116 protein-coding genes, 2 tRNA genes and 1 pseudogene (1 of these 119 running past the window's edge) are annotated in these 109,929 nt (G+C 64.5%); 67 read left to right on the top strand and 52 right to left on the bottom strand.

Annotation, left to right across the window (positions count from 1 at the left end; genetic code table 11):
* The 5 genes from JQ591_RS14370 to JQ591_RS14350 all read right to left on the bottom strand — a co-directional run.
* Positions 1-222: the beginning of a hypothetical protein gene (locus tag JQ591_RS14370; protein WP_211396653.1), read on the bottom strand. The gene continues 405 nt to the left of window position 1, outside the view; only the first 222 of its 627 coding nucleotides appear in the window; its start codon is at positions 220-222; its stop codon lies beyond the left edge, outside the window.
* 113 nt (positions 223-335) lie between these two features.
* Complete coding sequence (gene pgeF, locus JQ591_RS14365; RefSeq protein WP_211396652.1) at positions 336-1,103, bottom strand: peptidoglycan editing factor PgeF; 768 nt, start codon at positions 1,101-1,103, stop codon at positions 336-338.
* Positions 1,100-2,218: a class I SAM-dependent methyltransferase gene (locus JQ591_RS14360; RefSeq protein ID WP_211396651.1), complete on the bottom strand. Its 1,119-nt coding sequence runs from the start codon at positions 2,216-2,218 to the stop codon at positions 1,100-1,102. Before JQ591_RS14360 ends, pgeF begins: the two co-directional genes overlap by 4 nt.
* Before the next feature lie 21 nt (positions 2,219-2,239).
* Positions 2,240-3,085, bottom strand: coding sequence for a prolipoprotein diacylglyceryl transferase (gene lgt, locus JQ591_RS14355; protein ID WP_211396650.1), 846 nt, complete (start codon positions 3,083-3,085; stop codon positions 2,240-2,242).
* A gap of 14 nt (positions 3,086-3,099) precedes the next feature.
* The gene (locus tag JQ591_RS14350) at positions 3,100-3,831 is read right to left on the bottom strand and encodes a dienelactone hydrolase family protein (RefSeq protein WP_211396649.1); all 732 of its coding nucleotides are present in this window, start codon (positions 3,829-3,831) and stop codon (positions 3,100-3,102) included.
* Between the two features lie 169 nt (positions 3,832-4,000).
* On the opposite strand from JQ591_RS14350, the gene JQ591_RS14345 reads away from it, so the two are divergent.
* The 4 genes from JQ591_RS14345 to ychF all read left to right on the top strand — a co-directional run bounded on the left by JQ591_RS14345 (position 4,001) and on the right by ychF (position 6,922).
* Positions 4,001-4,252: an accessory factor UbiK family protein gene (locus JQ591_RS14345; RefSeq protein ID WP_007596812.1), complete on the top strand. Its 252-nt coding sequence runs from the start codon at positions 4,001-4,003 to the stop codon at positions 4,250-4,252.
* A 183-nt stretch (positions 4,253-4,435) separates the two neighbouring features.
* Positions 4,436-5,155 (top strand): 50S ribosomal protein L25/general stress protein Ctc, encoded by a 720-nt coding sequence (locus tag JQ591_RS14340; protein WP_211396648.1) that lies wholly within the window; start codon positions 4,436-4,438, stop codon positions 5,153-5,155.
* Between the two features lie 58 nt (positions 5,156-5,213).
* Positions 5,214-5,819: an aminoacyl-tRNA hydrolase gene (gene pth / locus JQ591_RS14335; protein WP_211396647.1), complete on the top strand. Its 606-nt coding sequence runs from the start codon at positions 5,214-5,216 to the stop codon at positions 5,817-5,819.
* 5 nt (positions 5,820-5,824) lie between these two features.
* Positions 5,825-6,922, top strand: a complete 1,098-nt coding sequence (gene ychF / locus JQ591_RS14330) for a redox-regulated ATPase YchF (RefSeq protein ID WP_211396646.1) — start codon at positions 5,825-5,827, stop codon at positions 6,920-6,922.
* Between the two features lie 149 nt (positions 6,923-7,071).
* On the opposite strand, the gene JQ591_RS14325 is transcribed toward ychF, so the two are convergent.
* Positions 7,072-7,368: a DUF4282 domain-containing protein gene (locus tag JQ591_RS14325; protein WP_211396645.1), complete on the bottom strand. Its 297-nt coding sequence runs from the start codon at positions 7,366-7,368 to the stop codon at positions 7,072-7,074.
* 178 nt (positions 7,369-7,546) lie between these two features.
* On the opposite strand from JQ591_RS14325, the gene JQ591_RS14320 reads away from it, so the two are divergent.
* From JQ591_RS14320 to JQ591_RS14310, 3 genes are all read left to right on the top strand, one after another.
* A complete protein-coding gene (locus tag JQ591_RS14320) occupies positions 7,547-7,999 on the top strand; it encodes a MaoC family dehydratase (protein ID WP_211396644.1) in 453 nt (150 codons plus the stop codon).
* Positions 7,999-8,478, top strand: coding sequence for a MaoC family dehydratase (locus tag JQ591_RS14315; protein WP_211396643.1), 480 nt, complete (start codon positions 7,999-8,001; stop codon positions 8,476-8,478). The genes JQ591_RS14320 and JQ591_RS14315 overlap by 1 nt, the downstream gene beginning before the upstream one ends.
* Before the next feature lie 199 nt (positions 8,479-8,677).
* Positions 8,678-8,824 (top strand): hypothetical protein, encoded by a 147-nt coding sequence (locus tag JQ591_RS14310; protein WP_007596790.1) that lies wholly within the window; start codon positions 8,678-8,680, stop codon positions 8,822-8,824.
* Between the two features lie 39 nt (positions 8,825-8,863).
* On the opposite strand, the gene JQ591_RS14305 is transcribed toward JQ591_RS14310, so the two are convergent.
* The 5 genes and pseudogenes from JQ591_RS14305 to JQ591_RS14285 all read right to left on the bottom strand — a co-directional run bounded on the left by JQ591_RS14305 (position 8,864) and on the right by JQ591_RS14285 (position 12,194).
* Positions 8,864-9,001: a hypothetical protein gene (locus tag JQ591_RS14305; protein ID WP_187437467.1), complete on the bottom strand. Its 138-nt coding sequence runs from the start codon at positions 8,999-9,001 to the stop codon at positions 8,864-8,866.
* Positions 9,002-9,286: 285 nt separating this feature from the next.
* Positions 9,287-9,709, bottom strand: coding sequence for a hypothetical protein (locus JQ591_RS14300; protein WP_211396642.1), 423 nt, complete (start codon positions 9,707-9,709; stop codon positions 9,287-9,289).
* Between the two features lie 236 nt (positions 9,710-9,945).
* Positions 9,946-10,865 (bottom strand): annotated as a pseudogene (locus JQ591_RS14295) (hypothetical protein).
* Positions 10,866-11,079: 214 nt separating this feature from the next.
* Entirely contained in the window at positions 11,080-11,520 is a 441-nt protein-coding gene (locus tag JQ591_RS14290; RefSeq protein ID WP_038947455.1) for a nuclear transport factor 2 family protein, read from the bottom strand.
* A 221-nt stretch (positions 11,521-11,741) separates the two neighbouring features.
* Complete coding sequence (locus JQ591_RS14285; RefSeq protein WP_211396641.1) at positions 11,742-12,194, bottom strand: nuclear transport factor 2 family protein; 453 nt, start codon at positions 12,192-12,194, stop codon at positions 11,742-11,744.
* A 300-nt stretch (positions 12,195-12,494) separates the two neighbouring features.
* On the opposite strand from JQ591_RS14285, the gene JQ591_RS14280 reads away from it, so the two are divergent.
* The 4 genes from JQ591_RS14280 to JQ591_RS14265 all read left to right on the top strand — a co-directional run bounded on the left by JQ591_RS14280 (position 12,495) and on the right by JQ591_RS14265 (position 13,887).
* Entirely contained in the window at positions 12,495-12,740 is a 246-nt protein-coding gene (locus JQ591_RS14280; protein WP_211396640.1) for a hypothetical protein, read from the top strand.
* 96 nt (positions 12,741-12,836) lie between these two features.
* Positions 12,837-13,016: a hypothetical protein gene (locus tag JQ591_RS14275; protein ID WP_211396639.1), complete on the top strand. Its 180-nt coding sequence runs from the start codon at positions 12,837-12,839 to the stop codon at positions 13,014-13,016.
* 111 nt (positions 13,017-13,127) lie between these two features.
* Entirely contained in the window at positions 13,128-13,514 is a 387-nt protein-coding gene (locus JQ591_RS14270; RefSeq protein ID WP_211396638.1) for a hypothetical protein, read from the top strand.
* Between the two features lie 7 nt (positions 13,515-13,521).
* Positions 13,522-13,887 carry a hypothetical protein gene (locus JQ591_RS14265; RefSeq protein WP_211396637.1) on the top strand — a complete coding sequence of 122 codons (366 nt, stop codon included), beginning with the start codon at positions 13,522-13,524 and terminating at the stop codon, positions 13,885-13,887.
* Positions 13,888-13,954: 67 nt separating this feature from the next.
* Here the strand turns inward: JQ591_RS14265 and uvrB are convergent, their stop codons facing one another.
* The 4 genes from uvrB to JQ591_RS14245 form a co-directional block, all read right to left on the bottom strand.
* Positions 13,955-16,933 (bottom strand): excinuclease ABC subunit UvrB, encoded by a 2,979-nt coding sequence (gene uvrB, locus JQ591_RS14260; protein ID WP_211396636.1) that lies wholly within the window; start codon positions 16,931-16,933, stop codon positions 13,955-13,957.
* 162 nt (positions 16,934-17,095) lie between these two features.
* Positions 17,096-17,326 carry a hypothetical protein gene (locus JQ591_RS14255; RefSeq protein WP_211396635.1) on the bottom strand — a complete coding sequence of 77 codons (231 nt, stop codon included), beginning with the start codon at positions 17,324-17,326 and terminating at the stop codon, positions 17,096-17,098.
* A gap of 57 nt (positions 17,327-17,383) precedes the next feature.
* Positions 17,384-17,611: a hypothetical protein gene (locus tag JQ591_RS14250; protein ID WP_092029547.1), complete on the bottom strand. Its 228-nt coding sequence runs from the start codon at positions 17,609-17,611 to the stop codon at positions 17,384-17,386.
* Between the two features lie 124 nt (positions 17,612-17,735).
* Complete coding sequence (locus JQ591_RS14245; protein WP_211396634.1) at positions 17,736-18,653, bottom strand: LysR substrate-binding domain-containing protein; 918 nt, start codon at positions 18,651-18,653, stop codon at positions 17,736-17,738.
* A 196-nt stretch (positions 18,654-18,849) separates the two neighbouring features.
* Here JQ591_RS14245 and JQ591_RS14240 point away from each other — a divergent pair, with 196 nt between their 5' ends.
* From JQ591_RS14240 to JQ591_RS14230, 3 genes are all read left to right on the top strand, one after another.
* The gene (locus tag JQ591_RS14240; RefSeq protein WP_211396633.1) at positions 18,850-19,629 is read left to right on the top strand and encodes a TSUP family transporter; all 780 of its coding nucleotides are present in this window, start codon (positions 18,850-18,852) and stop codon (positions 19,627-19,629) included.
* A complete protein-coding gene (locus JQ591_RS14235) occupies positions 19,626-19,856 on the top strand; it encodes a hypothetical protein (protein ID WP_211396632.1) in 231 nt (76 codons plus the stop codon). Before JQ591_RS14240 ends, JQ591_RS14235 begins: the two co-directional genes overlap by 4 nt.
* 177 nt (positions 19,857-20,033) lie before the next feature.
* The gene (locus JQ591_RS14230) at positions 20,034-20,732 is read left to right on the top strand and encodes a glutathione S-transferase family protein (RefSeq protein ID WP_211396631.1); all 699 of its coding nucleotides are present in this window, start codon (positions 20,034-20,036) and stop codon (positions 20,730-20,732) included.
* A gap of 172 nt (positions 20,733-20,904) precedes the next feature.
* Here the strand turns inward: JQ591_RS14230 and JQ591_RS35290 are convergent, their stop codons facing one another.
* A complete protein-coding gene (locus JQ591_RS35290) occupies positions 20,905-21,108 on the bottom strand; it encodes a cysteine-rich CWC family protein (RefSeq protein WP_249136957.1) in 204 nt (67 codons plus the stop codon).
* Between the two features lie 114 nt (positions 21,109-21,222).
* Between JQ591_RS35290 and JQ591_RS14225 the strand changes: the two genes are divergently transcribed.
* The 3 genes from JQ591_RS14225 to JQ591_RS14215 all read left to right on the top strand — a co-directional run bounded on the left by JQ591_RS14225 (position 21,223) and on the right by JQ591_RS14215 (position 24,435).
* The gene (locus JQ591_RS14225) at positions 21,223-22,812 is read left to right on the top strand and encodes a DUF1800 domain-containing protein (RefSeq protein WP_211396630.1); all 1,590 of its coding nucleotides are present in this window, start codon (positions 21,223-21,225) and stop codon (positions 22,810-22,812) included.
* Between the two features lie 2 nt (positions 22,813-22,814).
* Positions 22,815-24,032 (top strand): DUF1501 domain-containing protein, encoded by a 1,218-nt coding sequence (locus JQ591_RS14220; protein WP_211396901.1) that lies wholly within the window; start codon positions 22,815-22,817, stop codon positions 24,030-24,032.
* Between the two features lie 79 nt (positions 24,033-24,111).
* On the top strand, positions 24,112-24,435 hold the full coding sequence (locus JQ591_RS14215; protein ID WP_211396629.1) for an antibiotic biosynthesis monooxygenase family protein: 324 nt from the start codon (positions 24,112-24,114) through the stop codon (positions 24,433-24,435).
* Positions 24,436-24,451: 16 nt separating this feature from the next.
* Here the strand turns inward: JQ591_RS14215 and JQ591_RS14210 are convergent, their stop codons facing one another.
* From JQ591_RS14210 to JQ591_RS14185, 6 genes are all read right to left on the bottom strand, one after another.
* Complete coding sequence (locus tag JQ591_RS14210) at positions 24,452-25,393, bottom strand: aldo/keto reductase (protein ID WP_211396628.1); 942 nt, start codon at positions 25,391-25,393, stop codon at positions 24,452-24,454.
* Between the two features lie 291 nt (positions 25,394-25,684).
* Complete coding sequence (locus JQ591_RS14205; RefSeq protein WP_211396627.1) at positions 25,685-26,140, bottom strand: GNAT family N-acetyltransferase; 456 nt, start codon at positions 26,138-26,140, stop codon at positions 25,685-25,687.
* An 85-nt stretch (positions 26,141-26,225) separates the two neighbouring features.
* Positions 26,226-27,038 carry a PAS-domain containing protein gene (locus tag JQ591_RS14200; RefSeq protein ID WP_211396626.1) on the bottom strand — a complete coding sequence of 271 codons (813 nt, stop codon included), beginning with the start codon at positions 27,036-27,038 and terminating at the stop codon, positions 26,226-26,228.
* A gap of 129 nt (positions 27,039-27,167) precedes the next feature.
* Complete coding sequence (locus JQ591_RS14195; RefSeq protein WP_211396625.1) at positions 27,168-27,326, bottom strand: hypothetical protein; 159 nt, start codon at positions 27,324-27,326, stop codon at positions 27,168-27,170.
* Between the two features lie 73 nt (positions 27,327-27,399).
* A complete protein-coding gene (locus JQ591_RS14190; protein WP_211396624.1) occupies positions 27,400-27,576 on the bottom strand; it encodes a hypothetical protein in 177 nt (58 codons plus the stop codon).
* A 155-nt stretch (positions 27,577-27,731) separates the two neighbouring features.
* Positions 27,732-28,382 (bottom strand): glutathione S-transferase family protein, encoded by a 651-nt coding sequence (locus JQ591_RS14185; protein ID WP_211396623.1) that lies wholly within the window; start codon positions 28,380-28,382, stop codon positions 27,732-27,734.
* 635 nt (positions 28,383-29,017) lie between these two features.
* On the opposite strand from JQ591_RS14185, the gene JQ591_RS14180 reads away from it, so the two are divergent.
* The 7 genes from JQ591_RS14180 to JQ591_RS14150 all read left to right on the top strand — a co-directional run bounded on the left by JQ591_RS14180 (position 29,018) and on the right by JQ591_RS14150 (position 37,311).
* Entirely contained in the window at positions 29,018-30,220 is a 1,203-nt protein-coding gene (locus JQ591_RS14180; RefSeq protein ID WP_007596745.1) for a pyridoxal phosphate-dependent aminotransferase, read from the top strand.
* A 419-nt stretch (positions 30,221-30,639) separates the two neighbouring features.
* The gene (locus tag JQ591_RS14175; RefSeq protein ID WP_211396622.1) at positions 30,640-31,119 is read left to right on the top strand and encodes a DUF992 domain-containing protein; all 480 of its coding nucleotides are present in this window, start codon (positions 30,640-30,642) and stop codon (positions 31,117-31,119) included.
* 136 nt (positions 31,120-31,255) lie between these two features.
* Complete coding sequence (locus JQ591_RS14170) at positions 31,256-33,304, top strand: elongation factor G (protein ID WP_211396621.1); 2,049 nt, start codon at positions 31,256-31,258, stop codon at positions 33,302-33,304.
* A gap of 271 nt (positions 33,305-33,575) precedes the next feature.
* Positions 33,576-33,848, top strand: coding sequence for a helix-turn-helix domain-containing protein (locus JQ591_RS14165; RefSeq protein ID WP_211396620.1), 273 nt, complete (start codon positions 33,576-33,578; stop codon positions 33,846-33,848).
* Positions 33,849-33,937: 89 nt separating this feature from the next.
* Positions 33,938-35,692, top strand: a complete 1,755-nt coding sequence (locus JQ591_RS14160; RefSeq protein ID WP_211396619.1) for a SulP family inorganic anion transporter — start codon at positions 33,938-33,940, stop codon at positions 35,690-35,692.
* A gap of 87 nt (positions 35,693-35,779) precedes the next feature.
* Positions 35,780-36,619 carry a shikimate dehydrogenase gene (locus tag JQ591_RS14155; protein WP_211396618.1) on the top strand — a complete coding sequence of 280 codons (840 nt, stop codon included), beginning with the start codon at positions 35,780-35,782 and terminating at the stop codon, positions 36,617-36,619.
* Positions 36,620-36,684: 65 nt separating this feature from the next.
* A complete protein-coding gene (locus JQ591_RS14150) occupies positions 36,685-37,311 on the top strand; it encodes a hypothetical protein (RefSeq protein WP_211396617.1) in 627 nt (208 codons plus the stop codon).
* Between the two features lie 112 nt (positions 37,312-37,423).
* Here the strand turns inward: JQ591_RS14150 and JQ591_RS14145 are convergent, their stop codons facing one another.
* Positions 37,424-38,560, bottom strand: a complete 1,137-nt coding sequence (locus JQ591_RS14145; RefSeq protein WP_211396616.1) for an alpha-hydroxy acid oxidase — start codon at positions 38,558-38,560, stop codon at positions 37,424-37,426.
* A gap of 135 nt (positions 38,561-38,695) precedes the next feature.
* Here JQ591_RS14145 and JQ591_RS14140 point away from each other — a divergent pair, with 135 nt between their 5' ends.
* The 11 genes from JQ591_RS14140 to JQ591_RS14090 all read left to right on the top strand — a co-directional run bounded on the left by JQ591_RS14140 (position 38,696) and on the right by JQ591_RS14090 (position 49,797).
* Positions 38,696-38,863 carry a hypothetical protein gene (locus JQ591_RS14140; RefSeq protein WP_211396615.1) on the top strand — a complete coding sequence of 56 codons (168 nt, stop codon included), beginning with the start codon at positions 38,696-38,698 and terminating at the stop codon, positions 38,861-38,863.
* Positions 38,864-39,083: 220 nt separating this feature from the next.
* Positions 39,084-40,427, top strand: a complete 1,344-nt coding sequence (gene glmM, locus JQ591_RS14135) for a phosphoglucosamine mutase (RefSeq protein WP_211396614.1) — start codon at positions 39,084-39,086, stop codon at positions 40,425-40,427.
* Between the two features lie 232 nt (positions 40,428-40,659).
* Complete coding sequence (locus tag JQ591_RS14130) at positions 40,660-41,910, top strand: MFS transporter (protein ID WP_211396613.1); 1,251 nt, start codon at positions 40,660-40,662, stop codon at positions 41,908-41,910.
* A gap of 236 nt (positions 41,911-42,146) precedes the next feature.
* A complete protein-coding gene (locus tag JQ591_RS14125) occupies positions 42,147-42,974 on the top strand; it encodes an outer membrane protein (RefSeq protein ID WP_211396612.1) in 828 nt (275 codons plus the stop codon).
* Between the two features lie 167 nt (positions 42,975-43,141).
* Positions 43,142-43,969 carry an outer membrane protein gene (locus JQ591_RS14120; RefSeq protein ID WP_211396611.1) on the top strand — a complete coding sequence of 276 codons (828 nt, stop codon included), beginning with the start codon at positions 43,142-43,144 and terminating at the stop codon, positions 43,967-43,969.
* A 72-nt stretch (positions 43,970-44,041) separates the two neighbouring features.
* On the top strand, positions 44,042-44,632 hold the full coding sequence (locus tag JQ591_RS14115; protein ID WP_211396610.1) for a glutathione S-transferase family protein: 591 nt from the start codon (positions 44,042-44,044) through the stop codon (positions 44,630-44,632).
* A gap of 25 nt (positions 44,633-44,657) precedes the next feature.
* Positions 44,658-45,122: a GNAT family N-acetyltransferase gene (locus tag JQ591_RS14110; protein ID WP_211396609.1), complete on the top strand. Its 465-nt coding sequence runs from the start codon at positions 44,658-44,660 to the stop codon at positions 45,120-45,122.
* Positions 45,123-45,232: 110 nt separating this feature from the next.
* Entirely contained in the window at positions 45,233-45,487 is a 255-nt protein-coding gene (locus JQ591_RS14105; protein WP_349630383.1) for a hypothetical protein, read from the top strand.
* 79 nt (positions 45,488-45,566) lie between these two features.
* Entirely contained in the window at positions 45,567-46,739 is a 1,173-nt protein-coding gene (locus JQ591_RS14100; protein ID WP_211396608.1) for a phosphoserine transaminase, read from the top strand.
* 119 nt (positions 46,740-46,858) lie between these two features.
* Positions 46,859-48,448, top strand: coding sequence for a phosphoglycerate dehydrogenase (gene serA, locus JQ591_RS14095; RefSeq protein ID WP_211396607.1), 1,590 nt, complete (start codon positions 46,859-46,861; stop codon positions 48,446-48,448).
* 176 nt (positions 48,449-48,624) lie between these two features.
* A complete protein-coding gene (locus JQ591_RS14090; RefSeq protein WP_211396606.1) occupies positions 48,625-49,797 on the top strand; it encodes a thiolase family protein in 1,173 nt (390 codons plus the stop codon).
* Between the two features lie 111 nt (positions 49,798-49,908).
* Here JQ591_RS14090 and JQ591_RS14085 read toward each other — a convergent pair whose 3' ends face one another.
* A complete protein-coding gene (locus tag JQ591_RS14085) occupies positions 49,909-53,421 on the bottom strand; it encodes a PAS domain-containing protein (RefSeq protein ID WP_211396605.1) in 3,513 nt (1,170 codons plus the stop codon).
* Positions 53,422-54,035: 614 nt separating this feature from the next.
* Between JQ591_RS14085 and JQ591_RS14080 the strand changes: the two genes are divergently transcribed.
* Together JQ591_RS14080 and JQ591_RS14075 are read left to right on the top strand one after the other, a co-directional pair.
* Entirely contained in the window at positions 54,036-54,467 is a 432-nt protein-coding gene (locus JQ591_RS14080) for a phasin (RefSeq protein WP_211396604.1), read from the top strand.
* A gap of 191 nt (positions 54,468-54,658) precedes the next feature.
* A tRNA-His gene (locus JQ591_RS14075) sits at positions 54,659-54,735 on the top strand.
* Positions 54,736-54,939: 204 nt separating this feature from the next.
* Here JQ591_RS14075 and JQ591_RS14070 read toward each other — a convergent pair.
* Entirely contained in the window at positions 54,940-55,146 is a 207-nt protein-coding gene (locus JQ591_RS14070) for a hypothetical protein (protein ID WP_211396603.1), read from the bottom strand.
* Positions 55,147-55,358: 212 nt separating this feature from the next.
* Entirely contained in the window at positions 55,359-56,522 is a 1,164-nt protein-coding gene (locus JQ591_RS14065) for a Shedu immune nuclease family protein (RefSeq protein WP_211396602.1), read from the bottom strand.
* 514 nt (positions 56,523-57,036) lie between these two features.
* On the opposite strand from JQ591_RS14065, the gene JQ591_RS14060 reads away from it, so the two are divergent.
* The 3 genes from JQ591_RS14060 to JQ591_RS14050 all read left to right on the top strand — a co-directional run bounded on the left by JQ591_RS14060 (position 57,037) and on the right by JQ591_RS14050 (position 59,238).
* Positions 57,037-57,999 carry a DUF4238 domain-containing protein gene (locus JQ591_RS14060; protein WP_211396601.1) on the top strand — a complete coding sequence of 321 codons (963 nt, stop codon included), beginning with the start codon at positions 57,037-57,039 and terminating at the stop codon, positions 57,997-57,999.
* Positions 58,000-58,204: 205 nt separating this feature from the next.
* Positions 58,205-58,879: a thiaminase II gene (tenA, locus tag JQ591_RS14055; protein WP_211396600.1), complete on the top strand. Its 675-nt coding sequence runs from the start codon at positions 58,205-58,207 to the stop codon at positions 58,877-58,879.
* A gap of 188 nt (positions 58,880-59,067) precedes the next feature.
* Positions 59,068-59,238: a hypothetical protein gene (locus tag JQ591_RS14050; RefSeq protein ID WP_211396599.1), complete on the top strand. Its 171-nt coding sequence runs from the start codon at positions 59,068-59,070 to the stop codon at positions 59,236-59,238.
* 11 nt (positions 59,239-59,249) lie between these two features.
* Here JQ591_RS14050 and JQ591_RS14045 read toward each other — a convergent pair whose 3' ends face one another.
* Entirely contained in the window at positions 59,250-60,194 is a 945-nt protein-coding gene (locus JQ591_RS14045) for an AEC family transporter (RefSeq protein ID WP_211396598.1), read from the bottom strand.
* A gap of 343 nt (positions 60,195-60,537) precedes the next feature.
* Here JQ591_RS14045 and JQ591_RS14040 point away from each other — a divergent pair, with 343 nt between their 5' ends.
* On the top strand, positions 60,538-60,900 hold the full coding sequence (locus JQ591_RS14040) for a hypothetical protein (protein ID WP_211396597.1): 363 nt from the start codon (positions 60,538-60,540) through the stop codon (positions 60,898-60,900).
* 464 nt (positions 60,901-61,364) lie between these two features.
* The gene (locus tag JQ591_RS14035) at positions 61,365-62,042 is read left to right on the top strand and encodes a ParA family protein (protein WP_007596685.1); all 678 of its coding nucleotides are present in this window, start codon (positions 61,365-61,367) and stop codon (positions 62,040-62,042) included.
* A 76-nt stretch (positions 62,043-62,118) separates the two neighbouring features.
* On the opposite strand, the gene JQ591_RS14030 is transcribed toward JQ591_RS14035, so the two are convergent.
* From JQ591_RS14030 to trxB, 5 genes are all read right to left on the bottom strand, one after another.
* The gene (locus JQ591_RS14030) at positions 62,119-62,298 is read right to left on the bottom strand and encodes a hypothetical protein (RefSeq protein WP_211396596.1); all 180 of its coding nucleotides are present in this window, start codon (positions 62,296-62,298) and stop codon (positions 62,119-62,121) included.
* A 99-nt stretch (positions 62,299-62,397) separates the two neighbouring features.
* Positions 62,398-62,661, bottom strand: coding sequence for a hypothetical protein (locus tag JQ591_RS14025; RefSeq protein ID WP_211396910.1), 264 nt, complete (start codon positions 62,659-62,661; stop codon positions 62,398-62,400).
* Between the two features lie 78 nt (positions 62,662-62,739).
* Positions 62,740-63,648, bottom strand: a complete 909-nt coding sequence (locus tag JQ591_RS14020) for a 4-hydroxy-tetrahydrodipicolinate synthase family protein (protein ID WP_211396595.1) — start codon at positions 63,646-63,648, stop codon at positions 62,740-62,742.
* A 466-nt stretch (positions 63,649-64,114) separates the two neighbouring features.
* Positions 64,115-65,038 carry a LysR family transcriptional regulator gene (locus JQ591_RS14015; protein ID WP_007614700.1) on the bottom strand — a complete coding sequence of 308 codons (924 nt, stop codon included), beginning with the start codon at positions 65,036-65,038 and terminating at the stop codon, positions 64,115-64,117.
* 5 nt (positions 65,039-65,043) lie between these two features.
* Entirely contained in the window at positions 65,044-66,009 is a 966-nt protein-coding gene (gene trxB, locus JQ591_RS14010; RefSeq protein ID WP_211396594.1) for a thioredoxin-disulfide reductase, read from the bottom strand.
* Between the two features lie 265 nt (positions 66,010-66,274).
* On the opposite strand from trxB, the gene JQ591_RS14005 reads away from it, so the two are divergent.
* Positions 66,275-66,754, top strand: a complete 480-nt coding sequence (locus JQ591_RS14005) for an Lrp/AsnC family transcriptional regulator (protein WP_211396593.1) — start codon at positions 66,275-66,277, stop codon at positions 66,752-66,754.
* A gap of 249 nt (positions 66,755-67,003) precedes the next feature.
* Here JQ591_RS14005 and greA read toward each other — a convergent pair whose 3' ends face one another.
* The 3 genes from greA to JQ591_RS13990 all read right to left on the bottom strand — a co-directional run bounded on the left by greA (position 67,004) and on the right by JQ591_RS13990 (position 72,468).
* Complete coding sequence (greA, locus tag JQ591_RS14000) at positions 67,004-67,477, bottom strand: transcription elongation factor GreA (RefSeq protein WP_007596674.1); 474 nt, start codon at positions 67,475-67,477, stop codon at positions 67,004-67,006.
* A gap of 212 nt (positions 67,478-67,689) precedes the next feature.
* Positions 67,690-71,154, bottom strand: coding sequence for a carbamoyl-phosphate synthase large subunit (gene carB / locus JQ591_RS13995; protein WP_211396592.1), 3,465 nt, complete (start codon positions 71,152-71,154; stop codon positions 67,690-67,692).
* A gap of 144 nt (positions 71,155-71,298) precedes the next feature.
* Complete coding sequence (locus tag JQ591_RS13990) at positions 71,299-72,468, bottom strand: MFS transporter (protein WP_211396591.1); 1,170 nt, start codon at positions 72,466-72,468, stop codon at positions 71,299-71,301.
* Positions 72,469-72,580: 112 nt separating this feature from the next.
* On the opposite strand from JQ591_RS13990, the gene JQ591_RS13985 reads away from it, so the two are divergent.
* Positions 72,581-72,952 carry an ArsR/SmtB family transcription factor gene (locus JQ591_RS13985; protein WP_211396590.1) on the top strand — a complete coding sequence of 124 codons (372 nt, stop codon included), beginning with the start codon at positions 72,581-72,583 and terminating at the stop codon, positions 72,950-72,952.
* A gap of 278 nt (positions 72,953-73,230) precedes the next feature.
* Here the strand turns inward: JQ591_RS13985 and JQ591_RS13980 are convergent, their stop codons facing one another.
* Positions 73,231-73,932 (bottom strand): class I SAM-dependent methyltransferase, encoded by a 702-nt coding sequence (locus JQ591_RS13980; protein WP_211396589.1) that lies wholly within the window; start codon positions 73,930-73,932, stop codon positions 73,231-73,233.
* A 113-nt stretch (positions 73,933-74,045) separates the two neighbouring features.
* On the opposite strand from JQ591_RS13980, the gene JQ591_RS13975 reads away from it, so the two are divergent.
* Complete coding sequence (locus JQ591_RS13975; RefSeq protein ID WP_211396588.1) at positions 74,046-74,570, top strand: Dps family protein; 525 nt, start codon at positions 74,046-74,048, stop codon at positions 74,568-74,570.
* Positions 74,571-74,673: 103 nt separating this feature from the next.
* On the opposite strand, the gene JQ591_RS13970 is transcribed toward JQ591_RS13975, so the two are convergent.
* Both JQ591_RS13970 and carA read right to left on the bottom strand, forming a co-directional pair.
* The gene (locus JQ591_RS13970) at positions 74,674-75,198 is read right to left on the bottom strand and encodes a cupin domain-containing protein (protein WP_211396587.1); all 525 of its coding nucleotides are present in this window, start codon (positions 75,196-75,198) and stop codon (positions 74,674-74,676) included.
* Positions 75,199-75,362: 164 nt separating this feature from the next.
* The gene (carA, locus tag JQ591_RS13965; protein WP_211396586.1) at positions 75,363-76,553 is read right to left on the bottom strand and encodes a glutamine-hydrolyzing carbamoyl-phosphate synthase small subunit; all 1,191 of its coding nucleotides are present in this window, start codon (positions 76,551-76,553) and stop codon (positions 75,363-75,365) included.
* A gap of 146 nt (positions 76,554-76,699) precedes the next feature.
* On the opposite strand from carA, the gene JQ591_RS13960 reads away from it, so the two are divergent.
* The 4 genes from JQ591_RS13960 to JQ591_RS13945 all read left to right on the top strand — a co-directional run bounded on the left by JQ591_RS13960 (position 76,700) and on the right by JQ591_RS13945 (position 81,004).
* Positions 76,700-77,428, top strand: coding sequence for an alpha/beta fold hydrolase (locus JQ591_RS13960; RefSeq protein WP_211396585.1), 729 nt, complete (start codon positions 76,700-76,702; stop codon positions 77,426-77,428).
* A 33-nt stretch (positions 77,429-77,461) separates the two neighbouring features.
* On the top strand, positions 77,462-77,917 hold the full coding sequence (locus JQ591_RS13955; RefSeq protein WP_211396584.1) for a GatB/YqeY domain-containing protein: 456 nt from the start codon (positions 77,462-77,464) through the stop codon (positions 77,915-77,917).
* Between the two features lie 218 nt (positions 77,918-78,135).
* Positions 78,136-79,272 (top strand): epoxide hydrolase family protein, encoded by a 1,137-nt coding sequence (locus JQ591_RS13950; RefSeq protein WP_211396583.1) that lies wholly within the window; start codon positions 78,136-78,138, stop codon positions 79,270-79,272.
* Positions 79,273-79,393: 121 nt separating this feature from the next.
* Entirely contained in the window at positions 79,394-81,004 is a 1,611-nt protein-coding gene (locus JQ591_RS13945; protein WP_211396899.1) for an acyl-CoA synthetase, read from the top strand.
* Between the two features lie 14 nt (positions 81,005-81,018).
* On the opposite strand, the gene JQ591_RS13940 is transcribed toward JQ591_RS13945, so the two are convergent.
* Positions 81,019-83,247, bottom strand: a complete 2,229-nt coding sequence (locus JQ591_RS13940; protein ID WP_211396582.1) for an ATP-binding protein — start codon at positions 83,245-83,247, stop codon at positions 81,019-81,021.
* A gap of 316 nt (positions 83,248-83,563) precedes the next feature.
* Here JQ591_RS13940 and JQ591_RS13935 point away from each other — a divergent pair, with 316 nt between their 5' ends.
* Positions 83,564-84,337, top strand: a complete 774-nt coding sequence (locus JQ591_RS13935) for a DUF2189 domain-containing protein (RefSeq protein ID WP_211396581.1) — start codon at positions 83,564-83,566, stop codon at positions 84,335-84,337.
* A gap of 27 nt (positions 84,338-84,364) precedes the next feature.
* Here JQ591_RS13935 and JQ591_RS13930 read toward each other — a convergent pair whose 3' ends face one another.
* Both JQ591_RS13930 and JQ591_RS13925 read right to left on the bottom strand, forming a co-directional pair.
* A complete protein-coding gene (locus JQ591_RS13930) occupies positions 84,365-84,556 on the bottom strand; it encodes a hypothetical protein (RefSeq protein WP_211396580.1) in 192 nt (63 codons plus the stop codon).
* Positions 84,556-85,362, bottom strand: coding sequence for a transglutaminase-like domain-containing protein (locus JQ591_RS13925; RefSeq protein ID WP_211396579.1), 807 nt, complete (start codon positions 85,360-85,362; stop codon positions 84,556-84,558). The genes JQ591_RS13930 and JQ591_RS13925 overlap by 1 nt, the downstream gene beginning before the upstream one ends.
* A 368-nt stretch (positions 85,363-85,730) precedes the next feature.
* Between JQ591_RS13925 and JQ591_RS13920 the strand changes: the two genes are divergently transcribed.
* Complete coding sequence (locus JQ591_RS13920; protein WP_211396578.1) at positions 85,731-85,955, top strand: hypothetical protein; 225 nt, start codon at positions 85,731-85,733, stop codon at positions 85,953-85,955.
* Between the two features lie 18 nt (positions 85,956-85,973).
* Here JQ591_RS13920 and JQ591_RS13915 read toward each other — a convergent pair whose 3' ends face one another.
* From JQ591_RS13915 to JQ591_RS13905, 3 genes are read right to left on the bottom strand one after another with little or no spacing between them, the layout of a single operon-like run.
* A complete protein-coding gene (locus tag JQ591_RS13915; protein ID WP_211396577.1) occupies positions 85,974-86,486 on the bottom strand; it encodes an SRPBCC family protein in 513 nt (170 codons plus the stop codon).
* Positions 86,483-86,953: an SRPBCC family protein gene (locus tag JQ591_RS13910; protein WP_211396576.1), complete on the bottom strand. Its 471-nt coding sequence runs from the start codon at positions 86,951-86,953 to the stop codon at positions 86,483-86,485. Before JQ591_RS13910 ends, JQ591_RS13915 begins: the two co-directional genes overlap by 4 nt.
* Complete coding sequence (locus tag JQ591_RS13905) at positions 86,946-87,260, bottom strand: ArsR/SmtB family transcription factor (RefSeq protein ID WP_211396575.1); 315 nt, start codon at positions 87,258-87,260, stop codon at positions 86,946-86,948. The genes JQ591_RS13910 and JQ591_RS13905 overlap by 8 nt, the downstream gene beginning before the upstream one ends.
* A 116-nt stretch (positions 87,261-87,376) precedes the next feature.
* Between JQ591_RS13905 and JQ591_RS13900 the strand changes: the two genes are divergently transcribed.
* From JQ591_RS13900 to JQ591_RS13885, 4 genes are all read left to right on the top strand, one after another.
* Complete coding sequence (locus tag JQ591_RS13900; RefSeq protein WP_211396574.1) at positions 87,377-88,825, top strand: LVIVD repeat-containing protein; 1,449 nt, start codon at positions 87,377-87,379, stop codon at positions 88,823-88,825.
* 29 nt (positions 88,826-88,854) lie between these two features.
* Positions 88,855-89,370, top strand: a complete 516-nt coding sequence (locus tag JQ591_RS13895) for a hypothetical protein (RefSeq protein WP_249136953.1) — start codon at positions 88,855-88,857, stop codon at positions 89,368-89,370.
* A 45-nt stretch (positions 89,371-89,415) separates the two neighbouring features.
* Positions 89,416-90,036, top strand: coding sequence for a LysE family translocator (locus JQ591_RS13890; protein WP_211396572.1), 621 nt, complete (start codon positions 89,416-89,418; stop codon positions 90,034-90,036).
* 82 nt (positions 90,037-90,118) lie between these two features.
* Positions 90,119-91,099, top strand: coding sequence for a DUF3592 domain-containing protein (locus JQ591_RS13885; protein ID WP_211396571.1), 981 nt, complete (start codon positions 90,119-90,121; stop codon positions 91,097-91,099).
* Here the strand turns inward: JQ591_RS13885 and JQ591_RS13880 are convergent.
* The gene (locus tag JQ591_RS13880) at positions 91,096-91,902 is read right to left on the bottom strand and encodes an N-formylglutamate amidohydrolase (protein WP_211396570.1); all 807 of its coding nucleotides are present in this window, start codon (positions 91,900-91,902) and stop codon (positions 91,096-91,098) included. The genes JQ591_RS13885 and JQ591_RS13880 overlap by 4 nt on opposite strands.
* Before the next feature lie 89 nt (positions 91,903-91,991).
* Here JQ591_RS13880 and JQ591_RS13875 point away from each other — a divergent pair, with 89 nt between their 5' ends.
* Both JQ591_RS13875 and JQ591_RS13870 read left to right on the top strand, forming a co-directional pair.
* Entirely contained in the window at positions 91,992-92,903 is a 912-nt protein-coding gene (locus JQ591_RS13875) for a transglutaminase family protein (RefSeq protein ID WP_211396569.1), read from the top strand.
* A gap of 45 nt (positions 92,904-92,948) precedes the next feature.
* Positions 92,949-93,347 (top strand): gamma-glutamylcyclotransferase family protein, encoded by a 399-nt coding sequence (locus JQ591_RS13870; protein WP_211396568.1) that lies wholly within the window; start codon positions 92,949-92,951, stop codon positions 93,345-93,347.
* On the opposite strand, the gene JQ591_RS13865 is transcribed toward JQ591_RS13870, so the two are convergent.
* Complete coding sequence (locus JQ591_RS13865) at positions 93,344-93,907, bottom strand: chlorite dismutase family protein (RefSeq protein ID WP_211396567.1); 564 nt, start codon at positions 93,905-93,907, stop codon at positions 93,344-93,346. The genes JQ591_RS13870 and JQ591_RS13865 overlap by 4 nt on opposite strands.
* A 159-nt stretch (positions 93,908-94,066) precedes the next feature.
* Here JQ591_RS13865 and dnaG point away from each other — a divergent pair, with 159 nt between their 5' ends.
* From dnaG to JQ591_RS13850, 3 genes are all read left to right on the top strand, one after another.
* A complete protein-coding gene (dnaG, locus tag JQ591_RS13860; protein ID WP_211396566.1) occupies positions 94,067-96,085 on the top strand; it encodes a DNA primase in 2,019 nt (672 codons plus the stop codon).
* A 377-nt stretch (positions 96,086-96,462) separates the two neighbouring features.
* Complete coding sequence (gene rpoD, locus JQ591_RS13855; RefSeq protein ID WP_211396565.1) at positions 96,463-98,610, top strand: RNA polymerase sigma factor RpoD; 2,148 nt, start codon at positions 96,463-96,465, stop codon at positions 98,608-98,610.
* 211 nt (positions 98,611-98,821) lie between these two features.
* On the top strand, positions 98,822-99,202 hold the full coding sequence (locus JQ591_RS13850) for a thiol-disulfide oxidoreductase DCC family protein (RefSeq protein ID WP_433995206.1): 381 nt from the start codon (positions 98,822-98,824) through the stop codon (positions 99,200-99,202).
* An 18-nt stretch (positions 99,203-99,220) separates the two neighbouring features.
* Here JQ591_RS13850 and JQ591_RS13845 read toward each other — a convergent pair whose 3' ends face one another.
* Complete coding sequence (locus JQ591_RS13845; RefSeq protein ID WP_211396564.1) at positions 99,221-99,457, bottom strand: hypothetical protein; 237 nt, start codon at positions 99,455-99,457, stop codon at positions 99,221-99,223.
* Positions 99,458-100,084: 627 nt separating this feature from the next.
* Positions 100,085-101,017, bottom strand: a complete 933-nt coding sequence (locus JQ591_RS13840; protein WP_433995203.1) for an OmpA family protein — start codon at positions 101,015-101,017, stop codon at positions 100,085-100,087.
* A gap of 174 nt (positions 101,018-101,191) precedes the next feature.
* Between JQ591_RS13840 and JQ591_RS13835 the strand changes: the two genes are divergently transcribed.
* Positions 101,192-101,998, top strand: a complete 807-nt coding sequence (locus JQ591_RS13835; protein WP_211396897.1) for a lytic murein transglycosylase — start codon at positions 101,192-101,194, stop codon at positions 101,996-101,998.
* 81 nt (positions 101,999-102,079) lie between these two features.
* Here JQ591_RS13835 and JQ591_RS13830 read toward each other — a convergent pair whose 3' ends face one another.
* The gene (locus tag JQ591_RS13830; RefSeq protein WP_211396562.1) at positions 102,080-102,910 is read right to left on the bottom strand and encodes an SDR family NAD(P)-dependent oxidoreductase; all 831 of its coding nucleotides are present in this window, start codon (positions 102,908-102,910) and stop codon (positions 102,080-102,082) included.
* 130 nt (positions 102,911-103,040) lie between these two features.
* Between JQ591_RS13830 and JQ591_RS13825 the strand changes: the two genes are divergently transcribed.
* The 4 genes from JQ591_RS13825 (at position 103,041) to JQ591_RS13810 (ending at position 106,521) form a co-directional block, all read left to right on the top strand.
* The gene (locus JQ591_RS13825) at positions 103,041-103,415 is read left to right on the top strand and encodes a response regulator (protein ID WP_211396561.1); all 375 of its coding nucleotides are present in this window, start codon (positions 103,041-103,043) and stop codon (positions 103,413-103,415) included.
* 56 nt (positions 103,416-103,471) lie between these two features.
* Entirely contained in the window at positions 103,472-104,083 is a 612-nt protein-coding gene (locus JQ591_RS13820; protein ID WP_007596605.1) for a LysE family translocator, read from the top strand.
* 565 nt (positions 104,084-104,648) lie between these two features.
* The gene (locus tag JQ591_RS13815) at positions 104,649-105,860 is read left to right on the top strand and encodes a GGDEF domain-containing protein (RefSeq protein WP_211396560.1); all 1,212 of its coding nucleotides are present in this window, start codon (positions 104,649-104,651) and stop codon (positions 105,858-105,860) included.
* Between the two features lie 34 nt (positions 105,861-105,894).
* Entirely contained in the window at positions 105,895-106,521 is a 627-nt protein-coding gene (locus tag JQ591_RS13810; RefSeq protein ID WP_211396559.1) for a peptidoglycan recognition protein family protein, read from the top strand.
* Positions 106,522-106,525: 4 nt separating this feature from the next.
* Here the strand turns inward: JQ591_RS13810 and JQ591_RS13805 are convergent, their stop codons facing one another.
* The 3 genes from JQ591_RS13805 to JQ591_RS13795 all read right to left on the bottom strand — a co-directional run bounded on the left by JQ591_RS13805 (position 106,526) and on the right by JQ591_RS13795 (position 109,188).
* Positions 106,526-106,867 (bottom strand): hypothetical protein, encoded by a 342-nt coding sequence (locus JQ591_RS13805; protein WP_211396558.1) that lies wholly within the window; start codon positions 106,865-106,867, stop codon positions 106,526-106,528.
* A gap of 194 nt (positions 106,868-107,061) precedes the next feature.
* A complete protein-coding gene (rpoH, locus tag JQ591_RS13800) occupies positions 107,062-107,961 on the bottom strand; it encodes an RNA polymerase sigma factor RpoH (protein WP_211396557.1) in 900 nt (299 codons plus the stop codon).
* 219 nt (positions 107,962-108,180) lie between these two features.
* The gene (locus tag JQ591_RS13795; protein ID WP_211396556.1) at positions 108,181-109,188 is read right to left on the bottom strand and encodes an RluA family pseudouridine synthase; all 1,008 of its coding nucleotides are present in this window, start codon (positions 109,186-109,188) and stop codon (positions 108,181-108,183) included.
* On the opposite strand from JQ591_RS13795, the gene JQ591_RS13790 reads away from it, so the two are divergent.
* Both JQ591_RS13790 and JQ591_RS13785 read left to right on the top strand, forming a co-directional pair.
* Positions 109,187-109,531, top strand: a complete 345-nt coding sequence (locus JQ591_RS13790) for a hypothetical protein (protein WP_211396555.1) — start codon at positions 109,187-109,189, stop codon at positions 109,529-109,531. The two genes, JQ591_RS13795 and JQ591_RS13790, sit on opposite strands and share 2 nt — an antisense overlap.
* A gap of 223 nt (positions 109,532-109,754) precedes the next feature.
* A tRNA-Glu gene (locus JQ591_RS13785) sits at positions 109,755-109,829 on the top strand.
* Positions 109,830-109,929 lie beyond the last annotated feature (100 nt).

The following is a 109,929-nucleotide window of genomic DNA, read 5'->3' as shown; positions in this document are numbered from 1 at the left end:
GGTGTCGAGCACGCCGACCATGCGGTCGAACACTTGCGGCGGCGGCCCGTCGATCGATTCGAACGCGACTGTCGCCCCGGAGCCGGCGCTCGGCGCCATCGCATAGGAGTTCGCGGCACCACCGCCACCGGCACAGCCGCCAAGCGCGGTCGCAGCCGTCAGCAGCATGACCGCCAGCACGCGCGAACGCGCGCGGCGCAAGATGAATGACGCGTCCCTCATTATGGAGGGCAGCGATATCGTTAAAACGCATTAACGTCTAGGGCGGGGGCGCCACAGGTCACTGTCATCGCGCCCGGGCATCGCCCCGGAATGACACGACGTTGCCCTTGTGTTCACGCTTCCAGCGCGATTGCGTGAACGTGGCGGCCGTAATCCGGCTCCTTGCGATGCACCGAGCGGCGGTAGCTGAAGAAGCGTTCGTCGGCATAGGTGTCCAGACCAAGATCGTCGATCATCAGGATACCCGCGGCTTCCAGACGCTTCCGGATGAAGCCGGCGAGGTCGAACATCGCGTGGCCTTCGCGCGCCGACGGGATGAAGAACATGGCGTTGTCCGCATCCGCCTCGATGAAGCGCGCCACGAACTCGTTGCCGACTTCATAACTGTCCTGGCGGATCAAGGGGCCGATCGCGGCGATGATGCCGCTGCGCGAGGCGCCGAGTTTTTCCATCGCTGAAATGGTCGACTCCAGCACGCCGGTGAGCGCGCCCTTCCAGCCGGCATGCGCTCCCCCGATCACGCCCGCGTCGGGATCGACGAACAGCACCGGCCCGCAATCGGCAGTGGAGACGCCGAGCGCGATGCCGGGCACCTTCGTCACCAGCGCATCGCCCTTCGGCCGCGGCCCGCTCGGCCACGGGGTGTCGGCGACGAGGACGTCGGGCGAATGGATCTGGTGCAGGCTGAGAAAGCGTTCCGGTGCGACGCCGACATGTTCGGCCATGCGGCGGCGGTTCTCCGCGACGAGGGCCTGATCGTCGTTGGAGCCGAGCCCGCCGTTCAGCGCGGAATAGATGCCGCCTGAGACGCCGCCCTCGCGGGTGAAGAAGGCGTGGCGCAGGCCCGGCACCGCCGACAGCAGCGAGGAAGCAAGCGTCATGAACCGTCTCCGGCGCGTTCGAGATCGCTGAGGCCGGCGATAGCCGTCAGCCGCGGCTCGGAGATGCCGAGCACCTTGAACATCGAGCCCATGCCGCTGCGCCCGGTATCGGTCAGGCGCTTGAGCGCGATCGAAATGTCGGTGGCGACGTCAGGCGCCGCCTTCTGCATCAGCGCGGCTGCACGGGTCTCGATGCCGACGCGCTTGAGGAAATCGCCCTGCGTCACCGGGCCGTGCACGCGGGCGCCGACATCCTCGGCCGCGCGCGCGAGCGCCTGGAAGTCGACATGGGCCGTGACGTCGGCCTGGCCCGGCGCCTTCAGGGGATCGGTGAAGCTGTGGCGCGCGATCGCCTGGAAAGTGTCGCCGGCATCGCTGCGCAGATGGCCGTAATCGATGATGAGCGCCGCGCCGTCCTGGTCGCGCACGCGGCTGGCGAGCTTCATGATCTCCGCATCGGGCCGCCATTCGAACACGGCCCCGACGGGCGCGGCGCGCACCAGAGGCGGCAGCAGCACCTCGAAGCGCGGCGTCGGCTCGGCCGCCGCGCCGAATTGAAGTTTTCCGTTGGCGTCGACCTCGATCACGCGCTCGTGCCAGCCGTTCTCGTGACGGACCATCTGGTGGATCGGCAGCACGTCGAAATATTCGTTGGCGAGGATGATGCTCGGTCCCTCAGGCACGTCGTCGATGCGGTCGTGCCAGGCGATGTTGCGCACGCCCGACAGCGTCGCACTCTGCCGCTCGCGCAGGACCGGATTGACCTCGACCATGTGGATGTGGAGCGCCTGGTAGAGCGGCGGCAGCACGCGGAGCGCGCGCAGCGCATCCGCCATCATGGTGCCGCGGCCGGGGCCGAGCTCGATCAGCCGCAGGAATTGTGGCGAGCCCATCTGCTTCCACACCGAGGCGGTCCACAGGCCCAAGAGCTCGCCGAACATCTGGCTGACCTCGGGCGCGGTCGTGAAGTCGCCTTCTCGTCCCAGGGGATCGCGCGAGACGTAATAGCCATAGCGCGGATGCATCAGGCACAGTTCCATGTACCGCCAGACCGGCATGGGGCCTGAGGATTTGATCAGCGCCTTGATTTCGTTGAGTAGCGGCTGGTCGGTCACGGCCCATCTTCTCGAAAGGAATTAACTGATAGCCCCTGCGGGCTTCGGCGCACCGCGCCTCACTGCCAATACAATAAGTATGCCGCCGACAATAAGCATCGGGATCGACAACAGCATGCCCATGGTTAATCCGCCCCAGAGGAAGCCGAGCTGGACGTCCGGTTCGCGGAAATGCTCGCCGGCGATCCGGCTCAGACCATAGATCAGGATGAACGCCCCGAGGATCATGCCCGGCCGCTTCAGGGCACCGAAGCGGATCATGATCGCGAGGGCCGCGAACAGCAAAATGCCCTCCATGCCGGCCTCGTAGAGCTGGCTCGGATGGCGCGGCAGCTGGGTGGGGTCGTTGGGGAAGATCATCGCCCAGGGCAGCTCCGGGTCGGCGGCGCGGCCCCACAATTCGCCATTGATGAAATTGGCGATGCGGCCGAGCAGCAGCCCGACCGGGGCGACGGCTGTGGTGATGTCGCCGAGCGACAGGATCGGGATGTGATTGCGATAGGCGAACCACATCACCGCGACGACGCAGCCGAGGAAGCCGCCGTGGAACGACATGCCGCCTTCCCACAGCCTGAAGATCGCGGCGGGATGGTCGATGAAGAAGGGCAGATTGTAGAACAGCACGTAGCCGGTGCGGCCGCCGAGGATGATGCCGAGCGTCACCCACAGAATGAAGTCGTCGATCTGCACCAGCGACATCGGTGCAGGGCCGCCCCACAGCCGCTCTTTCTTCAGGAGCGAGCGCGCATAGAGCCAGCCGAACACGATGCCGCAGATATAGGCCAGTGCATACCAGCGGATCGCGAACGGACCGATCTCGATCGCGATCGGCTTGAAGGCGGGAAAGTCGATGAGCAGAAAGGGCATCAGGCCTGCTAGACTTAAACGAGATTGCGGCGATAGAGCGCCAGCAGCCGCTCCCAATGCCGCTCGGCGGCGTCGCGGTGATAGACCGGACGCTTGGGGAAGGCGAAGCCGTGATGGGTGCCGGGAAAGATCTCGACCTCGGCTTTGGCGCCGCTCATGCCCTGCTTCACCTTCTCGATGATCTCGGCGGGCGCGTAGATGTCGGTCTCGGCGCAGGCGAAATAGAGTTCTGCCTTGGTCTTGGCTGCCGCGAGATGCGGGCTGTCGTCATGGTCGGTTGCGAGCTTCGTGCCGTAGACCGAGGCGGCGGCCTTGACGCGATCGGGAAAATGCGTGGCGGCGTTGACGGCGTAGCGGCCGCTCATGCAGTAGCCGACAGTGCCGATCAGCCTGGTGTTGGCGGCCGCCTGGCCTTCGGCATAGGTGAGCAGCGCCCTCGTGTCGTCCATGATCATGGGTATCGTGAGCGAGTCCATCAGCGCGAACATGCGCTTGCGCTCCGGCGCGTTCGGATCGGCCGGCAGCGCGCCGAGCTCCATCACGCCGGAACGGTAATAGAGGTTCGGCAGCATCACGTAATAGCCCGATGTCGCGAGCCGGCGCGCCATGTCGCGCAGCTCTTCGCGGATCGCCGGCGCGTCCATGTAGAACAGGATGACCGGAAACGGCCCGCCGCGTTCGGGATGGCTGATGAAGGTTGCGGTGTGACCGTCCTTGGTGGGGATCGCGATCTGCTGGTCGATCATCTCGAGCGCCTTTTGTGATTCTTCTTATGCAGGGACGTTGAATACGATTGCAAGGAAACCGGGGCATGACAAGGATACCGCTGATCGGCCCTTGAACCGGCCCAATCGGATTGCCATTGTCTCCCCGCGAGTTCGCGCAGACTTCATCGAAAGCCGCCAGGAGACCGACATGACCCAGACCAACAACCGGTTTTTCGACGAGATCGGCCGCCTGATGAACGACGCCGCCGGTGCCGCGCAGGGCGTCAAGCGCGAGTTCGACACGGTGATGCGCACCCAGGCCGAAAAATTCCTGCGCGACATGGACCTGGTCAAGCGCGAGGAGTTCGAGGCGGTCAAGGACATGGCGCGCCTGGCGCGTGAGGAGAACGAGGCTCTGAAGGCGCGCATCGCGGCGCTGGAGGCCAAGCTCGGCGGGTAATTCCGGCGGCTCCATCCGGGCTATCGGGTTCCGCCCGACGGCCCATTCTCCTTGTCATTTCCGCATCTTCCGGGTAAAAGCCCGGCACGTCCGCGGCCCCCGCACCCCTGGAGGCTTGCTGCGGCGTATGCCATGGGCCGCCTTGCGGCCCATTAACTTTTGCAAAAACAAGGACTTAACGTTATGGCGACCGTCAAGGAATTGAAGGCGACCGCACGTCCGAAGAGCGGCAAGGGGGCCGCCCGGGCTGAGCGTCGCGCCGGGAGAGTGCCCGGAGTGATCTACGGCAACAACCAGCCCCCGCTGACGATCTCGATCGAAGATCGCGAACTGCGCACGCGCATCCTCGCCGGCCGGTTCCTGACCACGCTGGTCGACATCGACCTCGAGGGCAACAAGCACCGCGTGATTCCGCGCGACTACCACCTCGATCCGGTCAAGGACTTCCCGATTCACGTCGACTTCATGCGGCTCGGCGAAGGCGCCACCATCCGCATCAGCGTTCCGCTGCATGTGGTGAAGGCTGAAGGTTCGCCCGGCGTGAAGCGCGGCGGCGCCGTGAACATCGTTGCGCATGCGATCGAGCTCGAGTGCGGCGTGGAGAACATCCCGCAGTTCATCGAGGCTGATGTCGGTTCGCTCGAGATCGGCCACTCGCTGCATCTCTCCGACATCAAGCTGCCGGCCGGCGTGAAGGCGCTGACCTCCGAGGACGCGACCCTCGTCACCATTGTGCCGCCGTCCGGCTACGCCGAAGAGCTGAAGGCTGCGGCTGCTGCTCCTGCTGCGGGTGCTGCTGCTCCGGCGGCTGGTGCTGCTCCGGCTGCGGGTGCTGCTGCTCCGGCAGCGGCTGCCAAGGCCCCGGCTGCTAAGGCTCCCGCCGGCGGCGACAAGAAGAAGTAATCTCTCAAAGCTGGCGCGCGGTCCCTGACCGCGCGCCGAGCGAGGGGCGCGCCGCGTCATGCGACTCTTTGTTGGGCTCGGCAATCCCGGCCCGAAATTCGCACGTAACCGGCACAATGTCGGCTTCATGGCCGTCGACGAGATCGCGCGGCGTCATGGTTTCTCACCCTGGCGCCGCAGGTTTCAGGGCGAGACCTCGGAAGGCACGCTCGGCACTGAGCGCGTGATCCTGCTCAAGCCCATGACCTACATGAACGAGTCCGGCCGCAGCGTTCAGGAAGCGGCAGGCTTCTTCAAGATCGCGCCGGGCGACGTCACCGTATTCCATGACGAGCTCGAACTGCCGCCGGGCAAGGTGCGGGTGAAGATCGGCGGCGGCATCGCCGGCCACAACGGCCTGCGCTCGATCTCCGCCCATATCGGCAACGAGTACCGCCGGGTGCGGCTCGGTATCGGTCATCCCGGCGTCAAGGAATTGGTGCACGGCCATGTGCTGTCGGACTTCGCCAAAGCCGACAACGACTGGGTGGCGACGCTCTGCGACGCGGTGGCAGAGCACGCGGCGTTGGTTGCCAAAGGCACGGACGCGACCTTCGCCAACAGGGTGCATCTCGCCATGCAGGCGAAGGGATTTTTGACCAAGGACGACAACGGCAAGGAATAACGCTCGTGGGATTTAAATGCGGGATCGTCGGATTGCCCAATGTCGGCAAATCGACCTTGTTCAACGCGCTGACCGAGACGGCCGCGGCGCAGGCGGCGAACTATCCGTTCTGCACCATCGAGCCGAATGTCGGCGAGGTCGCGGTGCCGGACCCGCGGCTCGACAAGCTCTCGGCCATCGCCAAATCGGGGCAGATCATCCCGACCCGGCTGACCTTCGTGGACATCGCCGGCCTCGTGCGCGGCGCGTCCAAGGGTGAAGGCCTCGGCAATCAGTTCCTCGCCAACATCCGCGAGGTCGACGCCATCGCGCATGTCGTGCGCTGCTTCGAGGACTCCGACATCACCCATGTCGAGGGCAAGATCGCCCCGCTCGCCGACATCGAGACCATCGAGACCGAGCTGATGCTCGCCGATCTCGACAGCCTCGAGAAGCGCGTCGACAACCTGTCCAAGAAGGCCAAGGGCAACGACAAGGACGCCAAGGAGCAGCTCGACCTCGTCAATCGTACGCTGGTGCTGCTGCGCGAGGGCAAGCCCGCGCGTCTCGTCGAGCGCAAGGCGGAGGAGGAGCGCGCCTTCGGGATGCTCGGCCTGCTGTCCTCCAAGCCCGTGCTCTACGTCTGCAACGTCGAGGAAGGCTCGGCCGCATCCGGCAATTCGTTCTCGAAGGCGGTGCAGGACCAGGCTGCCAAGGAAGGCGCCATTGCCGTCGTCATCTCGGCAAAAATCGAATCCGAGATCGCCACCATTTCACGTGACGAACGCGCCGACTTCCTGGAGACGCTGGGTCTCGAAGAGGCCGGCCTCGATCGCCTGATCCGCGCCGGCTACACGCTGCTCGACCTCATCACCTATTTCACGGTGGGCCCGAAGGAAGCGCGCGCCTGGACCATCCATCGCGGCACCAAGGCGCCGGGCGCGGCCGGTGTGATCCACACCGACTTCGAGAAAGGCTTCATCCGCGCCGAGACCATTGCCTATGAGGACTACGTCGCGCTCAACGGCGAAGCCGGCGCCCGCGATGCCGGCAAGCTCCGCCTCGAAGGCAAGGAATACGTCGTCGCCGACGGCGACGTGATGCATTTCAGGTTCAATACGTAAGATTCTGGAGTTTGTGCCCCGGACGCAGCGCAGCGCTTCATCAGCGGTGCGCTGCAGAGCCGGGGCCCAGGACTCTTGATTAGGGATGCATGGGTCCCGGCTCTGCGTCGCGTCATTTCATGCCGCGCCGCGTCCGGGACACGGAAGCCTCACCGCAACCCGCCGCCCTGATCCCTGATCGCGCCGAGATGCTCGTTGATGCGGAAGATGATCAGGATCAGCTCCGCGAGAATGCGCGAGAACACGATCCCGACGACGACGCTCGCGATCGACGACAGCAGCATCAGGAAACCGCCGAACGGGCTGATCGCCATCATCGCGAGGCCGGAGAAGATGCCGGAGAGGCCGAACAGGCAGATCAGCGCGATCACCAGCCAGTAGAAGGTCTTGATGATCGTCGGCGTGATGAAGCGGTCCCATTGAAACAGGTCGCTGAATGAAAACATTGCTCTCCCCAGGGCAATTCGGGTGTTGTCGGGCCTTGCAAATGGATCGTGGCCCCTGATCGATCCGACTCAAGTCCGACGCCGGTGCGCCGAATGTAGCACGAGCCATGCGGGCCGGCGGGTTGAGATTGCCGCAAAGTGCGGCCACAATCTGTCATTCCCTCAAACCTTTCCCAAGATGACCCTGACCTTCGAAGATTTCCCGCCCGGCCGGTTCGGAACATTCGGCCCGCGCCATGTCACCCGCGACGAGATTTTGGCCTTTGCCGCCGAGTTCGATCCGCAGCCGATGCACCTCGACGAGGAGGCCGCCGGCAAAAGCATGCTGCGCGGGCTGTCCGGCTCGGGCTGGCATCTCTGTTCGCTGATGATGCGGATGATGGCCGACGGTTTCATTACCCGCGCCGCCTCGCTGGGATCTCCCGGCGTCGAGGAGGTGCGCTGGCTGTCGCCGCTGAGACCCGGCGACGACCTCATGCTCGACGTCGAAATCGTGGAGGCCCGCACCTCGAAGAGTCGCCCGGAGCTCGGCATCGTCAAGTTCAAATGCACCGTGCGTAACGCCAGGGGTGATGCGCTGTGCGAGATGACCTCGCCGATCCTGATCAAGCGGCGCGAGGGGGCGGTCTGATGCGGTTCTTCGAGGACATCGAGATCGGCCATCGTCGAGAGATCGGCGCCTACATTTTCACGGCGGACTCCATCAAGGCGTTCGCCGCGAAGTTCGACCCGCAGCGTTTCCACCTCGACGAGGAGGAGGGCAAGAACTCGCTGTTCGGCGGGCTCGCGGCCTCGGGCTGGCATGTCGGCTCGGCCTGCATGAGCCTGCTTGTCGCCGACGGCCAGCGTCTGGCGCGGGAAGCCGCTTCGCGCGGCGAGGAGGTCGCGGTATGGGGCCCGTCGCCGGGCTTTCGCGACCTGCGCTGGATCAGGCCGGTGCTCGCCGGCGACACCGTCGCCTACGCCAACGTCGTCATCGACAAGCGCAGCTCCGCCTCGCGACCCGGCTGGGGCATCCTGACCGCCCGCACCACCGGCACCAACCAGCGCGGCGAGGACGTCTACGCCATCACCGCCAATGCCTTCGTTCCGATGCGTGCGAAGGGTTAGACCTGTTCCAAGATGAACAGCCGAAAAGAGCGCGCGAGTGTTGCCCGCGCGCTATGGACGCGATTCCGGGTGGCTGCCATAAGCCTGCGCAACATGGTTTTCCCGCGAAGCAGTTGGCGGAACCATCGAGTTGCTAACCAATTATGAACCTGTCGCTGTCTATTTGAACGAACTGGGCAGAGTACAGGGGACGAGGACCATGGCAGATCGCGGCGCACTCAAGCTGGTCGGATTCATCTTTGCTACCGCGACGCTGGCCGTGATGCTGGTCGCCGGCATGGTGGTGAAGGGCTATGCCGATGGCGCCTACACCCTGGAAGCCTCGACTGTGGAAGCCGCCCGGTAAGATTTCGTTAACTCTCCGGGGCCGGCTTCAGGCCCCGCTTCAGCGGCTATAGACGAACGCCAATATGGCGATCGCAACCGCCAGCAATCCGACAAAACGCAGCATGATCGTGCCGAACTGGTTCGGCGCGGGCCGCAGCGGTATCGGGTCCGTGTTGTCGGGCCGAATGCTTTCCATGAAATGTCCCCCGAGCCCGGCCGCAAAAGGCTGCGGGCGCCTGGCATTAGTCGCCGGGGGAATGCGGGAAGTTCAAAACCCTCCGCTGGATGCCCCGCGAAAGCGGGGCATCCAGTACGCCGCGGCGTCTCGGTTCTGACCTCACTGTCTGTGGGATACTGGATCACCCGCTTTCGCGGGTGATGACACCGTTGTTGGAACGACTGCGTGCGCATGCACGCCCCACGAATCAAAACCGCCGCGCCCCTTTCGGAACGCGGCGGCTGGTGATGCGGAATCCGGCGATCAGCTGTTGCGCAGGCCGTCGGCGGCGCGCTTCCACTGCGAGACGTTGTCGGCGATCATGCGGGTCGACTTCATCGCGGCCTGGCTGAGCTGGGCGTAGCCGGAGATCTCGCGCTGGACGCGCTGGCCTTCGGCGTGGAGCAGGTCGCGCAGGCTCTCGAGCTCGGAGATCAAATTCTCGATCTCGGCGAGCGAGGTGCCGGCGACGCGCTGGATCAGCGAGTTGACGTTGGTGACGGTGGCCTCGGCGCTCGGATCGAGCGGCGGCGCGTCCGTGGTCGTCGACGCCGGACGGCGCAGATAGGCGATGTCGTTGCGGACGAAGTCACGGATGCCGGCTTCGACTTCCGTCACTGCGGCGAGGTTGGTGTCAATCGTCTCGGTCTCGGTGGTTTCGGTCTTTTCCGGACGCATGGCGTTCATCGTTATTCCCCTGTTCGCGTTGAGCGCGGCGCGAGTGTCCCCCGCACGACGACGTCAGTCTGGGACTAGGGCGTCGGATTTTGGCCGGAACTTGGCCGAGGTGCGGCAAGGGCGGTCCATTCGGGGGTTTTGCCGTGGCGTATGGTTACGGGAGTCTGAACGCCGTGGCGCCGAAGCGAATGCGCGGCCCGGTCGGTGCTCCCTCGCCCCGCTTGCGGGGAGAGGCGAAAGCACGCTCACCAGCTCTTCTTGAAACCCGCCGTCAGGCTCTTGTTGATCGCCCCTTGCGATGTCTCGCCGACCGAGCCGGAGACGGTGCGTTGTCGAAGAGTTTTTGCTCGGCGCCGACCTTGCGCAGCCATTTGTCGTCGGTGGTCGACAGCGACTGGCCCGCGGTGATGCTGGTGCCGGTGTCGGTGAGGGTGACCTTGGCCGACTGGTCGGTCTCGTAATTGCGCGTGATGTGACCGCCGACGCCGGGGAGCGCCGTGGTGCCCTGTTGGTTGACGCTGTAGCCGTTCTGGAGCGTCAGCGACGTGTCTCCCGTCAGTGGCACTGACTTGGTCAGCGACGCCCCGAGCTTGCTCTGTTCGGCGCCGGGATCGACGCGGGCCTCCACCGCGGTCTTGTCCCAGATCGCGCCCGCGCCCGGCGCGGTCGCGGCCGCCCAGGCACTGCCGGACGACTGGGGCACGCTGCCGCCATTGGTGGCCTTCTGTGCCAGGAGCTCGGACATCGTCCGCGGCTCGCTCGTTACCGTCATGTCGGCGCCGATGCGGGCGTCCCAGAATGAGGAGACCGATTGCTTCACCGTCACCGCCGAGGAGCCGTTGGCGTTGGCGTTCGTCGCCCAGTTCAGCCCGTCCTTGGCGGCGGCCTGCGCACGCTTTTTGGCGGCGATGATGTCGTTGAGCGTGCCGGCGTCGATCGCGAGCTGGCCCCAGTCGAGCTTGTCGACGTCGATACCGCTCAGCACGTCGGGGTCGTTGACGTTGGGGGCCTCCGCCGTCTCGGCCTCGTCGTCGTCGGGCGCAGCGGCCGGGCCGGGGGAGAAGGGCGGAATGATCTGCGCCGAAACCGTCAGCACCGATCCCAGGATGAAAGCGGCCGCCAGCACCGGCAGCCTGGTCCAGCCAAAACCTGTCGAGAATTCCATCGTCCTGCCCGTCAGCCCAGTTCCTGCCGAGGATGCGGAACCATCGTTGCGAAATTGTGGCGGTTCCATCAAACGCGAACCAACGGGCCGCGCGAAAGGCGCGCGCCCGATGACGAGCTTCTCCACGATTGCATCCGGCGGGGCTGGAGGCCAGGACGCGTCGCGGGGAGCATCAGCCATCGGTCCCGAACAGCGGGGCCCGTTAGTATCCCTTTCAGCCGACGCTGGTCATCTTCGGTAGATGAATGGCGCGGCCGAGTGCCTGCTCGACCAGGTCAAACGTGTCGATCAGCACGCGCATGCTGGTGAGCTTGCCGGCCCTGAACTGGGCGAACTGCGCGACCCGTAAGCTGATCGGCTTGTTGGAATCCAGCGCGGTCAGCGAATAGCGCAGCATCGAGGCGGCGGAATCGACGCCGAGCATGATGCTCTCGCGGTCGAAGCGGCGGACCTGGAAATTGTCGGCGAGCTGGCGGATGACGTCGAGCACGGCGTCCTTGCCCTGGCGCGCGCCGAGGAACGGAAACATGTCGATCGGGCCGTAGAGCGCCCACTCCACGTCCTCGTCGATCAAGGCCTCGATGTCCTCGAAATGCCGGTCGTTGATCGCGCGGTGCAACGCGCGCGAGAAACGCCAGAGGCTGTGCTCTGTCATTTTGGGCAGTCCTGACGCTGGCTTTGCGAAAGAAACAAAAACAACCCCAAGCGCACAGAAAAGGTGCCGCGGGGTCGCTCAACTCATTTGTATACGAACGATATACGCGATTTCGGCCAAAACGCAATTCACGTTTTCGCAATGCACAATTGATCGCGGCTTGTGAGATTTACAATAGAACCCCGTATTTTACCGGTCCAAGACGACGGTCGGAGAGAGAGCTAGCCCCCGTCCACCCGCTCGCCCAGGATCAGCGGGCCGATCTCGCGTTCCAGCACCTGCTGCACCAGATCGTAGGAATCGATGATCTCGCGGATCTGCGCCACCTGGCCGTTGCGGAAAGTGTAGAACACGGCCATGTCCACCTGAACGATGCGGTCGTTGCTGCGCTTCCTGAAGAACACGCGCAGATAGGCCGCAACCGTGTCGCCCTCGGCGACGATCTGCGGCACCTCGTAGCGGATCTCGGCGTATCGCTCCTGCACGGTGCGCCAGAATTCGCCAAGCTCCTTCTTGCCGTGGCAGGGACCTATGTGCGGCAGCACGTCGATCGGCGCGTGGGTGAGGAAGTCGACGTCGTCGGTGCAGCACGACAGCGCGGCTTGGAGATCGCTGCGCGCGATGGCATCGAGCAGATGCAGCACACGCTGGCGATTGAGCTTCTCGACCGTCATTCCGCCCGTCCCTCATCGGCCGTGTGGACTTCGCGCAAAGCTAACGCGCGGCCTCGGACACCGGCAATCCGCAAAACCACAGGGATGTTGCAGACGATATGACGCGCAAGCGCAATGCCAGGTTCATGGCTGCAATTGCGGGTTGAACGGCCGCGCGCCTGCACGAATTCATGCCGCGTTCGGCTGCCTGGCGCGCGAAGCACGGGGTGCGCGCGCAACGCCGTGCGGCAGCGAACGCGAGGAACCCTGACCGGCCCGTGTCCGTTGAGATTGCGACACCGCATCCGGAGACCTCGATCCATGAAATCACCGCTTCTCGCCGTCGCCACAGCGCTGCTCATGCTGGGAGCGACCTCCGCCGCCAACGCCAAGGGCTGCATCAAGGGTGCCGTCGTCGGCGGCGTCGCCGGCCACTATGCCGGCCACCACGGCGTCCTCGGTGCCGCCGCCGGCTGCCTCTACGGCCGGCATCATGCCAAGGAGCAGCAGGAGCAGGAGAGGCGGCAGCAACAGCAGAGCCAGGTGAACGGGCAGGGGAAGCTGTAACGGCACGGAAAACTGTGCTCCCGCCGTCTTCTATCCGGCATGCTTCGATGGTAAATTCCATTCGCGAACGCTGGGGTTGAATCAGGCGAGGCGACGATGGACGTCGGGAAGTCCTTGTGGGGTTTGGTCCTCGCAATCCTGTTCCTGTATTTCCTCGTCGCTTTCGTGGGGAAGGCTTCCCGTTCTCCGGGCGTCAAATACAATTGGCTCGGCGTCATGCTGTCATTCTCGACGATCGGCCTCGCCATCTATCTCGTTTTCTTTCGCCAGCTTTGAGCCGGTCCCGGCTGCCTCACGTCCCGGGCTCTCGGCCGGGCGTGAGCCAGCTCACATCGCGCGCCTTCCCCTGTGGCTATCGTCATCCGCATGTCATCAGGGAGACGTGCCATGGCCGCCATCGCCAGAGTCAGAAAGTCCAGCCTGCACAACGCGCTCGAAGGTCTCGCGCTGACCGCGACGCTGCAGAGTTTCCCGACCTTCGCCGCCGCCGCCTTCCTGCTCAAGCTGGTCGGCAATCACGACCTGGTCGGCGATCCCGGCGTCGCCATCTTCGTCGCCATCGCCTCACTCGCCCATGCGCTGCGGGCGGTGAGCTTCGGCCCGAGCTTCCCGGCCTTCTTCAAAACCGTCTACGAACCAAAATACTTCGAGGCCCATCTGTCGCTCGCCGACAAGATCACGGTATGGCGCACCCAGCCGGTCGCCTCGCTGCAACTGGTGACCATCGTGCTGCTGCTGCCGGTGATGGCGGTGGTGACGGCGAGCGTGGGGTGATCGCATCATGCCCTTCATCACCGCGTCGAAATCCGGCCCGCTCAACTGGCTCGAAGGCTTTGCGCTCACCACGATCCTTCAAGGCTTCCCGATCTTCGCCGCCGCCTCGCTGATGGTGAAGCTGCTGGGACATGACCGCGGTGGCAGTCATGTCCTCACCATCGCGATGGCGTCGATCTTCTACAGCTGTCTCGCCATCTGTGCGGGATCGACATTCCCGAGATTTGCAAAGAACGCCTACGAGCCGCTGTTCTTCGACGCCAGCCTGTCCCTCTCCGAAAAGATCGCCCGCTGGCGCGCCAAGCCGGCGACGTCGATGCAGCTCATGGCGTCAGTTCTGCTGCTGTCGCTGCTGGCGGCAAGCGTGGGGTGAGTTAGCGTTCTCTTCATTATGAGCGCCGCCATCCATAACCATGGGCGGCGCCGGCGCTCCGCGCCCCCTACCTCTTCTTCCACCCACCCCTGTGCCCCGGCATCCCACCCGTCGACTTCGGCGCCGGCCCGAACTCCGGGCCCGACTGCCTTGAATCCGTCGGCTGGATGATCCGGCTCGTGCTGCCGAACGGCTTTGCGGGCAGCGTCTGTTTCTCACGATAGGGCAACGATTCCGGGCCGTGCATCTCGTCGAGATGCGGCTTGTGCACCTTCGAGCCGCTGCCGCCGCCGCTCGCTTTCAGCGCGGAGCTCACGGTCTTTTTCTTCATGGCGCTGACCGGCAAATTGGCGGCGTCGCCGTATTTCTTCGCTCCCGCATAGGCGCCGGCTTTGCCCTGCACGGTGCGCTGCTTGACGGTGGGATCGTCGACCACCGCGAGCTCGGTGGCGCGCAGGCGCTTGACTTCGTCGCGCAGGCGCGCGGCCTCCTCGAAGTTCAGATCGGCGGCGGCTTCGCGCATCCGGGTTTCGAGATCGCCGAGCACGGCTTCAAAATTGTGGCCGATCGAGATGACGTCGTCGGTCATGTCGTGGCCGCCGATCTCGACCAGCACATGGTCGCGCTCGTAGACGCTGTTCATGATGTCACCGATCGACTTCTTGATGCTCTCCGGCGTGATGCCATGCGCCGTGTTGTACTCGACCTGCTTCTCGCGGCGGCGGTCGGTTTCGGCGATGGCGCGCTCCATCGATCCCGTCATCTGGTCGGCATAGAGGATCACCTTGCCGTCGACATTGCGCGCGGCGCGGCCGATGGTCTGGATCAGCGAGGTCTCGCTGCGCAAAAAGCCTTCCTTGTCGGCATCGAGGATCGCGACCAGCGCGCATTCGGGAATGTCGAGGCCTTCGCGGAGCAGGTTGATGCCGACCAGCGCGTCGAAGGCGCCAAGGCGCAAATCGCGGATGATCTCGATGCGTTCGATGGTGTCGATATCGCTGTGCATGTAGCGGACGCGAATGCCCTGCTCGTGCAGATATTCGGTGAGGTCCTCCGCCATGCGCTTGGTCAGCACCGTGATCAGCGAGCGATAGCCGGCCTGCGCGGTGGCGCGGACCTCGCCGACGAGGTCGTCGACCTGGGTGCGGGCAGGGCGGATGTTGACGGGCGGATCGATCAAGCCGGTCGGTCGGATGACCTGCTCGACGAACACGCCGCCGCTCTCGTTGATCTCCCAGGCGCTGGGCGTGGCGGAGACCGCGACCGTTTGCGGTCGCATCATGTCCCACTCCTCGAAGCGCAGCGGGCGGTTGTCCATGCACGATGGCAAACGGAAGCCGTATTCGGCGAGCGTCGCCTTGCGGCGGAAGTCGCCTTTGAACATGGCGCCGATCTGCGGCACGGTGACGTGGCTTTCGTCGGCGAACACCAGCGCGTTGTCGGGCACGTATTCGAACAGCGTCGGCGGCGGCTCGCCGGGCAGGCGCCCGGTGAGATAGCGCGAATAGTTCTCGATGCCGGCGCAGCTTCCGGTCGCCTCCATCATCTCGAGGTCGAAGGTGGTGCGCTGCTCCAGCCGCTGCGCTTCCAGCAGGCGGCCCTGATCGTGGAGCTGGTCGAGCCGCATCTTCAATTCGGATTTGATCGACTTGATCGCCTGCACCAGCGTCGGGCGCGGCGTCACATAGTGCGAGTTGGCGTACATCTTGATGAATTCGAGCTCGTCCTGCTTGTGGCCGGTGAGCGGATCGAACTCCTCGATGGTCTCGATGGTGTCGCCGAACAGGTTCACGCGCCAGGCGCGGTCCTCATAGTGCGCCGGGAAGATGTCGATGACGTCGCCCCTGACCCGGAACGTGCCGCGGGTAAAATCGGCCTGGGTGCGCTTGTACTGCAGGGCGACGAGGTCGGCGATGAGCTGGCGCTGGTCGATGCGCTCGCCCTTCTTCAGGGCAAAGGTCATCGCGGTGTAGGTTTCGACCGAGCCGATACCGTAGATGCAGGACACCGACGCAACGATGATGACGTCGTCGCGTTCGAGCAGCGCGCGCGTCGCCGAGTGACGCATGCGGTCGATCTGCTCGTTGATCGAGGAGTCCTTTTCTATGTACGTGTCGGTGCGAGGGACATACGCTTCCGGCTGGTAGTAGTCGTAATAGCTGACAAAATATTCGACCGCGTTGTCGGGGAAGAAGCTCTTGAACTCGCCATAGAGCTGGGCGGCGAGCGTCTTGTTCGGCGCCAGGATGATGGCGGGGCGTTGCGTCGCTTCGATCACCTTGGCCATGGTGTAGGTCTTGCCGGAGCCGGTGACGCCGAGCAGCACCTGCGACCGGTCGTTGCGATTGATGCCCTCGACCAGCTCGGCGATCGCGGTCGGCTGGTCGCCGCGCGGCTCGTAGTGCGATTTGATCTCGAAGCGCACGCCGCCTTCGGACTTCTCCGGGCGCGGCGGCCGATGCGGGGTCCACACTTTCGTGGAGCCGTCGTCCTTGCGGAACTCTGGACGACCCTCGCGGATCAGCGACTCCAGCGCGTCGGCGGTCGCCTTGACGCCGAGCGCCTCCATCTTGTTGCGCGGCGGGCGCGCCAAGGCTTCGGCGTCGTCCTCCTCGGTCGGCATCCCGAGTTGCCGGGCCAGTTCCGGATCGAGCGTCGGTATCGTGGCCGCGGTTCCGTAATTGGCCTGCGGTGCCTCGTCGAAGCCCGCGTCGCGGGCGCCGGGCGGCTGCGGATTGGGCCGCAGCGGCATCGGCCGCGCATTATCCTGCGGAAACTCCTTCGGCGTCGAGGCCCGCGCGCGATGCGCGGCAGCCTCGCCCCCGGAGCGGCGGTCACGCGAATTGTCCGGCGGCGGCTGCAGACCGGTGCCCGATCCGAGCCCGGCATCGCCGCGATTGATCGCGGGATTGAGCAGTTCGGCCAGCGCCGGCCCGATCGGCTGCACGTCGGGGCGTGACGCCTTGGAATTGGGCGCCTTCGCGTTCGGGGCCTTGGTCCTGGGGGATTTGCCGGATTTTTCGGAGGATGCAGGTTTCTTCGCCATGCTCCGAATATGGGGCGAGTCCGCCTCGCAATAAAGAGCGAATGCCCGGCAATGCCAAAGGCTGCTGACAGCAGGTTGGCAGCAGGCCTTGAGGTTGGCAGCAGGCCTTGGGACACGGAAGGCCTTGGGATCACGGAAGGCTTGGGATCACCGATCTTGCGATCACGCCGCCGGCAGCGGTCCCCCATCGTCGCCGGCTGCCTGACGCGGCTCGAGGATGTCGAGATGGATGCCGCCGCAATCGGTGCAGCGCATGGTCCAATACTCGCATCCGGCACGGCCGCCGATCACGCGGAGCACCGTGAGATCGCCGTCGCATTCCGGGCAGCTGGACAACACATTGCGGGCGTAAATCCTCGGCCGCGGCGTGTCTTCGAATTCGATGACTGACATGACCGGTTTCCCCTTTTACGCTGCGCCGTCCGTTGGTTCGCCCGCAGTCCCGCTTGCTTATTCGTCGTCGCTGTCGTCGGCCCGCCGGCGGAAGCGATCGATGTGATGCTTGGCATCGGCGATCGCGGCGTCGGGATCGGGCCAGGCGAAGCCGACCTCCATGGCCGGAAACAGCACGCCGTCGATGGCAACCAGGCTGAAATCGGCACGCCGGATGCGGGCGTGCCACAGCCCCTTGCCAGCTTCGAAGGATTCGATGTCAAAGCCGTCGTAGAGGGTCGTCATTGGAGTCCCCAAAATGTCTTGTTCGAGCGCCTTGTTGGAGGGTCAGGGGACCACGTTTGCGGATTTCAGGATGTGAAGCCGTTCACACGCGGCGGGCTTTTTTGCCCAAAGGCTGGTTGCAGCGTCAGTTCCGCGCGCTGGTGCGGCCGGTCCGCCGGACCGGACGCGCGGCAGGTTCCGACGCCGCGCGCATGATCCAGCGGCGGAACGCGGCAAAGTCGCGCTGCTCGGTCTGGAAGCTGCGATAGAGCAGGTACCAGCGCATGCCCTTGGGCACCGAGAGGTCGAATGGCGCCACCAGCCGGCCGGCGGCGAGATCGTCGTCGATATAGGGCCGGATGCCCATTGCGATGCCGAGCCCGTCGGCGGCGGCCTGGAGCGCCTGGCCGTAGAACTGGAACTCCGGCCCGCGCGCGTTGATGCGCGATAGGCCGGCGGCCTTCAGCCAGATCGGCCAGTCCTCCGGCGAATGCGTGACGCGGATCAGGCCTGGCCCTTTGAGGTCGGCGGGCCGCTTCAGGCCGGTGGCTAGCCGGGGCACACAGACCGGCGTGAGGTCGCCTGCGAACAGTGGCTCGGCCACCAGCCCCGGCCAGTCGCCGGTGCCGAGCTGGATGCCGCAGCTCCAGTCCTCGCCGAACGGCACCGACGCGCCGCCGGTGGTGAAGCGCACCTCGATGTCGGGCTCCTCGCTGCGAAACTCCGACAGCCGCGGGATCAGCCAGCGCATCGCAAAGGTGTGGCCAACGCCGATGGTGAGCACGCGGACGCTGGAGGGCGCGGTCACCTGGGCGGTGAGGCTCGCCAGCGCATCGAAGATCGGCGTCAGCCCGCTCTGATAGGCGCGGCCTGCCTGCGTGAGCAGCAGCTTGTTGGCCTTGCGCTCGAACAGCGCGACGCCGAGCCGTTCTTCCAGGATGTGCACCATGCGGCTGACCGCGGCCGCCGATACGCTCAGCTCGAGGCCGGCCGCGGCAAAGCTGCCGGCCCGCGCCGCGGCTTCGAATGCCTTGATGCCGTTGAGAAACAGCAAGCGCCGCAAATGACCGACCCTCAGGAAAGCTGATGCCAGGCCAAGATAACTCAGTTTGCGCGCCGGCGGCAAGCGGGGCAGAAATATCGGCGTAATTTGCGCTGATTTGTCGAAGCGAGGACGGTGCCCTTCGCCTCTGCCCGCGCGCGGGGGGAGGGAGTGAAGCAGCTTGCGTTCCTTACGTGCACCACGGGAGAATCCCTTCGTGACGCCCATCATGATTGCTGCCCTTGGATTGCTGATGGTCGGCACCGCGTTCCTGTCGGGCCTGTTCGGCATGGCGGGCGGGCTGATCCTGATCGGCGTGCTGCTGGCCTTGATGCCGCTGCCGACCGCGATGGTGCTGCATGCGATCACGCAGATGGCGTCCAATGGCTGGCGCGCGTTTCTCTGGCGGGCGCATATCCGCTGGCGGCCGGTGGCGAATTACATGGTCGGCGCTGCCGTCGCGCTCGCGGCCTGGTCGATCACCCGCTACGTGCCGGACAAGCCGATCGCACTGCTGCTGCTCGGCATCACGCCCTTCATGGCGTGGCTGCTGCCGTCGAACATCAAGCCTGATCCCGACCGCCTCTGGCAGGGCACGGTCTACGGCGCGATCTGCATGGGCTTGATGCTGATGACCGGCGTATCGGGGCCGCTGCTCGACACCTTCTTCCTCGGCGGCGATTTCGGCCGGCGCGAGAAGGTGGCGACCAAGGCGATGTGCCAGCTCGTCAGCCATTTCACCAAGCTGATCTATTTTGGCGGCATCATCGACCAGGCGGCGAGCCTCGATCCCGGGCTCGCCGGGGTCGCGATCGCAGCCTCGATGCTCGGCACCACGCTGGCGCGACGCATCCTCGAAGCCATGACCGACCAGCAATTCGTGGCCTGGTCGATGAAGCTGATCACCACCATCGCCTGCTACTACATCGCCTATGGCAGCTGGCTGCTGGTCCGCACGCCCGTGCTGGCAGCCTTCGACAAGGGAGGTTTGCAATGAGCGAGACCGCCGATCCGCTGGTGCTGGACTTCGTCGAATGGGTCGCGCGCGAGCCGCGCGCCTATGCCGAGGTGATCGCGACCTGGAAGACCTCGTGCCCGCGCCTCACCATCTGGGAAGACGCCGCCGACCGCGGCTACGTCGCCCGCGAGACCCAGCCCGGTGTCGGGCTGGTCATCGCGGTGACGCCGGACGGCGAGAGGTTGCTGCGCGCGAACGGGCGCTAGCTCTCGCCACATCCGTCATTGCGAGCGCAAGCGAAGCAATCCAGAATGGGAGACCCTCACCCTGAGGAGCGCGCATCTTGCGCGCGTCTCGAAGGGCGAGGCCGAGATCGGGCCTTCATCCTTCGAGACGCGCGTTCCGCGCTCCACAGGATGAGGATCTGGCGGGAGTTTCCTTTCATGTCGCTCAAACTCTTCGAACTCGTCGGCGCCGACGCCTCGCGACCGTTCAGCCCGTTCTGCTGGCGCACGCGGATGGCGCTGGCGCACAAGGGGCTGGCGGCGGAATCGCTGCCCTGGCGCTTCACCGAGAAGAGCGCGATCGCGCCGCACGGCTCGGAGAAGGTTCCGGTGCTGCTGCATCACGACGAGCCGGTGGTCGATTCCTGGGCGATCGCGAACTATCTCGAAGACAAGTTTCAGGACCGTCCGTCGCTGTTCGGCGGCGGGGGCGGCCGCGCCATGGCGCGCATGCTCAATGCCTGGGGCGACATTGCCATCGTCGGCGGCATCTTTCCGCTGATCATCGCCGACATCCCGAAGAATCTGGCCGAGGTCGACGCCGCCTATTTCCGACGGTCGCGCGAGGCGCGTTTCGGCGGCAAGAGCCTGGAAGAGGTGATGGCGGGCCGCGATGCCGGCGTGGTCGCCTTCCGCAAATCGCTCGAGGTGATGCGGCAGACCCTGAAGAAGCAGCCCTTCATCGGCGGCGCCACACCGAACTATGCCGATTACATCGTGTTCGGCGGTTTTCAGTGGGCGCGCGTGACGAGCCCGTTCAAGCTGCTCGAAGCGGATGACCCGATCTACGCCTGGCGCGAAAAGCTGCTCGATGCGTTCGACGGCATGGCGCGGAGATCGCCGGGGCATGCGGTGTAAGGCAGGTTCTCTCCACACTGTCGTCCCGGCGAAGGCCGGGACCCATACCGCGTGATTTATCGACTGCGGATGGTCGTTGTACCGAACGGCGGTCTTCGCCAAACAGCTTCCTGTGGTTATGGGTCCCGGCCTCCGCCGGGACGACATGGGAGGGTGTGGCGCGTGCTCGCATTTAACGCGCAGTGCTCGCCTCCGCCGCCGCCTTCCGCAAGCACTCCCGGCACAAACAATCCTCGCCCTTGACCGGCATCGGCAGACGCGCCGTTTCTTCCGCGCACCAGCAGGTGCCGGACAGGTCGCAGCCGAACTCGGTGCCGCAGCGGGAACAGGCGAGGCGGCGCGGTTCCTGCACTGCAATTTCTTGCGGATTTGTCATGATTTGCGCAAAAGCTGTGCTGTCATTTTCATGTCGGGTTCATCTCCCGCTGCGGTATATTATGCGCAGCGCACGGACTCGGAAAGCGGTTGGCAACGCGCGAAGGACATATCGATGGCCCGCGATTCGCAAGCCGCCCTCGTCGCGCTCAACCGTTTCGGTTTCGGTGCCCGCGGCGGCGCGTCCGGCGATCTCATCAACGCGGCCTCCGATCCCCGCGGTTTTGTGAAGGCGGAACTCGCCCGTCCCAACGGTGTGCTGCTGGAGGCGCCGGGCCTGCAATCCACGCCGCAACTCGGGCAGGCCGTGTTCGCCTATCAGGACCAGGTCAAGCAGGCGCGGGAGGCCGCCGCCAAAGCCGGCGCGTCGACCGAAGCGCCGTCGCAGGCGCCGCCCGACCAGAAGCCCGGACTGCGCCGCAATCTCTCGCTGAACGCCGTGGCAACCGAGATCGCCGGCCAGATGGCCGGGGCCAAGCCGCCTGACAATAAGCCGACTGACAACAAACCGGCCGACAGTATGGCGAAGCCGGACAGCATGCAGCCCAACGCAGCCGCGCCGCCTGCCGCAAAACCCGCCCCGCAGCCGCTCAACGTGATTCAGAAGACCTTTCGCGCCGAGGCGTTGGCACGGTTGCAGCGCGCGACCCTGGTCGAGTGCGGCTTCACCGAACGTCTGGTCGTGTTCTGGTCCAACCATTTCTGCATCTCCGCCAGCAAGGGCGAGCTGGCGCGAATCTGGGCCGGCGCGTTCGAGCGCGAGGCGATCAGGCCGCACGTGCTCGGGCGCTTTTCCGACATGTTGAAGGCCGTGGAGCAGCATCCGGCGATGCTGTTCTTCCTCGACAACCAGCAATCGCTCGGACCGGACTCGCGCGCGGGCCAGAACCGCAAGCGCGGGCTGAACGAAAATCTCGCGCGCGAGATCATGGAGCTGCATACGCTCGGCGTCGGCGGCGGCTACACGCAGGACGACGTCACCTCGCTCGCGCGCATCATCACCGGCTGGACCTTTGCCGGCCGGCAGGGACAACTAGGGGCGCCCGGTTCGTTCGTGTTCAACGTCAATGCGCACCAGCCCGGGCCGCAAATGCTGCTCGGCAAGACCTACGAGCCGACCGGCCTTGCGCAAGGCGAAGCCGCACTCGCTGACATCGCGCACCATCCCTCGACCGCGAACTTCATCGCCACCAAATTCGTCCGCCATTTCGTCGCTGACGATCCGCCGCCGGCGCTGGTGGCGCGATTGCGCGATGTCTTCATCAAGACCGACGGGGATCTCAAGGCGCTCGCAACGGCACTCGTCGAGTCCGACGAGGCGTGGAGGGCGCCGCTGACCAAGATGCGCAGCCCTTATGATTTCCTGGTCGCGAGCGGCCGGCTGCTCGCGCGCGTGCCGGAGGATCCCGGCGCCTATCTGAACAACCTCAACCTGCTGGGCCAGCCGCTGTGGTCGCCGGCCGGCCCGAATGGTTTCGCCGATACCAGCGCCGCCTGGGCCGCGCCCGAAGGCATCAAGCTTCGGCTCGACATTGCCGCGCAAATGGGCGCGCGGCTCGGGCCCAACATCGACCCGCTCGACCTGCTGGAATTCGCCGCCGCGGACGCGGCCTCGATCGAAACGCGCAAAACCATCGAGCGGGCGGAGTCGCGGCAGCAGGCACTGGCGCTGCTGTTGATGTCGCCGGAAATGCAGAGGAGATGATGATGATCGACTGCGCCGAGAACCGGCTCCTCACCTCGCGCCGCGGCCTCCTGCTCGGTGGCGCCTCCTTCGCTGCGTGGGCATACTTGCCGAAATTCGCACGCGCGGCGGACGGTCGCGATCCCCGGCTGATCGTGGTGATCCTGCGCGGCGCGCTTGATGGGCTTTCGACCGTCGCGCCGATCGGCGATCCCGATTATGCCGGCCTGCACGGGGCGATCGCGCTCACGGCGGACGGCGCGCATCCCGCGATCATGCTCGATACCTTCTTTGCGCTGCATCCGGCGATGCCTGAGTTCGCACGCATGTATCGCGACATGCATGCCGCGGTGATCCACGCGGTTGCGACGCCCTATCGCGACCGCTCGCATTTCGACGGCCAGGACGTGCTCGAAAGCGGCTATGCCGGGCCCGGTCGCGTGCAGTCCGGCTGGCTCAACCGCGCGCTGGAGGCGCTGCCGCGCGGCGAGCGGGTGTCGAGTGCTCTTGCCGTCGGCCCGACCACGCCACTGGTGCTGCGCGGTAATGCGCCGACCGTCGGCTGGGCGCCGGTGGCACTGCCGCAAGCCGACGACGACACCGCGATGCGTCTGATCGATCTCTACCGCCATCGCGATCCCGCGCTGGCAGCAGTGCTGTCGCAGGGCCTTCAGCTGGAAAAGGCCGCGAGCGGCGACGACATGAAGCCGAAGCCGGGCAATGCGGTCGCGCAGATGCGGCAGGTCGCCCGCGGCGCCGCAAAACTGATGGCGGCCGACGACGGCCCGCGCATCGCGGCGCTCGCGTTCGACGGCTGGGACACGCACGCCAATGAAGGCGGGCCGGTCGGTCGCCTCGCGTTCCTGCTCGGCGGGCTCGACGGTGCGCTCGCCGAATTCGAAAGCGGCCTCGGCGAACGCTGGCGCGACACCGTCGTCGTGGTCGCCACCGAATTCGGCCGCACCGCGCGCATCAACGGCACCGACGGCACCGATCACGGCACGGGAACGATCGCGCTGCTCGCCGGCGGCGCGGTGAAGGGCGGCCGCGTCATTGCCGACTGGCCCGGCCTCAAGCCCGCCAACCTCTTCGAGGCCCGCGATCTCAAGCCCACCACCGATTTGCGCTCCGTGATCAAGGGCGTGCTCCAGGGACAGTTCGGCCTGTCCGATCGCGTGCTGGCCGAGACGGTGTTCCCCGACAGCGCGGGAGCACGGCCGATGAAGGGGCTGGTTACCTAAACTGTGATTCCGGGGCCGCGCCTTGCGGCGCGTCCCGGAATGACGACATGATCGGCCGAACATCAGGAGACCATCACCCATGTACATCGCCATGAACCGCTTCCGCGTCGCCAAGGGCTCCGAGGCCGCCTTCGAGCAGGTCTGGCTTTCGCGCGACACCCATTTGGACAAGGTGCCGGGTTTCGTCGAGTTTCACCTGCTGCGCGGCCCCGAGCTCGAGGACCACACGCTGTACGCCTCGCACACGATCTGGGCGAACCACGCGGCGTTCGAGGCCTGGACCAAATCGGATGCTTTTCGTGCCGCGCATGCGCGGGCCGGCGACAACAAGCCGACCTATCTCGGTCATCCCCAGTTCGAGGGCTTCGAGGTGATCCAGACGGTGGGGCGCGGCGCCAAGTAGCGCCACGCTCCAAAAATCAGCCCAGCGTGATCTTGTCGATCTCCGCCATCTCCTCCGCACTGAGCTTCCACGCGATCGCCTTCACGTTCTGCTCGACCTGCTCGACGCGGGTGGCGCCGGCAATCACGCTCGACACTTGCGGGCGGCCGGCGAGCCAGGAGAAGGCGAGCTCGAGCATGCTGTGCCCGCGCGCTTTCGCGAATGCCTGCAGCTTCTCGACGATGTCCTCGTTGCGCGGCGTGACATAGCGGTCGCGCAGCCGCGGAGTTTGGCCGAAGCGCGTATCGTCGGGCGCGGACTCACCCTTTTTGTATTTGCCGGTCAGTAGTCCGCTGGCGAGCGGGAAGAACGGCAACAGGCCGAGCTTGTATTCCGTTGCGGCCGGCAACAAATCCTTCTCGATGTCGCGCACGACGAGGGAATATTCGTCCTGGCAGGAGACGAAGCGGGTGACGTTCATCGCACGCGCGACGTACTCGGCCTCCGCGATCCGCCAGGCCGGAAAGTTCGAATTGCCGATGTAGCGGACCTTGCCTTGGCGGACCAGATCGTCGAGCGCGCGCAGGCTCTCCTCGATCGGCGTCAGCGGGTCGTAATCATGCTGTTGGTAGAGATCGATGTAGTCGGTCTTCAGCCGCTTCAGGCTCGCTTCCACCGCGTCAAAGATATAGCGGCGCGAGGCGCCCTGCTTGGTTCCGTCCTCCGCCATCGGCTTGGCGTATTTCGTCGCCAGCACGATGTCCTTGCGGCGATCGCCCAGCACGGCGCCGAGCACGTTTTCCGAGCCGCCCATGTTCGAATAGATGTCGGCGGTGTCGAACAGCGTGATGCCGCTGTCGAGCGCGCGGTGGATCACCTTGCGCGATGCCTCAAGGTCGATGCGCTGGCCGAAATTGTTGCAGCCGAGCCCGACCGCAGACACGCGCAGGCCGGAGGCGCCGAGATTACGAATTTCCATGGGAGAACCCTGTCAGAGATGGCAGGGGCGCATTGTGACTGCGGTGCGCCGCTGCAGCAAGCCGCTCGCCGCGTTGCTGCCATGCCGACAAGGACTTGCCGGCAGGGAGCTGCCGACAAGGGCCTGCCGACAAAAAAATGCGGCCCCTGTCAGACGCGGCGACTGACGGGGACCGCTTTGGGGCGCTTGATCGGTGACGGGGGGCCTGATCAGACGCAGCTGCAGCCTAGTCCCGCTATGTTACGCGCGGGTGACAGGCAGAGTTATCCACAGGCCTCGCGATCGCGAGGATCAGAAGATCTTGCGATAGACGATGAAGCCGGAACGCTCGGCGACCTTGTCGTACAGGCGCTGCGCCGTGACGTTGGTCTCGTGCGTCTGCCAGTAGACCCGCGGGGAGCCTGCGAGTTTGGCGCGCTCGTAGACGCCGTGGATCAGCGCCGAGCCGACGCCCTTGCCGCGTGCGGCCTCGGTCGTGAACAGGTCCTGCAAATAGCAGGACGGCTCGATCGCGGTGGTGCTGCGATGAAACAGGTAGTGCGTCAGCCCGAGCAGATGGCCGTCGCTCTCTGCGACCAGCGCGTGCACGGGCTCATAGGCATCGAAGAACCGCTGCCACGTCACGCGCGTGATCTCGCCTGAGAGCGCGGTCGGGCCGGAGCGGCCGTAGAAGGCGTTGTAGCCGTCCCACAGCGGCAGCCATTGATCGTAGTCCTGCCTGGTGACGGAGCGAATGGTGAGGGGCATGTGAGAATTCCCGATCTCGGGGCGCACGACGAAGAGGTGTCCTTCATACGTGATGATCGCACTGCCGATCAATCGCTCAGTCGCGTCACTCCGCGACGCGCAGATACCGGATCAGCTTGCGGCCCGCGGGATCGCGCAGCGAACGGTAGTAGTCGGCGCGGGACGGCGCATCGGTGTGGCGCACGAGGTCGGTCACGGGCGTGTAGCTCAGCATGCGCCCGCCATCGGGCAGCGCGGCACAGACGAAGCGCAACACCTCGCCATTGCGCAAGGCGATGTTGATCGGCGTGGCATCGCCGACCCGCACCATCTCCATGCGCTGTGCGATGAAGGTGCCGAGCTCGTCCTCGGGCAATTCGAACGCGCCGGTGTCGCGGCCGTGATACATCAGCGCGATGAACGGTGGCTTGTCGTCGGCGATGTCGTCCGGCACCGCAAAATAATCGCGGAACGCGCGGTTGATGAATTCGGCGCGCGTCTCGGCATCGAGCAGCACGATTCCGATATCGACCTGGTCGAGCGCGGCCGACAGCCGCGCAGCGGTGGCGTGGCTCCGACGCTCGGCGGCAAACGTGCCGAGCAGCCGCTGGCGCATCAGGCCGGTGATGCCTGCGGTGCCCGCGGCCGTCGCGGCCAGGAGACCGAGCCGGATCATATCCGCCGAGGTAAGGCCGGAAACGCCGTGCTGGCTGAGGAACAGCAGTGCCGCGCCGATGACGGCGATGGCTGCGCTGGCGACGGCGGAAGCGAGACCCGAGCGCGCGCCGGCAAGCGCCACGATGCAGACGAGCAGCGGCGCAGGCGAGGGAGTGGGGACGAAACGATCGAAAAGCATCGCCAGCAGCACAGTCGCTGCCGTCAGCGCCGGACCGAGGATCGCACGCCATCCGAACCGCATGGGCCTGTCTCGCTCCTCCCCGAACGAGGTAAGGCGGCAACACTGGCCGAACATTGCGCCATTGCGATGCGGTTTCGCGCGGTGTGCTTAAGGCGCGCTGTTGTTCATGCGAAAAGCTTTCGGATGATTTTAGACCAAGTGCGCATGCCGGACGCGTTGTTGCAGCGCGGGCGCATTCAGCGTCGACGTCCCCGGGCCCTTGCGCGTGCCGACGACTATCAACAGCGATGCCGCGACGAGGATGGCCGCGGTCAGGGTGATTGCAACGACTACCACAGGTGATTTCATCGACGTCCTGTCGCGATGCCGGTCGGCGCGGGGCACGCGGCGCCTTGAAGGCGGGTCCAGGATGAAACGGGAATCAGACCGGCAGGCCCATCGCCATGGTCGCCTTGGTCGACAGCACCGTCAGGGTGACGATCAGGCACAGCGAGAGCGCGGCGACGGCGAGCGAGGCCGCGACCGCGTTGGTCAGCCGGGAAGACGAAACGGTAGCGGGTTGGCCTTGAAAGCCCGCCATGCCGGACGCCCGAATCATGGTCTAAATCCTTCAACGCGCGAGCGAATCACTCGCGACATCGAACAATTTCACTGTTTCAATCGGCAATATTACGGCGGCCAGCACGCCGAAAATGGCAAGATTGCGGCAAGGGCAAGCCTTGTGCCCGCTATTCGCCAGAGCGGGGGGCGCCGTCAGGCGCCCGCGGCGATGCTGGCGGGGTCCTCGATGTCGGCCGGCCGCCAGTCCATTGCGACGAAGCCGGGGGCCGCTTCCACGCGCTTCAGCCAGTCCCGGATCGCCGGGAAGGTCGAGAGGTCGAAGTCGCAGCGCTCGGCGAGGTGGGTGTAGCCGTACAGCGCGATGTCGGCGACCGTGAGCTGGCGGGCGGCGAAATAGGCGTTGGTCTTGAGGTGATTCTCCATCACCTGGAGCGCGCCATAGCCGCGCTCCATCCAGTCCTCCAGCGAATGAGTCTGGAGGTCGCGGCCGCCCCTCACCAGCGACAGCCAGAAATAGGCCGCGCCGATGTTCGGCTCCAGCGCGTGCTGCTCGAAGAACATCCATTGCAGCGCGTCGGCGCGATCGATGCGGTTCTCCGGCGCGAGCGGCGTGCCGACGGCAACATACCAGAGGATGGCGTTGGACTCGGCGAGATAGCGATCGTCGCCGACCTCGAGCAGCGGCACCTGACCGGACGGGTTCTTGGCCAGGAAGTCCGGGGTGCGGCTCTCGCCGCGCAAAATGTCCACCTCGATGGCTTCGTAAGGCAAGTTCAGTAGCGCCAGCGCAAGGCGGACCTTGTAGCTGTTGCCCGAGCGTTGCATCGAATAGAGCTTGTACATTCTGAGAATGATTCCGGAAGACGGGAAGGCGCGGCGCTTGTTGCCCCGCAACGCGGCTAAACAATGATGCCGATGCGAATCCGCTGCAAGAGCCAGCCAATAGAAAAACTCGAAAAGCCTACCGCATTGCAACGCGGCGGAAGATCATTCCCGTGCGACCATGCAACTCAGTTCACGCTTGCGTCAATTCGTGTGCGCGTCGCTGCGCGCGATCGTGCGCTGAAGCCTCCACATCGTCATGGCCGGGCATGGTCGTCCGTAGGACGGCGTCGCTTCGCTCGCCCATGTTCCGGCCATCCACGATCTTACCGCGGACCCGGCGACGCCAAGGCTTTGCCGGTCTGCTCGGTCTCGGGCCGGCAGCCTTAGCGAAGACGGCGCGCCCGGCATCGCGACCTGCTGCCGAAAGGGCGCAAAATTGCTCCGAGGACACGCCTTGTCGGATATGTGGGATTTGCCCGGCAAAGTTGCGGAAAATTGCGGGAAGTCACGACTTGGCGCGCGCCAGACCCGCAAACTTTTGCGAGATCGGACCGAAGTTTCTTGCGGTGCAACGGCACTCGTTTTAGGGTGGCTCATTCCCACAATCGGAGTCGTGAAGCCAAAGGGTTCACGACGCTTGTCAGGAGATGACGATGTCCTTCCTTGCCGCTGCGCTCGACCGTGTGAAGCCGTCCGCGACCATCGCGGTCACGGATAAAGCACGTGCGCTGAAAGCGGCGGGCCGCAACGTCATCGGCCTCGGCGCCGGCGAGCCCGACTTCGACACGCCCGCCAACATCAAGCTGGCGGCGATCCACGCCATCGAAGCCGGCAAGACCAAGTACACCGCGGTCGACGGCATTCCCGAGTTGAAGGAAGCGATCATCGCCAAGTTTCAGCGCGAGAACGGCGTCGTCTACAAGGCGAACCAGATCATCGTCGGCACCGGCGGCAAGCAGGTGCTCTACAACGCGCTGATGGCAACCATCAATCCGGGCGACGAGGTGATCATCCCCGCGCCGTACTGGGTCAGCTATCCCGAGATGGTGGCGCTCGCCGGCGGCGAGCCGGTGCCGGTGGTCTGCACCGCCGCGACCGGCTTCAAGCTCCAGGCCGAGGCGCTCGAGCGCGCGATCACGCCGAAGACCAAATGGGTGATCCTGTGCTCGCCGTCGAACCCGACCGGAGCTGCCTACACCAGGACCGAGCTGAAGGCGCTCACCGACGTGCTGGTGAAGCATCCCCACGTCTGGGTCATGACCGACGACATGTACGAGCATCTCGTCTATGACGATTTCCAGTTCACCACGGTCGCGCAGGTCGAGCCGAAACTCTACGACCGCACGCTCACCGTGAACGGCGTGTCGAAGGCCTATTGCATGACCGGCTGGCGCATCGGCTATGCCGGCGGTCCGGCGCAGCTCATCAAGGCGATGTCGACGATCCAGTCGCAGTCGACCTCGAACCCGTCGTCGATCGCGCAATGGGCCGCGGTTGAGGCGCTGAACGGTCCGCAGGACTTCATTCCCGCCAACAACAAGGTCTTCAAGGAGCGCCGCGACCTCGTCGTCTCCATGCTCAACCAGGCCAAGGGCATCGAGTGCCCGCGGCCCGAGGGCGCCTTCTACGTCTATCCGTCCTGCGCCGGCACCATTGGCAAGACCGCGCCGTCGGGCAAGGTGATCGACAACGACGAGACGTTCGTCACCGAACTCCTGGAGACCGAAGGCGTCGCCGTGGTGCAGGGTTCGGCCTTCGGCCTTGGACCCGCGTTCCGCATCTCCTACGCGACCAAGACCTCGGACCTCGAAGACGCCTGCAAGCGCATCCAGCGCTTCTGCGGCAATCTGCGATAAGCCTGTCGCGACAGGAATCGAAAAGGCCCGCTTCGGCGGGCCTTTTTATTTGTGCCTAGGTCGTGCTGAGTCGGATCGACTTTTGCCGTGGTCAGTGTCCTGCCCTGCCCCTCACCGGATTGCGCCAGACGATGCTGCGCATCGCCGCGGCAATCCGACCTCTCCCCGCAGAAGGGCGGGGAGAGGTTGAGCAGCACCGCATCGTGAGGGACGCAGGGCTCTCTCACTCCCTCGCCCCGTTCTTACGGGGTCGGGACGAGCAGAGCTCGCCCTGAGAGCGTGGGGTGAGAGCTCTCTCCGCGAACTCGGTTTTAGACGTGTTCGATCTGGCACGCACAGAACTCTTGTGGCATAGACCATCGCGCGTCACGGGTAGTGCGCCCTGTCTGCTCGCATCACATTCATCGCCGGAGATATTCATGCGCCGTTCACTCCTCCTCGCCGGACTCGCCGTTGCGAGCCTCGTTGCCTCCGTTGCGGGCGCCAGCGCGCAGTCGCGGATGGTGCAGGTGGGCGTGCTCGAATGCCGCGGCGGCGCCAGTGTCGGCTTCATCGTTGGCTCGGTGACCAATCTCGGCTGCGTGCTGCGGGTCGATGGTTTGCCGGACGACCGTTACGTCGCGACCATCCGCAAGGTCGGCCTTGATCTCGGCATCACCCAGGAAACGGCACTCGCCTGGGGTGTGTTCGCACCGGTGAACCGGCTCGGACCGGGCGACCTCGCTGGCAACTACGCCGGTGCGCAGGGCAGCGCCTCCGTCGGCGTCGGCCTTGGCGGCAACGTGCTGGTCGGTGGCTCCAACAATTCGATCGCGCTTCAGCCGCTCAGCGTGCAGGGCCAGGTCGGCCTCAGCGTCGCCGCCGGCCTCGAGAGCCTGGAACTTCGCCCCGGCCGTTAAGATCGGGCGCCAGCCGAAGCGCTCGCCGACGACGCACCGCAGCGACGTTTGACGCTTGCCAAATCTCGGGGACGGGCAGAGCATTGGCCTTTGCCGACCCAATCATGGGCCGAGCTCCACACCAAGGAGGCGGCGAATGGGACAAGACGTCAGAAGTCCCCGAGGTCCACGGTGCATTGCGCTGGTGGGCCCTTTCCAAAGCGGTAAAACCACACTTCTCGAAGCAATCCTGGCGCGAACGGGCACAATCCCGCGCGCCGGCAGCGTCGATGCCGGAACCTCCGTCGGCGACGCAACGCCAGAGGCCCGTCATCACAAGATGACCGTCGGCCTGACTGCCGTCACCACGAGTTTCATGGGCGACAGCTACACCTTCCTCGATTGTCCCGGTTCCGTCGAATTTGCCCACGACATGCGCGCCGCGCTGCCTGCGGTCGACGCCGCAATCGTGGTCTGCGAAGCCGACGAGAAGAAGCTGCCGCAGCTTCAGATCATTCTGCGCGAGCTGGAGGAGCTGAAGATTCCGCGTTTCCTGTTCCTCAACAAGATCGATCGCGCCAACAAGCGCATCCGCGAGACGCTTGAGATGCTCCAGCCCGCCTCGCGCGTGCCGCTGGTGCTGCGCCAGATCCCGATCTGGAAGGACGAGCTGATCGAGGGCTTCGTCGATCTCGCGCTGGAGCGCGCGTTCATCTACCGCGAGCACAAGGCTTCCGAAGTGGTTGCGCTCGAAGGCGGCGATCTCGATCGCGAGAAGGAGGCCCGCTTCTCGATGCTGGAGAAGCTCGCCGATCACGACGATGCGCTGATGGAGCAGCTGCTCGAGGACATCCAGCCGCCGCGCGATGCCGTGTTCGACGATCTCGCCCGCGAATTGCGCGACGGGCTGATCTGCCCCGTGCTGCTGGGCGCCGCCGCACGCGAAAACGGCGTGCTGCGTTTGATGAAAGCGTTGCGCCACGAGGCGCCCGGTATCGCGGAGACCGCAAAACGTCTCGGCGTTCCCGAAACCAGGGACGCCCTCGGCTTCGTCTTCAAGACGCTGCATTCGCAGCACGGCGGAAAGCTGTCGCTCACGCGGATGCTCGCCGGCCATCTCGACGACGGTGCCACGCTGCAATCCTCCTCCGGCGGGGCCAGCCGCATCTCCGGCATCCTCGCCGTCACCGGGGCCTACGACACCAAGCGTGCCGCGGCGGAAGCCGGCGACACGGTGGCGCTCGCCAAGCTCGACCCGATCAAGACCGGCGACACGGTCTCGAACGGCAAGACCCAGCCGGCGGCGCTCGCCACCGCAGAACCCACGCCGCCCGTGCTCGCGATCTCGGTTGCGGCCACCGACCGCAAGGACGACGTCAAGCTCGGCCAGGCGCTGACGCGGCTGCACGAGGAGGATCCCTCGCTCGTCTTCGTGATGAACGCCCAGACCCACGACACCGTGCTGTGGGGGCAGGGCGAGATGCACTTGCGCGTCGCGAGCGAGCGGCTGCGCGACCGTTTCGGCGTCAAGGTCGCCTCGCATCCCCCCGCGATCGGCTATCAGGAAACCATCCGCAAGCCGATCGTCCAGCGCGGCCGCCACAAGAAGCAGTCCGGCGGCCATGGCCAGTTCGGCGATGTCGTGCTCGACATCAGGCCGCTGCCGCGCGGCGACGGCTTCAAGTTCGCCGAGAAGGTGGTCGGCGGCGCGGTGCCGCGCAACTACATCGGCGCGGTGGAAGAGGGCGTCGTCGACGGGCTCGCACGCGGCCCACTCGGTTTCCCGGTCACCGATTTGCAGGTGACGCTGACCGACGGCTCCTATCACAGCGTCGATTCCTCCGACCTCGCCTTCCGCACGGCGGCGCGGGTCGGGCTCAACGAAGGCCTGCCGCTATGCCAGTCGGTGTTGCTGGAGCCGATCCACGTGGTCGAGATCGTCTGCCCGACTGACGCCACCGCCAAGATCAACGCGATCCTGTCGGCGCGGCGCGGCCAGATCCTCGGCTTCGACACCCGCGACGGCTGGAGCGGATGGGACTGTGTCCGCGCCATGATGCCGGAAGCCGAGATCGGCGAATTGATCGTCGAACTGCGCTCGGCCACGGCCGGCGCCGGCAGCTTCACCCGGCAGTTCGACCACATGGCCGAAGTCACGGGGCGCGCCGCCGACCAGATCATCGCAGCGCATCAACACGCGGCGTGATCGGCTTCGCGCGCTAAGGGACGCATCGCTCTCTCACTCCCTCTCCCCGTTCTTCACGGGGAGAGGGTTGGGTGAGGGGCCGCCTCCGCGGTCACGCTGAAAGTTGAACTCACGCAGCCTCCTCCCCACCGTAATTGCTTCGTCGCAAGAGCTCCTCGCAATGACGGAGGAGACTGATGGGCACCCCCTTGCGCTCGCCTCAAAATGATGTATTTTACATCATTGTATATGTCCAAGACATCACTTATAATCTCTCATACGTGAGGCCAAGGTGATCACGTCGTTCCAAATGCGGGCAGCGCGCGCGCTGCTCGGCATTGACCAGAGGGCCTTGGCGGAGCTCGCAGGCGTCTCGCTGCCGACCATTCAGCGGATGGAGGCCAGCACCGGCAATGTTCGTGGCGTGGTCGAGACCTTGATGAAGGTGGTCGAGGCGTTCGAGCGGGCCGGCGTCGAACTGATCGGCGAACAGGCGCGCAGCGAAGGCGGTGGGCGTGGCGTTCGGCTCAAAGAGCCGGGGTCGCCGCGTCGGATGGGAGCGTGATCCCGCAATGATCATGCTCGGGAGCAGATCTAACTAACGCACCGTCGCGCCCAATACGCGGCCGCACGATGCATCGGAGCGTTGTGGGCATGAGCATCACAGGCGAACACGCAGGCAAGCTGCATCAGCTTCGTCGGCCGACCTTCACCGAACTCTATCTGCCAAAGCTCGTGACGGTGTGGCGCGAGGGCTATGGCCTTGCGGATTTCCGCGCCGACGTCTTTGCAGGTCTCACTGTTGCGATCGTCGCGCTGCCGTTGTCGATGGCGATCGCGATCGCCTCGGGCGTGACGCCGGACCGCGGACTCTACACCGCTGTTGTCGGCGGCTTCATTGGGTCACTGCTCGGCGGCAGCCGGTTCCAGATCGGCGGACCGGCCGGCGCCTTCATTGTGCTGGTTGCGGCGACCGCCGACCGTCACGGGGTTGACGGCGTGGTCCTCGCCACGCTGATGGCGGGCCTGTTCCTGATCGCCGCGGGCTTCCTGCGGATCGGCACCTATATCAAGTTCATTCCGTATCCGGTGACGGTCGGCTTCACGGCCGGCATCGCCGTCATCATCTTCGCCAGCCAGCTGCGCGATCTCGGCGGGATCACACTCGTCGCGAAGGAGCCGAGCGAATTCGTCCCGAAACTCGCCGCGCTCGCCGGGGGGCTGCACACCGTCAATCCGTCGGCCGTCGCGGTCGCGATCGTCAGCATTGCCATCATCGCCGGCATGCGACGCTGGCTGCCGTCCTGGCCGGGCATCCTGATCGCGGTCGTGCTGGCGGCGGTCGCATGTGCCGTGCTGTCGCTGCCGGTCGAGACCGTCGGATCGCGCTTCGGCGGCATTCCGCGCGAACTGCCCTCGCCGGCCTTGCCTGCGTTCTCGCTGGCGAAGGCGACCGCCGTGCTGCCGGATGCGATCTCCTTCGCGCTGCTCGCCGCCATCGAATCGCTGCTGTCGGCGGTGGTGGCCGACGGCATGACCGGACGCCGTCACCGCTCCAATTGCGAGCTGGTGGCGCAAGGCGCCGCCAATGTCGGCGCAGCGCTGTTCGGCGGCATTTGCGTCACCGGGCTGATCGCGCGCACCGCGACCAACATCCGCGCCGGCGCGCGGGGGCCGCTCGCGGGCATGCTGCATTCGGTCTTCCTGCTGCTGTTCATGCTGATCGCAGCGCCGCTCGCGAGCTACATCCCGCTGGCCGCGCTCGCCGCCGTGCTCGTCGTGGTGGCTTGGACCATGGCGGAAAAGCACGAATTCGCGACGCTCTTGCGCTCGTCATGGGGCGATGCCGTCGTGCTGCTCGCAACCTTCCTGCTCACCATCTTCCGCGATCTGACCGAAGGCATTCTGGTCGGCTTCGCGCTTGGCGCGGTGCTGTTCATCCATCGCATGGCGGAAACGACGGGCATCGAGGAACGTTCGCCGCTGGTGGCCGATGATCGGCCCGATGACGGCAATGGCGAGCGCGTGCCCTACGACCCCGCACTCGCGGTCGATCGCGACGTGCTGGTCTATCGCATCACCGGCGCGTTCTTCTTCGGCGCGGCCTCGGCGATCGGCAGCGTGCTCGACGGCATCGCCGACAAGCGCAAGGGATTCGTGGTCGATTTCGCCGCGGTGCCGTTCCTGGATTCGACGGCGGCCAACGTGCTTGGCCGCGTCGCCGCCAAGGCCCACCGCCAGGGCATCCGGCTGTTCATCACGGGGGCATCGCCTGCGGTTCGCCGCGCGCTGCTCACCCATGGCGTCACGCCGCCGCGTGCCCGTTATCGCGAGACCATCGCGCGCGCCGTCGCCGACATCAAGGGTCACGCGGCACAGTCCGCGGGCGACGACGCGGGCACGACCTAGCGCCGCGCCCTTCCCGAGGCGGCCTGTGTGCTTGACAGAGCCCGCGGGACGCGAAATGGATCGCCTCCGAAACGATCCGGGGGAAGGATGACCGTGACCAAGGCTCCCGCAGCCTGTCTGATCGGATGGCCGGCCGCGCATTCGCGCTCGCCGCTGATCCATCATTACTGGCTGCGCACGCTCGGGATCGCGGGCGGCTATGTCATCGAGGCGGTTCCGCCCGATAATTTGCGCGACTTCGTGCTGCGGCTGTCGCTGCGCGGCTTCGTCGGCGCCAACGTCACCATCCCGCACAAGGAAGGCGTGCTGGCGCTGTCGACGCCCGATGCCCGCGCGCGGGCGATCGGTGCGGCCAACACGCTGTGGTTTGCGGACGGCGAACTGCGCTCGACCAACACCGACGTCGAGGGCTTTATCGGCAATCTCGATGCCAGCGCGCCCGGCTGGGACGGCGCCGAAGAGGCGTTGGTGCTGGGCGCCGGCGGCTCCTCGCGCGCAATCGTGTTCGGGCTGCTCGAACGCGGCATCAAGCGCATCCATCTTGCCAACCGCACCATCGCCCGGGCCGAGATGCTTGCAAGGCAGTTCGGGCCGAACGTGCATCCTGTTGCGTGGGACGGGATCGACGACGTCCTGCCGCGCGTAAAATTTCTCGTGAACACGACCTCGCTGGGCATGCACGGTCAGCCTTCACTCGACGTCGACGTCGCGCACCTGCCGGATGGCGCGGTGGTCGCCGATCTCGTCTATGTCCCGCTGGTGACACCGCTGCTGGCGGCTGCAAAGGCGCGTGGGCTGAAGACCGCCGACGGGCTCGGCATGCTGCTGCATCAGGCGGTCCGCGGCTTCGAGCTGTGGTTCGGCCAGCGGCCGCAGGTCACGGCCGAGCTGCGTGCGCTGGTCGAGGCCGATCTCACAAAGACTTGAGAGAATAGCGCGTAACCTCCGGAGTTCTATGTCCGTAAGGGCAATAGGGACAATCGGAGACCATCATGTCTGTTCAACGCGCAACTTTCACACGTCCACTTATCGCTGTCGCGATGGTGGCCGTCTCGACCCTCTCGGCACTTGCGCAAAGGGCGCCGGTGCCGACGCGCGTGCGCGGCACGATCGAAAGCGTCAATGGTGACACGATGCAGGTCAAGGCGCGCAGCGGCGAGGACGTCAAGCTGCACATCGCCTCCGACGTGAACGTGTCGGGCATTACCAGGATTTCACTTGCCGATATCAAGCCCGGCTCCTTCGTCGGCGCCACCACCGTGCCGGGACCGGACGGCGGCGCGAACGCGGTCGAGGTCCACGTGTTTCCGGAGAGCATGCGCGGCACCGGCGAGGGCTCGCGACCCTATGACCTCAAGCCCAACTCCAGCATGACCAATGCGACCGTGTCGGAGAGCGTGGTCGGCAATGACGGCCATACGCTGCTGGTCAAGTACAAGGACGGCGAGAAGAAGGTGTTCGTCGCCGACAATACGCCGGTGGTGACCTTCGTGCCCGGCGACAAATCCGATCTGAAGGCCGGCGCCAAGGTGATCGCCTTCATGAAGCAGCTGCCGGACGGCTCGTTCGAAACCAACCGCGTCAGCGTCGGCCGCGATGGGGTGACGCCGCCGATGTGAGGGGCGCTGCTGCGGCGACATCTTCAGTGTCGTCCCGGCCCAGTGCGCAATTGCGCACGGGGCCGGGACGACGGCTGAGTTTGAAGCGGCTGCTTTTCACCACATATGGCGATCACATCGCAATGATATGATCGTCGATCTCGTCGATCCTGTTGACGCCGCACAGGCCCATGGTGGTGAGTAGCTCCTTCTGGATGAGCTCGATCGCCTTGGCGACGCCGGCCTGGCCGCCGGCGCCCAGGCCATAGGCGTAGGCGCGGCCGATCATGCAGGACTTTGCGCCGAGCGCGAGCGCGCGCATCACGTCCTGGCCGGAGCGGATGCCGCCGTCGAACATGATCTCCATCTTGTCACCGACCGCGTCGGCGATCTCGGGCAGCACCTCGATCGATGACGGCGCGCCGTCGAGCTGACGGCCGCCATGGTTGGAGACCACGATCGCCTGCGCGCCGGTTTTCGCGGCGAGCTCGGCGTCCTCGACGTCGAGGATGCCCTTCAGCACCAGCTTGCCCGGCCAGATGCTGCGGATCCACTCGATGTCCTTCCAGTTCAGCGAGGTGTCGAACTGCGAGTTAATCCAGGTCGACAGCGACGTGATGTCGTCGCTGATCTTCAGATGACCGGCAAGATTGCCGAAGGTGCGGCGCTTGCCCTGGAGCACGCCCGACACCCAGGCCGGCTTGGTGGCAAAATCGATCAGCTTCGACAGCGACCATTCCGGCGGAACCGTCATGCCGTTCTTGATGTCCTGGTGGCGCTGTCCGATGACCTGGAGATCGACGGTCAGCACCAGCGCGGAGCATTTCGCCGCGATCGCGCGCTCGATCAGCGCCTTGATGAAGCCGCGGTCCTTCATCACGTAGAGCTGGAACCAGAATGGCTTCTCGACATTGGCCGCGATGTCCTCGATCGAGCAGATCGACATCGTCGACTGCGTGAACGGGATCCCGGCGGCTTGCGCGGCGCGGCAGGCATGGATCTCGCCATCGCCATGCTGCATGCCGAGCAGGCCCACCGGCGCGAGCATCAGCGGCATGGTCGAGGGCTCGCCGAGGATCGTGGTCGCGGTGTCGCGGTTGGAGACGTCGACCAGGATACGCTGGCGGAACTTGATCGCCTGCATGTCATCGCGGTTGGCGCGCAGCGTTTCCTCGGCGTAGGAGCCGCGGTCGCAATAATCGAAGAACGCCTTCGGCACGCGGCGCTGATGCAGTGTGCGAAGATCGTCGATACAGGTGATGTGCTTCATGAACGTTTCCCCGGCCCGTCTTGTATCGGAAGTGTCTTGCGTCGGAAGTCTTGCATCGGAAGATCGAGGGGTCATCTAGCATGGTTGGATGCACAGCCAAATCGTTTGCAAATCCTTTGTGGAGAGGAGGGCGCCATGACGAGGCCGCACACCGGACCGACGCCGGAAGAGATCAAGGAGAAGCGTGATCTCGAGGAAGCGCTGGAAGAAGGTCTGGAAGAGACCTTTCCGGGCTCCGATCCTGTCAACGTCACCCAGCCGGCGCCGAGCCGCGGGGACGGCCACGTGAAGCGCTCCGGCTAGGAGCAGGTTCCGTCCTGTTCCGGCGTTTTCGCCGGAAATATAATGTTAACAAGACGTTATCGGCGCTCGGGCGTGCCCGGTTCCGTAATGATTCATCATATTTTTTGAAGCCAAGTTAGCCGCGATGGCTTTATAAGATCTCAGCAAATCAGGGATGCGGGTCCCGCCAGGGCACCCGGAGGTTGTATTGGGGATTCCTGGTTGTTGCGTGGGGGACGATATGAGCCGCAAATATTTCGGGACGGACGGGATCCGGGGCCGCGCCAACGGACTGATCACGCCGGAGCTCGCGCTCAAGGTCGGCCAGGCCGCGGGCCTTGCGTTTCAGCGCGGTGACCACCGCCACCGGGTCGTGATCGGCAAGGACACTCGCCTGTCCGGCTACATGATCGAATACGCGATGGTCGCGGGCTTCACCTCGGTCGGCATGGATGTGCTGCTGGTCGGCCCGATGCCGACGCCGGCGGTTGCGATGCTGACCAAGTCGATGCGCGCCGATCTCGGCGTGATGATCTCCGCCTCGCACAATCTGTTCGAGGACAACGGCATCAAGCTGTTCGGCCCGCAGGGCTTCAAGCTCTCCGACGACGTCGAGAAGCAGATCGAGCAGCTGCTCGACGAGCCCATCGACAAGCGTCTCGCCCAGAGCGCCAGTCTCGGCCGCGCCCGCCGCATCGACGGCGTGCATGACCGCTACATCGAATTCGCCAAGCGCACGCTGCCGCGCGATCTGTCGCTCGACGGCCTGCGCGTCGTGGTCGATTGCGCCAATGGCGCCGCCTACAAGGTGGTGCCGGAAGCGCTGTGGGAGCTGGGCGCCGACGTGATTCCGATCGGCGTCGAGCCCGACGGCTTCAACATCAACAAGGAATGCGGCTCCACCTCGCCGGAAGCTCTGTCGAAGAAGGTCCGCGAGATGCGCGCCGACATCGGCATCGCGCTCGACGGCGACGCCGATCGCGTCATCCTGGTCGACGAGCGCGGCCACATCGTCGACGGCGACCAGCTGCTCGCGGTGATCGCGCAGAGCTGGAAGGAAGACGGCCGGCTGTCGCGAGCGGGCATCGTCGCCACCGTGATGTCGAACCTCGGACTCGAACGCTTCCTCAATGGTCAGGGGCTCGAACTCGTGCGCACGCCGGTCGGCGACCGCTACGTGCTCGAGCAGATGCTGAACGGCGGCTACAATCTCGGCGGCGAGCAGTCCGGCCACATCATCCTGTCCGACTACGCCACCACCGGCGACGGCTTCGTTGCCGCATTGCAGGTGCTTGCCGTGGTGCAGAAGCTGCGCCGGCCGGTGTCGGAAGTCTGCCACCGCTTCGATCCGCTGCCGCAGATCCTGAAGAACGTCCGTCACAAGGGCGGCAAGCCGCTCGACAATTCCGACGTCAAATCGGCGATCTCCGACGGCGAGCAGCGGCTCAACGGCCACGGCCGCCTGCTGATCCGCTCCTCCGGTACCGAGCCGGTGATCCGCGTCATGGGCGAGGGCGAGGACCGCATTCTGGTCGAGGACGTCGTCGACGCCATCGTCTCGGCGCTCGGGCAGGCCGCGGCGTAAGCCTGATCGCTTCGCGGAGCGCGATCGTAGCCCGGATGGAGCGCAGCGAAATCCGGGATTCGTGCAACAGGCGAAACGCCCCGGATTGCGCTGCGCTCCATCCGGGCTACGAACCCCCACAGACGGGGAGAGCGAAGCGCATCCCAGCCATCGACGAATGGCGATGGTTCGGCCACTGATTGCATCGTAACTAGCGGATGCGGCGGTTCGCCGCGCCCGCCGGGATATTCCAGTGAACAAGCCTGTCGTCGTCTCAGAGGAAACGCTGACCGAGTCCGTCGTCGTCAGCGACGTGACGCCCGCCGCCACCGCGGCCGCAGGGCCGGCCTATGTCGTGCTTGCCGGCATCAGCTTCTCGCACTTCCTCAACGACACCATGCAGTCGCTGATCGCCTCGGTGTATCCGATCCTGAAGGACACCTATGCGCTCGACTTCGCGCAGATCGGCATGATCACGCTGGCCTTCCAGTTCACGGCCTCGCTGCTCCAGCCGGTGGTCGGCCACTACACCGACAAGAAGGCGCAGCCCTATTCGCTGTCGATCGGCATGGCCTCGACCTTCTTCGGTCTGTTGCTGCTCAGCGCCGCCCACCAATATCTCGTCATCCTCGTCGCTGCCGCGCTGGTCGGTCTCGGCTCGGCGGTGTTTCATCCCGAATCCGCGCGCATCGCGAGGCTGGCGTCGGGCGGCCGCTACGGTTTTGCGCAATCGGTGTTCCAGCTCGGCGGCAGTTTTGGCACCTCGATGGGACCGGTGCTCGCCGCACTCATCGTCGTGCCGTTCGGGCAGGGCAGCATCGCCTGGTTCTCCTCGATCGCCTTCCTCGCGATCCTCATCCTCTGGCGCATCGGCCGCTGGTACGAACCGCAGATCAAGGCGAAGAAGACCGCGGTGGCTCAAGCCCATCCCGACGCGCCGGGTTCGCGTCGCGTCGTCGTTGCACTCCTCGTGCTGGTCGCGCTGCTGTTCTCGAAACAGCTCTACGTATCGAGCCTGTCGAGCTACTACATCTTCTATCTGATCGACCGCTTTGGCGTGTCGACCCAGGCGGCGCAGATGTATCTCTTCATTTTCCTCGCGGCGAACGCGGTCGGCGCTTTTCTCGGCGGTCCCTTGGGCGATCGCTTCGGCCGCAAGATCGTGATCTGGATCTCGATCCTGGGGGCGCTGCCGTTCACGCTGGCGCTGCCCTATGCCGGGCTCTATGCGAGCGCGGTGCTGTCCGTGATCATCGGCCTGATCATCTCCTCGACGACGTCGTCGATCATCGTGTTCGCGCAGGAGCTGGTACCGCATCGCTTCGGCATGATCTCCGGCGTGTTTTTCGGTGTCGCCTTCGGCATCGGCGGCCTTGGCGCCGCCGTGCTCGGCAAGCTCGCCGACCACACCTCGATCGAGTTCGTCTACCAGGTCTGCGCCTATCTGCCGGCGATCGGCCTGCTTGCGGTGTTCCTGCCCAAGCTGCCGCGGCACGCGCGTTAACATATCCTGTCTTGCTGCAACGCGGCTTCATACATCGTTAGGAAATGCGGCGAAGGCGTCGCATTTGGCGCTGCATTTTTGCAACGCTCGCGGCGCACGCGCGTGTGAGTTGAGAAAAAATCAACCTTAAAAATTAGGGTTAAGTGGCGCTTAAACATTTGCTGCCATCGTCCGGGCCGTGAGTTTCCAGAACGTGAGGCGCCGTATTTGCCTCACCGGCCAAAAGGACGAAGCCAATGCGTAGCGTTAAGTCTCTCCTTGCCGCGGGTGCGGCATCCCTGATTTCCTCGATGGCGTTCGCCGCCGATATGCCGATCGCGGCGCCCCCTCCGATGTACGCGCCGCCCCCGCCGCCTTCCGACTTCGGTGGCTGGTATCTGCGCGGCGACGTCGGCATGACCAACCAGAGCGCCAAGCGCATCGATGCTGTCATAGCGCCGGGGGCCACAAGGACGACGGAGGGACTCGGCTTCGACTCTTCGCCGCTGTTCGATCTCGGCGTCGGCTATCGCTTCAACAACTGGTTCCGTACCGACGTGATCGGTCAGTACCGCGGCAAGGCCAACCTGCACGGTGCGGACAACGTCATTGCACCCGGCTTCGTCGGCTCCAACAATTACAGCGGCAGCAAGTCCGAGTGGGTCGTCATGGCGAATGCCTATGTCGATCTCGGCACCTGGTGGTGCATCACCCCGTTCATCGGCGCCGGTGTCGGCGGCTCTTACAACAAGATCAGCGGCTTCCGCGACGACGGTGTGTCATACAGCCCGGGGCTCAACAACAGCGTCGCTTACTTCGCCGACAACGGAAAGTGGAACCTCGCCTGGGCCGCCCACGCCGGTCTCGCCTACAAGGTCAATCCCGGGTTCACCGTCGAACTGGCCTACAGCTACATGAACCTCGGCGACGCGGCGCCCGGCAACTATCGCTTGTTTGACAACAGCGCCTCGGGTCCGTCCACGATCAAGATCAAGGAGCTCACCTCGCACGACGTCAAGCTCGGCGTGCGCTGGGATCTCAACAGCCCGCCGGCTTACATGCCGCCGCTCGTCACCAAGGGCTGATCGTCAGCCTGATCGGTTAGGACTTATTAACGGCGCGGGATCATCCCGCGCCGTTTTGCTTTGCGTATTTTTCATGGCGAGCGGTGACGAAAGGCTCCGACGCAACCATTGGTTAAGGTTAACGGGCCATGATCACGAGCGAAAGTTCGAGTTCGATGGAGCGTTCGATGCGTAGGTTTTTGTTGGCGGCGGCGATGTTGGGGACGGTCTCTGCCGCGCACGCGGCCGATCTCTCTGACCTGCCCATCTTGCGCGGCAGCTTCACCGACGGCTTGAGCAAGTCCAACGTCAACTGGCAGGGAAGCTATGTCGGCGCCCAGGGCGGCTATGGCTCGTCGGACGAGAACTTCAACGGCTCGACCAGCAACATGATGGCGGCATTGTTGGCCGATACCTTGATCGAAAGTTCGATGGGCGTATCGCAGTGGAATCTCGGACTTGGCAAGGCTTCACAGCGCACCAGCGGCTACGGTGCTTTCGTCGGCTACAATGCCCAGTGGGACGATGTCGTACTCGGACTTGAATTCAGCTACCTGCACGGCAAGTTCGGTGGAACGGCGTCAGCCTCGGAGCGGCGGGTCAGCGCCACCGCCCTGTCCGACGGCAATTTTCACGATGTCACGGCGACCTCCACGTCGTCGATCAACATCAGCGACATGGCGACATTCCGCGGCCGCGCCGCTTACGCCTGGGGATGCTTCCTGCCCTACATGTTCGCGGGCCTCGCACTCGGGAATGCGGACATCATCCGCACGGCCAATGTGCAGGACCGCATCAGCGCGACCCAGCTCGGTACCTATACCCCGCTCGCGCCGCTGAGTTCGACAGACGCCCAGCATAACCATTTGATCTACGGCTACACCGCTGGTCTCGGTGTCGACGTCAATCTGGTCGGCGGCCTGTTCTTCCGCGGCGAGTACGAATATATCCGCTTCAGCTCGGCGGTCGACACCAGCATCAACACCGTCCGCGCCGGTCTCGGCTACAAATTCTGAAGCGCCTGCGCGGCGCCGATTGACAGGCCGCCTCCGTCCTGATGCTCTGTCGCTGAACGCGCGGGGGCAGCGATGCGGATCTACGGCGATACCAATTCCGGCAATTGTCTGAAGGTGAAGTGGGTCTGCGACAAGCTCGCGCTGCCTTACCAGTGGATCGAAATCGATACCCGCAAGGGCGAGACCCGCACGGCGCAATTCCTCGAGATGAACGGCGCAGGCCAGGTGCCCACCGTCGCCTTCGACGACGGTCGCACGCTGGCGCAGTCCAATGCCATCATCCGCTATCTCGCGCGCGACAGTGCGCTCATTCCGCGCGATGCATTCACTGCCGCCAAGATGGACGAATGGCTGTTCTGGGAACAGTACAGCCACGAACCCTATATCGCGGTGTGCCGCTTCCAGCTCGTCTATCTCGGCAAGGACGCCTCCGAGCTCGATCCTGAAAAGGTCAAGCGCGGCTATGCGGCTCTCGACCGCATGGAGCAGCATCTCGCCGGCAGCCGCTTCCTCGCCGGCGATGCGGTTTCGCTCGCTGAGGTGTCACTGCTCGCCTATACCCGCGTTGCGCATGAAGGCGGCTTCGATCTCGGCCGCTTTGCTGCCGTTCGCCGCTGGATCGCCGAGGCCGAGGCCTTTCTCGGCCTTTCCAAGGCGTGCTGATGCGCGCTGAGGCAGGAGTATCGCAATGAACGCCGAATCCGTCTCCATTCGTCCCGCGCGCCGCGAGGATGTTGCTGCGATCGTGGCGATGCTCGCCGACGATCGTCTCGGGAGCGCGCGCGAGCGCGTGGAAGATCCGTTGCCTGCGTCCTATTACGAGGCATTCTCGCGGGTCGAGCGCGATCAAAATCTCCAGCTCGTGGTCGCCGAGAGCGACGGCAGGGTGGTCGGCTGCCTGCAACTCGCGATCCTGCCGGGTCTCAGCTCGCAGGGCGGCATGCGCGGTCTGCTCGAAGACGTGCGCGTTGCTTCCGATTGCCGCAGCCGCGGCATCGGCGAGCAATTGGTGCAATGGGCGGTGACGGAAGCGAAAGCGCGCGGCTGCAATCTCGTCGAATTGCTGACGCATCAAACGCGAACAGATGCGCAGCGCTTCTACAAGCGACTCGGATTTGCAGCGAGTCACGTCGGCATGACTGTCCGCTTTTGAGGCAGCGCGCCGCGAGCGTTGCGCGATCAGCGAAATCGGATCGCGCGTACGTTCATATTAAGAGCTGATAAACTACCCATTCGACGTTCTCGTGGAACCAGGAACGAACGGTGCTACGCGAGCGTCTGAAACCGGGCTCGGTCGGTTCGGGGATTTCGATGACAAGCTATTCGATGATCAAGGTCGGCAACGACTACGTCGTGCAGGCTAATGACAAATGCATTTTGAAAGTCGGCAGCCGCCGCCGTGCCGCGCAATTGATCAGCGATGCCACGGGCTTGCTGAACGCGCTTGCCGTGGTCGAAGCCCCGGATATCGCGCCGGAGGCGCCATCACTCGCGCGTGAGGCCCCGGAACTTCCTTGACGACTCTTCCCGTTTCCCGTATCAGCCGCGGCGGGACACCTCCCCCCAACGGGAGGCTTACTATCTGGAAGGGTAGACTATGACTGTAGCGAAGCCCGCTTCGCGGCCGAACGTGCCGCATTTTTCCTCCGGCCCCTGCGCCAAGCGCCCCGGATGGAATGCCCAAAATCTCAAGGACGCAGCGCTCGGCCGTTCGCATCGCGCGAAGGTCGGCAAGACCAAGCTCAAGCTCGCGATCGATTTGACGCGCGAAGTGCTTGAAGTGCCCGCCGATTATCGCATCGCCATCGTGCCGGCCTCCGATACCGGCGCGGTCGAGATGGCGCTGTGGTCGCTGCTCGGGGCAAAGCCCGTCACCACGCTCGCCTGGGAATCCTTCGGCGAGGGTTGGGTCAGCGACATCGTCAAGGAATTGAAGCTCAAGGACGTCACCAAGCTCAACGCGGCTTACGGTGAAATCCCTGACCTCTCAAAGGTCGATCCGAAGTCCGACGTCGTCTTCACCTGGAACGGCACCACCTCGGGCGTGCGCGTGCCGAATGCCGACTGGATCAGCGCGACCCGCGAAGGTCTGACCATCTGCGACGCCACCTCGGCCGCGTTCGCGCAAGCCCTCGACTGGGCCAAGCTCGACGTCGTCACCTTCTCCTGGCAGAAGGCGCTCGGCGGCGAAGCCGCGCACGGCATGCTGATCCTGTCGCCCCGCGCGGTGGAGCGGCTCGAAACCTACAAGCCGGCCTGGCCGCTGCCGAAGATTTTCCGCATGACCAAGGGCGGCAAGATCAACGAAGGCATTTTCGTCGGCGAGACCATCAACACGCCGTCGATGCTCTGCGTCGAGGATTATCTCGACGCGCTGAACTGGGCCAAGTCGATCGGCGGCCTGAAGGCGCTGATCGCGCGCGCCGACGCCAACACCAAGGTGCTCGCCGACTGGAAGGCGAAGACGCCCTGGATCGACTTCCTCGCCAAGGACGCCGCGATCCGCTCCAACACGTCGGTGTGCCTGAAGTTCACCGATCCCGCGCTCACCTCGCTCTCCGAGGACGCGCAGGCCGACTTCTCTAAGAAGCTGGTGGCGCTGGTCGAGAAGGAAGGCGCGGGCTACGACTTCGCGTATTACCGCGATGCGCCGGCCGGCCTGCGCATCTGGTGCGGTGCGACCGTCGAGGCCAAGGACGTCGAGCTGCTGACGCAGTGGATCGACTGGGCTTTTGCCGAGACCAAGGCGCAACTCGCCAAGGCGGCCTAGTTCTTTTTCCTGACCTCTCCCCGTTCTGACGGGGAGAGGGAGAAGACATCGCTCCGCGACATCAACCTATTCCGGTCGAACGCCGCCCTCTTTCGCAGGGCAGGTAGAGGATTAGTCCCATGACCAAGCCCAAAGTTCTCATTTCCGACGCGCTCTCTCCCGCCGCCGTGCAGATCTTCAAAGACCGCGGCGTCGAGGTCGACTTCCAGCCCAACCTCGGCAAGGACAAGGACAAGCTCGCCGAGATCATCGGCAATTACGATGGCCTTGCGATCCGCTCGGCGACCAAGGCGACAGCGAAGATTCTCGAGAAGGCGACCAAGCTCAAGGTGATCGGCCGCGCCGGCATCGGCGTCGACAACGTCGAGATTCCCGCCGCCACGGCCAAGGGCATCATCGTGATGAACACGCCGTTCGGCAATTCGATCACGACCGCCGAGCACGCCATCACCCTGATGCTGGCGCTGGCGCGCGAGATTCCGCAGGCGGACGCCTCGACCCAGGCCGGCAAGTGGGAGAAGAACCGCTTCATGGGCGTCGAGATCACCGGCAAGGTGCTCGGCGTCGTCGGCTGCGGCAACATCGGCTCGATCGTCGCTGACCGCGCGCTCGGCCTGCGCATGAAGGTGATCGCGTTCGATCCGTTCCTGTCGCCGGAGCGCGCCAGGGACATCGGCGTCGAGAAGGTCGATCTCGACGATCTCTTGAAGCGCGCCGACTTCATCACCCTGCACACCCCGCTCACCGAGAAGACCAAGAACATCATCGACGCGGCCGCGATCGCCAAGATGAAGAAGGGCGTGCGCCTGATCAACTGCGCCCGCGGCGGCCTCGTCGACGAGCAGGCCGTGGTCGATGCTTTGAATTCCAAGCACGTCGCGGGCGCCGCGTTCGACGTCTTCGTCGAGGAGCCCGCCACCGCGAACGTGCTGTTCGGTCATCCCAACGTGATCTGCACGCCGCATCTGGGCGCCTCCACCACCGAAGCGCAGGAGAACGTCGCGCTTCAGGTCGCCGAGCAGATGTCGGATTACCTGCTCACCGGGGCGATCTCGAATGCCGTCAACTTCCCCTCGATCACGGCGGAAGAGGCGCCGAAGCTGAAGCCGTTCATCACGCTCGCCGAAAAGCTCGGCTCGTTTGCCGGCCAGCTCACCGAAAGCGGCATCCTCAAGGTCGAGATCACCTATGAAGGCCACGTCGCCGAGATGAAGATCAAGGCGATCACCTCCGCCGTGCTGTCGGGCCTGCTGCGGCCGATGCTGGGCGAGGTCAACGTCGTCTCCGCGCCCGTCGTCGCCAAGGAGCGCGGCATGGTGGTGGACGAGATCGTCCGTGCCGCCCAGAGCGACTATGAAAGCCTGATCACCGTCACCGTCACCACCGAGCGGCAGGAGCGGTCGGTCTCGGGCACCGTCTATGCCGACGGCAAGCCGCGCCTCGTCGACATCAAGGGCATCCGCGTCGACGCCGAGTTCGGCAAGTCGATGATCTACGTGACCAACGAGGACAAGCCGGGCTTCATCGGCAAGTTCGCGAGCCTGCTCGGCGATGCCAAGATCAACATCGCGACCTTCCATCTCGGCCGCGTCGCGCCGGGCTCCGATGCCATCGCGCTGATCGAGGTCGACGGCGCGGTGCCGGCCGATCTGCTCGCCAAGGTGCAGGCGCTGCCGCAGGTCAAGCAGGTCAAGGCGCTGACGTTCTGATACGCCGACATATTCCGACCCGCGGAACAACGCCGCCCTCTCGCGAGGGCGGCGTTTTTGTTTGCTCCTCGCGCGGCGCCATATTTTCCCCGCGGCCCGCAAACTTTGTGTACCAATGGCGCCGAGAAGACCTCGACCGACGCTCCGGTCAAAATCGTTCGAAAAGGGAGAAGACAATGCGTGAAGCCGTCATCGTTTCCTATGCGCGCACGGGCCTCGCAAAATCCGGCCGCGGCGGGTTCAACATCACGCCGCCGATGTCGCTGGCCGCGCACGCCATCCACCACGCGGTCGACCGCGCCGGCGTCGAGAAGGACTATGTCGAGGATTGCTATCTCGGCAATTGCGCCCATGGCGCGCCGAACATCGGCCGCCAGGCCGCGCTGCTCGCGGGCCTGCCGACGACCACCGCCGGCGTCTCGGTGAACCGCTTCTGCTCGTCGGGACTCCAGACCATCGCGATGGCCGCCAATTCGATCCGCTCCGACGGCGCTGATTGCATCGTCGCCGGAGGCGTCGAGAGCATCTCGATTCCGGGCGGCGGCACGCCGAAGGAATCGATCGATCCGGAATTGCTCAAGGTTGCCCCCGATATCTTCATGGCGATGATCGACACCGCCGACATCGTCGCCGAGCGCTACAAGCTCAGCCGCGAATACCAGGACGAGTTCTCGCTGGAATCGCAGCGTCGCATGGCGGCGTCCCAGCAGGCGGGCAAGTACAAGGACGAGATCGTCCCGATGAAGACGAAGATGAAGGTCGTCGACAAGCAGACCAAGGCGGAATCGATCGTCGATTACGTCGTCGATCGCGACGAATGCAATCGCCCCGAGACCACGCTGGAAGGTCTCGCCAAGCTCGAGCCGGTGAAGGGCCCCGGCAAGTTCGTCACCGCCGGCAATGCCAGCCAGCTCTCCGACGGCGCCGCCGCCGTCGTGCTGATGGAGGCCAAGGACGCCGAGAAGCGCGGCCTGAAGCCGCTCGGCCGCTTCGTCGCCTGGGCGACCGCGGGCTGCGAGCCCGACGAGATGGGCATCGGTCCGGTGTTCGCGATCCCGAAGCTGCTCAAGCGCACCGGCCTGAAGATCGACGACATCGATCTCTGGGAGCTCAACGAGGCGTTCGCCAGCCAGTGCCTCTACTCGCGCGACAAGCTCGGCATCGATCCCGCCAAGTACAACGTCAACGGCGGCTCGATCGCGATCGGCCATCCCTTCGGCATGACCGGGGCGCGCCTCACCGGCCACCTCCTCCAGGAAGGCGCTCGCCGCAAGGCCAAGTGGGGCGTCGTGACGATGTGCATCGGCGGCGGGCAGGGCGGCGCGGGCCTGTTCGAGATCTACAGCTGATCAAGGCGCATGAATGCGTGAGGGCACGGCGCAAGCCGTGCCCTTTTTGTTTGGGTGGTTTGTAGTGTGCGAACTCTCTTTACGCGGGTCGTCCCGGCGATGGGGTGAGCCCTACGCGCCCGCCAGCGCCGGTGTGAACACCACTTCGATCAGCGTGCCGGAATGGCCTGCGCTCTTGATGTTGAACCGGGCCCGGTTGGCTTCGACCAGGGCCTTGGTCAGCGACAGGCTCAGCGCCGAATTATCCTCGGCATCGCCGGGCGGCGGGGTGCGGAACGGCTCCATCGCGGCGGCGACTTCGCGCTCGGTGAGGCCATGGCCGGTGTCGCGGATCCGAAGTGCGACCTCGCCGCGGTCGGAGAGCGCGGTCGAGACGATGACCTGGCCGCCGGCGCTGGCAAGCCGGATCGAGTTGGAAATCAAATTCATGGTGATCTGCCGCATCGCGCGCGCATCCACGTTCACCTGCGGCAGCGCATGGCCGAGCGAGGTGCGGATGATGATGCGCTCGCGATTGGCCTGCGGCTGCATCACGACCACGCAGGCCTCGACCAGATCGTTGAGGCTGAGGTTGGCGAAGTTGAGGTCGAGCTTGCCGGTCTCGATCCGCGACAGCTCGAGCAGATCGTCGATGATGGCGATGACGCGCTCGCCGGACGCGCGGATGTCCTTCATGTACTCGCCGTAGCGCTCGTTGCCGAGCGTGCCGAAGCGCTCCGAGATCATCACCTCTGAAAAGCCGATGATGGCGTTGAGCGGCGTGCGGATCTCGTGGCTGATCCGCGCCAGCATGTCGGCCTTGGCATTCGCCGCGCCGTCGACGAGGCGGCGGGCCTGCGTTAGCTCGCTCTCGCCCTGCTTGCTCTGCGACAGGTCGCGGAACACGGCGAAGAAGTTCGGGCCGTCGGGCCTGGTGCGGCCCATGATCATCGCGAGCGGAATGACGCCGCCCTTCTTCTCGCGCCCCAGCACCTCGCGGCCGTGGTCGAGCAGGCTCGCGATGTCCTGGCTCTTGAGGTTTTCCAGATAGTCGATGACGACATGCTGGCTCTCCGGCGCGAACAGCGTCACCAGATTCTGCTGCATCAGCGTCTCGCCGTCATAGCCGAACAGCGCTTCGGCGCTGCGGTTGCAGGCGTGGATGTTGCCTTCGGCGTCGAACATGACGATGCCCTCGGCCGTGGTGTCGAGGATCGCGGCGAGATCTTCCGCGTCGGCCTCGCCGACCTCGGGCTCGGGCGCGAAGAAGGCCTCCGGGGCAATGGTCTCGGCGACGATGGTCTCGGCGACGACGGGCGCTGCCACGACAGGTGCAGGATGGGGCAGCGCGCAGATCAGCGCATGCGCGCTCTCGCCGTCCCAGTCGATCGTGTGCAGATGCGCCTCGGTGGTCGGCAGCGGCTCTTCGCCATTGGCGAGCGTCGCGCTGATCGTGACCGGCGTGCCGCCTTGCGACGTGCTGCTGGCCGCGGACACGCCCGGCTCGACATAGAGCGCATCTAACCCGCCGGCGTTCTCCAGGGCGCTCAGGCCGGCATAGCCCATGCGCGCGAGGAAGGCGGGGTTGGCGTAGAGCAGGCGGTCGAGCCGATAGATCAGGATGCCCGTCGGCAGCAGGTCGAGCAGCGCGCGGTCGCGCGCGCTGTGGCCGTGCGCGGGCGGCGCGGGCTCGGTCAGCCACTCGGCCGGCGCGTGCGGGGCTTCCGGCTCCTGCATCGACGGTTCGGGCGTGATCTCCGCTGCGAGCGGCTCGGACGATGCCGAGATCGTGTCCCTGTCGCGTTCGAGGCGCTCGGACAATTGCCGGGCCAGCTCGTTGAACGCGCTGTTCTCGACTGGCGTCAGCGTCGGCGATCTGGTGTCGCCGGGTGCTCGGAACGGCAGGACGTTGGGAGGCGTTTCCACTGATGTTTCCGGATCGGCTGGGGGTGAATTCGCTTCGGTTGTGGGTTCGGGCAGTTCAGCTTCAGGCTCAGGTGCAGGCGGCTCGATCGGCGGAGGCGGCGCCTCTAGCTGAGGCTCCGGTTCAGGCTCGGGCTCGGGCTCGACCGCATCGACGGACAGGCTTTGCGGCGCCGGCGGTTCGACCAGCAACTCAAAACGCCTGAGCGCATCGAGCCGGTTGAGGCCGTCGAGATCGCGGCAGACCCCAAAGCCCTTGAAGCCCGCGAAATTGCGCGCGCCGTCATAAACGGGAAGCCCCGCAAGCTCGACCGGCAGATGCTCGCCGCCGTCGGCCGGCCAGTTCACGGTGATCCCGGCCCAGGTGTCCTGGCTGGCAAGCGCCTGCGCCACGCGGCTTTCAGGGTCGAGCGAGAACTCCTCGGCGATCTCGCGCCATGGGCGGTCGAAACCGGCGGCGGTGCGCGGACCGATCAGGCGGATGAACTCGCTGGATGCGAGCACAAAGCGGCCCTCTGCATCCATCTGCCAGAGGAAGCGCAGCGGATGCTGACGCGGTGCGGGCGGCTCTACTTGTCCCGTCTCTTGGCCCGACGGCGGCTCGACCATGCCGATAATGATCGGCGCGGCCTGCGGCGACACAATGGCTTCGGGCAGGTTTTCAACCGGAGTCTTGTTTTCAGCAGAAGGCTTGTTTTCAGCAGGAGTCTTCGGCGCGACGTCGGCGGGCGCGGCTTCGACCGCGTCCTCGATTGCTTCCTGAACTGTTTCCTGGACTGCTTGCTGGATCGTCACGATCTCTGTCGCCGGCTCGCTCGCAGGCGCGATCGTCCCGGTTGCTTCCGGCGCTTCGACCGGCTCGGCAAAGGCGTCGAACAGCGCGATTCCGGATGGCGCCTCGTTCGACAGAACGGGTTGCGCATCCTCCGGCGCGGCGGCTGGAGCAGCGGGCGGCGCGGGCTCGGGTTGAACGATGTCTTCGCGCGCGACGTCGTTACGCGCGACGTCTTCACGCGGGACGTCTTGGGCGGCCTCGGGTTCGAAATCATCAGTCGCAGGCGCCGCCTGCCGCACGGCAGGCTCGATCAGCGCGACCAGGCCGATATCGGCCCCTGCGCCAACCCGCTGCAGCACCATCTGGCCGATGCCGATCGGCGTCTCGGCGCGGCCCTGGCGAAGCGCGTCGTTGCGCGCCTGTTCGAGGCCGGCTTCGCCGAGATCGCGGAAGCCGAGCAGGGTGCGGGCCGTTTCGCTGGCGCCGACGAACAGGCCGTCGGGTGCGAACGCCGCCATCGGCACCTTGGCGCCATCGACCAGACGAAGCAGGCGTTCGACCAGCGGCATGGTCCGCAGCATCGGGTCCATCGCGGTGACGAGGACAGCATGGTTGCCGTCGGCGAAGTCGAGCCGGGCACAGGCGCAGGTCATCAGCGTGCCGAGCCGGGCGCCGAAGCCGCGCAGCCGTTCGAGCCGGATGGTGCCGTTCGCGGGCAGCCGGTGGGCGAGCCGGGCGACCTGGCGGCGGTGGCTGTCAGCGGGCCCGAACGTCCTGTCCGCGAGCGCTGCGGCATGCGCCGCGCCAAACAGTTTTGCGCCGACCGGGTTGGCCCAGAGCACGCGCGTGCCGTCGATCGACCAGAGCCAGGCGGGCAGCGGGGAGGTCGCGTGCACGGCCAGCCGGGGATCGCCCACGCCTCGCAACTGGAAATCCGAACTCGTCATCCGACCGGCTTCAAATCTCGCTGTCACATGAGGCTGCCGGAATGGCAGCCTTAAGAAAGGGTTAGTATCGCCCGCAGGCGCGGGCAGGTCCACGGCCCCAGCCTACGGGGCAAGGCCTAAAGCCGCGATAACCTTAATGTGGCCGCGCCCGCAAGCCGCAGCGGCGCTGCATCCGCAGGATTCGCGCGTGGCGGATCGTGCCTCGCACCGAACCGTGCTCGCGCCCCAACCAAGGTGCGTTCCCTCCCCCCTTGCGGGGGAGGGTTAGGGAGAGGGGTTGCCCAGCAAAAGGTCTCGGTCGGTTCGTGACGACGCACCGAGGGCGCGACGGACAGAATCCCCGTGTGGAGAGTGCGGCCTGCCACCCCATACCTCAACCACCGGTTCCCCCGCCCGGGAACCTCATCCTCTCCGAGATTAAATTTTGCATTGCACCCCCGGATCACATTGCGCCGCACAATGTTGACATGATACGCAGCCATACTACCGGGCGTTGGGCGAGCCATTTTGTTTCGCGTATCCGGTCTTCGTACCCGCTGAATGCAGGCCCAGATTGGGGCCCGGCGGGCGCGCCAGAAGGCTCACCCCATTTTCCATTACCGTGAGGGACAACCATGACAGGTTCGACTGATCCATTCTCTGCCTCCGTCATTCCGTTCGAAGTTCCGGAGCAGATGCGTGCGTTCGCCGAAAAGGGCGTTTCGCAGGCACGCGAGGGCTACGCCAAGTTCAAGGACGCGGCCGAAACCCATAACGGCACCATCGAGGCCGTGTTCACCTCCGCCCACAAGGGCGTGAGCGAATACACCGCCAAGCTGATGGAGTTCGCGAAGGCCAACACCAAGGCCCATCTCGACTTCACCCAGGAGCTGTTCAGCGTGAAGTCGCCGCAGGACGGGTTCGCGCTGTGGACCAACCATTCCAAGACGCAGCTCGAGACCTTCCAGGCCCAGGCCAAGGAGCTCGCCGAGATCGCCCAGCGCGCGGCCACTGCTGCCGCCGAGCCGATCAAGGCCTCTGCCGCGAAGCTCTACCCCGCCGCCTGAGCGGATTGGGTCGTTTAAATTTAGAAACCCGGGCCTAGAGCCCGGGTTTTGCTTTGGAAATAACGTTGTTTGAGGCGCGATTATCGGGTCTTGCGGCCTTGCCAAAAACGGCCGTTGCACCTAGTTTCCGCCCCGTCCAGCCCCCCTCGGTCAGCCCGTTCAGGGCGCCCAGAGGCGCGGCTCGCAAGGATGCAGTTGTAGCTCAGTTGGTTAGAGCGCCTGTCTGTGGAACAGGAGGTCGGTGGTTCGAGCCCACCCAACTGTACCAATCAAATCAACTATTTAGCATCGCTCGCGGTTTGTTCGATCCGTTTAGGTAGCGGGGAGCTATAAGCTCGCGGCTATCGCATTCGGAAGATCGTCGAAAAATCCCTCACAACATTCAAAGCGTCCGGGTCGTCTATCAAAAGTTTTCGCACGGCGCTTTCATAAAGAGTGCGACTTTGGAAGCACAGCGCTTTTGCAACGCTGCTTAGGGCTCCGGTGTGACGAAGAGGATAGGCGAGATGTCCAATATCTCCCTTTTCATCATTCCCTTTTCTGCGGATTGTGGCTTCTCCAGGTATGGCTTGGGTCTCTTCGTCTTGTGCGGGATTTCTTCGGAGGCGAGCCGTTCTCGCCGCCGCCTGCGCTTGAAGCCCGGACCCGCGGATGAGTAGTCGTTGTTCTGATCAAGCATTGGGATTTCCCTCGGTCTGATTATCGAGGGGGGAGTATCGTAGCACTTGCTGTCTCGATGTCACGCCATGGGAGACTTAAATTCGTCCTGTCTGTCCCACGTGCTAGGATGGGGTAGGGGCTCGATTAGAGCGTCTGTACGCCCGTTTCCGATGTCGGACGTGTAGGGACAGGACATCAAGTCCAGCGCGCTCTGTGCCGGCGCGGGGCGTGCTACTGACTCCGGGTAATGAAGCGTGCGCGTTCGAGTAGTTCATCAAACGTAACAATGTCGATGCTGCGGCTTTCGCGGCGAAAGAGCTCGAAGGTGTCGCGCATTATGTTGGCTTCCCTTGGCCCGGCTGTTTTCGAGAACTCATCCCTCGATCCAATGACTAAGATGGTTTTGGCGTTTCGGGTGCGCGCAGTCAGATGCTCGGTGCCGGACCTGTTGTAGTGCTCCCCCGTTTGCGCGAAAGAAAGCCATTCAGCCTTCTGCTCGATAATTTGCGAGACGGCGCTCATGAAATCTCTACTGAACTCCCAGGTGCCCGCACGTCCACGGCGGCCTGCTGCGAAAATTGGTGTACTCGGAGTTTTGATCTCAACGAGGACTGTGTAATCGGTGAAGCTCATCAGGAAATCGATGACTGGCTTGTTCCTGTTGTCCGATCCTCCAGCTCCAACAGTCATCTCTCGGTCAAACTGCCGCATCATCCTATAGTCGAGACCATAACCAAATACCCACTGCTCGCGATCAAAAAAGTCCTGCCATTGTACCTCGCTCCAATCCAAGAGCTGCATATGCTCTTCGTACTCCTTAATTCCCTGCTTGCGACCGAGAAGGATATTGATTTCCTCCGGTGTCAGCGACTGTTGGAGCGTTTGAAGGAGGCTGTTTCGCTGCGCCTCAGTCATTGTCTTAATTCGGCTGACGATCTCGCGATCTGAGGCATCGATGATGGCTTTCGGGCCTGCTTTAGTTGAAATATCTTCGATCTGAAAATTTTCGCTGTTTGAGAGGTCGATAAACTCAATTTTATGAAGAAAGCTCAGGAGCCGGTTGAATTCGTCTGTGCGGAAGCTGAATTCCTCCTTTTCAACAGCTTCGATCCAATCGCCAGCGCGTGTTTTGAAGGTTTGCAGGGTCAATCGTTTTATTTCCTTATCATCTTGGGTGACGAGGGCGGAAACCTGGGTCTTTCGGACAGCGCCGGTCAAGCGAAGGCACATCACGCCGTCTATCTCGCCGAGATGCACCCGGTCGTTTCCTTCGATGACCATCCTAACTTGGCGAACGCGCTCTGTATTCCAAGCGTTGAAACGGAAAACCTTTGTAATGTACGTCTTGGCTTGCTTCCGAAGCTTAAAGAAGTTGTAGTCGTCTTGGCCGTTCATATTCCGCCCCCTTTGCACACGCGACCGGTGCTCAACACGGCCAAGCTAGCGATGGTCGGTTTCGTTTAACCTTGGAGCTGATCGCGAAGCCGTATTCTTTTGCGAGCCCGACCCGACCTGAACGGGGCGGCTTGTGATAATATACACAATTTCCCCCATTCCTTCTCCCGCTCATGTCCCTTGTTCGCGGGAGACTTTCGGACAGAGGTCGAGATCGTAGGCAATATCGAGACGGCAGATAACCGCTCGGAAGCGCGGTGAAAGTGTCGAAACTCCACATGAACCATAGCTGGTCAGTCGCAAGGGGCTGTGGAGGAAGCACTCGTTGCAGAGCGGCTTCGCTACGTCGTCGAGAATATGACGACGATAACCACCATCGCGGTTTAACCAAAAGCGCCGCTCTCAACCCGAGCTTTTATTCGTTAAGCAAGCAGGTATGCTTAAATTATAGTCCGGTTGAGTCGCCTAATTGGTTTGAGGCCGCGCCCTCTGAAATTCTCTAATAAAACCTGCCATGCCTCTCGATCATTACGTTTCGCAGGTTCATCTGCGGCAGTTCTATTCGCCTGAACTGGACGGAAAGCAGATGTACGGCTTTCGCAAGCGCGATGGCCATGTTTTTCCATGCAGTTCAAAAGATGTCTGCCGCGTGCAAAACGGCAGCACGAACGAATATCTACTGAACGATCGAGCGATCGAAGGGTTCTTGAAAACAGTCGAACCCAACTACAATCCCGCAATCGCAGAATTGCGAACTGGAAAACCGAGTCGTGATACTGTCCACGTGGTTGCCGGCTTCGCCGCCTACGTAACGAGCTGCTCGCCGGCAGCCACGCGGCTACATTCGGGACCTTTGAGGAGCACGGTTGAAGCCACCGGCAAGATCCTCGACGCATCGGGAGAGATTCCGAGAGCGCCGGAAGCTCTCGGAGGCAAGAGCTATACCGAGTTGATCGAGAGTGGGGTCATCAAAACAACGATCGACGAGAAGTACCCTCAAGCCCTCGGCATCAATGGAATCATGGAGCGAGTGAACATCTGGGGGAATTCCGCCTGGGATATCGTTGTTAACGAATACGCCAAGGATAGCCCCTTCTTTACGAGCGATTTCGCAAGTGGAATTGAGACGTCTAACGATCCGAGAATCATCAACAGGCTGGTGCCGCTAGCTCCCGACATTGCTTTGCGTATTCGCCCCGATCTTCATGCGCGGGATCTAAATATGGACGCAACATTCAAGGCTTTTCGTTGTCGTCTGCTGACGCCTTCCCGGAACGAAGTCCGCGCTATAAATCAAGCCATTGCCAGGTGCGGAGAAGAACTCATCTTTTTTCGCGACCATCACGAATGGGTGGAACGCTTCCTAAATAAGCATCGGTCCTTTCGCGTTGAACCGGTAACCACCGAACTCAAGACGCCTACGGGATACGCCTTGATCTCAACCATTCGGGTCAAATCCACCAAAGACGGCGATTGAGCTCAAACTACGATGACAGTGCACTGAATTCTATCATGCAGAATTACGGTGACACTGCACAAAACTGTCGACGCGGGGAGTGCCCTGTCCGCAACGCTCATCAAAGCCAGTTTTGTCCACGGTCACCGTAGCTCCTCGGATCGCAATGCGCTATCGGTAGCGAGCCAAAGCCGTTCATGGACAAGCAAGCCGGGCGAAAAAGATCGTGAGTTTCTTCGAGCGTCTCAAGACAGCAGCATCCGTTGAGTGGCGGGCCTACACCGAGCATCCCTTCACGAACGGATTGGCAGACGGCTCGCTCCCCGAAGCGGCGTTTCGTCACTACCTCGTTCAGGACTACCTGTTCCTCATCGAGTTTGCGCGCGCGTACGCGCTCGCGGTCTACAAGTCGCCCCGACTTGCCGACATGCGTGAAGCCGCGGCCGGCCTTTCGGCCATCCTCGATGTCGAGATGAACCTGCATGTGAAGCTCTGTGCCGATTGGGGTCTGTCCCCGACCGACCTTGAACAGGCCCCTCCGGCGGCCGAGATGCTGGCCTATACACGCTACGTGCTCGACGCGGGAATGCGCGGCGACCTGCTGGCACTCAAGGTGGCGCTTGCCCCCTGCGTGATCGGGTACGCGGAGATCGCAACGCGGCTCGCCTCGCTCCCCCTCGCGGACGCTGCGACGAACGCCTATCGCGTCTGGATCGCCGAGTACGCCGGCGCGCCGTACCAGGAGGTCGCTGCCAGAGCGCGGGCGCACATGGAGCATCTCGCCGATCTCTACGCCACGCCGGCCCGCGAGGCAGAGCTGATTGCGATCTTCAAGGAAGCCACCCGACTCGAGGCGGACTTCTGGGAGATGGGCTGGCGCGCGGGCCGGCCTGTTCAATAGTCCTTTCGGCAGTCGTGACCTGAAGGCGATACAATGACCACGACAGTGCTTCTCGATCTGTCGGGCCGAGCTTCCGTCACGATTCCTGAAAGCCTGGCCGAAACCACGCCTGTCGGCCGTCCCCGCTAGACCGCATTCATCATTTCGCGTAGTCTTTTCGCACAGCAACATGTCAGCGGAGGTCCTCCGTGGAACATCGCGGCGTCAGATTCTCCATCGTCGAAATGCGCTATTTATCCGGTTGGCGGTGGACCGTGGGCAAGGGCCGAACCGTGTCGGTCGGTGTCTGCGCGACGAGGGCGGACGCGATCCGCCAGGCCCAGACTTTCATTGACGCGATCATGGACTGGGCTGCCTGAGCGGCGCGGAACTACCTCACCCCCGCCACGATCATCACCACCACCGGCAACGTCACCGCCGCCAGCAGCGTGCCCAGCGCCACCGCGCCCGACACCGGGTTCACCAGCCGCTGGTACTGAACCGCGAAGATGTACGCGTTGGCGCCGGTCGGCATTGCCGCGAACAGCACGACGACGCCGGACGCGAGCGGCGGCAGGTCGAGCAGCTTGGCCAGCACGAAGGCGGCCGCCGGCATCGCCAGCAGTTTGAGCGCGCTCATCACGACGACGCTCAACATCTCGCCCTTGACCTCGAACCGGAACAGATTGATGCCGAGCGCGATCAGCGCCGCCGGCGATCCCGCCTGCGCCAACAGCTCGACGGTCCTGTCGACGACGGGATGGAGGCCGAGGCCGGTGAAACGCCAGACCACGCCGAAGCCGATCCCCAGCATCAGCGGATTGCGCGCGAGATCCGCGAGCACGGGCCGGATCACCGACAGCGCCGAGCCGGTCTGCTTGCGGCTGACCCATTCCATTTGCAGGATGCCGCAGAGCCAGAGCAGCGGCGTGTTCACCGACAGGATCAGCGCCATCGGCCCGCCGGCCTCGTTGCCCAGCGCCGAGAGCGTCAAGGGAATGCCGAGCATCACGATGTTGCCGTAGACCGAGCCGATCGCGAACACGACGCCGTCCTCGCGGTCCTCGCGCCGCTTCCGCAGCAGCGCCGAGAGCGCCAGCGCCGCGATCCAGGTGAGCGCGAGCGCGCCGTAATAGGCGCCCCACATCCTGTAGGGGCTGACGCCGGAAAATTCCGACACGACGATGGTGCGGAACAGCAAAGCGGGGATGGCGATGCTGAAGGCGAATTCGGAGATGCCCTTGTGCGCGGTCTCGGAGACGAACCGGAACAGCACCGCGGCATAGCCCGCCGCGATCAGCGCAAACACCGGCGCGACGATCAACACTGTGGCCATGCGCCCCTCACCTCACGGGGAGACAGCCGACCACCCCACGCATCCTCGATCATGCCATCATGCCACTGTTTTGCCCGACGGGTCAAATCGATTTCGTAAAATCCGCAAATCGCGATCCGTAAACCGCAGTCGGTACTTGGACTTGGCTACTGTGCATGGGGTTGTTTTCGCGTTTTTTTTGCCGGGAGGGGTCCTGCTGCCGCCGGTCTGGCTGGCGCTGGGCTGGCCGGCCTGGCCGGCCTGTTGCCGAGAGCGCACAGCTCCAGGGTTTCGCATTCCCGCTCGTTGCCAACCAACCCCCGTTCACCCACTATTCCCTCCGACTCGACTTTTGGGGGGATCGATGCCGGCGTTCCGCTTTAAGACATCCATGAAGAACTACATGGCTGCTGCGATCACGGGGATCGCCCTGGCCGTCCTGATCCACCCAGGCGCAGGCTTTGCCTACTCCCAGGAGGAGCAGCAGGCCTGCACGCCGGATGCGATGCGGCTGTGCGGCGAGTTCGTTCCGAACGTCGACGCCATCACCGCCTGCATGATCCAGAAGAAGTCGCAGCTCTCGCCGCAGTGCCGGGTCTTCTTCCGGCCCGGACCGGAGCCGGGCATGGCGGCCGCCCCCCGCGCCGGCAAGCCGACCAGCATTGCGCCCAAAGCCTCGAAGAAGAGCACGAAGACGGCCAAGAAGAAGAAATCCAGCGAAGGCTGAACGCGGGCCCCGCGTTCCCTTTTCGAAACTCGATCATGCCCGGGCAACAGCGCGCAGTGCGTTTGAAGTCCCGGGCATTTGCGTTTCTGCGCCTCGTTTCGCTGGCCTCGAGTCAAAATGGCCGGCCCGTCAGCCACACACCAGCCACCGGACTCCTTTTGTTCGCCTCCGCGTGCGGACGCTTGCGACAATTACGAATACGCGCGATCGGAAAGGGGCGGATCATGGTTTGCGCGGCAAGGTTGCATTCCGCCTCGTCCCGCCGCACTGCTCAAAGAACGCACGATTGCTTGGGTGAGGGGCGTTTCATTGCAGTTTGTATCTCGTCGCACGAAGCAGTGTGACTCAAAAGCCAACACGCCTTGTTATTTCGTGACGGCAACGCAACTCCTGATAAATTTTTCTTTCCCGAATCAGCGAGGTGATTCATTTTCGCCGCCTGGGGTCAATCTGGAGGCAGAGGTATGAACGTTATTGTTTTTGCATCGCGTAAAGGTGGCTCGGGCAAGAGTACGCTGGCCGCGCATCTCGCCGCGCAGATCAAGGCAACCAAGCCGATCCTGCTCGTCGATGCGGATCCGCAGGGCTCGCTCACGCTGTGGCACAAGCTGCGTGGCACCAACGAGCCGCCGATCAAGTCCGCGGTGAACTCGGTCAGCGGCATCGTCTCCGCTGCCAAGCGCGACGGTTATGAATGGGTGTTGATCGACACGCCGCCGAACCTGTCGGCCGTCGTCGACGACGCCATCCGCAATGCCACCATGGTCGTGATTCCCGCCCGCCCCGGCGTGTTCGACGTCAACGCGGTGCAGGAAACGATCCAGATGTGCCGTGCGGCGCGCAAGCCCTACGCGGTCGTGCTCAACGGTGCGCCGGCGCGCCGCGACGAGTCCGAAAGCCCGATCGTCACGATTGCCCGCGAGGCGCTGGCGAAATTCCGTGCTCCGGTGTGGGGCGGCCAGATCACCAACCGTTCGGATTTGCTGATGGCGCTGAGCCACGGCGAGGGCGCGCGGGAATATCAGGCCGAGAGCCGTGCGGCTCAGGAAATCGCAAGGCTGTGGGCGGCGATCGAGCGTTCGGTGAAGGCCATTCGCGGCACGGCGTCCGCTTCCGGCGCAATGCACAAGCAGGCGGCGTAATCTTCATAAATCATTCCCCCCACGAAAAACGCGCGGATGTCCGCGCGTTTTGCGTTTCTGGAGATCGCTATGGAAGTTACGCCACCATCAGCATGTAGAACACGATCACCGGCGACAGAGTGAGGATCACCGACCAGATGCCGGCGGCCCAGAGAATGTCCTCGGTGGTGAAGCCCTGCTGTTCGGCGTCGTAATGCGACGCCACTTCGTTATGACTATTCACAAACGCCCCCGCGATTTCTTCGCTTATGGGCATGGACGATACGTGCGATGTTTTAAGATTCCAGGTCGCAATCTCGCGCGGATTCAAACACAAGTCTAACCCACGGATTAACCATCCGGACGTGCGCTTGCATCACGCCAGCCAGACCCGAAACACCAGGACCGGCATCAGGCCGAGCATCACCGCCCAGAAGCCGAACGACGAAACCACCAGAATTCCCCGCACGAAATCGGCGGACGCGAAGATGTCTGCCGCCGTCGGGTGGATGCGTTGCCCCATGATCATTCCCCCTTTTGAAGACTTTGAACGAAGACGATAGGCGCGATTGCGTAAACGAGCCGTGGATGCGCCATGCGGCAGCAGCGAAGGCCGTTGGTGCGCGGTTAACCACGGCACGTCGCTCTCTCACTCCCTCTCCCCGTTCTTACGGGGAGAGGGTGGGGTGAGGGGCTTCTCGGAGAGGCGAAAGAACAGCTACGCCGCGACTATCATCCGTCGCTCGATCTCGCGGTCGAACTGGGCGGCGAGTTCGCTGCCGACTTCGACCATCGGCAGGCGCACTTCGGGGCTGTCGATGAGGCCCGTGCGCCACAGCCAGTATTTTGCCGGCGCGGGACTGGGCTCGGTGAACAACAGGCGCGTCAGTTCCGCGACTTCATGCCAGCGCGCCAGCGCGACATCATGGTTGCCGTGCTTCAGTTCGGCATGGACAGCCGCAAACGTCGCGGTCTCGAGATGGGCTGACAGCACGATGCCGCCGTCGGCGCCGTCGCTGAGCGCCTCGAAATAATTCGCGTCCTCGCCGGTCAGCACGCGAAAATCCTTCGGACGGTCGCGCAGCAGGGCGATGGATTGCTCGCGGCTCGCGCCGCAATCCTTCAGGCCGATGATGTTCGGATGCTCGGCAAGCCGCAGCAGCGTCTGGTTGGTGATGTTGACCGAGGTGCGATAGGGGATGTTGTAGAGCGCGAGCGGCCAGGCGGCGTGATCGGCGAGCGCCTCGAAATGCGCCAAGAGCCCGCGCTGCGACGGCCGCAAATAATACGGGCTCGCGATCAGGTAGCCGTCGATCGGCCAGTCCGCGGTCTCGTCGAGACGCTCCTTCAGCCGCGAGGTGTCCGCGCCTGCCAGTCCGAGGCAGATCGGAAGCTTGCTGTTGCCGGTGGCCAGCTCGTCGCGCACGATGGCCACGAGGCGTTCGAGCTCGGCGTCGCGCAGCGTCATGCCTTCACCGGAGGTCGCCCCCAGGATGAAGCCGTCTACGGCCTGTCCGCTGTAATGCCGTGTCAGCCGTCGCAGCGACCTCTCGTCGAGAGCGCCGTCGCGAAACGGCGTCACCAGCGGCAGCCAGAGCCCGTGCAAATGTTCCTGTAGTCCGGTCATGCTTCCATCTCCTTCTCGGGAAAAATCCTGAGACGAGGGCACATGAAAAAACCCCGTCCAGGCGGCGGGGTTTTCGAAGTTTCGGCTCGCGATGACGAAGGCTGTGTTAGCGCGCGCAAAAATCCGAGGTCCCCAGATGGGGGCCTTTTTTCGAGGCGATCGCCTTCGACGAGATTGCGCACGACTTCGTGATCATCTGCAAATGATGAGGGGTATGCGTGGAACTGTCAATACACGCGGAACGCGAAGGCCGGATTGGCCAAAAAAAAGCCGGGCTCGATCGAGCCCGGCTTAAGGTATTGGCCACGTGAGGCCGACACAATCACCTTCCAAGAGGGATTACTGAACTCCCGCGCCACTGGAGGAGGGGGACAAATGCGCAACGCGAAGGCTCAGCGTGCAAACAGTATGGGCTAGCCTCGCGCCATGCATCAACCGTCCAAGCCGCATGTCAGACATGCGGAAATCAGGACGGCCAGCGCTGCGCCTTGCTCACCACGAAGTCGCGGAACACTTGCACGCGCGCGACCGTCTTCAGCTCTTCCGGATAGACAAAATACGTATCGAGCTGGATCGAATCCGATTCGCCGAACAGCTGCACGAGACGGCTCTGTTCTTCGATCAGATAGTCCGGCAGCGCGGCGATGCCGAGGCCCTGCTGACAGGCGCGGACGAGGCCGAGAATGTTGTTGACCCTGAAATAGGCTTCGCGCGGACCCGAGCCGTTGCGCCCCGCTTCGACCAGCCAGTTGCGGTTCTGAAGATGCGGCGCGAAGTTGCCGTCGGAGAGCGTGATGATGCGGTGGGAGTCGAGCTCCTCCAGCGTGCGCGGCGTGCCGAAGCGCTTGATGTAATCAGGCGAGCAATAGGCGTGGAAGCCCATCGCGAAGAGCTTGCGCTGGATCAGATCCGGCTGCGTCGGCTTGCGGGTGCGGATCGCGACGTCGGCCTCGCGCATCGACAGGTCGAGCTCCTCGTCGGTGACGATCAGCGAGATCCGGATTTCCGGATAGAGCGCCGTGAATTCGCCGAGCCGCGGGATCAGCCAGTTGATGCCGACGCCGGGCGTGGTAGTGATCTTGAGATCGCCGCTCGGCCGCTCGCGGCTGTCGGTCAGTTTCGCGCGCGCCGCCTGCAGCTGCATGAACACGTCATGCGCGGTGCGGAACAAGAGGTCGCCCTGTTCGGTGAGGATCAGGCCGCGGGCGTGGCGGTGGAACAGCGAAACCGAGAGCTCCTGCTCCAGCGCCGAGACCTGGCGTGACACCGCCGATTGCGACAGGCCGAGCTGCTCGCCCGCATGCGTGAAGCTGCCCGCTTCCGCCGCCGCGTGAAACACCTTCAGCTTGTCCCAGTCCATATCCGTAAATCCGTCGCGTGTTCGTGCCATGATGTTTATTCCGCTGCCGCGCGCTCGCTGGCGCGCAGGGCCAAGAATCGTTCGGCTTCGAGAGCCGCCATGCAGCCGAGGCCGGCCGCCGTGACCGCTTGACGATATGTTTCGTCGGCGACATCGCCGGCGGCGAACAGGCCGGGCACCGAGGTGGCGGTCGAGTTCGGGGCGACCTCGACATAGCCCGACGGTTTCAGCTTGATCTGCCCGGCCACAAGCTCGGTCGCCGGCGCATGTCCGATGGCGACGAAGACGCCGTCGGTCGGCACATCGGTCAAGGCGCCGGTCTTGACGTTCTTCAGGCGCACGTGGGTGACCTTGTTCGGGTTCTCGGTGCCGCAGATCTCGTCGACAGCCGAGTCCCAGATCACCTTGATCTTCGGGTGCTTGAACAGACGCTCCTGCAGGATGCGTTCGGCGCGGAAGTGATCGCGACGATGCACGATGGTGACCTGCGAGGCGTGGTTGGTGAGGTACAGGGCTTCCTCGACCGCGGTATTGCCGCCGCCGACCACCACGACTTCCTTGCTGCGGTAGAAGAAGCCGTCACAGGTGGCACAGGCCGACACGCCGCCGCCCTGGAATTTCGCTTCGGACGGCAGCCCGAGCCAGCGCGCCTGGGCGCCGGTGGCGAGGATGACGGTGTCGGCGAGATAGACGTCACCGCTATCGCAGGTGAGGCGGAACGGCCGCTGCGTGGTGTCGAGCTTCGTCACCAGATCGGTCTTGATCTGGGTGCCCACGTGCAGCGCCTGCTTCTCCATCTGTTCCATCAGCCAGGGGCCCTGGATCACGTCGGCGAAGCCCGGATAGTTCTCGACATCGGTGGTGATGGTGAGCTGGCCGCCCGGCTGGATGCCCTGGATCAGGATCGGCTCGAGCATCGCGCGCGCGGCGTAGATCGCCGCCGTATAACCTGCAGGGCCGGAGCCGATGATGACGACCTTGGCATGGACAGCGGCGGACATTTCGACAGATGCCTTTCACGGGGGATTGCAGCGCGGGCGCGGAACGTGCCGGGAGGCCTCGCGGAGACGCTGAAATATCAGAGGTAATCTAAGCCTTCTGGTGAGCTATGCAAGAATTGCATTCCCTGTCGGCGGATTTTTCCAACAGGGAACAAAAGTCGATTGCGCTGCACGCGCAATAAAATTGCGCCGGGCGTTCGGTCTGGGCTATGAGGATTGCGACAGACCCACCAATACCGCCGCAAAGGCCAGGAGTTCCAATCACGTGTCGCGGAACCTAGACGAGATCGACCTGAAAATTCTCACCGAGATTCAGGCCGACGGTCGAATCACGAATGTCGAGCTGGCCAAGCGCGTCGGCATTTCGCCACCGCCCTGCCTGCGCCGCGTCCGGACGCTGGAGGAGGAGGGGTATATCCTCGGCTATCGCGGGCTCCTGGACGCACGAAAGCTCGGCTTCGACGTCACGGTGTTTGCCGCGGTGCACCTCTCCAGCCAGGCCGAGGCCGATTTGCGCGCCTTCGAGGAGTTCGTCCGCGCCGAGCCTCTGGTACGCGAGTGCTGGATGCTGTCGGGCGAAGTCGATTTCATCCTGAAATGCGTCGCACCCGACATGGCCACTTTCCAGGATTTCGTCACCCACCTGACCGCCGCCCCGCACGTCCGCAACGTGCGGACCTCGCTGGTGCTGCACAATTCGAAATACGAGGCGGCCGTGCCGCTCGATGTGAAGGGAAGAAGGTAGCTCGCGCGATCTCGTGCCCCGGACGCAGCGCAGCGCTTCTTCAGCGGTGCGCTGCGGAGCCGGGGCCCATCTCACCGCGTCCGACCGCGTTGCCTTCTGGATCCCGGCTCAGCGCAGCAGCGTAAGAACGCTGCAGCGCATCCGGGACACGAGAGTGAGGGCGCGAGCACATCACTCTCACAGCAACATGCAGAAACAAAAAGGCCGCGCAGTGCGCGGCCTTTTCAAATCACACGCGACGGCAAATCGCTACCGCCACTCCACCTTGGTGATCTCATAAGCCTTGGCGCCGCCGGGTGCGTTGACCTCGACGGTTGAACCCTTTTTCTTGCCGATCAGCGCGCGCGCGAGCGGCGAGGTGATGGAGATGCGGCCCTTCTTGGCGTCGGCCTCGACCTCGCCGACGATCTGCCACACCGTCTTCTTTTCGGTGTCCTCGTCGACCAGTGTCACGGTGGCGCCGAACTTGATGGTGTCGCCGGACAGTTTCGAGATGTCGATGATGTCGGCGCGCGCCAGCTTGTCCTCGAGCTCGGCGATACGGCCTTCATTGTGGGACTGCTCTTCCTTCGCGGCGTGGTATTCCGCGTTCTCCGACAGGTCTCCGTGTGAGCGCGCCTCGGCGATATGCTCGATGATCCGCGGACGGTCCTCCGACTGGCGCTTCTTCAATTCTTCCCCGAGCGCGGCAAAGCCGCCCGCTGTCATCGGTACCTTTTCCATCTCTTCTCTCGTCCTTCGGTCGCGCGCGCTCTGAAATGTCAGCGCGCACGCAACTTGATTCGTCAGTCTGTCCGGGGGCTCAACGCGCACGCCGCCGGACGTTCATATGGGCTTGGCGCCGGAACAGAACAACCATATGGCCGGACAGTTCCTCCGGCCATAGTGGCTTCATCGCCAATCACTTATCGGAAGGTTGGCCCTTCCGCTCGCGATCAGGTTTCCGAAAAGTAGCTCTGCAGGGTTCGAACCTCAAGGTCCCCGCCCAGATAGGCGCGGATGCCCTGCGCGGCCGCCACGGCCCCGGAAAGAGTGGTGTAATACGGCACTTTATGCAAGAGGGCCGCGCGCCGCAGAGAACGGCTGTCCGCGAGCGCCTGCGGGCCTTCGGTGGTGTTGAAGACGAGCTGGACGTCGCCATTGGTGATGGCGTCGACGATGTGCGGCCGGCCCTCCAGCACCTTGTTCACCTTCTCGGTCGGGATGCCCTGGTCGGTCAGGAAGCGGGCCGTGCCCGACGTCGCCAGCACCTTGAAGCCGAGCGAATGCAGCTCGCGAACGGCCTCGGCGATGCGCGTCTTGTCGCTCTCGCGAACCGAGACGAACACCGTGCCCTTGCGCGGCACCCGCGTGCCGCCGCCGAGCTGGCTCTTGGCGAACGCCACCGCGAAGGAGCGGTCGATGCCCATGACCTCGCCGGTCGAGCGCATCTCCGGACCCAGCACGGTGTCGACGCCGGGGAAGCGGGCGAATGGAAACACCGATTCCTTCACGCCGACATGCTTGAGCTCCGCCTTCTTCAGCTTGAAGTCGGCAAGCTTCTCGCCGGCCATGACGCGCGCGGCGATCTTCGCGACCGGCGTGCCGACCACCTTGGCGACGAACGGCACCGTGCGCGAGGCGCGCGGGTTGACTTCGAGCACGTAGATATCGCCGTCCTTGATGGCGTATTGCACGTTCATCAGGCCGACGACGTCGAGGCCCAGCGCCAGCTCGCGGGTCTGCCGCTCCAGCTCGTCGATCATCTTGGCATCGAGCGAATGCGGCGGCAGCGAGCAGGCGCTGTCGCCGGAATGGATGCCGGCTTCCTCGATGTGCTCCATGATTCCGACGATGAAGGTGTCCTTGCCGTCGCAGAGGCAATCGACGTCGATCTCGGTCGCATCGGACAGATAGCGGTCGAACAGCAGCGGGTTCTTGCCGAGCACGGTGTTGATCTGCCCGGTCTTGTCGTTCGGGTAGCGCGCCTTGACGTCAGACGGCACCAGCTCCGGCAGCGTGCCGAGCAGGTAATCGTTGAGCTGGTTCTCCTCGCGGATGATCTGCATCGCGCGGCCGCCAAGCACGTAGGACGGGCGCACCACCAGCGGAAGTCCGAGATCCGAGCAGACGAGCCTCGCCTGCTCGACCGAATAGGCGATGCCGTTCTTCGGCTGCTTCAGCCGCAGCTTGTCGAGCACGCGCTTGAAGCGGTCGCGGTCTTCCGCAAGGTCGATGGCGTCGGGCGATGTGCCGAGGATCGGCACTTCGGCGGCTTCCAGCGCACGCGCGAGCTTGAGCGGGGTCTGGCCGCCGAACTGCACGATCACGCCGTGCAGCGTGCCGTTCGTGCGTTCCTTCGCGATGATCTCCAGCACGTCCTCGGCGGTGAGCGGCTCGAAATAGAGCCGGTCGGCAGTGTCATAGTCGGTCGACACAGTCTCCGGGTTGCAGTTGACCATGATGGATTCGTAGCCGGCGTCATGCAGCGCGAAGCAGGCGTGACAGCAGCAATAGTCGAATTCGATGCCCTGGCCGATGCGGTTCGGGCCGCCGCCGAGGATGATGACCTTCTTCTTGTCGGACGGCGAGCTCTCGTCCGCCGGCGCGCCCGCGAACGGCGCCTCATAGGTCGAGTACATGTAGGCGGTGGGCGAGGCGAACTCGGCCGCGCAGGTGTCGATGCGCTTGTAGACCGGGCGGACGCCGAGCGCGTGGCGCTTCGCCGTGACCTCCGCTTCCGTCGTATCCGCGATCACCGCAAGACGGGCATCGGAGAAGCCCATGGCCTTGAGCGTGCGCATGCCGAACGCGTTGCCCGGCAGGCCGTTCTTGCGCACCTTCGCTTCCATGTCGACGATGCCGCGCATCTCGCCGAGGAACCACGGATCGATCTTGCAGGAATTGAAGATCTCCTCGTTCGACCAGCCGAGCCGCATCGCCTGGGCGACCTGGAGCAGCCGGTTCGGCGTCGGCGTGCCGAGCGCGGCGCGGATCGCATTCTTGTCGTCGTCGCGGCCGAGACCTTCGATCTCGATCTCGTCGAGGCCGGTGAGCCCGGTCTCGAGTCCGCGCAATGCCTTCTGAAGGCTTTCCTGGAAGGTGCGGCCGATCGCCATGACTTCGCCGACCGACTTCATCGACGTGGTCAGCGTGGTGGAGGCGCCGGGGAATTTCTCGAAGGCGAAACGCGGCACCTTGGTGACGACATAGTCGATCGTCGGCTCGAACGAGGCCGGCGTGGCGCCGCCGGTGATGTCGTTGGCGATTTCGTCAAGCGTGTAGCCGACCGCGAGCTTGGCGGCGACCTTTGCGATCGGAAAGCCGGTGGCTTTCGAAGCCAAGGCGGAAGAACGCGACACGCGCGGATTCATCTCGATGACGACCATGCGGCCGTCTTCGGGATTGACGCCGAATTGCACGTTGGAGCCGCCGGTCTCGACTCCGATCTCGCGCAGCACAGCCAGCGAGGCGTCGCGCATGATCTGGTATTCCTTGTCGGTCAAAGTCAGCGCCGGCGCCACCGTGATGGAATCGCCGGTGTGCACGCCCATCGGATCGAGGTTCTCGATCGAGCAGACGATGATGCAATTGTCTTTCTTGTCGCGTACCACCTCCATCTCGTACTCTTTCCAGCCGAGCACGGATTCCTCGATCAGCACTTCGTTGGTGGGAGACGCATCCAGGCCGCGCTCGATGATGTCGAGGAACTCTTCCTTGTTGTAGGCAATGCCGCCGCCGGTGCCGCCCATGGTGAAGGACGGGCGGATGATCGCGGGCAGGCCGATCTCGGACAGCGCCATCAGCGCCTGGCCGAGCGCATATTCCTGGTAGCGCTTGCGGCGGTCGCTTTCGCCGAGCGCCCATTGCCGCTCGAGCTCTGCGAGCGCAGCACCCGAGGCCTTTGCGCGTTCGGCCTGGTACTTGTCGCGGAAGGACTTCTTCAGGGCGGAGGCGTTGGCGAGCCGCGACTTCGGCGTCTCGAGCCCGATCTTGGTCATGGCCTCGCGGAACAGCTGGCGGTCCTCGGCCTTGTCGATCGCGTCCGCGGTCGCGCCGATCATCTCGACGTCAAACTTTTCGAGCGTGCCTTGCTGGCGCAGCGACAGCGCGCAGTTCAGCGCGGTCTGTCCGCCCATGGTCGGCAGCAGCGCGAAGCCGCCGGGGATGACGTGACGTTCCTTCTCGATGATCTTTGCGACGATCTCGGGCGTGATCGGCTCGATGTAGGTCGCATCGGCCAATTCCGGGTCGGTCATGATGGTGGCTGGATTGGAATTGACGAGGACGATGCGATAGCCCTCTTCCTTCAGCGTCTTCACCGCCTGAGTGCCCGAATAGTCGAACTCGCAGGCCTGACCGATCACGATGGGACCGGCGCCGATGATCAGGATGGTGGTGATGTCTGTACGTTTGGGCATCAACTCTCGCCGAAGTGGAATTTGGGCACAAAAAAAGGGCGCGCCTGCTGCGCGTCCCTTTGGCCGAGAGCGCGGTGGTCCCCCCTCGCGCGCGGGTGGGTCTTAGACCAGTTTTCGGGGCGGCGAAACCCCGAAAACCGCCCATCAACCGGCAATTTTGACCGGTTTTGGCCGGGCCTGCCAGCCCCGGGCGAGATGCACCAGAAGAGCCGCCGAAACGCTCAATCCGCCGACCCAGCCGAGATCGGCCGGGCTCCACGTCGCAAGCACGGCGCCGCCCAGGGCTCCGCCGATCGCAAAGCCGAGATACATGGCCGAGGCGTTGAGCGAGAGCGCGATCATCGAGGCCTGCGGCTCGATCCGGATGATGCTGGCGACCTGGGCCGGGTAGAACGCCCATCCCGAGATGCCCCAGAGGAAGATCGCGCCCAGCACCGCATAATGCGCCTGTCCCGGCATCAGCTTCAGGACCAGCGAATGCAGGATCAGCGCGCTGGCCATGCCGGCGAGCCCGAGACCTGCTGTGGCGAGCGTGCCGAGCCGGTCGGCCAGGACGCCGCCGAGCATGTTCCCGATCGCGGCGGCGCCGCCGAACACCAGCAGCGCAAGGCTGATCTGCGAAGCATCGAAGCCGAGGCCGCGCAGCGGAACCGCGAAATAGGTGAACACGGTGAAGCCGCCGAGCGCCCATAGAATCGTGATCAGAAGCGCGACCAGGACATTGCGGTGACGCGCCACCGCCAGCCGATCGCTGAGTGAGGCCGTGTTGCGGGGCAGGCCGCGGGGCAGGCCGAGCAGGAGGCCGGCGAGCGCAACGGCGCCGATCAGGGCGACCATGGCAAAGGTCGCGCGCCAGCCGAGCAGGCTGCCGACGAGATTGCCGAGGGGAACGCCGATGACGGTCGCAACCGTGAGGCCCGAGGTAACCAGCGCCACCGCGCGGCCGCGCCGCTCCGGCGCGGCGACGGCCACGGATACGGCCAGCGCGGTCGGCATGCACAGCCCGGAGCCCAGCGCCATCAGCATGCGCGAGGCCAGTAGCAGAGGGTAATTGGACGCCACCATCGCCGCGAGGTTTCCGGCGATGAAGGTCGATAGCGCCAGGGCCAACACCGTGCGGCGGTCGATATTGTTCAGTGTCACCGCCAGGATCGGGGAGCCGACCGCGTAGGTGAGGGCGTAGGCCGTGACCAACTGCCCGGCGGCGGAGACGGAAATCGACAGGTCGGTTGCGATCGCCGGCAAAAGCCCTGCAATGACAAAGCCTTCCGTGCCGATCGCAAAGGCCGCCAGGGCCAACCAGAACACGCTCATTGGAAAATTCCCTATGTTCAACGTTTATTGAACTATCAATTGGACTGGTTCAGGAGTCAATTAGTTCAAGAACTATTGAACATCGGGGCCGTTTTGCTATGATCGTCAGACCATGAGCCGCACGCCTCCCCACCCCACCCGCGAGCAAATCGAACTGCCGATGGTCCTGGATTGCCTGAGCGATCCGATCCGATTGGCGATCGTGTACCAACTCGCCCAGCAGGAACATGTCAGTAGCGAACTGTGCTGCGGCGACTTCAACGCGCTCAGCGGCAAGTCGAATCTCGCCTATCACTTCGCCAAGCTACGCGAATGCGGCCTGATGCAGACCCGCGTGGCGGGCACCAACCGCTTCGTGCGGCTGCGCCGCGAGGATCTGGACGCACGTTTCCCCGGCCTGCTCGATGCCGTCATCACCTCCGCAGCGAAGGACGCCGACCGGCTTCACCTTGTGTCGGAATGTGAGGGCGTCAAGGCAGATTGAGCTGCGGAGACAGTCCGTCTTCGCTTTCGCTTCGCTCCAGCTACGCCGGACACGCTTCGCCCCTGCGGGTCTTGCGTGGCTGCGCCACGCGTAGCCCCGCAGGGGCGAAGCGTGGAGACCCGGCCTGGATTTGAACCAGGATAAAGAGCGATGCATCGCCCTCGCGTAAACGCTTCCGCCACCGGGCCGCGGCGATCATTACCGATCAGGGTGCGACAAGCCACCTCAGGCAGACGTTATGCTTAACGGACCCAGGAATCTTACCGAACCCAGGAATCTTAACGGACTAGGGGCGGCCGCGCGATGAACGTCATGCGCCAGCGATTGTGGCCGATATTGCCGTGAGCGCGCTGGACCGCGAAGCCGGCCGCCTTGAGCTTGGCGGTGATCTCCTCCTCACTGTAGCGCTGCAGCCCGATGCGCGTGCGCAGATGACGGTAATCTGACAGAGCGGTGCTGATCAGCCCGACCAGCGCATCTTTCAGAAAGCCGTGACGCAGGCCGAAGCTGAGCAGCGCCATGACGTCCCTGAACATGCCGACATTGGGCTGGAGGATATCGCCCAGCACCAGCTTGCCGGAAGGCTTCAGGATACGGCGGAAGTTGAGGAGCGCGGCGTCGAGCTCGTCCGGCGTCATGTATTGCGCGACCGAGTTCATCACGACGAGATCGATCGACTGCTCCTGCATCTTGCGGACGTCGTCGAGCGAGCGGACGCGGATTTTCGTGTTCGGGGCAAACCGCGCGATCAACCGGCCGCGCACGCCGGGCGCAGGCTCGGCGAGGATCAGCTTGCCGCAGGCCGCCGCGACCTGGCTCGCCGACAGCGCCTCGCCGCAGGCATAGTCGAGCACGGTCGCCTCGGGCGAAGAGATGTAGCCGGTGATGTCCCGCGCGATGATCTGAAAGTGCAAGTCGCGATGCAGCTTGCTGACGTAGATCGTGTGCGTCGAGTCGTAATAATCGATCCAGTCGTCCATGGTATCCGAGGGCCCCGGCCAAACGGTTCCGGTAAAGGAACCGGCGCGTCCCGCCTGCGTTAGGGGTGCGGCGGCGCGCCGTCAATGTCCGCGTCCTAACAGGAAGGTTTCCCGTGAGCAAAGCCCCTAGCAAGGTCTCGCCCGACCTCGACACCCCCACCGATCTGTCGTCCCAGGCGGTCAACAAGGTTTCGGAGGCGCTCAACGTGCTTCTGGCCGATGCGTTCGCGCTGTATCTGAAGACCAAGAATTTCCACTGGCACGTCAGCGGCCGGCATTTCCGCGACTATCATCTGCTGCTCGACGAGCAGTCCGACCAGATCTTCGCCACCACCGACCAGCTCGCCGAGCGCGTCCGCAAGATCGGCGGCACCACGCTGAAGTCGATCGGCCAGGTCGCCAAGCTCCAGACCATCAAGGACAACAACGAAGACTACGTCCCGCCGCGCGAGATGCTGCGCGAGCTGATGCAGGACAACAAGCATGTCGCCGCGGCAATGCGCAAAGCACACGAGGTCTGCGACGACGCCGGTGACGTCGCCAGCGCCAGCATCCTCGAGAACTTCATCGACGAGACCGAGCGCCGCACCTGGTTTCTGTTCGAAGCCACAAGACAGGAAGGCGGCAACGAGGCGTAGTCTTTGTCTTTCGTGGGATTGCTTCCACAATGTCGTCCCGGCCTAGTGCGCAATTGCGCACTAGGCCGGGACGACGGCGGTGTGTGTGGTTAGCCTTCGCGACTCACGACCGCCACAACCGCATCAACGCCCCATCCTTGCCCGTCACCGGATCGGCCGGCGGCAGCGCAACCTTCGGGATCGTCTTCAGCGCTTTGGCGTGGTTCTCCGCCGTTGCCCGGGTGATCTCCATCTTCGCGCCCGGCGGATAGGCGCCGATCACGCAGAAATCCTCGCTCGCCTTGATGCATTGATGCCCGGTGCCGGCCGGCAGGATCGCGACGTCGCCGGCCTTGATCTCCAGCTCCTGGCCGTGGTCGCCACCGAAGCGGACGCGGGCACTGCCGCGCGCAACGCCGAGCACCTCGTGCACCGTCGCGTGATAATGCAGATAGTCGAAGACGCCATTGCGCCACGTGCCGCCCCAGCCGTTCGCGCCAAACAGGTGTTCGATGGTCTCTTCCGGATGCTTCGCGTCGAGCTTCACCGCGGCCTGGTAGACCAGGAAGGGGAGGATATTGTTCGGCACGAGGCCATCATCCTCGAACACGATGGCGAGCGGCTCGGCATTGTCGCGGACGACAGACATAAGGGGCTCCTGCGTGAACGTAGCAGGGATCAACGAAGGGAGTTAAGCGGCGTTCCTCGTTCCGCTGTCATTCCGGGTTCGCGCTGCGCTGCGCCCCGGAACGACAAGAGCCCGGGAGAAGGCCCGGGCTCGATGTCGTCAAAGCAGCTGCAAGAGAGCGCGCCTTACGCGCCCTTCTTCTCCCGCATCAGATCCGCAAAACGCTGGAACAGATAGTGCGAGTCGCGCGGACCCGGTGAGGCCTCGGGGTGGTACTGCACCGAGAACACCGGCTTGCCGTCGAGCTGGATGCCGCAATTGGAGCCGTCGAACAGCGAGATGTGCGTCTGCGTCGCGCCCGTCGGCAGGGTGCTCTCGTCCACGGCAAAGCCATGGTTCATCGAGGTGATCTCGACCTTGCCGGTTGTCTCGTCCTTCACGGGATGATTGGCGCCGTGATGGCCCTGATGCATCTTCTTCGTCTTGGCGCCGACGGCGAGGCCGAGCATCTGATGGCCGAGACAAATTCCGAATGTGGGCGTGCCCGACTTGATCACGTCCCGGATCACAGGCACGGCATATTTGCCGGTCGCGGCCGGATCGCCCGGACCGTTCGACAGGAACACGCCGTCCGGCTTCATCGCAAGAATTTCTTCAGACGAGGTCGTTGCCGGCACCACCGTCACCTTGCAGCCGACGCCGGCCAGCAGGCGCAAGATGTTGCGCTTGATGCCGTAGTCGATGGCGACGACGTTGAACTCAGGCTTGTCCTGACGGCCAAAACCCTTGTCCCACAGCCACGGCGTCTCGTCCCAGGTGAAGCGCTGGCCGGAGGTGACCATCGGCACGAGGTCCATGCCCTCGAGGCCCGGCCATTCGCGCGCCTCTTCCTTCAGGCCGTGCAGGTCGAAATCGCCGTCCCTGGCGTGCGCGATCACGGCGTTGGGCATGCCCTTGCTGCGGATCAGCGCGGTCAGCGCGCGGGTGTCGATGCCGGAGAGGCCGATGATGCCGCGTGCCTTCAGCCACTGGTCGAGGTGCTTGGTGGCGCGGTAGTTCGAGGGATCGGTGATCGCGGTGCGCAGGATCACGCCGCGCGCGCCGGGTGTCGCGGCCATGTTCACCGTCTCGATGTCGTCGTCGTTGGTGCCGACATTGCCGATATGCGGGAAGGTGAAGGTGATGAGCTGCCCGGCATAAGAGGGATCGGTGAGGATCTCCTCGTAGCCGGTCATGGCAGTGTTGAAGCAGACCTCGCCGACGGCTTGGCCTTCGGCGCCGAGGCCAAAGCCTTCGAGGACCGTGCCGTCGGCAAGCACCAACAGCGCGGTCGGTTTGTGGTCCGGCCAGGCGGGATCGTTGTCATGTTGTGTCATGAGCCCGGTTCATAGTCTTCGCGGACGCCGGCGTCAAAGCGGAGATGCGCCGATTCACATGCGTTTTTGCATATTTGACAGGTCTCCTTGGGCCCTTAAGCTCGGCGGCATAATTTCCGGCAAATTCCGGGGCTTGGGAGGCAATAATGGACCAGACGACCCCGATTCTGCTGGTTCCGGGATTGGCCTCCTCGGCCCGGATCTATGCGCCGGTCATCCCGTCGCTGTGGCGGTTCGGCCCGGTGATGGTCGCCAACCATATTCGCGACGACAGCATGGCAGCGATCGCCCGCCGGGTGCTGAGCGAGGCGCCGCCGCGCTTCGCGCTCGCCGGCCATTCCATGGGCGGCTACATCGCGCTCGAGATCATGCGTCAGGCGCCCGAGCGGGTGGCCAAGCTCGCGCTGATCAACACCCAGGCGCGGCCCGACACGGAGGAGGCGACCGCGCGCCGCCGCGGTCTCATGGAGCGGGCCCGGCGCGGCGAGCTGCGTGCCGCGCGCGAGGAAATGTTTCCCGAGCTGGTGCATCCCTCGCGCCGCGACGATGCCGGCATCCGCCAGCTCGTGCATGAGCAGGGCGAGGACGTCGGCGTCGAAGGCTATCTGCGGCAGCAGACCGCGATCATCGCGCGGGTGGATTCACGGACGACGTTGGCGACGATCAAATGCCCGACGCTGGTGCTGACGGGCGATCAGGACAACACCATCCCCAACGCATTCTCGAAGGAGATGGCGGAGGGCATTGCCGGCGCGAAGCTCGTCGTCCTGGCGAATTGCGGGCATCTGCCGCAGCCGGAGCAGCCCGAGGCAACGGTGCGGGCGCTGGTCGAATGGCTGGGAACCCCGGTTGTCTCACGGCCGCGAACGGCCTAGATCAGGCGTTGGATATTCGAAGGGATTACGATCATGCTGCGCGACGACATCAACAATGCGGTCAAGGAGGCCATGAAGGCCAAGGAAGAGCGCAAGCTGTCAACGCTGCGCATGGTCAACTCGACCATCAAGAACGCCGACATCGAGGCGCGCGGCAGCGGCAAGCCGCCGCTCTCGGACGCGGACCTGCTCGGCGTGTTTCAGAAGATGATCAAGCAGCGTCAGGAGTCGGTCGAGCTTTACGAGAAGGGCGGCCGTGCCGAGCTCGCCGCGCAGGAGCGCGAGGAGATCGCGGTGATCTCGGCGTACTTGCCGAAGCAGATGTCGGACGACGACGTCAAGAAGGCGATCTCGGACGCGGTCGCGGAGACGGGCGCGGCCGGCATGAAGGACATGGGCAAGGTGATCGCCGTGTTGAAGACGAAGTACGCCGGCCACATGGATTTCGGCAAGGCCAGCGGTTTGGTGAAGGCCGCGCTGACGGGCTAGTTCTTGCCCTCTCCCCTTGTGGGAGAGGGTGGATCGCCGCGTAGCGGCGAGACGGGTGAGGGGTTCTCTCCGCGAACGAGCCTCTCGCAATTGAGCACGTTGAGAGAACCCCTCATCCGGCGCTTCGCGCCACCTTCCCCCACAAGGGGAGAAGGTGCACCTTTGATGCGGCGCTCGTTCAGTCTACTCTCTCCCGACAGATAAATCGGGAGCAACCGATGACCGCGATAAAACCCTTTCGCATCGCCATCAGCGACGACATCCTCACCGACCTCAAGTCGCGCCTCGTCCGCACGCGCTGGCCGGAGGCGGAGCTGGTCGACGACTGGAGCCAGGGTGCGCCGCTAAAATGGATCCAGGAGATATGCGCCTATTGGGCTGATGGCTATGACTGGCGGGCGCGCGAAGCAAAACTCAATCGCTTCGAGCAGTTCACCACCGAGATCGACGGGCTCGACATCCACTTCCTGCATGTGCGCTCGAAGGAGCCGTCGGCGCTGCCGATGATCATCACCCATGGCTGGCCCGGCTCGATCGTCGAATTCCAGAAGGTGATCGCGCCGCTGGTCGATCCTGTCGCGCATGGCGGCAATCCTGCCGACGCCTTCCACGTCGTCTGTCCGTCGCTGCCGGGCTTTGGCTTCTCCGGCAAGCCGAAGACCACCGGCTGGGGCGTCGATCGTATCGCCGCGACCTGGGCCAAGCTGATGGACCGGCTCGGCTATATCAGTTACGGCGCGCAGGGCGGCGACTGGGGCTCGGCGGTGACGACCTCGCTTGGCATGCAGGACGCTGAGCATTGCGCCGGCATCCACATTACGCTCGCCTTCAACGCCGCGCCGAAAGTCGAGGGCGAACCGACGCCGGAAGAGAAGCGTGCGCTCGCCGGCCTCAAGCATTACGTCGATCTCGACTCCGGCTATTCGAAGCAGCAATCGACGCGGCCGCAGACACTCGGCTACGGTCTGACCGATTCACCGAGCGGGCAGGCGGCCTGGATTCTGGAAAAATTCTGGGCCTGGACCGATTGCAACGGCCATCCCGAAAACATCTTTGACAAGGACGAGCTGCTCGACAACGTCATGCTCTACTGGGCGACGGAGACGGCGACCTCGTCGGCGCGGCTCTATTGGGAAAGTTTTGGCAAGCGCCGCACCACGCCTGTCGTCAAGGTGCCGACGGGCGTCGCTGTCTTCCCCAAGGAGATCATCACGCCGGTGCGGCGCTGGATGGAGCCGAACTTCCACAACATCACGCATTGGAGCGAGATGGAGAAGGGCGGGCATTTCGCCGCATTCGAGCAGCCGGGGCTGTATGTCGGCGAGGTCAGGAAGTTCTTCCGGACGGTGCGGTAGCCACGCACTCAGCCGTCATGCCCGGGCTTGTCCCGGGCATCCACGGCCTTAAACTCAGGGCCAGACAAGAACGTGGATGGCCGGGACAAGCCCGGCCATGACGACGCTGCCGGGACCAACCATGCTCACCGAAGCCAAGACCTACGACGAGCTCTATCGCAATTTCCGCTGGGAGATCCCGGCGCGCTTCAACATGGCGGAGGCCTGCTGCGATCGCCACGCCGACGGCACCGACCGGCTCGCGCTGATCTATGTCGACGACAACGGCGCCATCACGCGCACATCCTTCGACGAGGTTGCGGAGATGTCGCGCCGCTTCGCCAATGTGCTGAAGGCGGATGGGCTTGCCCGCGGCGACCGCGTCGCAGTGTTCCTGTCGCAGTCGCTGGAACTGCCCATCGCGCACATGGCGGCGTTCCGTTCGGCGATGATCTCCATTCCGCTGTTCGCGCTGTTCGGCGAGGACGCGCTGGAATTCCGCCTGTCGAACTCGCAGGCCAGGGCGATCGTCACCGACGAGGGGGGGTGGGAGAAGCTATCGAAGATTCGCGACCGCCTGCCGGATTTGAAGAATGTCTACATCGTTGGCGCACGAACGCCGGCGCGCACGACATCGTTCTGGGGGGCGGTCAAGGCCGCATCGCCCGACTTCGCGCTGGTGGACACGTCCGCGGACGATCCCGCGCTGATCATCTACACCTCGGGCACGACAGGCAATCCGAAGGGCGCGCTGCACGCGCACCGCGTCGTGCTCGGTCATCTCCCCAATGTCGAGATGTGCCACAACTTCCTGCCGCGCCCCGGCGATCTCATGTGGACGCCGGCGGACTGGGCCTGGATCGGCGGCCTCGTCAACGGCCTGTTCGCGTTCTGGTATCACGGCATTCCGCTGGTCGGCCACCGCGCGCGTAAATTCGAGCCGCAGGCGGCGATGCAGATGATGGCCGATCTCGGCGTCCGCAATGTCTTCCTGCCGCCGACCGCGCTGAAGCTGATGCGGCAGGCCGGCGTAACGCATTCCGGCGTCAAGCTGCGCAGCATCTTTACCGGCGGCGAGTCCCTCGGCGGCGAGCTGCTCGGCTGGGTGCGCGAGACTTTCGGCATCGACGCGCACGAGGTGTTTGGCCAGACCGAATGCAATCTCGTGATCGGCAGCAACGCGAATCTGTTTCCGATCCGCCCCGGTTCGATGGGCAAGGCGACGCCGGGTTTCGACGTCCGCATCGTCAACGACAGCGGCGAGGAGCTGCCCACGGGCCAGCGCGGCATCATCGGCGTGCGCCAGCCCTGTCCCTGCACGATGCTCGAATACTGGCGCAATCCGGACGCCACGGCGAAGAAATATGCCGGCGAATTCCTGCTCACCGGCGATCTCGGCGTGCAGGACGAGGACGGTTACTTCTGGTACGTCAGCCGCGAGGACGACGTCATCACCACCGCCGGCTATCGCGTCGGCCCGTCCGAGATCGAGCACACGCTGATGAAGCATCCCGCGGTGGCGATGGCGGCGGTGGTCGGCATTCCCGATCCGATCCGCACCGAATCGATCAAGGCCTGGATCGTGCTGCGCCCGGGCTTCGCCGCCGGCGACGCACTCGCGCGCGAGATCCAGGAGTTCGTCAAGGTGCAGCTCGCCGCCTACGAATACCCACGCTTCGTGGAGTTCGCGGAGACGCTGCCAATGACCGCGACCGGAAAGGTGCTGCGGCGCGAACTGCGGGCACGCGGGTAGGACATATCGTCGTCTTACCGCGACGGCGCCGACAGGGCGGACCGCAGCATCGCGGCGAGGTCTCGCCGCCGGAACGGCTTGGTCAGGATGCGGGCGTCGCCGACCCCGTCGGGCGCCTTGACCGGATTTTGGCTGTAGCCGGAGGTGAAGAGCACCTTGAGCCCGGGCCGCAGCTGGATTGCTTGCCTGGCAAGCTCCGGCCCGAACATGCCGCCGGGCATCACGACGTCGGTGAACAGCAGGTCGATGTCGCCGGACCGGCGCAGCAAGTCGAGCGCCGCCAGGCCGCTCGCCGCCGTGATGACGCGGTAGCCGAGCGTCTTCAGCTCGTTTTCGACATAGGTCCGTACCATGTCGTTGTCCTCGACGACGAGAATGGTCTCGCTTCCTTCGCGCGCGACGATCATTTCGGCGGGTGACGGATCCTCGTTCGGCGGCGCTGCCAGGCGGGGAAAGAACAGCCTGACGGCGCTGCCTTGTCTCGGCTCGGACTGCATCTGCACCAGTCCGCCGGACTGTCGCACAAACCCGTAGACCATGCTCAGGCCGAGCCCGGTCCCCTTGCCGACCTCCTTGGTGGTGAAGAACGGCTCGAACGCCCGGCTCGCCACCTCGGCGGTCATGCCGCTGCCGGTGTCGGTCACGGCCACCATGACATAGTCGCCTGGTCGCGGCTCGCCGTTGACGTCCAGGTCGGATTCACCGAGGGAGGCGTTGCGCGCCTCGATGGTCAGCCTGCCGCCCAACGGCATGACATCGCGCGCGTTGAGCACGAGATTGAGCAGCGCAGTCGTCAGCTGGCCGGGATCGACGCTGGTCAACCACATATCCGGTTCGAGCGCGAAGGTGCATTCGATGTGCTCGCCCAGGGGGCGGCGCAACAACAACTCCATCTCGTGAATCTTCTCGCCGATGTCGATGTCTCGCGGCCTCAGGGGCTGCTTGCGCGCGAAGGCGAGCAGGCTCCGCGTCAGGTCGGAGCCGCGCTCGGCGGCTGTCGCGATGTCGCCGGCGATCCGGTGCAACTCCTTGTTCCCCGCCAGTCGGTCGGCAAGATGCTCCGAATTGCCGAGAATGACGGTCAGGAGGTTGTTGAAATCATGCGCCACGCCGCCGGTGAGCTGGCCCATGGCTTCCATCTTCTGGGATTGGCTGAGCTTCTGGTTGAGGTCCGCGATGGCCGCGCGTTGCTGCTCAAGCGACTCGGCGGTGCCGTTGAGCAGGGTCATCAATCCGCCCAGCTCGCCGCGCGGATGGGGAGGTGGAATGCGCGCGCTGAGATCGCCGAGCCCGAGCTTCTTCGCCATGCTGGCGAGCCGCCCGACCTGGCGCCCGACGCTCACGGTCGCGAGGATCCATACGCCGGCCAGCAGCAGCAGCGAGGCTACCGCGAGAATCGCCATGTCCTCGTAAAGCCGGCGATTCGCCGCCGCGACCAGTCCGTCCTTGGACCGCCCAACCAGGATGTAGAGGCCGGCATCACGGATCAAAGGCGAGTGGGCTACGGCCCAGACCTGCGTTCGGCCCTCGCGATCGGTCACTTCCTGAAACGCCTTCTGACCGGGAGCCGTCGCGAAGCGGAGCAGGTCGGATCCCGCAATCGACGCGCCCACGGGCTCGGTCCAGCGGCCTCCCGAGGGGGCGACGAGAACGGTGCCCTTGCCGTCGACGAGCAGGATATCCTTCTCGGCGAGTAGCCGCTTGTGGTGAAACTCGGCGAATTTCCGCAGGTTGAACGAAGCGAGCAGCACCAGCTTCAGCGCGCCCGCCTCCGATCGCACCGGATATGCGATCTGGAGCACCGATATTCCGGTCAGCCGGCCGAATACCGGCTCAACCACGACGCTGCGCGAAACCAGGGCCTGCTTGAAATAGGCGCGATCCCTCAGATCGAGGGTGCGGTTGGTCCGCAGCGAGTCGCAGAACAGACTGCCGTCCGGATCGATGGTCAGGATTCCCGTGAACTGAGGGTATTCCTCGCGCACGTCCGACAGAAACGCCGAGCACGCCGCCTTGTCGCGCGTGTCGAGGTCGCGCGCACGGGCCAGACCGTAGTGAAGCTGCGCGGTGCCCTGAATCTTCTCGCCCAGATCGCTCGCAATGTCGTCGGCCGAGGCCGCCAGATTGGCCTGGGCGGCGTTGATTTCGCTGGTCCGGTTCTGCATGAAACGCAGCCCGACGAGGCTCGCCGGCACCAGCATGGCCGCGATGACGAGTATCAGTAGCCGGGTACGCAAGCTCATCGGTCGGACGGTCCGTTCTGGTCATCGCGCGTGCTCGTTCAAAGACCCAATTTGCGGTACCACCCTCCGCTCAGTCCATAGGTATCGGACCAAAAAAGTCCTCGACGGGGAAAGATTTCGGGCCGCGTGCGGCACGGATGAGCCCCCCGAAGGAAGCGCCGCGGCCGGCGCGGTGGTTTTCCCGGGTCTGCGCCGGCGGGTCCGGGATACCGTCGTCCGGCAATCAACTCGCGCGTGCGCGCAGGCCGCGGGAGCGCTAGTATCAAGGTCGATCCGCGTGCGACGCAGATCGCGCCGGCAAACGAGGAGGAAGCTGATGTCCATTTCGGGCAAGGTCGATCCGGTGGTGCGTCCCGTCGCGGCGACCGACATCGCCGAGGCGCTGGTCGAGGGCCTGCGTGATTTCCAGGCGCTGCCGCTTTACGGCCTCTGCTTCGGCGCGCTCTACGCGGCCGGTGGCATCGCCATCATGCTGTGCTTCACCGCGTTCGGCATGGTCTATCTGGTCTATCCCCTGGCCGCCGGCTTCGCGCTGCTCGGGCCATTCGTGGCGATCGGTCTCTACGAAGTGAGCCGTCGCCGCGAGCGCGGCGAGCCCGTCTCGCTCGGCGCGATCTGGTCCGCCGTGCGTGCGCGCAGCGAGATCGGCTGGATGGCCTTCGTCACGCTGTTCGTGTTCGTGGTCTGGATGTATCAGGTGCGGCTTCTGATCGCGCTGCTGCTCGGCCTGCATGCCTCGTTCTCGAGCCTTCAGGAATTCATGACGGTGGTGCTGACCACGAACGAGGGCTTGCTGTTCCTCGGCATCGGCAACGCGGTCGGCGCGGTGCTGTCGCTGATCCTGTTTTCGCTGACCGTGGTGTCGTTTCCGCTGCTCCTCGACCGCGAGGTCGATTTCGTCACGGCGATGGTGACGAGCGTGCGCGCGGTCGTGGCCAGCCCCCTGCCGATGATCGGCTGGGCAGCGGTGATCGTGATGGTCCTGATCGTCTCGGCGCTGCCGTATTTTTTTGGGCTGGTGGTGACGCTGCCCGTGCTCGGGCACGCGACCTGGCATCTTTATCGGCGGATCGTGGTGCCGGTGGCGTAACAGGGAGCCGGACGCAGCGGCAGCGGACTATTCGCCCGTTGCCAGCCGGCGCGCGCCGGATGAGGTCAGCTCGAGTTCGCCGAGGCGCCTGATCGCATAACCCAGATTGGTCAGGCGCTCGCCGTGCGCTTGCGGAATTTCGCCTTGCGCCTTGCCCTTGCCGATCTCGGCCAACGACGCAAATTCATCGGCGCTGAGGGCCGCGCTGCTGTCTGTCATCAGGCAACCTCGTCGGTCCATACCTTGAAATTGAGCAGGGTATTCGGACCGAAGGTCTGGGTGATCGGGACGTCCGCGGCATCGCGTCCTTGTGCGATCAGCACGCGGCCGATCCGCGGCGTGTTGTTGCGCGGATCGAACATGTGCCAGCTTCCACCGAGATAAGCCTCGAACCAGCCGGCGAAATCTCCCACGGCCCAGGGCTGCGGCGTGCCGATGTCGCTGAGATAGCCGGTGCAGTAGCGCGCCGGGATGTTCATGCAGCGGCAGAACGTGATGGCAAGATGAGCATAGTCGCGGCACACGCCCTTGCCTTCATCGTAGGCTTCCCGCGCCGTCTTGGTCGCGCGCGCGTGCTCATAGCCGAAAGCGATGTGACGATGAACGAAATCGCAGATGGCCTGGACCCGCGCCCAGCCGGGCGGCGTGTGCTCGAACAGTTTCCATGCGATATCCGACAGGCGATCGGTCTCGCAGTAGCGACTGCCGAGCAGATAGACGAGCGTGTCGGTCGGCAGCGCCTCGACGGCGTGCTGGGGCGCGTTCGGAAACACCGGGTCGGGCAGGCCGCTGTCGCTCACGACGCCATCGCCGGCAAGGCGAAAGGCGCCGGCCGGCGCCACGATGCGGCTGCACCAATTGCCGAAGAGGTCGCGATAGGGAGTGATCGGCACCGAGGGTCTGGTGGTCAGCAGGTCGGGCACGATGACATCGGAGGCGCGCGTGAAGTGCGTGCCCAATACCATGATCATGGGCGTCGGCTGCGGGAACTCGTACAGCATCTCGTACCCGACGCGGAGCTTCATAAGAAATACTTTCTCTAGGATAAGCACTCAACATGGCTACGAAGCGGTCGAACACAAGGCTTCGACGGCCCTATTCGATCGCAAGTAGCATTCGGCGCGTCAAAAACGCGACACGAGCGAGAAAACGATAGCTAATTGCTCCCATTGCGCGCACGGTGCGCAAATGTCGGAAAGAGCGGTCGTCCCTGCGCAAACGCGGCGCCACGACTCTACGCGCGCGACGTGAAATGGTTCATTTCTCGCACCGGCGGAGCCCGCTCATCGCGACGTCGTAACAGCGGTCGTTGTGCGTATTGCCCGTTCCCGCGGGTGAGCCGACGCGGCAGGCTCCTGCCGCAGATGCCTGAACGACTCCACAACGCTTCGATATGAGATCGAACGCCAACCGAAAGCACCCGATGCAAACTCAACCGATACCAGCTCTCTCCCCACGGCACGTCAAGACAGAAGAAGCGCTCCGGCTCGGCGTAGAGTCGGGCTGGTACGCGATCAAGGTCAGCGGAACCTTTGTCTCGGGACCGCACAATTCGGAAGCGGATTGCGGTCGCAAGATCGCCGAGATCAATCCGCCTCCGGTGAAGAAGAAGGGATGAGGGCGCAGCGTCCGCCCGCTACGGCGTCTTGATACCCATCGCCTTCAACGCTTCCAGCATCCGCGCCGGCGGCGCCATCTTGATCTGCGGCGCCTTGCCCGTTTCCAGCAGGCTCTTCAGCCCCGACAGGATTGCGGGCCAGCCGGTGCGGCCGCCGGAGAGGATGTCGTCGCTGAGCGGACGGTCGTGACGTTCGCTCATGGTGAGGCGGACGGCTTCGCCGGCGGGTTCAATCTCATAAGTGACTAGCGTGGTGCCGAGCTTTGCGACGAGGTCGGGCCAGTTGACGTTCCACGTCACCGTCAGCCTGTTCGGCGGATCGTATTCGAACACGTCGCCGGAGATGTGTTCCGCGCCGTCAGGCGCACGGACGATGAATTTGCCGCCGAGTCTCGGCTCCATCTCGACCGCAAAGCCGGAAAAGTATTTGCGGCTGAACTCGGCGGAGGTCAGCGCCTCCCACACCTTCTCCGGCGTCGCGGCGATGTAAATCGTGTAGACGGTGAGCGGTTTGAACTGATCGAGGTTCATTTTGCATCGAATCCCTTGTTGAGGGCCGCGTGCGGAATGGCCAGCGCTTTGCCGCTTTCCAGCAGGCTCTTGAGCCCGGACAGGATCGCCGGCCAGCCGTTGGAAACGGCGCCGAAATATCTGCCGCCTTCGACGAATCCGTCATGCAGCACCGTCAAACGGACGAGCGAGCCGAACGGCTCGAGCGTGAACACAACGCGCGATATCGGCTCACCGCGCAGCTCCTCGTATTTCTGGTGCTTGAAGCTGTAGGACAGTCGCCGCGGCGGATCGGCCTCGAGGATCTCGCCGGAATCGGTGGTCTCGCCATCCAGCAACAGCGCGAAAGGGGAGCCGATTTTCCAATCGGACCTGACCTCGGCGCCGAACCAGTATTGCCTGGTGAATTCGCTCGACGTCAGCGCCTCCCACAGCCTCGTTGGCGTGGTCTCGATGTAGGTGACATAGACGAATTGCGGCTTACTCATCGCGCTTCTCCAACTGGCGTTTCAACTCGCCGAGGGCGGCGAGCTTGCCGCGCTCGAATTTCCTGATCCAGCGTTCGCCGATCTGATGGATCGGAACCGGATTGAGATAGTGCAGCTTCTCGCGGCCGTGCCTGATGGCCGTGACCAGATTGGCCTCTTCCAGAATGGCAAGGTGCTTGGTCACCGCCTGGCGCGTCATCGCGAGGCCTTCGCAGAGCTCGTTCAGCGTCTGGCCGTTCCTGCCGTGAAGCCTGTCGAGCAGCGACCGTCGTGACGCATCGGCGAGCGCTTTGAAGACCTCATCCATGGCGACGATAATAAGCAACCAAATGGTTGCATGTCAAGATGGTGTCTTTGGCGCGCGCAAATGGCTGTGCTAGCGTTTGATCTCAGCCAACGCAGATTGGTTCCGGGAGGACTTTGATGTTCCGTTGCGTCTTGACTGCAGCAGGCCTCGTCCTTTTCGCCTGCAGCACTACGGCACTGGCACAACAGAAGCAGGCTATCGGCGCGCCGCCTGAAGCTTCCAACATGAAGCTGGTCGGTGTGAGCGACCTTCAGGCGCGCAGCGCGTATCAGCCGACCATCCATCGCCAGGGCGACCGCTGGATCGCCTATATCGGTCATCACGGCGGCACCGACGATGTGCCAGCGCCCGTCAATCCGATGACGGGGCAAGCCGAGCCGAACGGAACCTCGATCGTCGACGTCACCGATCCCGCGCATCCAAGGTATCTGCGGCACCTGCCGGGGCAGGCGGGCAAGTATGAATCCGGCGGCGCGCAGATGGCGCGCGTCTGCGACGGCAAGTCGCTGCCGAAAGGCGATCCCAACGCCGTCTACATGCTGCGCACCTTCGGCAGCGAGGCGCATGAGATCTGGAACGTCTCAGATCCCGCAAGCCCGGTGCTCGTCACGCGCATTGACGGCCTGAAGGACACGCACAAGAGCTGGTGGGAGTGCGACACCGGCATTGCCTTCCTCGTCTCGGGCGCGCCGGACTGGCGCACGCGGCGCATGACGCAGGTCTATGATCTCGGCGATCCCGCCCATCCGCAGAAGATCAGGGATTTCGGCCTGCCCGGTCAGGAGCCCGGTTCGACCGGCGCGGTGCCCACCGAATTGCACGGACCGATCTCGACGGGGCCGCAGGGCAACCGCGTCTTTTTCGGCTATGGCACCAACAAGGGCGGCATCCTGCAGATCGTCGATCGCGACAAGCTGTTGAACGGGCCGAAGGAGCCGACGCCGGACAATCTGCGTTTTCCCGAGATTTCACGCCTGCCGATGTCCGCCTTCAACGGCGCCCACACCACGTTTCCGATGTTCGACATGCCGGTTGCGGAATTTGCCGAGGACAAGGACGGGAAGACCCGCGACATCGTCATGATCGTGGACGAGGCGATCCTCAACGAATGCGGCGAGGCGCGGCAGATGGTGTGGTTTGCCGACGTCACCACCGAGACGCGGCCGATGATGATCTCGAGCTACACCGTGCCGGAGGCGAGCGGACAGTTCTGCCAGCGCGGCGGCCGCTTCGGCTCGCATTCGGCGAACGAGAGCATGGCGCCGGTCTATTACAAGAAGATGGCCTTCATCGCCTTCTTCAATGCCGGCGTGCGCGCGCTCGACATCCGCGACCCCTATCATCCCAAGGAAGTCGGTTACTTCATTCCTTCGATCACGAGCGCGACCGACAAGCGCTGCATCCCGATCGAGGGCGGCGACCGCTGCAAGGTCGCGATCCAGACCAACAATGTCGAGACCGACGACCGTGGCTACGTCTACATCGTCGATCGCGCCAATACCGGCCTGCACATTCTCGAACTGACCGGACCCGCGCGCGCCGTCGCCGGCCTGCCGAAGAGCTGACGATGCGGCGCGGCGCAGCGATAGCGGCAATGGCGATCGCACTCGGCGTGTCAGGGGTCGGAGCCTATCAGCTTGCGCCGGCACCCGCGGAAGAGACAGCGCGCTGGCGCGAGATCGCCTGGCCGTTCCCGCGCGATGGCTGGCCGGCCGGGCGCGCGTTCCGTTGCGACGGCGCCTGCGCCGGCGCCGAGCTGTACGTGCGCGCAAAACGCGGCTTCTGCAATTGCGAGCGCGGTGTCGCCGATGACGACGAGGTCGATCGTGTTGCGGATATCGATCTGATCAGCCCGCGCTTTACGGCCGTCGCGCCGGGTGAGGAAGTGGGCATCGGAGCGATGCGCGGCCGCGCCAGGCGCTATGATCTGGATGGGCCCGACAGCGCTCGTCTTGCCGCGATCGGCATCGCCGTCTCACGGCGCTGTGATCTTTTGGTTGCGGCTGCGCAGGGACGTGGGCAAGCCGGCGTGGTGCAGCGCGCGGTGCTCGTGTTCCTGGAGATGCCGGAGATGAAGACGTGGGTGACCGCGGCGCTGGACGGAAAGTGAGCGTCATGCATTAATGCCCCAAACCGCTCTCAGCGAGTCCTCCCCATGATGTCCGTGCAAGCCTATCTCGCCTTCCTTGCCGCATGCATCGCGCTCGCGCTGCTGCCTGGGCCGATCGTCACCCTCGTCATCGCCAACGGGCTGCGCCACGGCACGCGTGCGGCGCTGACCAATGTGGCCGGTGCGCAGGCCGGCCTCGCCATCGTCATCGGCATCGTCGCGGTCGGCTTGACCTCGCTGATGGCGACCATGGGCTACTGGTTCGACTGGGTGCGCTTTGCCGGCGCCGCCTATCTGGTCTGGCTCGGCATCAAGCTGATCTGGGCGCCGGTCGAGGGCGTGAATGTCGACCAGCCGCCGGCGCCGCCGCGCGGCGGATTCTTCCTGCAAGGATTCCTGGTGCTGCTGTCGAACCCAAAGGTGCTGGTGTTCTTCGGCGCCTTCATCCCGCAGTTCATGGACATGAACCGCGACCACTTCCCGCAGGTCGCGCTGCTGGGAGCCACCTTCATGGTCACTGCGGTGATGACGGACGCGCTCTACGCCATCGCGGCCGGGCGCGCCCGAAAGTTCTTCTCGGCCCGCCGCACGCGCATGATGTCGCGCGTCTCCGGCGGCTTCATGATCGGCGGCGGCATCTGGCTGGCACTCACGCGGGCAAAATAACCCCTCCAAAGCCGGCCCGGCTTGAACCCTTCGCGGCGGCGATGCGTCCAATCGGACATTGCCGCTGACGAAGGAATTGGCCGTGCCCGATCTGCCCTGGTTCGTCTATGCGATGCTGCTCGCACCGCTCGGGCTCATCCTGGTCGCCGCCATCGTCAAGACCTGGCAGGTGCGCGAGGCGCGAAACTGGCCACAAGCACCGGGCAAGGTCATCACCTCGGTTGCCGAGTTGCGCGACGTCAAGGTTTTCGACGACGATCGCGAAGGGGGCTCTCGTCTCGAGAGCCGCAATTTTGCGAACGTGATCTACGAGTATTCTGTCGGCGGTCGCAAGCTGCGCAACAACCGCATCTCGATCGGCGAAGATCTCGGCAATTTCCAGGTCGCCGAGAAACTCGCAAAATATCCCGCTGGCAGCGTCGTCACCGTCTATTACGATCCGCGCCATCCCGACCAGGCCGTGCTGGAGCGCGACCTGCCCAAGGGGCTGTGGGGCTGCCTCGGCATCGGCACGGTGATCGTGCTTGGCATCGTGTTCGGTTCTGCCTTCGGCCTCAACCAGACTTATGCCTATCTCACGCACCACGTCGGACGGCCCGATCTCGCAGGCCTCGTGGTCGCCTTTGCCGGGTTCGGCCTCGTCATCGCGTTGATGGGGTTTGCGGTGCGGCGGCAGGCGTCGATGGCGACGCGCTGGCCGGCGGTGCCGGGTACCATCAAGCTGTCGGGGATCGAAGACTATCACCGGGCCAGCGAGCCGGGCGAGCGCCGCGGCACCGAGATGTTCGGCAAGCGAGTGACCTACACCTACGTTTATCAGAACGTCAGCTACACCAATGAATGCGCGCGCGCCGCGGCTGGAACGCCATCGGGGGCCGACCAGATGCTGCGCAAGCTGATGTCGCGCTACCAGGACGGCGCGACCGTCGAGGTTCGCGTCAATCCGGACAACCCGGCCGAGGCGACGCTCGAGGCAAACGGCGCCGGCCGCATCGCCTTTGTGCTGTGGGGCATCGCCGCGATCTTCGCCGCGCTCGCAATGTTCGTCGCGACGCGAGGCTAATCGACCAGCCTCTCCGCCCGCAGCTCCACCTCGATCTCCGCAAAAATCCCCGCCAGCCGCTCGGCCCATTGCTGCTGGCCGGACTGGTCCGCGATCAGATCCTGGCGGATCTCGATGCCGGTGTTGACGAGGCCGCGGGCTTCGCCGTGCACGGGGATGGTGTAGTCGGTGAGGTCGTTCACCGCATAGGGCTCGTTGTCGCCGACGACGAGATCGCCCTGGCTGCGCAGGTGCCTGAGCAGCAGCTGCGGCAGCACGGTGTCGCGGTTGTACAGTGCGCCGATGTGCCAGGGCCGGGCGACGCCGGCATAGACCGGCGTGAAGCTGTGTAGCGACACCAGCACGGTCGGCCGCTTGTCGTGCAGGCGGCGGTCGATCGCGGCATCGATACGGCTATGATAGGGCTCGAAAATCTCGCGGCGCCTTGCGGCGCCCTCGCGCTCGGAGATTCCCTCGTTGCGCGGGATCGCGGTGGCCTCGGAAATCACGGGGATCGAGCTTACGGCGGCGGGCGGGCGGTTGCAGTCGATCACCAGCCGCGAATAGCGCTGAGCGATCAGATGTGCGCCCAGCATCTCTGCCAGCCGGTCGGCGACACCCGCGATGCCGATGTCCCATGCGATGTGCCGCGTCAGCTCGCTTTCCGCGACGCCGAGATCGCCGAGCGCGCGCGGCAGGATCCGGCCGTAGTGGTCCGAAGTGAGCAAAAAAGGCGATCCCGCCTGCGCATTCACCTCATGCACTGGGGGAATGTCACCCTCGCCAAGGAGTTGATCGGCCGCCTCGATTGTGTCTAAAGCCATCCTGATTGCCTAATGAAACAGCAGTCATCCCAAATCGGGCGGGAATCGCTATAGATTGATCCGTCCGAAATCGCCATGATCGACTGACGATGCCGCTGCTGACGATTCATCACAAGACCGAATATCGCTACAACCGCCCTGTGGCGTTCGGCGAGCACAGGATCATGCTGCGTCCGCGCGACGGGCATGATCTGCGCGTGCTTGACTCCAGGCTCGAGATCTCGCCCGAGCCGATGTCGCTGCACTGGATCCACGACGTGTTCGGCAATTCCGTCGCGATCGCGAGTTTCGACGAGCGCGCGGACGCGCTGATCTTCGACTGGCACGTCACCGTCGAGCACAATCCGGTCGAGGAGTTCGCGCTGACGCCGGACGACCCGGCCTATTTCTATCCGTTCGCCTATGACGACGAGGAATTTCCCGACCTCGTCCAGTACATCACGCCGCAATATACCGATCCCGACGGCGAGATCGCGGAATGGGCGCGCGGCTTTCTCGACGAGGACGCGCCGACGCCGACCTTCAAGATCCTGAGCGGCGTGACCCACAGCATCCGCAAGCAGTTCAAGTACCGCAAGCGCCACGAGCTGGGCACGCAACATCCGCTCGACACCTTGCAGTCCGGTACCGGAACCTGCCGCGACTACGCGCTGTTCATGATCGAGGCGCTGCGCCATCTCGGCATCGCCGCACGCTTCGTCTCCGGATACATCTTCGTGCCGGAGGACATCGGGCAGCGCCATGTTGGCGGTGGTTCGACGCATGCCTGGGTGCAGGTCTACCTGCCGAGCGCGGGCTGGATCGAGTTCGATCCGACTAACGGCATCGTCGGCACCCGCGATCTCATCCGCGTCGCGGTCGCCCGCGATCCGCGCCAGGCGATCCCGCTGCACGGCGTCTATATCGGCCCTGCGGGCGCGTTCGACGTCATGGAGGTGAACATCAGGGTGGTGTCGGACGAGCAACCCAGCGGCCGGGACCTCGAGGCGGAGGTTTCGTAGATCTGCTGCGATTTGCTCGCTGCTGATTGACGGTTATAGAAGGCCATGACCTCCAATCGTCTTTTCGTCTACGGCACGCTGATGCGCGGCTTCGACCATCCGATGGCGCGGCTGCTTGCGGGCCACGCGGATTGTCTCGGTGAAGCGACCTGCCGCGGCCGGCTCGTTCTGGTGAAGCATTATCCGGGGCTGCTGCTCTCCGATGTGCCGTCGGACCGCGTCCACGGCGAACTCTTCCAGCTGCGCGTGCCCGACGAGCTCTTGCGCGAGCTCGACATGTACGAGGCCTGCGGCGAGGGCTTTCCGGAGCCGACCGAATATCTGCGTCAGCTGGTCGACGTGACCGGCGCCGACGGCGAGACGGCGCCGGCCTGGACTTACATTTACAACTGGCCCGTCACCGATCTGCCGCGCATCGAATCCGGCCGTTTCCTCGACGACTAGGCCGACAGCACTTCCTTCACCGCGCGCACGTCGACCTCGCGCTCGACATAGGTCCACTCCTCGGTCTGCCTGAGCAGCGCGACCAACTCCTCGAACAGCGAGGCGTGCGTGGGCGCGAATTCGAACCAGGTCAGGAAATCGAAGGGACCGCCGAGATCGCGGCAATGATAGAGCTGGCGCGCAATCGCAGGCAGGAAGCGCAGGCTGCTCGCGATGTGGTGCGATTTGTCTTCGAATATCCTGCGGCGCTCTTCCTGCGTCAGCTCCCACCACGCCTGCGACTTGCGGATCGGAATCAGCGCCGCGCTGGTTGCTTCGAGCCGGCCGAGGCCGGCCTGCACGGCGGTGAGCTGCTGCTTCTCGGCGCGCTCGGTGTAGCGCAGGCTGCTTGCGATGCCGACCAGGCGCCAGGCATTGCGCGAGGGCACCAGCGGCAACGAGATGGCCTCGCTGTCGGTGACCGACAGCGCCGGCATGAAGGGCAGGGGCTCGCCCGTCACGGGCGAAATCGAGGTGATGCGCCACCCCCCGCTCTGGCCACCTCTGAAGGTCCTGAACATCGCCCATGGAAGCGTGGAACCGGGTCGGGTTCAAGCTTTCTATCGCATCTTCGACCTGTGAATAGCCGGGAGAAGCCCCAAGTGCATCGTATTTCCCGGGGCCATCCTTATATGCCTATTCGTTGGCAAAACGCCCGACTCACCCCAGAAATCAACCTGATGCGCTTCACCCCCCAATTCCTCGACGAGCTTCGGGCCCGGCTTTCGGTCTCCGAAGTCGTGGGCAAGCGCGTCAAGCTGAAGAAGGCGGGGCGGGAGTGGAAGGGGCTGTCGCCGTTCCAGCAGGAGAAGACGCCGTCCTTCTACGTCAACGACCAGAAGGGCTTTTACCACGACTTCTCCTCCGGCAAGCACGGCGACATCATCAGCTTCATGATGGAGACCGACGGCCTGCCGTTCGCGGAGGCCGTGGAACGGCTCGCCAATATGGCGGGCCTGCCGCTGCCGGCGGTGACGCCGGATGCGGCGCGTCAGGAGCAGCGGCGCCGCTCGCTGCATGACGTCATGGATCTCGCCGCGAAATATTTCGCGGAGACGCTGGCCTCGCGCGTCGGCGCCAAGGCGCGCGGCTATCTCGCCGACCGTGCGATCTCGCCGGCGACGCAATTGCAGTTTCGGCTCGGCTATGCGTCACCCGATCGCTTCGCGCTGAAAGAGCATCTCGGCAAGCTCGGCGTCTCCGTCGACGACATGGTCGAGACCGGCATGCTGGTGGCCGGCAACGACATCCCGGTGCCCTATGATCGCTTCCGCGACCGCGTGATGTTTCCGATCACCGATCTGCGCGGCCGCGTCATCGCCTTCGGCGGGCGCGCGCTGGAGAAGGACGTTCCGGCCAAGTACCTGAACTCGCCGGAGACGCCGCTCTTCCACAAGGGCGACAATCTCTACAACCACCAGACCGCGCGGAAGGCCACCCATGACGGCAGCGCTCTGATCGTGGTCGAAGGCTATGTCGACGTCATCGCCATGGTCACCGCGGGCTTTGCAGGCAGCGTGGCGCCGCTCGGCACCGCGCTCACCGAAAACCAGCTCGCGCTGCTCTGGAAGATGGCGGACGAGCCGATCCTCTGCTTCGACGGCGACCGCGCCGGCCAGAAGGCGGCGTATCGTGCCGCGGACCTTGCCTTGCCCTTCCTCGCGCCCGGCAAGAGCCTGCGCTTCGCGCTGCTGCCGGAAGGGCAGGACCCCGACGATCTCGTGCGCTCCGGCGGTCGCGGCGCGATCGAGGAGGTGATCGCGGCGGCGCGTCCGCTCGCCGAGATGATCTGGTCGCGCGAACTCGAAGGCGGCAATTTCGCCACGCCGGAGCGCCGCGCCGCGCTGGAGTCGCGCATCAAGGAGCTTTCCAACGGCATCCGCGACGAGGTGGTGCGGCGCTATTATCGGCAGGATCTTGCCGAGCGGCTCCAGCGCGCCTTTGCCCCCGAAGGCGGACGCGGCGGCTTTGGTGGCGGCCGTGGCAATTTCCGCCCCGGCCCGGCCGGTCGCCAGTTCCAGCCTCGCGGTGGTGGGGGAGGCGCGAATCGATTCGGTGGCCAGGGATTTGGTGGAGGCCGCCGCGGGCCGCCCGGTCCGATCCAGCTGCCCTCCGGGCCCTACCAGGCGGCGAGCGCGCAGCTGGCGGCAAGCCCGATCATGCGCGGCCAGCGCAGCGCCATCTCCCGGCGGGAGGCCCTGATCCTGCAAATCCTGATCAACCACCCCTGGCTGCTGCACGATCACCTCGAGGAAGTCGCGGCCCTGGAGCTCGCCCATCCCGAGGTCCATAAGCTCCGGGCTGGCATCATCGCCGCCTTCGCCAACGATCATCACCACTCGCCGGACCCTGGCGAGCTGGCCGAGAAGATGCGCGGCGACCTCGAGAAGGGTGGATTTTCGCAGGCGCTTCAAAGGGTTGAGGGCGGAATCACGACCGCGGCGGTGTGGGGCGCCCGCGAGGGCGCCGCACGGGACGACGTTCTCTCCACCTGGCATCAGCTGGTTGCCTTGCATCGGCAGTACCATTCACTACTTAGGGAGCTGAAAGACGCCGAGTTGGCCTTGGGGGAGGATCCCAGCGAAGCCAACATGGCGTGGCTACGCGACGTCAAGGCTCGGATAGGCGAAGTCGACGGCACCGAGGCCCTGATCGAGGGTTTTGGCGAGCTGTCGGGCCGGTTCCAGAAGAGCGTATGATGAAAAGAATCATGCGGACGGCCGGTGCCGGAACCGCTAAAAGACTCGCCAAATCCGAGGTTTGGCGGCAAAAACAGGGTTAATCGAGGCTTAACGGTCTTGTAGCACTTTGGCCACCAGGCGGCCGCAGGCAGAACAGACGCGTCAGGAATGAATCCGCGCAATTGCTGTTGGCACTACACCTGCATCCGCTGCGACAAAGAGGCTCACGAAGCGTTAGGCAAATCCGGCGAGAGAAAGGTCGGGGGTGGCGACAAGAAGTTCGCGCCGCCCTTTCTGTGTCGGTATCTGACGAAGCGAGAGCGTCGAGCAACAGGTTCAAGTGATTTCGCGCAGGCGCGGCGAACGTCTGTGTGAAACGCGTTTAGGAGCAATGGATGGCCACCAAGGCAAAGACGCTGCAGGCGAAGGACAAGGAAAAAGACGACAAGGCAGCGGACGCGCCGGAGAAGGACTCCCAGGACGCGCCCTCGCCGTTGCTCGATCTGTCCGACGCGGCCGTGAAGAAGATGATCAAGCAGGCCAAGAAGCGCGGCTTCGTGACCTTCGATCAGCTCAACGAAGTTTTGCCGTCCGACCAGACCTCTCCCGAGCAGATCGAGGACATCATGTCCATGCTCTCGGACATGGGCATCAACGTCACCGAAGCCGACGATAGCGAAGGCGAAGAGGACAAGGACGAGGGCGGCGAGGACGAGACCGACAACGAGCTCGTCGAAGTCACCCAGAAGGCCGTCACCGAGGTCAAGAAGAGCGAGCCGGGCGAGCGCACCGACGATCCCGTGCGCATGTATCTGCGCGAGATGGGCACCGTCGAGCTGCTCTCGCGCGAAGGCGAAATCGCGATTGCGAAGCGCATCGAGGCCGGCCGCGAGGCGATGATCGCAGGCCTCTGCGAAAGCCCGCTGACCTTCCAGGCCATCATCATCTGGCGCGACGAGCTCAACGAAGGAAAGATCTTCCTTCGTGACATCATCGATCTCGAAGCCACCTATGCCGGGCCCGACGCCAAGGCCGGCATGAACAATGCGATGATCGCCGGTCCGAACGGCGAGAACGGTGAAGCACCGGCCGAAGGCGGCCAGGCCACTGGCGCTGCGCCCGCGCATGTCGCCCCGCCCGCCGCACCGCCGGCGCCGACCCCGTTCCGCGCCACGCCTGCGCCCGGTGCCGGCGAAGCCGCGAAGGATCCTGCGGAGTCCGCCGCCGAAGCCGACATGGACGAGGACGACGAGTTCGAGAACCAGATGTCGCTTGCGGCGATCGAGGCCGAGCTCAAGCCGAAGGTCGTCGAGATCTTCGACAAGATCGCCGATAGCTACAAGAAGCTGCGCAAGCTTCAGGAACAGGACATCCAGAACCAGCTCGAGAGCACCTCGCATGGGCCCTCGCTCTCGCCGCACCAGGAGCGCAAATACCGCAAGCTCAAGGACGAGATCATCGTCGAGGTGAAGTCGCTGCGCCTCAACCAGGCGCGTATCGACAGCCTCGTCGAGCAGCTCTACGACATCAACAAGCGCCTCGTCTCGCATGAGGGCCGCCTGATGCGCCTTGCCGACAGCCACGGCGTCGCGCGCGAAGATTTCTTGCGCAACTACACCGGCTCGGAGCTCGATCCGCGCTGGCTCAACCGCGTCTCGAAGCTGTCGGCCAAGGGCTGGAAGAACTTCGTCCATCACGAGAAGGACCGGATCAAGGACCTCCGCCACGAGGTGCATCAGCTCGCGGCGCTGACCGGCCTCGAGATCATCGAGTTCCGCAAGATCGTGCACTCGGTGCAGAAGGGCGAGCGCGAAGCCCGCCAGGCCAAGAAGGAGATGGTGGAAGCCAACCTCCGTCTCGTGATCTCGATCGCCAAGAAATACACCAACCGCGGCCTGCAGTTCCTCGACCTGATCCAGGAAGGCAACATCGGCCTGATGAAGGCGGTCGACAAGTTCGAGTACCGCCGCGGCTACAAGTTCTCGACCTACGCCACGTGGTGGATCCGGCAGGCGATCACCCGCTCGATCGCCGACCAGGCGCGCACCATCCGCATCCCCGTGCACATGATCGAGACGATCAACAAGATCGTGCGCACCTCGCGCCAGATGCTCAACGAGATCGGCCGCGAGCCCACTCCTGAGGAATTGGCCGAAAAGCTCGGCATGCCGCTGGAGAAAGTGCGAAAAGTCCTCAAGATCGCCAAGGAGCCGCTCTCGCTGGAGACGCCCGTCGGTGACGAAGAGGATTCACATCTCGGCGATTTCATCGAGGACAAGAACGCGATCTTGCCGATCGACGCCGCGATCCAGTCGAACCTGCGCGAGACCACCACGCGCGTGCTGGCCTCGCTCACCCCGCGCGAAGAGCGCGTGCTGCGCATGCGCTTCGGCATCGGCATGAACACCGACCACACGCTGGAAGAAGTCGGCCAGCAGTTCAGCGTGACCCGCGAACGTATTCGCCAGATCGAGGCCAAGGCGCTGCGCAAGCTGAAGCATCCGTCGAGGTCGCGGAAGCTGCGGAGCTTTTTGGATAACTAGTTCAAGCGCCACGACTTGGCAGTTTGTTGAGACAAGAACGGCGGGCGAAAGCCCGCCGTTTTCGTTCGTGCCTACTTGTCGGCGGCGTTCAGCCAAAGAGGCTCATCTGCTTTTCTCGGATTATACTTCCGACGAGAAAGGCGCATCGATCCTGCAATTCCGGATGGATGGCTCCAGCCTCGACGTGGCACAGATCGACATCTATGCTTCGATGATGCCGGCCCACCTCACCGTCTGGTACAACACCCGCTGCCCCGTCTGCGATGCCGGCATCGACTGGCAGCGCAACAAGCTGTTGGCGTTGGTGCGCGCGGGCACGATCGAATTCAGGGATATCAACGAGCAGCCCGATGCGCTGGCGCACTTTGGCGCCACGCTCGACGACGTCAGGCGCCGCCTGCATGCGACCGATGAGGCCGGTCTGCTCATCGTCGGCGCGGATGTCGCGATTGTGCTGTGGCGGCTGACGCCGGGGGAGGGGTGGCTTGCGGCGCTGTTCGGCAATCGCGTGGCGCTGCCGTTCACCCGGTTCTTCTACGACCGGTTTGCCGATATGCTGTTTGCCTGGAACAAGTGGAGCGGGCGCTGGTGAGCGCCTGCCCGCATCGGCCTATTTCTTCTTCGCGCCGACCCGCTCGAGGTTCTTGATCTCCATCGGCGGGCGGCCGGATTTTTCCGCGATCTCGCGGTCCTGCTCCAGGATGAAGCTGCGGGCGGGCTCGTCGCCGTCGAGGCCACCCAGCAATTCGGCGGGGACGCGCCGGTTGGAGCGTTGGGAGCCGTCTTCATAGAAGACGTTGAAAAAGGCGAATTCGCCCTTGGGATTGGTTCCGGGTTTTTTGGCCATGGCCGGCTTTTCGTCGATCAGGGGGCCATAGTCAAATGACTTTGGCAGGTTTCCGGGGGCAACGCGGACCGTGGGGCGGCAGAACCGGCCGCACGAATGGATCGACGAAACCCGTTTGCAAGGCGCCTGGATCCAGGGTCGAAGCGTCCAGCGCTTCGTAAAACCCGATGCGATCCTTCGAGGAGACCCTTGCCTCAACAAACGGCGGGCCGCGAAGCCCGCCGTTTATTTTTGGTCTTCAGCGTCGCCCGGGGCTGGCGGGGCGACAACCTAGAATAGAAGACTATAACCTGCGCCATGCTGTGGCAAGGCAAATCGTTGGTGCTGCGATGTCGCAGCGAGCGCATCAGATATACGGTGGTCGCGACATCGCGTTTTGATATTCGTCAAAGCAATTGCTTGGACGGCCAAATCACTTTGTTCATATTTCCTGATCTCGCAATGCAGCGACCGGTGCGCGCCTTGTTGGAAAGCGCGTTTGCTTGCACGTATTCCCGCGTGCGTGCAGACGTTGCGACGCCCCAACATATGTCAGAATGAGTTCCGCACTTCACGTTGTTCCGTGCTCGTCGATCTCACGCCATGTGCGTCCGTGATGTTGACGTGCTTTGAGCGCATGCACCGTTCTCACGGCGCCACCAGCTCCACCCGCCGGTTGAGCGCGCGGCCGGCGTCCGATGTGTTGGAGCCGACCGGTGCCAGCAAGCCGACGCCGGCGGTGCGCAATCGCGGCTGCGCGATGCGAAAACTCTTCACCAGCTCGGCTGCGACTGCTTCGGCGCGTCGCGTCGACAGGTCGAGATTGTACTCATAGGCGCCCTGGCTGTCGGTGTGGCCGACGATGAAGACGTTGAGCTGCGGCTGGCTCGACAGCAGCTTTGCGATCTGCTCCAGCGTCGGGCGGCTCTCCGGCTTGAGCACGGCCTTGTCGGTGTCGAAATAGATGCCGTAGAGCGCGATGTGGCCGGTCTCGCCAAGCCCCTTCGCCATCGCGGCGGCGTCCACCATCTTGTTCGCGATGGCGCCGAGCTCGGCGACGGTGACTTGCGCGGTGATGTCCTGGTTGTTCTGGCTGACGATGACGCTGGCAAAAGTCTCGCGCCCGCCTTCGGTCTTGCGGCCGGCGTAGTAACGGTAGTTGAAACCATCGACCCACATCTGCGGGACCGGCAGCGTGTCGATGGCTTCGGTAAAGGGAATCGCGCCGCAGGCATCGGTGTCGCAGGCGAGCAGGGTCTCGAAGCCGGCTTTCGCCAGCTGCGTCTCGAAATTGCGCGACACCTCCAGGATCGAGGGGCCGGGATTGGTGCGATAGGCGATGCGGAAGACGCGGCCCTCGAGCCGCCGCGCATCGACGGGCTGGCCGTCCTTGAAGGCCGCGGCCTGCATCCGCGCCGCGTCAAAATCCTTCATCACATAGCCGGTGATGACGCTGCCGGCGAACCGGCCGATGCCGGGATAGTCGCGGCTGCCTGCGACATCGCGCGTCTGCGCGTCGGCCGTAACGGTGTGGAGCGAGAGCAAAGCGAGGACAGCAAGCATCCGGCAGGGAATGGGCATGGTCATCTCGATCGGTTGGGGACGGGGGAGCGCTGCTCCTTAGTCGCGCCCATGGCGGGTTCGGTTCTGGCGAGGTTTTGCCGCTTTGACGCGAATCCTGTTCCCGGGCATGATTGGCCACTGATTTCTGCGCATGATTTCAAAGGATTTTCCCGCATGCTGAGACACGCCTTGATGCTTGGACGAGGCTTGGCCGCCGCCTTCATCCTCTCGCTGGCCGGTGGCTCGGCGCACGCCGCGCGCTGCGGCGGCGACTTCAACAGCTTCGTTGCCAGCATGGCCTCGGAGGCGCAGGCGGCCGGTGTCTCGGCGAGCACGACCAACGCAGCGCTCAGCGGCGTGACCCCTGACGGCACGGTGCTCGCCTTCGACCGGCGCCAGCGCTACACCTTCAACAAGAGTTTTGAGCAGTATGTCTCGACCCGCGTTGGCCCCGGCCGCATCAACGGCGGCAAGGCACTGTTGCAGCGTCACGCCGCGTTGCTGTCGCGCATCGAGCAACAGTTCGGCGTGCCCCGCTATATCCTGATCGCGATCTGGGGCCTGGAGAGCGATTTCGGCAAGGGCGACATCGGCAAGATGCCGGTGGTCCGCACGCTGGCGACGCTCGCGCATGATTGCCGCCGCACGGAGCTGTTCCAGGGCGAGCTGCTCGCCGCGCTGAAGATCGTGCAGCGCGGCGACCTGCCGCTGCGCGACCTCATCGGCGCCTTTGCCGGCGAGATCGGGCAGACCCAGTTCCTGCCGTCGTCCTACATCAAGTACGGCGTCGATTTCGATGGCGACGGCCACGTCGACCTCCGCCACAGCGTCCCCGACGTGCTCGCCTCGACCGCGAACCTGCTCCACACCAGCGGCTTCAAGATGGGCCAGCCCTACGGCGAAGGCACCGCCAATTTCGAGGCGATGCGCGAATGGAACAGGGCGGTGATCTACCGCAAGACGATCGGGTATTTCGCCGATCGGCTGGCGGGGCAGTGAGGGGCGTGATGTCTCTCCGCACTCGTCCCGGCCTTCGCCGGGACGACGTTGAAAGCGAGGCGGCGCTGTCGTGCCACGCGGCTAGCTCCCCTTCGCCATCTTCTCCAGCTTGCGCTGCAACGGTGCCCAGTACGTTCCCGGGCGGAAGCGCTGCAGGAGATCCATGAAGCGGGCGTCGTTGCCGATCAGGATGCGCGGCTCGTTTCTCTCGATGCCCTTGATGATGCGCAGCGCAGCGTCCTTCGGCGTGGTCTTTGCCGCGTTCTCGAACCGCTCGATCGATTGTGACCGGCGCGCATTGTCGGTGACGCCGACCCCGGTGCGCGAATTGCGCGCGATGGCGGTGGCGACGCCGCCGGGATGCACGACCGACAGCTTGACAGGGCTTCCCGCCATCGCAAGCTCGTGCCGCACGCTCTCGGAAAAGCCGCGCACCGCGAATTTCGCCGCGGCATAGGCCGACTGTCCCGGCGGCGCGATGATGCCGAAGATCGAGGACAGGTTGACGATGTGCGCCTCGCTCATCGTCTTCAGATGCGGCAGGAAGGCGCGCGTGCCGTGCACCACGCCCCAGAAATTGATGTCGAACAGCCAATCCATCTGCGCCTGGTCGATCTCCTCGAACGAGCCCATCAGCGCCACGCCGGCATTGTTGACGACGATGCCGAGCGCGGGATGCGTTGTGGTCGCCTCGGTCGCGAACTGCGCGATGTCGCCGGGCTCGCTGACGTCGACGCGATGCAGGCTGACCTTGCATGGGGCTCCGATCTCGGCCGCGAGCGTCTTCAGCCCGGCCTCGTCGCGATCGGCGAGCGCGAGATCGCAGCCGCGCCGCGCAAGCTCGCTCGCCAGCGCGCGGCCGATGCCGCTTGCCGCTCCGGAGATGGCGGCGGCGCCGCGGATCGCTGTCATGATATCCCCCCGTCAAGTCCCCGATGCGGAACTATGATTTACATTTTTTCATATTGGAACCGAACCGCATGGCTGTTCCCCACCTTAACGTACGTTACTTGGTAGAGACAGGCAGCATTGGGAGCCGCCGATGGGACAAGCAAAGCCGTTTCGAGCAACCGCACTGATTGTGGAAGACGACCTCATGCAGAGGGAGATGCTCAGTCTTCTTCTCGAAGAAAGCGGCTACGACGTCATCCAGTGCGAGAGCGCCGAGGCTGCCGAACGGGTGCTGGACAAGAGCGCCGGCACGCTTTGCCTGTTGCTGACGGACGTGCAGCTTGCGGGGCGCATGACCGGGGTCGAGCTCGCGCACGTCGCCAAGGACCGCAACCCGAAGCTCGACATCGTCGTCACCTCCGGCCGCCCCTTGATGCAGCCCTTGCCCAACGGCGCGAAATTCTGGGCCAAACCATGGGCCCCGCTCGACGTGCTCCGCGAGGCCGAGATCGCGCAGCTGTCCTGACGGTCGATCCGGCAGGCCGGCTTTCGTGGTCCGGGGCGCGGTGATAAGGTCTGTCCATGACCTTGTCTTTCCTGCTCACCTCGCTCATCGTGGTCGCCTCGCCCGGCACCGGCGTGCTCTACACGCTGGCCGCCGCGCTGACACGCGGCTCGCGCGCGAGCATCGCGGCCGCCTTCGGCTGTACGCTCGGGATCGTGCCGCACATGACGGCCGCGATGCTGGGGCTCGCCGCCGTGCTCCACACCAGCGCGCTGGCCTTCGCCGCGCTGAAATGGTGCGGCGTCGCCTACCTGCTCTACATGTCCTGGCAGGCGCTGCGCGAGACCGGCGCGCTGGCGGTCGACGGCGAGATCCGCGAGCGTTCGGTTGGCCGCGTGATCGTGACCGGCTTCCTGATCAACATCCTCAATCCAAAGCTGTCGATCTTCTTCCTTGCCTTCCTGCCGCAGTTCATCGCCGCGGACGAAGCCCATGTGCTGGCGCGGATGCTGGAATTGAGCGGCGCCTTCATGGCGATGACGTTTGCGGTGTTCGTGGTTTACGGCCTCTGTGCAGCCTCGGTGCGCGAGCGCGTCATCTCCCGCCCGCGCGTCATGGCCTGGCTGCGGCGGAGTTTTGCCGCCGGCTTCGCCGCGCTCGGCGCCAAGCTGGCGTTCGCGGAGCGCTAGGTTCTCCAGCCAATAAAAAAGCGGGCCTTGCGCCCGCCACCTTCGATCTCTCGACCCCACCTGAAGCCCGGGCGGAGCGAACTCCACCCGGGCAAAGAATAAGAAGCCTCGTTACTTCTTCTTCGCTGCCTTCTTGGCCTTCTTCTTCGTCGCCTTCTTCGCCTTCTTCGCTTTCTTAGCCATAGGATCCTCTTAAGGGTTAATGGTGAAACGCGACACGAGGGATGCTCGGCGGAGGGCCAGCCTCGCAACATCCTCGATGACAAGCTCAGCAGATTCGCGCGCTTCTGCCCCGCGCTGTCACATCCGTGTCATCGCGTTATCCACAGCTCAGATGCATTTTCGGGTGATTTTGGCTCGCGAATCCGCATCGCCGGCATGCCTAACGATCCGACAACGGCGTCAGCCGTTCATGAATCCAAAACCAAAGGCACGCTTTCGCGGAACGCAGTGAGACTCCGTTAAGCGCGGCGGCCGCATTGTTCCCCGTAAGAAACGGGGATGGGGTCATGGACGGACGGCTGGCAGGGACAGAGGGCGCGACGCTGCGCGTGCGGCGCGCGCCATGCTGAACGTGCCGACACTCTGGACGGTGTTCGTCGTCAATTTCCTGGCGCTCGGCCTGATCTGGGCCTACGTGACCCGCTCCTATCCGAAATTCGCGGCCGCACGGTTCTGGATGGCGTCGGCCTTCGTCGGCGCCACCGGCGCGATGGCGGCCTTGATCCGCCTCTTCGTCGTCTCTCCCGTCCCGCTTCTGCTCGGGGCGGTCGGCATCATCGCGGCGAGCTGCCTGGCCGCCATGGGTATTCAGCGCTTCTACGATCGGCCGGTGTCGTGGCGCGTCATGGCCGCGACGGCGATCTTCAGCCTCAGTGGCGTCGTGTTCTTCATGGTCGGCTACGAGCACATGCAGCTGCGCATGCTCAGCTACTCGCTCGGTCAGGCGCTGCCGCTGGCGCTGTCGTTGCGTTTGCTGCTGTCGCCGCCGGAAGGCCGCGCCAGTCCGGGGGCCCGGCTGTCCGGCATCGTGATCATCACCATCATCGCGATCTTCGCGGCCCGCGCGATCGGCAATCTGCTCGGCGGCGATTTCTCCTCGGTCGCCGGCGGTCAGTCCCACGCCGTGATGGTGCTGGGGCTGCTGTTCCTGTCGATGACGCTCAATTTCGGCTTCCTGCTGATGGCGATGGACCGGCTGCGCAACGAGGTCGCCGACCTCGCGCTGCTCGACGATCTCACCGGCGTCGCCAACCGGCGCCATCTGCTGCAGCGCCTGACCGAGGAATGCGCCCGCTCGGAGCGCAGCAGCGAGCCGTTCTCGCTGCTGGTGATCGATCTCGACGGCTTCAAGACCATCAACGACACCCATGGCCATGCCGCGGGCGATGCCTGCCTCCAGCACTTCACCCTGATGGCGCAGACGCGCTTAAGGCCCGGCGACATGCTCGCCCGCACCGGCGGCGACGAATTCTGCGTCGTGCTGCCGTCGTCGACCTTGCGCGAGGCGGCTGCGATCGCCCGCCGCGTGCTCGAGGTCTGCCGCCAGGATGCCGTCAACTGCACCGGCGTCGACATCCCGATCGCGATCTCGATCGGGGTGGCGCAGTGGGACCGCGGCGTCGGCCAGTTTCCGGACCGCCTGATCGCGCATGCCGACCACGCGCTCTATGCGGCCAAGAAGAACGGCAAGAACGACTTTGCCGTCTACGATCCGGCGCCGCCGCTCTCGCCGGAGCCGATCGGTTCGGGCAGGGCCGCGCGCAAATTCGCGTAAGGTCGTGCTAACGTCAGGTCCGCACTGGACCCACATGATGATCTCTCGCCTGCTCGCGGCCGCTTTCGCCACTCTCTTCCTGATCGCACCCGCCGCCGCGACCGACGCCGAGCTCGCAAAGCTCGCGCGCGCCTCCGGCACACCCGACATTCCCGGCCTGAAGATGGTGTGGCTGGCGCCATGGGGCGACGTCGGCAACGCAAACCCCTGGCGCAACATCATCGTGCACCAGACCGAGGGGCCGGCGGGCTCGGCGCGCGGCGGCGCGCAGGCGCAAGCGAAGAATCCCACGCGTCGCGGCGTCACATTGTGGGTCGAGACCGACGGCACCGTCTATTGGGCGGTCGCGGAAAACCTGGTGCCGACCCATGGCGACGGCGCCAACCGCAACGACAACAAGTACATCGACAACAAGCCGACCTATCGCCAGGTGGTGCGCGACAATTCGATCGGCGTCGAGTTCGCCGGCAACTATCCCGACGTCACGACGGGCCCGACCACGGCGCAGGTCGCGGCGTGGAAGATCCTCGTCCAGGTCCTGCGCGCGCGCTACGGCATCCCGCTCGACCACGTCTATGCGCACAACTGGATCGACTACAAGGACGCGCGCTATTGCGAAGGCTGCTGGCTCGCGACGCTGGCGCGGATTTGGGGGGAATGACGGGCTACACCGGCTGCGACATCCAGCCGAAAAACCTGCGGATCAATCCCGTCCGTCGCGGCATCTCCGGCGGGCCATCCGCCGCCAGCACGCGCTTGAAGAAGTAATCCAGGAACACCATGTCGTTCGGCTCGGTGACGGTGAATTTTTCCTCGCCGAAGAAGACGCTGTAATTGAAGAAGAACGGACCCATGAGCGGGATCGTCGCGGTCGAGGCATAGTCCTTCGAGATCACGAACTCCGACGGCTCGAGCCCGTGCTCGCGCATCGCCTGCTCGACCAGCGGCAGCTTGCGCATGAACTGGGCGGAGAAGCCGCCCACGGTGGATTGCAGGATGATCGACACGGTCTGTGTCCGTCCAATTGGTGCTGTCGGTCCGATGTCTTTGGGTCGGTCGACCGGCGGTGCGGGTTCAAGATGCCTGCCCTTCGTCCCCTGCGAACATGCTGCACCTCACACGCAAACAAAAAAGCCGGCGTTGCCGCCGGCTTTCTGTCTCTTGTCGATCCGCCAATCTCTGGCGCCGGAAGCAACCGCGCTTAGAGCGCGGCTTCCAGCGCGGCCTGTTCGGCCTTTGCAATCGTGCCCTTGACCGCGGACTGCACCTTCTCGAAGGCGCGGACCTCGATCTGGCGGACGCGCTCGCGCGACACGCCGAACTCGGCAGCAAGGTCTTCCAGCGTCATCGGCTCATCGGCGAGGCGGCGGGCCTCGAAGATGCGGCGTTCGCGCGGGTTGAGCACGCCCATGGCGCCGTTCAGGGCGTCACGGCGGTGATCATACTCCTCGTGCTCGGCCAGCATGGCTTCCTGGTTGGGCGAATTGTCGACCAGCCAGTCCTGCCATTCGCCGGCTTCGCCGTCGTCGCGGATCGGTGCGTTGAGCGACGCGTCGCCACCGAGGCGGCGGTTCATGTCGACCACGTCCTGAGCCGTGACGCCGAGACGCTTGGCAATGATGGCCACCTGGTCGGGGCGGAGATCGCCTTCGTCCAGCGCGGAAATCTTGCTCTTCGCCTTGCGCAGGTTGAAGAACAGCTTCTTCTGGTTCGCGGTGGTGCCCATCTTCACGAGCGACCAGGAACGCAGGATGTACTCTTGAATCGACGCCTTGATCCACCACATCGCGTAGGTGGCGAGGCGGAAGCCCTTCTCGGGCTCGAACCGCTTCACCGCCTGCATCAGGCCGACATTGCCTTCCGAGACGACCTCGGAGATCGGCAGGCCGTAGCCGCGATAGCCCATGGCGATCTTGGCCACGAGACGGAGATGGCTGGTGACGAGTTGATGAGCGGCGTCGCGATCGTCGTGCTCGCGCCAACGCTTGGCGAGCATGTATTCCTGCTGGGGTTCCAGCATCGGAAACTTGCGGATTTCGCCGAGGTAACGGGAAAGGCCGGATTCGCCATTAAGGACCGGCAGTGCAGCGGTACGGGCCATAGTGCGCCCTCCAAACAGGTTCAGGCCCCCGATAGCGGCGGGCCAGGCAGACGACCGCTTGGTTAAAGCCGGTCGGTGCTGCGATGTTCCGCGTTGGTCATTTCAACGCAGACGCAATATACCCCATCGGGGGGCAAAAAGGGAAGGATTGCTGACGTCACGTCCCCGTGTGGCAGCTATAACTTTTTGTAATGTAAAGCCTTTCTGAAGCGGCCTGCGTCATAGCGCCGCTTTCAGGGCACCTTGAAGGAGAAGCAAATCCTCCGGCAGAGGCGCCTCCCAGTGGAGTAATTCTCCCGTCCTCGGGTGCTCCAATACCAGCAGGTAAGCGTGCAGGGCCTGCCGCCCCAGCGCGGCGAGGGCTCCTTGCGACTCGGGGCCCAGCTGGTTCGCCTTGGTCTTGAAATGCGGGCCGTAGACGGCATCGCCCATCAGGGGGTGGCCGATATGGGCGAGATGGACGCGGATCTGGTGGGTGCGCCCGGTCTCGAGCTCGCAGGCCAGCAGCGTCGCGATCGGCTTGCCGTCGCGCCCGGCAAAACTCTCCAGAAGCTCCCAATGCGTCACGGCCTCGCGGCCGCCCTGGCGCACCGCCATCTTCTCGCGCGCATGCGGGTGGCGGTCGATCGGCGCGTCCACGGTGCCGCGATGGCGGCCCGGCAGCCCCCAGGCGAAGGCCATGTAGCCGCGGCGCATCGGCCCGGTGCGGCCGTGGTCGGCGAATTGCGCGGTCAGCGAGGCATGCGCGAGGTCGTTCTTGGCGACCACCATCAGCCCGGTGGTGTCCTTGTCCAGCCGGTGCACGATGCCGGGCCGGCGGACGCCACCGATGCCCGACAGCGAGCCGCCGCAATGGGCGATCAGCGCGTTCACCAGCGTGCCGGTCTCGTGGCCGGCCGCGGGGTGCACCACCAGCCCCTTCGGCTTGTTGAGGACGACGATGTCGTCGTCCTCGAACACGATGTCGAGGGCGATATCCTCGCCTTTCGGCTCCGGCGGGACCGCTTCCGGCACGTCGATTGTGATCGTATCGCCGGATGCGACGTGATAAGCGGGGTCCCGGATCGCGGCGTCCCTGAGGCTCACCGCGCCCGCCAGAATCAGGGCTTTCAGCCTCGATCGCGACAGCTCGGCAAGGTGCACCGCCAGCACGCGGTCGAGCCGGGTCGAGCCCTCGGAGCCCTCGACGACAACCTCCAACCTTTGCGCAGAGCCAAAATTTTCCATGACGACGTCTGATACCGCTGTTCCCGAACCGAGCCCCGAGCAGGCCGCGCTGTTCGCGCGGGTGCGACGGATGATGCTGATCGCGGGGTTGACCACGGCGCTGGCAATCTGCGCCGTCCTGATCGCGGTGGGCTACCGCCTTTTCAAGTCCGAGGGAAGGGCGCCGGAGCCGGCAGGCGACGTCATCGCCACCCTGCCCAAGGGCGCCAGGATCGTCTCGACCGGGGTCGCGGGCGACCGGCTCGTGGTCACGCTCGATGTCGGCGGGGTCACCGAGATCCGCACCTTCGACGCCCACACCCTGAAGCCGGCCGGAAAGCTGAAATTTGCCAATGAGCCGTAGGGGCGGCCCCGGAACTCGCCGCCATCGTCGTCCTGGCGAAAGCCAGGACCCATAACCACCGATCCGGTCGCGTGAACGAGATCGCCGTTCCGATCCGCCTTAACCATCCGCATTCGGTGGTAATGGGTCTTGGCCCGCACCAGGACGACGCCGATTGAGCGTTTGAAACCCCGCGATCCCCGCTTGCCGCCGGCAAAATTCGAGGCTATGTCCTCTCCCTCACGCTCCCTTCGTCTAGCGGTTAGGACGCGGCCCTCTCAAGGCTGAAACAGGGGTTCGATTCCCCTAGGGAGCGCCAAATCCACCACATTGATTGTACGATGGCGCTCCAGTGCGGGAATGCCATGTTGCACGACAACTGATTGACCGTGCAGGCATCAGCCGAGCCTGCCATTTTG

This window comes from Bradyrhizobium canariense (assembly GCF_018130465.1).
GTDB lineage: Bacteria > Pseudomonadota > Alphaproteobacteria > Rhizobiales > Xanthobacteraceae > Bradyrhizobium > Bradyrhizobium canariense_C.
This window is presented reverse-complemented; position numbering and strand designations above follow the sequence as displayed.

What these genes read in the sequence shown, in the direction of transcription:
- pgeF (WP_211396652.1), bottom strand. Translation starts at nt 1,103, where the DNA reads ATGACGCTTGCTTCCTCGCTGCTGTCGGCGGTGCCGGGCCTGCGCCAC.
- lgt (WP_211396650.1), bottom strand. Translation starts at nt 3,085, where the DNA reads ATGCCCTTTCTGCTCATCGACTTTCCCGCCTTCAAGCCGATCGCGATC.
- JQ591_RS14350 (WP_211396649.1), bottom strand. Translation starts at nt 3,831, where the DNA reads ATGATCGACCAGCAGATCGCGATCCCCACCAAGGACGGTCACACCGCA.
- JQ591_RS14345 (WP_007596812.1), top strand. Translation starts at nt 4,001, where the DNA reads ATGACCCAGACCAACAACCGGTTTTTCGACGAGATCGGCCGCCTGATG.
- JQ591_RS14340 (WP_211396648.1), top strand. Translation starts at nt 4,436, where the DNA reads ATGGCGACCGTCAAGGAATTGAAGGCGACCGCACGTCCGAAGAGCGGC.
- pth (WP_211396647.1), top strand. Translation starts at nt 5,214, where the DNA reads ATGCGACTCTTTGTTGGGCTCGGCAATCCCGGCCCGAAATTCGCACGT.
- JQ591_RS14325 (WP_211396645.1), bottom strand. Translation starts at nt 7,368, where the DNA reads ATGTTTTCATTCAGCGACCTGTTTCAATGGGACCGCTTCATCACGCCG.
- JQ591_RS14320 (WP_211396644.1), top strand. Translation starts at nt 7,547, where the DNA reads ATGACCCTGACCTTCGAAGATTTCCCGCCCGGCCGGTTCGGAACATTC.
- JQ591_RS14315 (WP_211396643.1), top strand. Translation starts at nt 7,999, where the DNA reads ATGCGGTTCTTCGAGGACATCGAGATCGGCCATCGTCGAGAGATCGGC.
- JQ591_RS14310 (WP_007596790.1), top strand. Translation starts at nt 8,678, where the DNA reads ATGGCAGATCGCGGCGCACTCAAGCTGGTCGGATTCATCTTTGCTACC.
- JQ591_RS14305 (WP_187437467.1), bottom strand. Translation starts at nt 9,001, where the DNA reads ATGGAAAGCATTCGGCCCGACAACACGGACCCGATACCGCTGCGGCCC.
- JQ591_RS14300 (WP_211396642.1), bottom strand. Translation starts at nt 9,709, where the DNA reads ATGAACGCCATGCGTCCGGAAAAGACCGAAACCACCGAGACCGAGACG.
- JQ591_RS14290 (WP_038947455.1), bottom strand. Translation starts at nt 11,520, where the DNA reads ATGACAGAGCACAGCCTCTGGCGTTTCTCGCGCGCGTTGCACCGCGCG.
- JQ591_RS14285 (WP_211396641.1), bottom strand. Translation starts at nt 12,194, where the DNA reads ATGACGGTCGAGAAGCTCAATCGCCAGCGTGTGCTGCATCTGCTCGAT.
- JQ591_RS14280 (WP_211396640.1), top strand. Translation starts at nt 12,495, where the DNA reads ATGAAATCACCGCTTCTCGCCGTCGCCACAGCGCTGCTCATGCTGGGA.
- JQ591_RS14275 (WP_211396639.1), top strand. Translation starts at nt 12,837, where the DNA reads ATGGACGTCGGGAAGTCCTTGTGGGGTTTGGTCCTCGCAATCCTGTTC.
- JQ591_RS14270 (WP_211396638.1), top strand. Translation starts at nt 13,128, where the DNA reads ATGGCCGCCATCGCCAGAGTCAGAAAGTCCAGCCTGCACAACGCGCTC.
- JQ591_RS14265 (WP_211396637.1), top strand. Translation starts at nt 13,522, where the DNA reads ATGCCCTTCATCACCGCGTCGAAATCCGGCCCGCTCAACTGGCTCGAA.
- uvrB (WP_211396636.1), bottom strand. Translation starts at nt 16,933, where the DNA reads ATGGCGAAGAAACCTGCATCCTCCGAAAAATCCGGCAAATCCCCCAGG.
- JQ591_RS14255 (WP_211396635.1), bottom strand. Translation starts at nt 17,326, where the DNA reads ATGTCAGTCATCGAATTCGAAGACACGCCGCGGCCGAGGATTTACGCC.
- JQ591_RS14250 (WP_092029547.1), bottom strand. Translation starts at nt 17,611, where the DNA reads ATGACGACCCTCTACGACGGCTTTGACATCGAATCCTTCGAAGCTGGC.
- JQ591_RS14235 (WP_211396632.1), top strand. Translation starts at nt 19,626, where the DNA reads ATGAGCGAGACCGCCGATCCGCTGGTGCTGGACTTCGTCGAATGGGTC.
- JQ591_RS14230 (WP_211396631.1), top strand. Translation starts at nt 20,034, where the DNA reads ATGTCGCTCAAACTCTTCGAACTCGTCGGCGCCGACGCCTCGCGACCG.
- JQ591_RS35290 (WP_249136957.1), bottom strand. Translation starts at nt 21,108, where the DNA reads ATGACAAATCCGCAAGAAATTGCAGTGCAGGAACCGCGCCGCCTCGCC.
- JQ591_RS14225 (WP_211396630.1), top strand. Translation starts at nt 21,223, where the DNA reads ATGGCCCGCGATTCGCAAGCCGCCCTCGTCGCGCTCAACCGTTTCGGT.
- JQ591_RS14220 (WP_211396901.1), top strand. Translation starts at nt 22,815, where the DNA reads ATGATCGACTGCGCCGAGAACCGGCTCCTCACCTCGCGCCGCGGCCTC.
- JQ591_RS14215 (WP_211396629.1), top strand. Translation starts at nt 24,112, where the DNA reads ATGTACATCGCCATGAACCGCTTCCGCGTCGCCAAGGGCTCCGAGGCC.
- JQ591_RS14210 (WP_211396628.1), bottom strand. Translation starts at nt 25,393, where the DNA reads ATGGAAATTCGTAATCTCGGCGCCTCCGGCCTGCGCGTGTCTGCGGTC.
- JQ591_RS14205 (WP_211396627.1), bottom strand. Translation starts at nt 26,140, where the DNA reads ATGCCCCTCACCATTCGCTCCGTCACCAGGCAGGACTACGATCAATGG.
- JQ591_RS14200 (WP_211396626.1), bottom strand. Translation starts at nt 27,038, where the DNA reads ATGCGGTTCGGATGGCGTGCGATCCTCGGTCCGGCGCTGACGGCAGCG.
- JQ591_RS14195 (WP_211396625.1), bottom strand. Translation starts at nt 27,326, where the DNA reads ATGAAATCACCTGTGGTAGTCGTTGCAATCACCCTGACCGCGGCCATC.
- JQ591_RS14190 (WP_211396624.1), bottom strand. Translation starts at nt 27,576, where the DNA reads ATGATTCGGGCGTCCGGCATGGCGGGCTTTCAAGGCCAACCCGCTACC.
- JQ591_RS14185 (WP_211396623.1), bottom strand. Translation starts at nt 28,382, where the DNA reads ATGTACAAGCTCTATTCGATGCAACGCTCGGGCAACAGCTACAAGGTC.
- JQ591_RS14180 (WP_007596745.1), top strand. Translation starts at nt 29,018, where the DNA reads ATGTCCTTCCTTGCCGCTGCGCTCGACCGTGTGAAGCCGTCCGCGACC.
- JQ591_RS14175 (WP_211396622.1), top strand. Translation starts at nt 30,640, where the DNA reads ATGCGCCGTTCACTCCTCCTCGCCGGACTCGCCGTTGCGAGCCTCGTT.
- JQ591_RS14170 (WP_211396621.1), top strand. Translation starts at nt 31,256, where the DNA reads ATGGGACAAGACGTCAGAAGTCCCCGAGGTCCACGGTGCATTGCGCTG.
- JQ591_RS14160 (WP_211396619.1), top strand. Translation starts at nt 33,938, where the DNA reads ATGAGCATCACAGGCGAACACGCAGGCAAGCTGCATCAGCTTCGTCGG.
- JQ591_RS14155 (WP_211396618.1), top strand. Translation starts at nt 35,780, where the DNA reads ATGACCGTGACCAAGGCTCCCGCAGCCTGTCTGATCGGATGGCCGGCC.
- JQ591_RS14150 (WP_211396617.1), top strand. Translation starts at nt 36,685, where the DNA reads ATGTCTGTTCAACGCGCAACTTTCACACGTCCACTTATCGCTGTCGCG.
- JQ591_RS14145 (WP_211396616.1), bottom strand. Translation starts at nt 38,560, where the DNA reads ATGAAGCACATCACCTGTATCGACGATCTTCGCACACTGCATCAGCGC.
- JQ591_RS14140 (WP_211396615.1), top strand. Translation starts at nt 38,696, where the DNA reads ATGACGAGGCCGCACACCGGACCGACGCCGGAAGAGATCAAGGAGAAG.
- glmM (WP_211396614.1), top strand. Translation starts at nt 39,084, where the DNA reads ATGAGCCGCAAATATTTCGGGACGGACGGGATCCGGGGCCGCGCCAAC.
- JQ591_RS14125 (WP_211396612.1), top strand. Translation starts at nt 42,147, where the DNA reads ATGCGTAGCGTTAAGTCTCTCCTTGCCGCGGGTGCGGCATCCCTGATT.
- JQ591_RS14120 (WP_211396611.1), top strand. Translation starts at nt 43,142, where the DNA reads ATGCGTAGGTTTTTGTTGGCGGCGGCGATGTTGGGGACGGTCTCTGCC.
- JQ591_RS14115 (WP_211396610.1), top strand. Translation starts at nt 44,042, where the DNA reads ATGCGGATCTACGGCGATACCAATTCCGGCAATTGTCTGAAGGTGAAG.
- JQ591_RS14110 (WP_211396609.1), top strand. Translation starts at nt 44,658, where the DNA reads ATGAACGCCGAATCCGTCTCCATTCGTCCCGCGCGCCGCGAGGATGTT.
- JQ591_RS14100 (WP_211396608.1), top strand. Translation starts at nt 45,567, where the DNA reads ATGACTGTAGCGAAGCCCGCTTCGCGGCCGAACGTGCCGCATTTTTCC.
- serA (WP_211396607.1), top strand. Translation starts at nt 46,859, where the DNA reads ATGACCAAGCCCAAAGTTCTCATTTCCGACGCGCTCTCTCCCGCCGCC.
- JQ591_RS14090 (WP_211396606.1), top strand. Translation starts at nt 48,625, where the DNA reads ATGCGTGAAGCCGTCATCGTTTCCTATGCGCGCACGGGCCTCGCAAAA.
- JQ591_RS14085 (WP_211396605.1), bottom strand. Translation starts at nt 53,421, where the DNA reads ATGACGAGTTCGGATTTCCAGTTGCGAGGCGTGGGCGATCCCCGGCTG.
- JQ591_RS14080 (WP_211396604.1), top strand. Translation starts at nt 54,036, where the DNA reads ATGACAGGTTCGACTGATCCATTCTCTGCCTCCGTCATTCCGTTCGAA.
- JQ591_RS14070 (WP_211396603.1), bottom strand. Translation starts at nt 55,146, where the DNA reads ATGCTTGATCAGAACAACGACTACTCATCCGCGGGTCCGGGCTTCAAG.
- JQ591_RS14065 (WP_211396602.1), bottom strand. Translation starts at nt 56,522, where the DNA reads ATGAACGGCCAAGACGACTACAACTTCTTTAAGCTTCGGAAGCAAGCC.
- JQ591_RS14060 (WP_211396601.1), top strand. Translation starts at nt 57,037, where the DNA reads ATGCCTCTCGATCATTACGTTTCGCAGGTTCATCTGCGGCAGTTCTAT.
- JQ591_RS14045 (WP_211396598.1), bottom strand. Translation starts at nt 60,194, where the DNA reads ATGGCCACAGTGTTGATCGTCGCGCCGGTGTTTGCGCTGATCGCGGCG.
- JQ591_RS14040 (WP_211396597.1), top strand. Translation starts at nt 60,538, where the DNA reads ATGCCGGCGTTCCGCTTTAAGACATCCATGAAGAACTACATGGCTGCT.
- JQ591_RS14035 (WP_007596685.1), top strand. Translation starts at nt 61,365, where the DNA reads ATGAACGTTATTGTTTTTGCATCGCGTAAAGGTGGCTCGGGCAAGAGT.
- JQ591_RS14030 (WP_211396596.1), bottom strand. Translation starts at nt 62,298, where the DNA reads ATGCCCATAAGCGAAGAAATCGCGGGGGCGTTTGTGAATAGTCATAAC.
- JQ591_RS14020 (WP_211396595.1), bottom strand. Translation starts at nt 63,648, where the DNA reads ATGACCGGACTACAGGAACATTTGCACGGGCTCTGGCTGCCGCTGGTG.
- JQ591_RS14015 (WP_007614700.1), bottom strand. Translation starts at nt 65,038, where the DNA reads ATGGCACGAACACGCGACGGATTTACGGATATGGACTGGGACAAGCTG.
- trxB (WP_211396594.1), bottom strand. Translation starts at nt 66,009, where the DNA reads ATGTCCGCCGCTGTCCATGCCAAGGTCGTCATCATCGGCTCCGGCCCT.
- greA (WP_007596674.1), bottom strand. Translation starts at nt 67,477, where the DNA reads ATGGAAAAGGTACCGATGACAGCGGGCGGCTTTGCCGCGCTCGGGGAA.
- carB (WP_211396592.1), bottom strand. Translation starts at nt 71,154, where the DNA reads ATGCCCAAACGTACAGACATCACCACCATCCTGATCATCGGCGCCGGT.
- JQ591_RS13990 (WP_211396591.1), bottom strand. Translation starts at nt 72,468, where the DNA reads ATGAGCGTGTTCTGGTTGGCCCTGGCGGCCTTTGCGATCGGCACGGAA.
- JQ591_RS13985 (WP_211396590.1), top strand. Translation starts at nt 72,581, where the DNA reads ATGAGCCGCACGCCTCCCCACCCCACCCGCGAGCAAATCGAACTGCCG.
- JQ591_RS13980 (WP_211396589.1), bottom strand. Translation starts at nt 73,932, where the DNA reads ATGGACGACTGGATCGATTATTACGACTCGACGCACACGATCTACGTC.
- JQ591_RS13970 (WP_211396587.1), bottom strand. Translation starts at nt 75,198, where the DNA reads ATGTCTGTCGTCCGCGACAATGCCGAGCCGCTCGCCATCGTGTTCGAG.
- carA (WP_211396586.1), bottom strand. Translation starts at nt 76,553, where the DNA reads ATGACACAACATGACAACGATCCCGCCTGGCCGGACCACAAACCGACC.
- JQ591_RS13960 (WP_211396585.1), top strand. Translation starts at nt 76,700, where the DNA reads ATGGACCAGACGACCCCGATTCTGCTGGTTCCGGGATTGGCCTCCTCG.
- JQ591_RS13955 (WP_211396584.1), top strand. Translation starts at nt 77,462, where the DNA reads ATGCTGCGCGACGACATCAACAATGCGGTCAAGGAGGCCATGAAGGCC.
- JQ591_RS13950 (WP_211396583.1), top strand. Translation starts at nt 78,136, where the DNA reads ATGACCGCGATAAAACCCTTTCGCATCGCCATCAGCGACGACATCCTC.
- JQ591_RS13945 (WP_211396899.1), top strand. Translation starts at nt 79,394, where the DNA reads ATGCTCACCGAAGCCAAGACCTACGACGAGCTCTATCGCAATTTCCGC.
- JQ591_RS13940 (WP_211396582.1), bottom strand. Translation starts at nt 83,247, where the DNA reads ATGAGCTTGCGTACCCGGCTACTGATACTCGTCATCGCGGCCATGCTG.
- JQ591_RS13935 (WP_211396581.1), top strand. Translation starts at nt 83,564, where the DNA reads ATGTCCATTTCGGGCAAGGTCGATCCGGTGGTGCGTCCCGTCGCGGCG.
- JQ591_RS13930 (WP_211396580.1), bottom strand. Translation starts at nt 84,556, where the DNA reads ATGACAGACAGCAGCGCGGCCCTCAGCGCCGATGAATTTGCGTCGTTG.
- JQ591_RS13925 (WP_211396579.1), bottom strand. Translation starts at nt 85,362, where the DNA reads ATGAAGCTCCGCGTCGGGTACGAGATGCTGTACGAGTTCCCGCAGCCG.
- JQ591_RS13920 (WP_211396578.1), top strand. Translation starts at nt 85,731, where the DNA reads ATGAGATCGAACGCCAACCGAAAGCACCCGATGCAAACTCAACCGATA.
- JQ591_RS13915 (WP_211396577.1), bottom strand. Translation starts at nt 86,486, where the DNA reads ATGAACCTCGATCAGTTCAAACCGCTCACCGTCTACACGATTTACATC.
- JQ591_RS13910 (WP_211396576.1), bottom strand. Translation starts at nt 86,953, where the DNA reads ATGAGTAAGCCGCAATTCGTCTATGTCACCTACATCGAGACCACGCCA.
- JQ591_RS13905 (WP_211396575.1), bottom strand. Translation starts at nt 87,260, where the DNA reads ATGGATGAGGTCTTCAAAGCGCTCGCCGATGCGTCACGACGGTCGCTG.
- JQ591_RS13900 (WP_211396574.1), top strand. Translation starts at nt 87,377, where the DNA reads ATGTTCCGTTGCGTCTTGACTGCAGCAGGCCTCGTCCTTTTCGCCTGC.
- JQ591_RS13895 (WP_249136953.1), top strand. Translation starts at nt 88,855, where the DNA reads ATGGCGATCGCACTCGGCGTGTCAGGGGTCGGAGCCTATCAGCTTGCG.
- JQ591_RS13890 (WP_211396572.1), top strand. Translation starts at nt 89,416, where the DNA reads ATGATGTCCGTGCAAGCCTATCTCGCCTTCCTTGCCGCATGCATCGCG.
- JQ591_RS13880 (WP_211396570.1), bottom strand. Translation starts at nt 91,902, where the DNA reads ATGGCTTTAGACACAATCGAGGCGGCCGATCAACTCCTTGGCGAGGGT.
- JQ591_RS13875 (WP_211396569.1), top strand. Translation starts at nt 91,992, where the DNA reads ATGCCGCTGCTGACGATTCATCACAAGACCGAATATCGCTACAACCGC.
- JQ591_RS13870 (WP_211396568.1), top strand. Translation starts at nt 92,949, where the DNA reads ATGACCTCCAATCGTCTTTTCGTCTACGGCACGCTGATGCGCGGCTTC.
- JQ591_RS13865 (WP_211396567.1), bottom strand. Translation starts at nt 93,907, where the DNA reads ATGTTCAGGACCTTCAGAGGTGGCCAGAGCGGGGGGTGGCGCATCACC.
- dnaG (WP_211396566.1), top strand. Translation starts at nt 94,067, where the DNA reads ATGCGCTTCACCCCCCAATTCCTCGACGAGCTTCGGGCCCGGCTTTCG.
- rpoD (WP_211396565.1), top strand. Translation starts at nt 96,463, where the DNA reads ATGGCCACCAAGGCAAAGACGCTGCAGGCGAAGGACAAGGAAAAAGAC.
- JQ591_RS13850 (WP_433995206.1), top strand. Translation starts at nt 98,822, where the DNA reads ATGATGCCGGCCCACCTCACCGTCTGGTACAACACCCGCTGCCCCGTC.
- JQ591_RS13845 (WP_211396564.1), bottom strand. Translation starts at nt 99,457, where the DNA reads ATGGCCAAAAAACCCGGAACCAATCCCAAGGGCGAATTCGCCTTTTTC.
- JQ591_RS13840 (WP_433995203.1), bottom strand. Translation starts at nt 101,017, where the DNA reads ATGCCCATTCCCTGCCGGATGCTTGCTGTCCTCGCTTTGCTCTCGCTC.
- JQ591_RS13835 (WP_211396897.1), top strand. Translation starts at nt 101,192, where the DNA reads ATGCTTGGACGAGGCTTGGCCGCCGCCTTCATCCTCTCGCTGGCCGGT.
- JQ591_RS13830 (WP_211396562.1), bottom strand. Translation starts at nt 102,910, where the DNA reads ATGACAGCGATCCGCGGCGCCGCCGCCATCTCCGGAGCGGCAAGCGGC.
- JQ591_RS13825 (WP_211396561.1), top strand. Translation starts at nt 103,041, where the DNA reads ATGGGACAAGCAAAGCCGTTTCGAGCAACCGCACTGATTGTGGAAGAC.
- JQ591_RS13820 (WP_007596605.1), top strand. Translation starts at nt 103,472, where the DNA reads ATGACCTTGTCTTTCCTGCTCACCTCGCTCATCGTGGTCGCCTCGCCC.
- JQ591_RS13815 (WP_211396560.1), top strand. Translation starts at nt 104,649, where the DNA reads ATGCTGAACGTGCCGACACTCTGGACGGTGTTCGTCGTCAATTTCCTG.
- JQ591_RS13810 (WP_211396559.1), top strand. Translation starts at nt 105,895, where the DNA reads ATGATGATCTCTCGCCTGCTCGCGGCCGCTTTCGCCACTCTCTTCCTG.
- rpoH (WP_211396557.1), bottom strand. Translation starts at nt 107,961, where the DNA reads ATGGCCCGTACCGCTGCACTGCCGGTCCTTAATGGCGAATCCGGCCTT.
- JQ591_RS13790 (WP_211396555.1), top strand. Translation starts at nt 109,187, where the DNA reads ATGACGACGTCTGATACCGCTGTTCCCGAACCGAGCCCCGAGCAGGCC.
- JQ591_RS13795 (WP_211396556.1), bottom strand. Translation starts at nt 109,188, where the DNA reads ATGGAAAATTTTGGCTCTGCGCAAAGGTTGGAGGTTGTCGTCGAGGGC.